Below are 115,343 nucleotides of genomic sequence, written 5' to 3'. Positions count from 1 at the left end.
GCAATTATTGAATTGCAACAACGCGACTCAGCAAACACTTCACCATGCTGAACAACGCGCATATATAAACCATAAAGCCGTACTTAAAAACGCCGTGCCTAGAAACGCAGGTTCTAGAAACGCCGAATTAGAAACGGTAGTGCGAGAAGGCCTTGTTGGCTTCTGCCATACGATGCACGTCTTCACGCTTCTTAACGGCAGAACCTTTTCCTTCAGCGGCATCCAGCATTTCACCCGCCAGACGCTGCACCATGGTTTTCTCACCGCGGCGACGCGCCGCGTCTACCAGCCAGCGCATTGCCAGCGCTTGACGGCGAGACGGACGTACTTCAACCGGCACCTGATAGGTCGCACCACCTACACGGCGCGACTTCACTTCGACCATAGGCTGGATGGCTTCCAGCGCTTTGTCGAAGATCTCCAGCGGGTCTTCTTTACTACGCTCGGCAACCTTGTCCAACGCACCGTAGACGATGCGCTCAGCTATGGACTTCTTGCCGCTGACCATCAGGTGGTTCATGAACTTCGCCAGACGCTCACTTCCGAACTTAGGATCCGGCAGAATCTCGCGTTTAGCTACTACTCTTCTTCTAGGCATGATAAGCCCTCAATTAAGGATCTTTCAGGTAAACCCGGAACTCCTGCAACCTGCGTACGATATTCAAATACAACAAGCGCCGCCCGACCTTACTCTTATCAGACCGTCAAATTCGTGAAAATCGTTACTCAGCATGCCCTATTGACGGGGCGACGCTGCACAGCTGACCTAGCCCTAGGATTTAAAACCTAGGACTTAGGACGCTTAGTACCGTATTTAGAACGACCCTGACGACGATTTTGAACGCCAGAGGTGTCAAGGGCGCCACGTACGGTGTGATAACGCACACCTGGCAAATCCTTTACACGACCGCCACGAATCAAAACGACAGAGTGTTCTTGAAGGTTGTGACCTTCACCACCGATGTAGGAAGAGACTTCAAAGCCGTTGGTAAGGCGCACACGGCAAACCTTACGCAGAGCCGAGTTAGGCTTCTTCGGTGTAGTGGTGTAAACGCGCGTACAAACGCCACGTTTTTGCGGACAGGCCTGCAGCGCTGGCACGTCACTCTTGGTGACGGGGCGCTTGCGCGGCTTGCGCACTAGCTGATTAATCGTTGCCATGGTGTTTAGCTGACTCCAATGGTTGCCTTAGCCTTTTAACAAATACATGCAGCGGATGCGGGCGCACCCACCCCACTGTTAAAGGCTGCGCATTCTAAAGGCTGACCCTAGGTGTCGTCAAGCCTTGCCGGCGGTTTTACCGGCAAGGTGACGCTTTTTCGGGTCAGCTATTCGTTTTACTTACTCATGTTACCTACTACTTGAGGCGTCAGACCTACAGCTCGTCATCAGAATCGAGTGCGGTCAACTGAGCACCTAGCTCCTGCTCGACTTCGGTAGCCGAAGGATTGAACAGTTGCTCTACGTCTTCGCGCTTGCGGCGACGTTCCGCGTGGTGAGTCAGACCAGTACCTGCTGGAATCAGACGACCCACTACGACGTTCTCTTTCAGGCCACGCAGATAATCGCGCTTGCCGGTCACCGCTGCTTCGGTCAGTACGCGGGTTGTCTCCTGGAAGGAGGCCGCGGAGATGAACGACTCAGTGGCCAAGCTAGCCTTGGTGATACCCAGCAGCATACGCGTATACTTGGCCGGGAATTTCTTCTCTTTTTCAAGCCGCTCGTTCTGCTCCAGTACGCGAACCAGTTCTGCCTGATCGCCAGTAATGAAGTCAGAATCGCCGGAATCGGTGATCTCTACCTTACGCAGCATCTGACGCACAATGACTTCGATGTGCTTGTCGTTGATGCCTACGCCTTGCAGACGGTAAACGTCCTGCACTTCGGCAGTGATGTACTTGGCAAGCTCCTCAACACCTAGCAGGCGCAGAATATCGTGAGGATTGCTCGGGCCATCGGAAATCACTTCGCCCTTCTCGACAGTTTCGCCTTCGAAGACGGCAATTTGGCGCCATTTCGGAATCAGCGCCTCAAACGGATCGCCAGACTCCGGCGTAATGGTCAGGCGACGCTTGCCTTTGGTCTCTTTACCGAAGCTGACCACACCGCTGATCTCGGCCAGGATAGAGGACTCTTTCGGCTTACGCGCTTCGAACAAGTCAGCCACCCGTGGCAGACCACCGGTGATATCTTTGTTCGCCGAGGCTTCTACCGGGATACGGGCAACTACTTCACCCACACCGATGGTGACGCCATCATCTACGGAGATAATGGAGTTACCCGGCAGCAGGTACTGCACCGGGGTGTTAGAACCCGATACAGAGACGTACTCACCCGCGCTATCCTGCAGCATCACCATCGGGCGCTTGTCACGACCGGCCATGGGGCGAGCCGCCGACTCGATAACCTCAATGGAAGACAGACCGGTCATCTCATCGACGCTGCGGTGCATGGTGACACCTTCGTCGAGATCGATGAACTGCGCCTTACCTTCTACTTCGGCAACGATCGGATGGGTGTGCGGATCCCATTTGGCAACGGTCGAGCCGGCGTCAACAACATCGCCGTCGCGTACGGAGAGCTCGGCACCGTAGGGCAGCTTGTAGTACTCGCGCTCACGACCGTGGTCGTCGGCAACGGCCAGGGCGCTTGAGCGCGAGACAACGACCAGCTTGCCGTCGGCACGCTCAACGTGCTTGATATTGTGCAGGCGAACCTTACCGCCGTGCTTAACCTGTACGCTATCCACAGCTGAAGAACGCGATGCCGCACCACCGATGTGGAAGGTACGCATGGTCAGCTGGGTACCCGGCTCACCGATGGACTGTGCGGCGATAACACCGACGGCCTCACCGATGTTGACCTGATGACCACGGGCCAAGTCACGGCCGTAACAGGAGGCACACACACCGTGCGGTGTCTCACAGGTGATCGTGGAGCGCACGATGATTTCGTCGACGCCCATGGTGTCGAGCTCGGCACACCACTTCTCGTCGAGCAGGGTACCTTTAGCGATCAATACTTCACCGCTGCCCGGATGAACCACATCCTGGGCTACGACGCGACCGAGCACGCGCTGGGAAAGCGGTACGATAATGTCGCCGCCTTCGATGATGGGGTGCAGCGTCAGGCCGTTTTCGGTACCGCAATCGACTTCGGTGATAACCAAGTCTTGCGCTACGTCGACCAAGCGGCGGGTCAGGTAACCGGAGTTGGCGGTTTTCAACGCCGTATCCGCAAGACCTTTACGCGCACCGTGGGTCGAGATGAAGTACTGCAGTACGTTCAGGCCTTCACGGAAGTTGGCGACGATCGGCGTTTCGATGATCGAGCCATCCGGCTTGGCCATCAGGCCACGCATACCCGCCAGCTGACGGATCTGGGCAGCAGAACCACGCGCACCAGAGTCGGCCATGATGAAAACGCTATTGAACGAATCTTGCTCAACTTCGTTGCCATCGCGATCAATGACGGTCTCTTTCGAGATACCGACCATCATCGCCTTGGCGACTTTATCGTTGGCCTTGGACCAAATATCGATAACCTTGTTGTACTTCTCACCCGCTGTTACCAGGCCAGAAGAGAACTGGTCTTCGATCTCTTTAACTTCGGCTTCCGCCGCGTCAACAATTTCTGTTTTCGCTTCAGGGATAACAAAGTCGTTAACACCGATAGAGGCGCCGGACCAGGTCGCCAGACGGAAACCGGTATACATCAGTTGGTCAGCGAAGATGACGGTCGGTTTAAGACCGGCACGACGATAAACTTCGTTGATCAGACTGGAGATCGCCTTCTTCTTCATCGGCTGATCGATCAGCTCGAAGGGCACGCCCTCGGGCAGAATGCGGAACAGCAGGGCACGACCTACCGTCGTATCGTAAATACGCCGGTGGAAGCTGCGCTCGCCGCTCTCTTCTTCGATATCGATTTCGTCCAGACGCACTTTCACGCGGGCATGTAACGATACTGACTGAGTGCCAAACGCGCGCTCTACCTCATTGAGGTCAGAGAACACCATGCCTTCGCCTTTGGCGTTAATCTTTTCACGGGTCATGTAGTAAAGACCCAGAACAACGTCTTGAGACGGCACGATGATCGGCTCGCCGTTAGCGGGCGACAGCACGTTATTGGTGGCCATCATCAACGCACGGGCTTCTAGCTGGGCTTCCAGGGTCAGCGGTACGTGTACCGCCATCTGGTCACCGTCAAAGTCGGCGTTGTAGGCAGCACACACCAGCGGGTGCAGCTGAATGGCTTTACCTTCGATCAACAGCGGCTCAAACGCCTGGATACCCAGGCGGTGAAGCGTGGGTGCGCGGTTAAGCAGTACCGGGTGCTCGCGGATAACATCGGCAAGGATGTCCCACACTTCCGGCAGCTCGCGCTCAACCATCTTCTTAGCGGCTTTGATCGTTGAGGCGTAGCCCAGCGACTGCAGCTTGGAGTAGATAAATGGCTTGAACAGCTCAAGGGCCATTTTCTTGGGCAAACCACACTGGTGCAGGCGCAGGGTCGGACCCACGGTAATCACCGAACGGCCCGAGTAGTCGACGCGCTTACCCAGCAGGTTCTGACGGAAACGACCCTGCTTACCTTTGATCATGTCGGCGAGCGATTTCAGCGGGCGCTTGTTAGAGCCCGTGATCGCACGGCCACGACGGCCGTTATCCAACAGCGCATCGACGGCTTCCTGGAGCATGCGCTTCTCGTTGCGCACGATAATATCCGGCGCATTGAGATCAAGCAGACGCTTCAGGCGGTTGTTACGGTTGATCACACGACGGTAAAGGTCGTTAAGATCGGAGGTCGCGAAGCGGCCGCCGTCCAGCGGTACCAGCGGACGAAGATCCGGCGGCAGCACGGGCAGCACTTCCATGACCATCCACGCCGGCGCGTTGCCGGAGTGGTAGAAGGCTTCAAGCAGCTTCAGGCGCTTGGAGAGCTTCTTGATCTTGGTTTCGGAGTTGGTCTGCGGAATCTCTTCACGCAGGTGGTTAATCTCTTCTTCCAGATCGATGTCTTTGAGCAGTTCTTGAACGGCTTCGGCACCCATACGGGCGTCAAAGTCATCACCGAACTCCTCCAGCGCTTCAAAGTACTGCTCGTCATTCATCAGCTGACCACGCTCCAGCGTGGTCATGCCTGGATCGATAACGACGAAGCTTTCGAAGTAGAGCACACGCTCGATATCACGCAGGGTCATATCGAGGAACATGCCGATACGCGACGGCAGTGACTTCAAAAACCAGATGTGCGCCACTGGTGAAGCGAGCTCAATGTGCCCCATGCGCTCACGGCGCACGGCAGCTTTGGTCACTTCAACGCCACATTTTTCGCAGATGATGCCGCGGTGCTTCATGCGCTTATACTTGCCGCACAGGCACTCGTAGTCTTTGACCGGGCCAAAAATCTTGGCGCAGAACAGACCATCCCGCTCCGGTTTAAAGGTACGGTAGTTGATGGTCTCAGGCTTCTTCACCTCGCCAAACGACCAGGAGCGAATCATGTCCGGCGACGCCAGGGTAATCTTGATCGCGTCAAACTCTTCGGACTGAGACTGCGATTTGAGTACTTTCACCAAATCTTTCATGGGACGGCTCCTAGCTCTCTAACTCGATATCGATGCCCAGCGAGCGGATTTCCTTCACCAGTACGTTGAAGGATTCCGGCATGCCTGCCTGCATGGTGTGGTCGCCATCCACGATGTTTTTATACATCTTGGTGCGGCCTTCGACGTCGTCCGACTTGACGGTGAGCATCTCTTGTAGCGTGTATGCGGCGCCGTAAGCTTCCAACGCCCACACTTCCATCTCACCGAAGCGCTGACCACCGAATTGCGCCTTACCACCCAAGGGCTGCTGGGTCACCAGCGAGTAAGAACCGGTAGAACGCGCGTGCATCTTGTCGTCTACCAAGTGGTTAAGCTTCAGCATGTACATGTAGCCAACGGTGACCGGACGGTCAAAAGCGTCACCGGTACGGCCATCGAACAGGGCCATCTGACCCGATTCGGGAATGTCCGCCAGCTTCAACAGGTGCTTGATTTCGTGCTCTTTAGCACCGTCAAACACCGGCGTCGCCATCGGCACACCGCCTTTTAGGTTCTTCGCCAGGGCGATGATTTCGTCGTCGCTCAGGGAGTCAAGATCTTCAACACGCGTACCCTGTGTATTGTAGATCTGCCCCAGGAAGTCACGAATTTCGGCCACTTGCTGACCGCGCGCATCGCGTAGCATGGCTTCGATCTTGACGCCCAAGCCACGTGCCGCCATACCCAAGTGAGTCTCAAGAATCTGACCAACGTTCATCCGCGACGGAACGCCCAGCGGGTTAAGTACCACGTCAACCGGCTCGCCCTTCTCGTCAAACGGCATGTCTTCAATGGGCATAATCGCCGAGATAACACCTTTGTTACCGTGACGACCGGCCATCTTGTCACCCGGCTGGATGCGACGCTTCACGGCCATGTAGACCTTGACGATTTTCAACACGCCCGGCGCAAGATCATCGCCCTGGGTCAGCTTGCGCTTCTTGTCTTCAAAGCGCTCGTCCATTTCTTTGCGACGGGTTTCCAGCTGCTCGTCGGCCTGAGCCAGCAGTTCGTTAAACGACTCGTCCTGCAAGCGCAGCTTAAACCACTGCTGACGCGGCAATTCATCCAGATACGCCTCGTCGAGCACATCACCTTTCTTGAGGTTCGGGCCGCCGTTAACGGCCTGACCTTCAAGGGTGCGCTTTAGACGCTCAAAGGTGGCGTCTTCGGCGATACGGTAAGTCTCTTGGAGATCCTTACGAACTTCGTCAAGCTGAGTGCGCTCGATTGACAGGGCGCGTGAATCTTTCTCAACGCCGTCCCGGGTAAACACCTGAACGTCGATGACCGTGCCTTTCATGCCGGTGGGGGCACGCAGCGAGGTGTCTTTAACGTCAGACGCTTTCTCGCCGAAGATGGCACGTAGCAGCTTCTCTTCAGGCGTCAGCTGGGTTTCACCCTTCGGCGTCACCTTACCAACCAGAATATCGCCTGGGCCGACTTCGGCACCGATGTAGACAACGCCCGCCTCATCCAGCTTGGAGAGCGCAGACTCACCCACGTTGGGGATATCGGCGGTAATCTCTTCAGAGCCCAACTTGGTGTCGCGAGACACACAGGTGAGTTCCTGAATGTGGATAGTGGTGAAACGGTCTTCTTGAACGACCCGCTCAGAGAGCAGGATCGAATCCTCGAAGTTGTAGCCGTTCCAGGGCATAAAGGCGATGCGCATGTTCTGACCCAGCGCCAGATCGCCCATGTCCACCGACGGGCCGTCAGCGAGAATGTCGCCACGGGCCACGCTGTCGCCAGGCCGCACAATGGGCCGCTGGTTCATGCAGGTGTTCTGGTTCGAGCGGGTGTACTTGGTCAGGTTATAGATATCAACACCGGCTTCACCGCCGATAATCTCATCTTCATTGACCCGTACCACCACACGACGCGCGTCGACCGAGTCAATCACGCCACCACGATTAGCTACCGCACAGACACCGGAGTCACGGGCAACAAAGCGCTCCATGCCCGTACCTACCAGCGGCTTATCGGCGCGCAGGGTGGGTACAGCCTGGCGCTGCATGTTAGAACCCATCAAGGCGCGGTTGGCGTCATCGTGCTCCAGGAACGGAATCAATGCCGCTGCCACTGATACAACCTGACGTGGCGATACGTCCATCAGCGTCACTTGCTCAGGACGCATGAAGGTGGTCTCACCACGGTGGCGTACCTGAACCAGGTCATCGCTCAGCTTGTTGGATTCATCCACCGCCGCTGACGCCTGGGCGATAACAAAGTCGCCCTCTTCGATCGCCGAGAGGTGCACGATGTCGTCGGTCAACTGACGATCCACCACTTTACGGTACGGCGTCTCCAGGAAGCCGTAGCTGTTGGTGTGACTATAGGTCGCCAGGGAGTTGATCAGACCGATGTTCGGGCCTTCTGGCGTTTCGATCGGGCATAGGCGTCCGTAGTGCGTGGCGTGTACGTCACGCACTTCGAAGCCAGCGCGCTCACGGGTCAAACCACCAGGGCCGAGTGCAGACACACGACGCTTGTGGGTAACCTCAGAGAGCGGGTTGTTCTGATCCATAAACTGCGAAAGCTGGCTGGAGCCAAAGAACTCTTTCACCGCTGCCGCAACGGGCTTGGCGTTGATCAGGTCTTGCGGCATCAGGCCTTCGCTTTCCGCCATGGAAAGACGCTCTTTGACGGCACGCTCTACACGCACCAAGCCAACGCGGAACTGGTTCTCAGCCATCTCGCCAACGCAGCGAATACGGCGGTTGCCCAGGTGATCGATATCGTCAACGTCACCGAAGCCGTTACGAATATTGATCAGCTCGCGCAGCACGTCGAGGATGTCTTTGCGATCCAGGACACCGGAACCCGTGTCGGTATCACGACGCAGGCGACGGTTGAACTTCATGCGGCCAACGCCAGAGAGGTCGTAGCGGTCTTCGCTGAAGAAGAGGTTATTAAACAGCGTTTCGGCAGACTCTTTGGTGGGCGGCTCGCCAGGACGCATCATGCGGTAAATTTCGACCAACGCTTCAAGCGCGGAGTTAGTTACGTCCAGCTTCAAGGTGTCGGAAATGAACGAACCGCAGTCAAGGTCGTTGGTGTAGAGCGTCTCCACCAGGGTAATGCCGCCCTGAGCCATACGCTCGAGTACTTCAGGGGTGATCTCGGTGTTGCATGGGCAGATCAGCTCGCCTGTTTTAGAGTCGATCTGATCTTTTGCCAGCGTTTTGCCGAACAGGTACTCCATCGGCACATCCAGACGCTCAAGGCCGGCTTTTTCAAGCTGGCGAATGTGCTTCTGGGTAATCCGGCGGCCTTCTTCAACGATCACATTACCTTCGCCATCCTTGATGTCGAAAGTCGCGGTCTCGCCGCGCAGGCGCGACGGCACCAGTTCCACAGAGAAACCGGATTTCTCGATGTGGAAGACGCTGGTTTCAAAGAACTCGGCGAGGATCTCTTCGGTGTTCATCCCCAACGCACGCATCAGTACCGAGGCCGGCAACTTGCGGCGACGGTCAATACGTACGAAGACGTTGTCTTTGGGGTCAAACTCGAAGTCTAACCAGGAGCCACGATAAGGAATCACGCGAGCTGAGTAGAGCAGCTTGCCGGAAGAGTGGCTCTTGCCTTTGTCGTGATCGAAGAACACACCGGGCGAGCGGTGGAGCTGGGATACGATTACCCGCTCAGTACCGTTGATCACAAAGGTACCGTTCTCAGTCATCAGGGGGATTTCTCCCATGTAGACTTCTTGCTCTTTAATATCTTTGATTGCTTTGTTCGAGGAGTCGCGATCATAGATGATCAAGCGAACCTTGACGCGCAGCGGGGCTGAGTAAGTCACGCCGCGCAGCTGGCACTCCTTAACATCGAACGCCGGCGTACCAAAGCGGTAGCTGACATACTCAAGCGCTGCATTGCCGGAGAAGCTCTCAATCGGAAACACGGACTTGAATGCCGCGTGCAGACCGACCTCGTGACGCTCGTCGGGCGAACGATCTTGCTGGAGGAAGTCGTAATAGGAATCAAGCTGGATCGCCAGCAAGTAAGGCACATCCATCACTTGGGGCAGTTTGCCGAAATCCTTGCGGATGCGTTTTTTCTCAGTATATGAGTAAGCCATCTGTATTCCCCAGCTTGTTCACCATGGGTGACCGATGCGTGGTCATCTGCCCTTCGAGCTTCGTCAGACACAGACAGCAAGCTCCTAAATCGGTAGCTCGCCGTCGAAAATCTAGTTCGATAACTCAGTCGTCGATAACACTGTAGTCGATAACACTATCTTCAATAACGCCATCTTCAATAACACTGTTACGTTTCTGTCGTGGCCACTCTCAATGAGCAGCGCTGCTGTTGTTCAATATCACCGACTGTTCAACACCAGCTACAACAGAAAAAGGCCGGCAGCGGGATATCCCGCCGCCAGCCGTGGAAGCTTACGCAGCGCGTAAAGCCGTCCGCACAAGAATTACTTGAGCTCGACGGTTGCGCCCGCTTCTTCCAGCTTGGCTTTAGCTGCTTCAGCGTCGTCTTTAGACATGCCTTCTTTGATGGTCGCCGGAGCGCCGTCAACAGCACCTTTAGCTTCTTTCAAGCCAAGGCCGGTGATCTCACGAACCGCTTTGATCACGTTAACTTTCTTGTCGCCAGCAGACGTCAGAACAACGTCAAACTCAGTCTGCTCTTCAGCAGCTTCGCCAGCAGCAGCCGGACCAGCCATCACAGCAGCAGCGGCAGAAACGCCGAATTTCTCTTCCATTGCTTCGATCAGCTCGACAACTTCCATTACGGTCATGTCGGCTACAGCATTGATGATATCGTCTTTAGACAGTGCCATTGTTTCATTCCTAACTTTGCGGGAGTCTCGGTCAGCCGAGGACTCAGGATTCATTGCTCGGTTCAGGCAGCGCACTGGTTAAACCATTGACGCCACCTGCAAGAAAGCCTGCTTAGGCGGCTTCTTGCTTCTGGTCGCGCAGTGCGGCCAGAGTACGAACCAGCTTGCCAGCGGAGGCTTCTTTCATTACCGACATCAACTTGGCAATTGCTTCGTCGTGAGTCGGTAGGGTTGCCAGACGGTCGATGTCAGCAGCCGGAATCAGCTCACCTTCGTAGGCCAACGCTTTTACTTCGAAGTTCTTGTCCGTTTTAGCAAACTCTTTGAACAGACGAGCGGCAGCGCCCGGATGATCAGTAGAGAAAGCCAACAACGTAGGACCAACGAAGCTATCGTTCAAGCACTCCCACTGAGTGCCTTCGAGAGCGCGGCGAGCCAGCGTGTTACGTACAACACGTAGCTCTACACCATTCTCGCGCGCCTGCTTGCGCAGATCGGTCATTTTACCAACCGTAACGCCGCGAGAATCAGCAACTACGACGGAGAGTGCGCCCTTGGCCGCTTCACTGACCTCGGCAACAATCGCTTTCTTGCCTTCAAGTGCTAGTGGCACAGTGATCACTCCTTCGTGCCGGAACCCAAGAAGGTTCCGGTGGTTACCATCTCTCCCCGCTGTGCCTTACAAAAATGCACTGCAAAGCGGGAAGCCTTGGGGATGGTGCTCACCAGAAAGCCGTTTTAGCTTAACCAACTGGCGGCCACACCATCTGCGCAGGCGCTTCTGAGGCAATTAAGCCGCGCTGGCAAGTACGAACAACGTACTGATCAAGCGCGGCACCTGCGGTCTTTGACGATGCCCCGGCCAGTGATAGCCACCAAACGGGGGACCGCAAAGTTCTTGCTCGGTTCTTTCAAAAAAACAACGACAACTCGCTTACGCGAAGGCAGAGTGATCGATTGTCAAACCCGGGCCCATGGTAGTAGACAGGGTCATTTTTTTGAAGTAAATGCCTTTAGACGAGCTCGGCTTGAGGCGCTTCAGGTCAGCAACCAGTGCTTCCAGGTTGCCGTTAATCGCTGAGGCGTCAAAATCCACTTTACCCAGGGTAGTGTGGATGATCCCGTTCTTGTCAGTACGGAAACGCACCTGACCCGCTTTGGCATTTTTAACCGCAGTCGCCACGTCAGGCGTCACGGTGCCAACTTTCGGGTTAGGCATTAGGCCACGCGGACCTAGAATCTGACCTAGCTGACCTACAACGCGCATGGCATCGGGCGAAGCGATAACGACGTCAAAATCCATCACGCCTTTTTTCACTTGCTCAGCCAAGTCGTCCATACCCACGATGTCGGCGCCTGCTTCTTTAGCGGCATCGGCATTAGCACCCTGAGTGAAGACAGCAACGCGTACATCTTTACCGGTACCGTTAGGCATCACGGTAGCGCCACGCACCACCTGGTCGGATTTACGCGGGTCAACGCCCAGGTTGATGGCGACATCAACGGACTCTTTGAATTTAACAGTAGACAGCTCGGCGAGCAGCGCTACCGCCTCTTCAATAGAGTAGGCTTTGGTAGTGTCTACTTTTTCGCGAATGATTTTCGCACGCTTAGACAGTTTAGCCATGATCAGAGACCCTCCACGTTTAGGCCCATGCTGCGAGCACTGCCAGCAATGGTGCGTACAGCGGCATCAAGATTCGCAGCCGTCAAATCAGGCTCTTTGGCCTTGGCGATCTCTTCAAGCTGTTCACGCGTTACGGTGCCGACCTTCTTCTTGTTCGGCTCACCAGAACCGGACTTGATGCCAGCGGCTTTTTTCAGCAGCACGGCAGCAGGCGGTGTTTTGGTAACGAACGTGAAGCTACGGTCAGAGTAGACAGTGATCACGACTGGCGTCGGCAGGCCCGGCTCAATTTCTTGAGTCGCGGCGTTGAACGCTTTACAGAATTCCATGATGTTCACGCCGTGCTGACCCAGCGCAGGGCCTACCGGCGGACTTGGATTGGCTTTACCTGCAGCAACCTGCAGTTTGATATAAGCCTGTACTTTCTTGGCCATCTTTAACACTCCAGTTGGGTAATAGCGCCCGAAGGCTCCCCGGTACCAGTGAAACAGCTAACTAGCCATCTCACACGAATTAAAACCTACCGCTTACTTACTATTCACTACTAACTATTTACTACTCGCCCGTTACTCTTTCTCAACCTGAGAAAATTCCAACTCAACAGGCGTAGAGCGCCCAAAAATCAGCACGCTGACATGCAGGCGACTCTTCTCATAATTAACTTCTTCGACAACACCGTTGAAATCGGCAAACGGCCCGTCAACAACACGCACTGACTGACCCGGCTCAAACATCGTTTTAGGCCGCGGCTTATCAGTACCGTCTTTAACGCGCATCAGAATCGCATCTGCTTCACGTGACGTAATCGGCGCGGGCTTCTCTTTTGTACCACCGATAAAGCCCATAACACGCGGCGTCTCGTTGACGAGGTGCCATGTTTCGTCGGCCATTTCCATCTCGACTAATACGTAGCCGGGATAAAACTTGCGCTCGCTCTTGCGTCGCTTGCCGTCGCGCATTTCGACAACTTCTTCTGTCGGCACCAGAATTTCGCCAAAGCGATCTTCCATGCCATACATCTTCACGCGCTCAATCAGCGAGCGCATAACATGCTTTTCAAAGCCAGAATAAGCGTGGACGACGTACCAACGTTTGGACATGAAAGCTCCTAACCAATGACGCCGGACATCGCCCAGCCAAGAAGAGTATCGATCAACCACAGCATCAATCCCACCACCAGCACAGCCACCAGCACAATAGCGGTGGTCTGAATGGTTTCGGGACGGGTCGGCCATACAACGCGCTGAATCTCTTTCTTGGCGCTTCTGGCAAGCTCTACTAAATCCCGACCTTTGGTAGTGGTTAGCGCGATCAAACCCGCAATCACACATAGCACCACTACACCAAGCACGCGGTAGAGCAGGCCAATATCGGCGAAATAGGTATTACCAACAACAGCAACGACAAGCAGCGCTACGACCGCCGCCCACTTGAGCCCGTCATGGCGCGTCTGTTGCACCTCGGCGCCATGTTTTACAGAACCAGGCTTCATAAAAACGAGACTCCTCAGGGTACGGCGAACGATAAAAGAATTCTGGAAAAAGACATACCAACCTGGGGAAGGTTGGCAGGCCAGGAGGGAATCGAACCCCCAACCTGCGGTTTTGGAGACCGCTGCTCTGCCAATTGAGCTACTGGCCTGTATCGTCGTACTGACTTTCTATTTTGCTTACAACCTTACTACTTTTGCTTTTCACTTCTGCTGATAAGCGTCTTTTCAATCGCCTATACAACAGCGGGCGCCATGGTAGCGGAGAAACCCACCCCTGACAACCCCTCCTTTACGCTTAGGCATCACAAAACCCACCCAAACGCAGAGACAAAAAAAGCGAGCTTCGCTCGCTTGATCTGCAATATGGAGCTCATGGACGGAATTGAACCGTCGACCTCACCCTTACCAAGGGTGTGCTCTACCCCTGAGCTACATGAGCTAAACACATCAACTGGAGCGGGCGGCGGGAATCGAACCCGCACCATCAGCTTGGAAGGCTGAGGTTCTACCATTGAACTACGCCCGCAGAACCTGTCTGGAATGACGATCCGCTGCGCGCCGCCTTATAACTTCAACTCACAAGAAACAATAAGTAGAAAAGCTACAAGGTGTAGACAATGCCCGCTACCGGCTTTTCATTCAGCAACACCGAAATAATCGCTGTTGCTTAATTTTGGTGGAGAGGGAAGGATTCGAACCTTCGAAGCTTTCGCGGCAGATTTACAGTCTGCTCCCTTTGGCCACTCGGGAACCTCTCCAACTGTGGCGGCACATTATGCCAGCCTTCAAAACAGTGTCAAGCGAGATATTTACTTAATTTATCGTAGCTTGCGATGCTAGCGCATCTAATGACTGCCTTGGAACGCGCTGCATTCTGTCAAAGCAGCATAGAGAATGCAAGTCCCGCGCGAATCTTTTCTAGCGCCACAGGCTCAGGCACCCGCGGCGCGCCCGACATTTTGCCCGCTCGCTCGGCGAGGGTCATCGGAAAGCACGCCTCCAAGCCGCCGTAAACCATATCGGGCCATACCGCATGGGGCACCTGCACTCCCCTTGAGACAACCCGTGCATCGCCCCCCGTCAACAGCATTGGCAACGCCACGCCCTCCTGGTCACATACTTCGCTATAGATGCGGTTAATGGCACTGACGGCGGCCATATAAATACCGTGATTGACTGCATCAACGGTTCGCCTCCCTGGCTCTAAAAGCTCATCGGCTTCACTTTCAGGGTCGATAGCCACATTGCGGGTGCCAAGCTTCAAGCTCTCTTTCATCAGGCGAAGACCAGGGATAATAAAGCCGCCCAGGTGACTCCCCCCCGGCAACACAAAGTCGATGGTAATCGCGCTGCCGCAATCCACCGCACAGCAACCGCCCGCCAATTGATAGCCTGCCAGCGCCCCCATCCAGCGATCAACCCCTAAGCGCCCCGGCTCTTCGTAGCCGTTAACCACGCCTAGCGCCTCCTGGGTAGAGCGCGCCACGTACACATGGCGCACCCGGCGACGCAACAAGGCGACCGTCTCTTCCAGTACGGCCGCCCTGGCGACGCTGGATATACGCACCGCCTCGACCACATCAAGATCGGGGATATCGGCCCCTGGGCGCCACTCTTCCCGGGTCCACACCGCTCCACGGGAACGTATCTCGCTACTCTCGGCATCCTTGAGCCGCCACTTGGACAGCGTGTTGCCGATATCAAGATCCAGAATCATAAACGCCTGCGTACGCTAATCTCACCGCCAGCTAGGCGTCGCGAGTGACCATTTTCGGTAACCCATAGGTTACCACTCTCATCCACATCCCCCGCGACGGCATCGCTGGTCTGCTGCCCTTGGATCACCCGAATAGGCAGCCCTGCATAGGCGTGACGTTGATTCCAAGCATCACGCCAAGCGCCAAAACCGTCCTGCTCAAAGTTAGCCAGCATGGCCAATAGGCCCGCCACCTCCTCAGAGGCCAGTTGGTTGCGTGAGATATTGGGTAGCCGCTCGAAAAGCGCTGCCACAGGCTGGTCGATGGCGGCTCGCTGCGCCTCGGGCAGCCATAGATTCATACCAATGCCGATGACTACCTCACAGGGGCCTGCCGCATCCCCGGTCACTTCAATAAGAATACCGGCCAGCTTGCCTAGCTCGTCACCCGGCTCATCCCCCTGCTCGGAGAGCAGGATATCGTTAGGCCACTTAAGCTTTGGTGCCACACCGTGCTGTTCGAGCACTTGAGCAACGACAACGCCCACCGCCAAACTCAAGCCTTCCAGTACGGCGATACCCGATTCAAAGCGCCAGCCCAGCGAGAGCATGAGGCTCTGCCCCCAGGGCGTCGACCAGACACGGCCACGCCGTCCACGTCCTGCCGTCTGCAGTTCAACCAAGCAGACCTCCCCATGCCCGGCGCCCTGTTCAAAGCGTTGACGCAGATACTCATTGCTGGAGGGTAACTGATCTTCAACAAACAGGCGGGTAAGATGGTGGCGCGCCTGAGCGGGCAACTGCTCAACGATTTTGGCACCCTCCAAGGGCTCCAGGCGCTGCGACAGTTGGTAGCCACGGCCTTTCACCGCGACAATTTCTACCCCGAGCGCTTCCAGTTTTTTTAACTGTTTCCACACCGCCGCACGAGAAATACCTAGCGCTTCACCCAGCTGCTCGCCAGAGTGAACCTCGCCATCGCTTAACAAACGCATCAGGTTGCCGATGGTCATGCTCCTGCCCCAGTGGGAAAAGCGCTATTCTAGCGGATCAAGGTTCGCGGCGAAAACTTTCCCGAGGGCGACCAAGGTCGATAAGCGCTCCAGTAATATCAGCGAAGCCTTCGACATGGTAGAATGGTTGTTGGACGCAAGCCCTGAGCCAAGATGGTCGGCAAATTGCCAGCCCTTGCGACCCGCATTTTCCGACCCGTGGACAAACGGGTGTTCACAAGAGTTCTCTCTCAGCATGCAAAACCAGCAAAACTCCAGCGCGGTTAATAACCTGCGCAACGTCGCGATCATAGCCCACGTTGACCATGGTAAAACCACACTGGTCGACAAACTCCTGAGCCAGTCCGGCACCCTTGACCGTAAAGCAGAAGGTCAAGAGCGCATCATGGACTCAAATGACCAGGAGAAAGAGCGTGGTATTACCATTTTGGCCAAGAATACGGCCATTCAATGGCAAGACAGCCAGGGTAACGGCTACCACATCAACATCGTGGATACGCCTGGGCACGCCGATTTCGGCGGTGAAGTTGAACGTGTAATGTCGATGGTCGACTCGGTACTACTGTTAGTAGACGCCGTCGACGGACCGATGCCGCAAACTCGCTTCGTGACCCAAAAAGCTTTCGCCCAAGGCCTGCGGCCGATCGTGGTGGTCAACAAAATTGACCGTCCCGGCGCACGTCCTGACTGGGTGGTCGACCAGATTTTTGATCTGTTCGACAATCTTGGCGCGTCTGATGAACAGCTCGATTTCCCGATCATCTACTGCTCTGCCCTGAACGGCATTGCCGGTATGGATCCTGAAGAGCTGGCTGACAACATGGATCCCATGTTCCAGGCCATCGTCGATATCGTCGAGCCGCCCAAAGTGGAGCTCAACGGCCCTTTCCAGATGCAGATCTCCGCACTGGATTACAACAGCTATGTGGGCGTTATCGGCCTGGGTCGCATCAAGCGCGGCGCGGTGAAACCGAACCAGCAGGTGTCGATCATCGGCGTTGATGGCAATGTGCGTAAGGGCAAAATCGGCCAGGTCATGACCCATATGGGCCTTGAACGGGTGCAGACCACCGAAGCCACCGCGGGCGATATCGTCTGTGTTACCGGTATTGACGATCTGTCAATTTCCGACACTCTGTGCGATCCGGCCAAGGTCGAGGCACTGCCGCCGCTGTCTGTCGACGAACCGACCGTTTCTATGACCTTCCAGGTCAATGATTCCCCGTTCGCCGGTAAAGACGGCAAGTTCGTGACCAGCCGTAATATCAAGGATCGCCTTGATCAAGAGCTGATTCACAACGTGGCGCTGCGCGTCGAGCAGGGCGAAACCCCTGAAAAATTCAAAGTTTCCGGCCGTGGCGAGCTGCACCTATCGGTGCTGATCGAAACCATGCGTCGTGAAGGCTTTGAGCTGGCCGTAGGCCGCCCCGAAGTTATCATCAAAGAAATCGACGGCGAGAAGCAGGAGCCTTACGAAGAAGTCATCATCGACTGTGAAGAGCAGCACCAGGGCTCGATCATGGAAGAGCTGGGCTACCGTAAAGGTGAGATGACCAACATGCTGCCGGACGGTAAAGGCCGGGTTCGCCTGGACTTCATCATCCCCGCACGTGGTTTGATCGGTTTCCGCGGTCAGTTTTTGACCCTGACTTCCGGCACCGGCATTTTGACAAGTCGCTTTGATCACTACGGCCCGCTGAAGCCTGAAGCCTCGATCGAACGTCGTAACGGCGTATTGGTCTCGATGGTCGACGGTAAAGCGCTTGCCTACGCGCTGTATGCGCTGCAAGAGCGTGGCAAGCTGATTATCGATCACGCCACGGAAGTCTACGAAGGCATGCTGATCGGCATCAACAACCGTGCCAACGACATGGTGGTTAACCCCACCAAAGGCAAGAAGCTCGACAACATGCGCTCCACCGGCAACGATGAAAACATCGTCTTGACCCCGCCGGTCAAGTTCTCTCTGGAGCAGGCCATCGAGTTCCTCGACTCCGACGAACTCGTCGAAGTCACGCCGGTGCATATTCGCCTGCGCAAGAAACTGCTGAAAGAAACCGAGCGCAAGCGTTTTAGCAAGAAGTAACCCGCTCCTGGCAGTTAGCTGTTAAAAAACCCGCGCAAGCGGGTTTTTTTATGCCCTCCCGTTTCTGCGCTAACAGCAGCCTTCTGCGTTCATCTCCTTGCCATGATCTTTGCCAAGATAGCTCCCTAAACGCAGCCTAAACGCTAATACGCTGGAAAGGAGTCGCGTTCTATCGCACAGTAACGCTAACTTCAGCGCGTCCAAGGCACGCTGACATCGCTATATTCATACAGGTGTTTGGATACCACCCCATTCTGACGCCCAACTACGGACACTCTTACCCATGAGCGGTCATAACGTCTGGACGCATAAAGGCACTTTTCTTCTCGCTGCGGTTGGCTCCGCCGTTGGTTTGGGTAACCTTTGGCGCTTCCCCTACCTCACCGGTGAAAACGGCGGTGGTGCCTTTATACTGGTCTACGCACTGACGATCTTTGCTGTCGGCATCCCGATCCTGATTGCCGAGATCATGCTGGGGCGCACCAGCCGCCAGAGCCCGATTATGGGTATGCGCCACCTAACCAAAACCCATGGCACCTCACGGGCCTGGGAAACCATCGGCTGGCTGGGCGCTGCCTCGGCGTTTTTGATTTTAAGCTTCTACTCGGTGATTGCCGGTTGGGCGATTCACTACACCTGGCTAATGCTGACCGGCTCGCTGGTGGGCGCCGATGCACAGACCATTAGCACCGGCTTTGACGCTCTGCTGGCATCCCCCGCTCTGATGACGCTCTATCACACCCTTTTCATTGCCGCGTCCGCGCTAATAGTCGGCATGGGTATTCACAAAGGCATCGAGTCGGGCCTGCGCATTATGATGCCCGCGCTGTTTGTGATCCTGCTGGTCGTACTGGCCTACGGTGTGATGAATGGCGATATAGGCGCCGCCGCCAGCTTCCTGTTTACCTTTAATATCGCCGACCTCAGCCTCGAAGGCTGGCTGCAGGCCATGGGTCAATCATTTTTCACCCTTAGCCTGGGTATGGGGGCGATTATGGCTTACGGCGCCTATATGCCCAGCGATGTGTCGCTCACCCGCACCGCCTTTGCGGTCGCCATCGTCGATACCGCCGTCGCTATGGTGGCGGGCCTGGCTATTTTTGCCCTGGTGTTTGGTGCTGGGCTGGAAACCGGACAAGGGCCTGGCCTGATGTTTGTTACCCTGCCGCTGGCATTTGCCGAGATGCCGTTTGGCGCATTGGTCGGCGGAGTGTTCTTTATCCTGGTGCTCGGCGCCGCGATCAGCTCCTCCATTTCGCTGATTGAGCCGGTTGCCGCTTTCCTGGTCGAGCGCTTTGATATGACCCGGCCCCAGGCAGTCGTGATCATGGTGATCGCGGCCTGGGCAATGGGTTTACTGACGGTGGTTAGCTTCAATATCTGGGCTGAAGGAACGATTTTCCATACCCTGTTTGGGCGCACGGCTTTCGACTTTATCGAGCTCCTGACCAATATCTTTATGCCGGTGGGCGGCCTGCTAATAGCGCTATTCGCAGGCTGGGCGCTAACCCAGAGCGAAGTGATGAAAGAGCTGGGCAGCAGTGTCACCTGGTTTAAGATCTGGCGTTTCCTAGTACGCTTTGTGGCTCCTGCCGCCGTAGCCTTTGTGTTTTTGCGCACCCTTCCTCAGGTGGAGGGCTACCTTATTCCCACCCTCGGCGCACTGCTCATTATCGGTGCCTTTGCAGCCAGCCAGCGGTGGCTAAAAAAACCACGACAAACAACTTAATAAACAGTGCGCAGGCGGCTTTTAGCCGCCTGCATCGCGTGGAGACACCATGACCCCTCTTATTGATGTACAACGAGTCAACAAAGCGTTCGGCGGCCTAAAGGTGATTAACGACTGCTCCATTCAAGTGGAGAAAGGCTCCATTACCGGCATGATAGGGCCCAACGGTGCGGGCAAATCCACTCTTTTCAATCTGATTGCCGGCGCTTTAGCCCCGGATAGCGGTCGCGTTCTGCTCGATGGTGAAGACATTACCTCGCTCAGCGCCGACCAGCGCTTTCATCGCGGGTTACTGCGCACCTTTCAGATCGCCCACGAGTTCAGCCAGATGAGCGCATTGGAAAATCTGATGATGGTGCCGCCCAAGCAAGCCGGTGAAGACCTTTTCAGCGCCTGGTTAAAGCCCGGCAAGGTGCAGCGGGAAGAGGCCGAGGTGCGCCGCCGCGCCCTGGAGGTGATCGACTTTGTCGGCCTGCACCATGTGCGCAACGAGCTGGCAGGCAATTTGTCTGGGGGGCAAAAGAAACTGCTGGAACTTGGCCGTACCATGATGACCGACGCCAAGGTAGTGCTTCTTGATGAGATAGCCGCCGGGGTTAACCGCACTCTACTAGGTGACTTGATCGGCAATATTGAGCGCCTCAACCGCGAGATGGGCTACACCTTCCTGGTCATTGAGCACGATATGGAGATGATCGCTCGCCTCTGCGACCCGGTCATTGTGCTGGCCCAGGGCAGCGTTATGGTGGAAGGGCATATTAACGATATCCAAAACAATCCTGAGGTCATCGAGGCCTACTTTGGTAACGATGCCGCTTAAGTGTGACGTTTTCACCCATTAGCCAATTACTATAATGATGTCGCTGCAACGCGACCCTGCTGGAATACTTTCATATGCCATTAATCGACGCACGGGATGTGCACGGCGGCTATGGCGGCATGAATATCCTTAACGGGGTGAACATGACGCTGGAAGCCGATGAAGTCGGCGTGATCGTCGGCCCTAACGGGGCGGGCAAATCCACCATGCTGAAAGCGGTCTTTGGCCTGCTGCACGTCAATCAGGGCGAGATACTGCTTAACGGTCAGCCGATCCAAAACTTACCCCCTAACCAGCTGGTACAGCGGGGCATGGGCTTTGTGCCCCAGGAAAAGAACGTTTTCCCCAGCCTTTCGGTGCAAGAGAACCTGGAGATGGGCGCCTTTTTAAAGCCGCAGAACGTTAAGCGCATGCTCGCTCAGGTGTATGAGTTTTTTCCACCGCTGTATGAGAAGCGCCGCCAGCCCGCTGGTGAGCTTTCCGGCGGGCAGCGCCAGATGGTCGCCATGGGGCGCGCCTTGATGGCCGAGCCAAGCCTGCTACTGCTCGATGAGCCCACTGCGGGGCTTTCTCCGCTGTACATGAATGAAATCTTTGACCGCGTCAAACAGATCAACGCCGCTGGCGTGGGTATTTTGATGGTGGAACAGAACGCCAAACAGGCACTCGCGATCGCCGATAAAGGCTTTGTGCTGGCCGCTGGCCAAAACCGCTTTACCGACACAGGGGCGGCATTACTTGCTGACCCCGATGTCGCCAAAAGCTTTTTGGGCGGCTAGCCCCAGGGAGATAGACGTGAACGAACTGGTTTTTTTCATCAATAATGTGGTGATTTCGGGCAGTGTAAGCGGCTCTATTTATGCCATCGGGGCAATCGGAGTAACGCTGATTTTCAGCATTATGCGCTTTGCCCACTTCGCCCATGCCGACATGATGACCTTCGGCGCCTTTATGGTGCTGCTGCTGACCACGCTGTTCCCGGCAGCAGGCGCCAGCATTGGCGTGCCAACGGCGGTTTTAATGCTGCCGCTGGCGATGCTGCTCACCGCCGCCTTGGCGGTGGGGATCGACAAAACCTTCTATAAGCCGCTACGCGCTCATGGAGTAAAACCCATCGTGTTGGTGATTGGTTCGCTGGGTGTCACCTTGATCCTTCAGGGGCTGATCCGGCTGTTTTCCGGCACCGGCGGTCAGAGCCTCTACGTGGATGACCGCAAAGAGATTTTTCGCATGGCGCTGCCCTTTGAGGGCGTCCGGGCACCTATCGTGGTGACCGAACCGCAAATCTACCTGTTTGTGATCACCATCGTCGCCGTGGTGGCGCTGCACCTTTTCCTTAACCGTTCACGGTTAGGCAAGGCGATGCGCGCCATGTCGGATAATCCTGAGCTTGCCCAGGCTTCGGGGATCAATACCAATACCATTGTGGCGGTCACCTGGATAATTGCCGGGGCGTTGGCCGCCATTGCTGGCACACTGCTCTCCCTGGATGTCACTTTCAAACCCGACTTAAGCTTCTTCTTGCTGTTGCCTATCTTCGCTGCCGCCATTGTCGGCGGCGTTGGCCACCCTTACGGGGCCATTGTCGGTGGTTTTGTGGTTGGCTTTGCCGAGACACTGGCGGTGTTCAACTGGAACGTGCTATTGCGCCCCTTCCGCGACAGCCTGCCCACTTGGCTTGAACTCCCTTCAAACCTGGCCTTCGTGGGCACCGAGTACAAAATTGTGGTGCCGTTTTTCATTCTGGTGGCCATTCTGGTGTGGCGCCCCACCGGACTCTTTAAGGGCAAGGTGATCTAATGAGCAACTCAGAAAATACCCGCAACCCTGCCTACACCCCTGAAGACGCCACGCCTACCCGTCGCTTCCCGCTACGCGAGCTCATCCTGTTTGGTGTGCTGCTGGTGGCGATTTTGGCGGTCTATGCCATCATGGGCGCCGCCTACAGCACACGCATGCTGGTCGAAGCCGCCTGCTACGCCATTCTTGCTCTGGGCTTAACGATCCAGTGGGGCTACGCGGGGCAGTTCAACGCCGGGGTAATGGGCTTTGTCGCCTTAGGTGGTTTCTCTGCGATGCTGTTTAGCGTACCGGTCAACGACGCCTTCTGGGGAACCGAACTGCCCGGCGAACTGGGCCGCGTTTTACTCTACGGCGTGGCAGCGACGCTGTTGGTCGTGGGCGCCAGCAAACTGGATCGCCTGGGTGTGCCCAAGAAACTGCGTACGCTTATCGCCGTGATACTGGCTGTGGTGCTCTATTTGGTAGTGATCAGTTTGCTGCGTGAAGTGACCAGTGAAATCCAATCCCGGGCTGGCTTTGTCGGTGGCTTTGGGCTACCCGCCTGGACCGGTTGGATTGTGGGTGGTGCCCTTGCCGGTGGCGTTGGCTACTTTATTGGCCATATCTGCCTAGGCTTACGCAGCGACTACCTGGCCATTGCCACCCTGGGCATCGCTGAAATCATCAAGGCATTTTTAAAGAACTCTGACTGGCTGACCCGCGGCACCGCCACGGTTTCCCCATTACCCTGGCCAACACCGGGGCCTGCCGAACTGGGCTTCACCCTCTCCCGAGCCATCTACCTTTCGTTTACCGCGGTGATCATTGCCGTGATCTTCTTTCTGCTCAATCGCGCCTACAACGCCCCCTGGGGACGGATGATTCGGGCGATTCGTGATAACGAAGTGTCTGCGGCCGCGATGGGTAAAGACATCAACAAACGGCGCCTGGAGATCTTCGTACTCGGCTGCATTTTGATGGGCTTGGGCGGTGGCATACTGGGCACCTTCAACAGCCTGTTTGATCCTCAGGGCTACCTGCCGCTCAACCATACCTTCCTGGTGCTGGTGATGGTGATTCTCGGCGGGCCGGGCAACAACCTGGGCACCATTTTCGGCGCCGTGGCGGTATATATCATCTGGATTATGTCCGAGCCGCTGGCGCTATTTTTGATGCAATTAGCCGTGGCCTTTGGCGAAGGCGCTTTCGGTTGGGATGCGCCTAGTAATATGGATAGCCGCGCCCTGCAGGCACGGGTGCTGGTCATTGGCGTGCTGATCACCATGGTACTGCGCTTTGCCCCCAAAGGACTGCTACCCGAGAAGATCAAAAGCCACAGCTAAGGGGGCAGATTGGTATGACTGACAAGCTAAGCCCGGCAGGTAGCGGCGTTGGCTGCGAACTACACGCAGCGGCGGGCGCCAAATCTGGTGCGATAATGATGCTCACGATCACACTACTTCGCTGATTGCACTTCCAGCTCTTCAAACAATCGCGCCACTGCTTCAGCTCCGGGATCAATATGCCCCCGGAGCTGTTCGGCATTGATATAGGCGGCGCGCCCCGCGTTTGCCTTTACAATGGTAGCGGTATGAAGTGCCCCTTTTCGCGCCGCTCTGGCGGCGGAGGCAATGCTATCGTCGAGGGCATCTAAGGCGGGTTTGAGGGCATCCACCATGGTTCTGTCGCCTAACTTTGCGCCCCCAATTTGCTGCATCCGATTGAGCCCCTCCTTCAGTGCAGCGACCCTGGGTAGTCCACTGGACGCAGCATCTCCTGCCGCGGAGAAGAAAATAGCCAGCAACACCCCAGAGGAGCCACCCATGGCCTGGCTAAGTACCTGTCCTATGGCGCGATAAAGCTGGGGGTGATCGGCCAGGGGCATTCTATCCAGCGCGTTTAACAAGGCTCTGGCGGCTCCAGCGAGGGTTGAGCCAGTATCACCGTCACCGGACTTGGCATCCAGCGCATTCAGATCCGCTTCGGAATCGATCAGCACCTGACACCACCTCGTCAGCAAGTTGGCGGTCTGATCATGCCAGGACGGGATAGGTTGAATAGGCAGCAAACCATCGGGAAGCTCTTGTATGGTGATTGGCTGGATACTCTTGCAGCCAGGCCAGGCCGTGGGGCCACAGGCGGCGGTTAGTAGGGCCACATCATCCTGGTTGACCGGATACACCGATACAGAAAACCCCTGCATGTCCAGCGACGTCATCATGGGCGCTGGCCCGACGATGAGTTTCAGGCTGCTGGCAATAGAAGACGTTAGAAGCTCGTTGGCGAGTACCGCCATTTCCAGTGCCGACGCGCCGCCGAGGTTGTTCAGCAGGACAGCATGGGGCTGTTTATCCATGACGGTGGCCAGCTTTGCGGCGACGGCGGCAATGGCGTTTTTGGCGCTGTCGTAAGCAATCTGCTCTACACCTGCCTCGCCATGGATGCCAAGCCCCAGCTCTGCCATCCCCGGGGGAATGCGCTGCTCTTTAGGCGAGCCGGGCACGCTGCAGGTATCCAGTGACATGCCGATGCTGTGGGTGTTTGCGATCACCCGCTCAGCGGCTTTGGTCAGGGTTTCAAGCTCGGCACCCTGTTCGGCCAGTGCCCCGGCTATCTTATGAACAAAGAGTGTGCCCGCCACACCCCGTGCCTGCGAGAGGTCAGGCAAGGCAATGTCGTCGTCGACGACCACCATGCTCACCTTGTGCCCTAAGGCACGGGCACGCTCGGCGGCCAGCCCGAAATTGAGGCGGTCACCGGTGTAATTCTTGACGATCAGCAAGCAGCCCGCCGGCCCGGTAACCGCCAGTATTGCGGCCAGAACCGCATCGACCGAGGGTGAGGCGAAGACGTCACCGCAGACAGCCGCGGTTAGCATGCCCTTGCCGACGAAGCCTGCGTGGGCCGGTTCGTGACCAGAGCCGCCGCCGGAAACCAACGCCACTCGGGACTTATCCCAGTCGGATCGCACCACCACGCGAATATGGGGATAACCATCCAGGCGTGCCAACTGGCCATCGGACGCCCTGATAAGGCCGTCGATCGCGTCGGTGACGGCGTCTTCTTTGCTATTGATAAAGTGCGTCATGATCTCGTCACCTCTCCTTGTTCGTACAGCCTTACCCCCGCCCCTACCAGACACCATACGGTTGGCGCTCTGAGGACTCGACGTGAAATCCCCATCCAGTAAAAGTAGTTGCTGACGTCATTGGGCTCGCCTGCTGGCGAGCTTTTTTTGCTGCGCCAGACATGGCGCTGGCTGAGTTGCCTGTATGTCGGCTATTTAAGCGATCAACGACCACAATGGTTGGTCATGCCAAATAAAAAATGCCCGACTTAATAAGCCAGGCATTTCTAACGCTAAGGCTGAGAATTAAAGATCAACCTGGCCTTTGCTGGTAAAGGTGCCGTCTTCTACCGCCATTTCCACCACTACGCCGGGCACGTCGCCATTTTCATCAAACTCATGAGAGCCGGAAGCACCTTCGTAGTTGATCTCGGTACCTGCGGCAATCAGCTCAACCGCCTTCTCCCATTCGCCGGGCAGAATGACTTCACCGGGGGCGCTGGAAACGCTGCGCAGAGCTTCGGAAAGTCCTTCGCGCTCTGCGCTGCCGTTCTGCTCAATCGCCAACGCGATCAGGAAAGCAGCGTCGTAAGCCTGGGCAGCAAAGACGGCGCTGGGGTCTAGATCAGCAGCTTCGGCGGCTTCGATAAAGATATCGGTACCGGGCAGGTCAGGGCTGCCGGGGCGCGTGGCGATCATGCCATCCAGTACGTCTGCACCGATGGCGTTGATCAGACTGTCGCCGACCATACCGTCAGCACCTACGTACTGGGTAAACATGCCGCTTTCATAGGCTTGACGAAGTACGGTCTGGCCCGAGGTGTCGGCGTAGGCCAGTACGACGAGGGTATCAACGCCACTCACTGAAAGTGAGCCTAGCTCAGAGCGATAATCGGCACGGTTATCTTCATGGGCGAGGTTTTCGGTAATCTCGCCGCCACCGGCCTCAAAGGCAGCGCTAAAGGCGTCAGATAGGCCTTGACCATAATCGTTATTCACGTAGGTCACCGCTACGGCATCAATGCCTTTTTCGAGCAGCAGCTTAGCAAGAATTTCACCCTGGAAAGCGTCTGACGGTACGGTACGGAAGACAAGATCATTATCGTCCAGCTCCGATACCGCAGGTGCTGTAGAAGCAGGCGACACCATCAACACGCCACCGGGGATGGCGGCGTTATTAGCCGCGGCAATGGTCGCACCGGTACACAGCGCACCAACAATCGCCGTGACATTTTCAGAGTTCACCATACGGTCGGCAGCGTTCGAGGCAGCCGATGCATCGGAACAAGTGGTATCACCGGACGGCATTACCAGCGTTTGGCCGTCTAAAATCCCGCCCTGCTCGTTGATCTGCTTAACGGCCAGTTGCGCCCCTTCAAAAATTGGTGGTGTTAAACTCTCAATTCCCCCAGTAAAACCGCCTAAGAAGCCAACTTTGACCTCTGCCTGTGCGAACCCGGTCATTGCCAGGGTTGAGGCCGCCACAGCAGTGGCTAATGCGCGCTTATTGATCATGTTATTTGTCGCTCCCAGTGAGATAAAATTTATGCATTTTTTTAGTGTGCCCCAGCGGTCAATCGTTAAGGCTGCTATTAATCTGGAACTGGAACGGCAAAAACACAAGCATCGGTTTCTAACGCTAGTTTGCAACAATGCACTATAACCAGCGCTCAAGCTTAAGCGTATGGCTTAACCAGGCGTTGAAATGGCGCCAATAACCCCCTGGTTCAGTGGTTAAAACGTCCATTGCTCCATCGCGCTCCAGGTGCCAGTTAAGCTCACCTTCTGGGGTAAGTTCGATACGGTAACTCAGCGCAGGCTCCTGCCCAACGGCCACCAGGTCGTTAAACGCCTGCATGAGGGTGTCACTTCGGGCCAGCACGCCAATTTCAGTATTCCAGTAGATCGACCGAGGGTCAGCATTGAACGAGCCTACGAACAGTTGATCGTCAAAGCTCAATGCCTTGATATGGAGCGCGGAAGCCGAAGCGCCGGGCACACGCATGTCTTCATCCGGGCCCGCTTCCTGCTCGGGTCGCAGCTCGTAAAGGTTAATACCGTGGTCTAGCAGCGTTTCACGCCAGGGGGCATAAGCGCCATGCACTACGGCCGCGTCTGTCGACTCCAGAGAATTGGTAATGATCTCGACCACGACACCCTGGCCGGCAAGCTCCGTTAGTTTTTTCACCCCTTGCTCGGTGGGTACAAAGTAGGCAGAAATAATCACCAGACGCTGGTTAAGCTCGGTGGCAGCGGTTAAATCACCTAGCAGAGTATCCCGCCATTCGGGCGTTCCAGCCGCCAGCTTGCCGGGAGCATCCCACATCGCCAGCCCTTTGCCCCAATGCAGGGTATCCCATGGCGGCGCGCTGCGCGGCTGACTGCGCAACTGGGTAAAGTATTCCGAGTCGGCATTATCGTCCAGCCACTCTTCCAGCTCCGTGGCAAGCGTTTGCCAAGCGTTATCGGCTACTTGATGATAGCGTTCAATGGGCTGCGCCAAGCCATGGTTCCAATACAGATCAAAACTGCGCGACAGCTCAGGCACTACTTCGCCAATGGTCGTAAAGTCCAAATCGGCAAAGTTGCGCGAGTCGTTGGCATCGAAATACTCATCGCCCAGATTGCGCCCGCCCACAATGGCGACGCTGTTATCGGCTACCCACAGCTTGTTATGCATGCGACGGTGCTGTTGAGCAGGGTTGACCACCGAGGCCAAGACGCGTGTGAACGTATGCCCACGACCCACCGGGAGCGGATTATAAACCCGCACATGGATACCCGGGTGGCTCGCCAGTGCTGCCAAGCGTTCACCTTGACCAACAGCGCCAAAATCATCGACCAGCAGGCGCACCCGAACGCCCTCCTCAGCGGCATTCAGCAGTTGAGAAAGGATGAGCCACGTCGTTTGTCCCTCGCCCAGTAAGTAGGTTTGGATATTCAATTCTCGCTGAGCTTGGCGAATCAGTCCCACCCGAGCAGCGAAGGCTTCCTGCCCATTGGCTAACAGCGCAAAACCATCGGGCTCTGTCTGCTCCGCTAGCGCCTGATAAGCCTGTTCACCCAGCCAAGTGTCGCGTCCCTCGTCCAAGGCAAGGGTGGTATGGTGTTCACGCGTCACCGCGTAAGTACACCCCGCCAGTAGGCTGCACAGTACCAGCACGCTCAGCCATTGAGTCCAACGGCAAGCATTAGTCATTGTCTTCAAGGCGTTCGGCCCAGCGCTTACGGGCTAAGTTGCGGCGGTAAAGACGCACCAGCGCAATCGTTAACGCTGTGATCAGCATGGCGGCCAGCACCACACCCTGCCAGGGGCGTGCTGCGTCACCCATCACGGTTTCCAGGGTAATAATCAGTATTAAGCCAATCGCTTGGGAGCCGATCGCTAGCGCGCGCAGCTTATCGAAAGCGGGTGGGGGCATAACGTCTCCGTAATTTTCAGCTCGCGTGATATGGTCTCTCAGTGTACCTGCTTCGCGGCTTGCGTAAGTGTAAACTTGAATTAAAAACTGAACTGGAAATCCATGAATGCCATTGCTCTCGGCCCACTACTGATTTCGCTGCCCCGCCTTTACGCCGTTGGCTGCGCGCTACTGCTACTGCTCTGCGCGCGGTTTTTATTGGGGCTGCCACGCCCAGTTCAGCAGCGCTGGTTTACCGGGCTTATCATGATCTGGTTAGTGGGCGCGCGGGCGGGCCATATTCTGCTCAACCTGGAGAGCTATAGCGCCGACCCGCTTGAAGCGCTCAAGGTCTGGCAACCCGGCTACCACGGCCTATGGGGAATGGCCGTAGGCTTGGTATGGACAGCCTGGACGCTGCGCGCACGACTGTTAGCCATGGGCGGCGCAATGGCGTTGCTCATAGCCGCCTCCAGCCTGTGGCTGGTGCTGGTCACCCTGGCGCCCCTGGGCAATGATTTTGCGGTTGACACGCTCCCGGAGGTAACTCTTGAGGATATAGAGGGTAATCAGGTGTATCTGCCGTCGTTAGCTGAAAACGGCGACTTGGTTATCGTCAATCTTTGGGCCACCTGGTGCCCCCCCTGCCTGCGTGAAATGCCGCTGCTGGAAGAAGCCGCCCAGCGCGATGGCGTCAGCGTAGTGGTCGCCAATCAGGGAGAAGACCTGCTACCTATGGTGCGCTATTTGGATGAGCAGCAGCTTGCGTTCCGCTATGCGCTGCGTGACCCCAGCCAACAGCTTATGGCGCTGTTTCAAGCTCCAGGATTGCCCACCACCGTGCTGTTTGATGGCCAGGGCAATACCCTGGATGTCCACGTTGGCGAACTTACTCGCGCCCATCTGGATCGCTGGTTAAAAGATTGATGTCGATACACCTTAATCCCCCCGCTGCTTTGCGTTAGAATCCCCCGCCCTATTGCCACCCGTGCTCACTACCGGTGGCATACGACCCGTTTTGCAGACTCCCCCGAGGCATCATGAGCGATTTTTCTCCCGGCCAACGCTGGATTAGCGACGGCGAAGCTGAGCTTGGGCTCGGCACCGTGCTTAACTGCGACGCCCGAAGCGTTACCATCTTGTTCAGTGCCAGCCAGGAAACCCGTACTTACAATACCCGCCAGGCGCCGCTTACCCGCGTTATGTTCGGCAGCGGCGACCGCGTGCTGTCAGCCGACGGCTGGCAGATCATCGTCGATGACAGCAAAGAATCCGACGGTCTGATCACCTATATCGGTGAAGACAAAGAAGGCAACCTGCGCGAACTGCCCGAAGCCAAACTCGCCGACACCATGCAGTTTGATCAGGCCCGCGATCGTCTGTTGACCGGCCAAGTCGATCGCAACGACTGGTTTGATTTGCGTTTCCGTACCCTGCACCACTATCAGCGTATCGAGCAACACAGCGCGCTGGGCTTCTCAGGCCCGCGTATCGACCTGATTCCTCACCAGCTCTACATTGCCGATGAAGTCGCCAGCCGCCATGCGCCCCGCGTGCTGCTGGCAGACGAGGTGGGCCTGGGTAAAACCATCGAAGCGGGCTTGATTCTGCACCGCCTGCTGCTCAACGGCCGGGTTGAGCGGGCGCTGATTTTGGTGCCCGACAGTCTCACTCATCAATGGTTGGTCGAACTGCTGCGGCGCTTTTCGCTTAATGTCTCGCTGCTGGATGAAACCCAGAGCCAGGCCCACGGCAGCGCCAACCCCTTTGAGAGCGCCCAGCTTGTGCTGGCGAGCCAGGGCTGGCTATTTGCCAACCCCCAGCGTCAGGAGCAGGCGCTGGCCAGTCAGTTCGACCTGCTGATTGTTGACGAAGCGCACCACCTCGACTGGAGCGAAGAGGGCAGCGGCCCCGGCTACCAGTGTGTCGAACAACTTTCGGCAGCTATTCCCGGCCTGCTACTGCTTACCGCCACCCCCGAGCAGATGGGCCTTAAGAGCCACTTTGCCCGCCTACGGCTTTTGGATGGCGAGCGTTACCACGATCTGGAACGCTTTAAAGCCGAAGAGAGTCACTACAGTGAGGTGGCACGCGCCATTGATGCCCTGGAGGCACTGCCCGGCGACCCTGATGCCCGCGACCATGTCTCAGCGGTAGCCGATGACCGCGACAGCCAGGCGCTGCTGGCCATTCTGTGCAACGAGGAAGCGAGCAAAGAGCAGCAAGATGCTGCCCGCGACCAGCTAAGCGAAGCACTGCTGGATCGCCACGGCACCGGGCGGGTGATGTTCCGCAACAGCCGCCGCCACGTGGGAGGCTTCCCGGAGCGGCGCCTCAACCTGGCACCGTTAGCGCTACCTTCAGCCTACCGCCGGGTGGTGCGCCGCCTGGAGCGCGACGACGACTACCTCGACGAGCTGCTGATCGAGACCGGCATGGATCACCCCGACGTGCTGATCTATCCCGATGCGGCCTACCGCGAGCTCAAAGATGACCCGCTCAATGGCGAAGAGTGGTGGCACATTGACCCCCGGGTCAACTGGCTGCTGGAAAAGCTCAGCGATGACAGCGAGAGCGGCTTCGCCAACGACAAAGTGCTGGTCATTGCCCACCACCGGGAAACCGCTGAAGGCCTTGCCGAAGGGCTACGGGTACTGGGCGGCTACCATGCGCCGGTATTCCACGAAGACCTCTCCCTGATCGAGCGTGACCGCGCGGCGGCGGCCTTTGCTGATGAGGATGGGGGCGTACAGGTGCTGGTCTGCTCTGAAATTGGCTCTGAGGGGCGCAACTTCCAGTTCTGCCGCCACCTGGTCATGTTCGATATGCCCCAGCACCCGGATCAGCTCGAACAGCGCATCGGCCGCCTGGATCGCATCGGCCAGCGCCACGCCATTGAGCTGCATATCCCCACCTTTGAAGGCAGCCCTGGCGAGCGCTTGCTGCGCTGGTACCACGAAGGGATGGATGCGTTCAGCGCCCCCCACGGGGTCGGCAACGACCTGTTTGATGCCTTTGGTGACGCCCTGGCTGACGCCCTGCTGGATGATGAGGCGCTTGACGAGATCATCGCCGAAACCCGTACCCTGTTTAACGCCAAACTGGCGGAGCACGACGCGGGCCGCAACCGGCTGCTGGAGCTCAACGCCTGCCGCCCCGCCCGGGCGCAAAAAGTCATCGATGCGGTGCGTGAACTCGATGAAGACGCCGCCCTGCCGCGCTACCTTGAGCGGGCGCTGGATATTTTTGGGGTAGACAGTCAGGAGATCGGCAAGGGCTTAATGCACCTGCAGCCCAGCCAACATATGCTGGATGGCCTGCCGGGCCTGGTCAAAGGTGAAGAGGGCTTTACCGCCACCTACAGCCGCACCCAGGCGCTGGCCCGTGACGATGTCCAACGACTCTCCTGGGAACACCCACTGCTGCGCGAGATGATGGGCCGCGTACTGGATGGCACCATGGGCAACTCCGCGCTCGCCCTGCTGCGCCACGACGCCATTCCCAGCGGCCGATTGATGGCCGAGCTGGTGTTCCGCACCCACTGCCCGGCGCCCAAGAAGCTGCACCTTAACCGCTTCCTGCCGCCCACCGCCGTGCGCCTGCTGCTGGATGAATCCGGCGCCAACCTGACCAGCAAGATCTCGTTCACCGGCCTGGGCAAAAACCTCCAGAAGGTGAATAAATCACTGGCCCGGGATCTGATCAAAAGCCGCCACGACCAGCTGCGTGAGTTGCTCACTCAAGGTGAAGGCGAAGCCGAGCGCCAGCTGCCCAGCATTGTCGAGAACGCCGAAGCGCGCATGCGCGCCCAGCTGGATGCCGAGATTGCCCGCTTAACGGCACTTGCCGAGCACAACCCGGCGGTACGCAGTGCAGAAATCGACGCCTTGAAAGATGAGCGCAAGGCACTCAGCGAAGCGATTGAGAACACCCGCCTGCGGCTTGATTCCGTGCGGGTGATTATCACCGTTGATGCTGACCGCTAAGCGCTAGGGCAACGCATAATGCAAACATCCCCGCGGCGGCGTTAGGGTAAAGCGGGGGTCTTTTGTCAGGGCCGAAAAATGTTCCCAACAATTCCGGCATTTCCGCCATCCATGGCGGTCAGATGACAAAAGTAGCGCCCACGGACGGGTTTACAGCGCCCCCGCGGCGCCCTAACGCCGCCGCAAGCGGGATAGTGAAAAACTAAAGAATCGCCTCAAACGCCTTGTCGAGGGTGGGGTATTGAAAGCTGAATCCTGCCTCTTCCAGGCGCGCGGGGCGCATATCGGCCCCGGTCAGCAGTAGCCGCGACATTTCCCCGAAACCCGCTTTCAGTACAAAAGCGGGTACTGGGAAAATGGCCGGGCGATTGAGGTGGCTGGCCAAGGTTTTAGTAAAGGTGGCATTGGTCACCGGGTGCGGGGCGCTGCCATTGAAGGCGCCGCTCAAGCCGTCTTGGTCGATGAGAAACAGGATCGCCGCAACTAAATCGTCGCGGTGAATCCACGGCATAAACTGCTCGCCGCTGCCAAAGCGCCCCCCTAACCCCAGCTTAAACGGCGGCAGCATCTTCTCCAGGCTGCCGCCTCCCGCCTCCAGCACCAAGCCAATGCGCACAATCGCCAAACGCACCCCCATCGCCTCAATGGGTCGGGCGGCAGCCTCCCACTTTTTGCACAGCCGATGGGCGAACTCATCATTAGGCATGGTCTCTTCAGTCACTACGCGCTTGCCCTGATCGCCGTAGTAGCCCATCGCTGAACCCGATACCATCACCTTGGGCAACGGTTGGCCGTTAGCTTTAAGCTGCTCGCAAAGCGCCACCAGCTGTTCGGTCGCCGCCACCCGGGAGTTAATCAGCTTATCTTTCTGCTCATCGCTCCAGCGCTTGGCGGCAATCGGCTCACCGGCCAGGTTAACCAAGGCGTCCGGCGGCGACTCAATAAACGCCTGGGCGCTATCGCGAATATCGCAATTGCTCGGCAAACGATCCCGCACCTGATGTGGCGAGCGGGAGACCACCTGCACCTCATGTCCCTGCTCAACTAACTGTCGGCATAGCCGCTGGCCGACAAAACCACTGCCTCCGGTGATTAATACGCGCATGGGGTTTGCTCCTGTTGGGTGACATCGTTACATGACGCCATGGCGGCACTGTTTATAACTGCTTTTTATAGCTACTTTTTATAACTGTCCTTTAAAACTGCTCTATTAATAAGCGGTTTATATTTGCCTGCTTGAAGAAGATGAAGGTGAGACAAGAAAAACAGTGACTAAATTGTACGATATTTATACAAAACTGCTACACTGCACCTCAATAAAGATTAATTCGACTTTTTACACCTTGCGAGTGCTCATGACCAAACCGCTACTGCCGCTCCCCGCCCACCACTCGGTTGCTATCATCGGCGCGGGCATTGCGGGGCTTGCCTGCGGGCAGGTACTGGCCAGCAGTGGCGCCAGCGTCACGCTCTTTGATAAAGCCCGCGGCCCCGGTGGTCGTATGTCGAGTAAACGCAGACCTAGCGCGACGCTTGATTTAGGCGCCCAGGCATTTAGCGTGCGCGACGCGGACTTTCAACGCGCCGTCGATGAGTGGATAGCCGTTGGCTGCCTAGCCGCCTGGCCCACACGTACCTATCAGGCTAGTTCACGCGGCTGGCAGACGCACAATGATGGCCAAAAACGCTACGTAGGCGCGCCCCGAATGAGCGCTTTGGCGCGGCATATGGCTGATTCACTAACGGCCATGCCCAATGCCGAGCTGCATACCGGCACCCCCATCGTGGCGCTTGAGCCCTCGCCCAACGGCTGGCTGCTATTAGCTGCTGACGAGTCTCGCTACGGGCCTTATGACCAGATCGTGATTAGCGCGCCGCCTCCCCAGGCCCATACGCTGGTCAACCCCTGGGACGACATTTTGGCAGCGACGTGCCTCACCCGGGAACAGCGGGCTTGCTGGGCGGGATGGGCGATATTTGAGGGGCCGCTCCCCGCCATACCCGGCGTTGCCCCGGAGTGGCAGATGGCACGGCTAGACCACACCGTTCTCAACATAGTATCCCGGAATCAAACGAAGCCGGGACGAGAAACACAGCCGGAGAGCGTCAGCCTGCTAGCGCAACTCGATTGGAGCGAAGCCCAATTAGAGCAGCCTGCCGAGGTGGTGGCAGAACGACTCCTCAGCGCTTTGAAGAGTGTTTACCCCACTGCAGCCACTATCCCCAAGCTAATGGAAACGGGCGCGCATCGCTGGCGCTACGCCCAACCATCAACCCCCAGTGAGTATGATTACTTATACAGTGCGAATGGTTTGGCGCTGTGCGGCGACAGCTTTCGCAGTGGCCGTGTAGAAGACGCCTGGCTATCCGGCCACCGTTTGGGCGAGAAACTAATAGGTCGGTCGGTTCAATAAGCATGAAGCTTAAATGATTAAGAAGGATTCTTATAAAGGTTGTACCGGGTAGCGACAAGTTGTACAAATGGGCATACAGTATCGTGCTAACGTTTAGTTTTTAAATCAGGCAATCTTTAAATGGAACATGAATCATCTTTGCTGCGGCGAACAATGACATACCCCTGCAGCGCCTTGCTGCCGTTAACGAAGAGGTACTGGCGCCCATGAGTCTTAAGGCGACCCACCCACCCGATACGCCACTCTATCCAATACGTGAGGTTTCTCGCTTAACAGGGGTGAATTCGGTCACGCTACGCGCCTGGGAGCGACGCTACGGGCTCATTCGCCCCCAGCGCACGCCGAAAGGCCATCGACTTTACGCCCAGGACGACATCACCCGCATCGAACGCATCTTGCAGTGGCTCAATCGTGGTGTGCCGGTCAGTCAAGTCGCCGACTTGCTTGACCAGCCAGAAACAATTGAGACGCCGACACCTAATGCCGGTGACTGGGTAAGCCAGCGCCTGCAGCTGCAAGCGATCATCGAAGCGTTGGATCTTGTCAAGCTGGAAGCATTTTACCACCAGAGTTTGGCGCTCTACCCGCTGAGCGTGGCTATTAATGAGATCTGGCAACCGGTTGTCTTAACCTTAGAGGCCAAGTGGGCCATTCAGGCGGATCAGTTAGTTCGCCGCACCTTGGAAGCATTTCTGCGCAGCCAAGTGGGCATCCGCTTGCACTATGCTAACCAGGCCACCCGTGGCCCATTGATTCTGCTCAATGCCATGCCCGACGACCCCGGCCCGCTGTGGGTGCTGATGTCGGCGCTAATGGCCAGCGAACAGGGCTACCGAGTGCAGATGCTTGACCACTCACTGCCGCTGGAGGATCTCCCCCAGGCAGTGGCGCGGCTACACTCGTCCATGGTGCTGCTCTCTAGCGGCCAGCGGGAGAGCGATAGCTACATTAACCAAGCGCTGCCTAAAGCGGCTGAGGCGCTAAATGTGCCTATCGGCGTATGCGGCGAAGTAGCCCGTCTACGCGAAAACGATTTGCGCGATGGACCGGTACACATGCTGGGCGACGACCTGCCCCAGGCGATTGCCCGCCTGCGCCCGCTATTACGCGAGTCTGGCGTACTCTAATCAGCGCGCTCTTATCCTGGCCGTTCGCCCTCTGGTGACCGGCCATTTTTTTGTGCCGCAGGAGCTCCTGCAAGAGGAAGCCTATGAAACGTCAGTTGATTTGGCTGCGCAGTGACCTGCGTATTGACGACAACAGCGCCCTCGCCGCCGCCGCGGCAAAGGGGCCTGTAATAGCGGTGTTTTTGCGCAGCATTCCCCAGTGGCAACAACATGGCCACGGCGCCAATAAGCTGGACTTCTGGGCACGCGGCGTTGCGGCCATAAAAGCGGCGCTCAACGGCTTAAATATTCCGCTACTGCATCGTGATATTGAGCGCTATGATCAGGCGCCCGAGGCGCTGCTTGGGATAGCTCGCGAATATAATATTGAGCAGTTGCACTTCAATTATGAATACGCCCTCAATGAGCGCCACCGCGACCAGGCTGTGCAAGCGGCCTTTAAGCAGGCGGGCATTGCTGCCCATGGCTACCACGACGCGGTGGCCTTTGCTCCGGGCAGCCTACTCACCGGCAAAGGCGACTACTACGGGGTATTTACGCCGTTCTCCAAGGCGTGGCACAAGCAGGTCAGCGCCAACCAGTTGGCGCTGCGCGCGACGCCACAGGTACAAGCTTCGCTGGATATTAAAAGCGATCCACTGCCTGCACTGCCCAAGCTTGAAAGCGCTCCTGTCGATGAACGGCTATGGCCAGCCGGTGAGAGTGCCGCGGCAGATAACCTGGCGCGCTTTTTGCGATTTCGTGGCCGCCACTACCACGCCCAGCGCGACCTACCCAAGATCCGCGGCACCAGTGAACTATCGCCCTACCTGGCGCTAGGCATGATCTCCCATCGCCAATGCCTGCAAGCGGTGATGAGCGAAAACAGCGGTCACCTAGCTGATGGCGATATCGGTTTTACCACCTGGGTCAACGAGCTGGTGTGGCGGGAATTTTATCAGCACGTTGCGGTGGGTTTTCCGCAGGTGTGTCGCTACCAACCCTTTCAGGAACATACCAAGCAACTAGCCTGGCGCGACGATGATGAAGGCTTTCAAGCCTGGTGCGAGGGGCGAACGGGCTACCCTATCGTAGATGCTGCCATGCGCCAGTTAGTGTCGACTGGCTGGATGCACAACCGGCTACGCATGGTCACGGCAATGTTTTTAAGTAAGCACCTGCTGATTGACTGGCGCCGCGGCGAAGCCTTTTTTATGCGCCACCTGGTTGACGGCGAATTCTGCGCCAACAACGGCGGCTGGCAGTGGGCAGCCTCAACGGGCACCGATGCCGCCCCTTACTTTCGTATTTTTAATCCCACCACCCAATCCACCCGCTTTGACACGGAAGGTGAGTTTATCGCCCACTGGCTGCCTAAGCTGGCCCACCTGCCCCCAAAAGCGCGCCATGCACCGCCTCAGGATCTGCTTAGCGACGTTGATTACCCAGCGCCGATTGTGGATCACAAAGCGGCTCGCCAACGCGCCTTAGAAGCATTTAAGTCGCTCTCTAAATAAACCTGTTGTAGCCACTGCTAGAGGAGTCCGTGATGGCTGAGCCTGCGGCGTTAGAGGCGTTCTGCGCCTTTTTCAATAAACTAGACAATACCTGTACAGAAAAGCTATACGAGGTATATACTGAAGATGTCGTATTTAGCGATCCACTGCATAAGATTACGGGCCGTGAAGCGTTAGAACGTTATTTTTCAACCATGTATGAAAATGTCGAGGAGTGCCAATTCACTTATCACACTCGGCAGTTACAGGGTCAGCAAGCTTTTGTCACGTGGACCATGGCTTTCGTGCATCCAAAGCTGGCCTCGGGACGTAGGGTAGAGGTAGAGGGTTGCAGCGCATTGACGTTTGCCAATGATGGGCGCGTCTCGCAGCACCGCGACTACTTCGATGCGGGGGCCATGCTCTACGAGCATTTACCGCTGATGGGCAGCGCCATTCGCTGGTTAAAAAAACGCCTTGCCTAGCCGCACATATTTAAATGTGCAGGCGGGGCGCATTAGGAGGCTTGATGAGCACCTGGAAAACGCCCCAACGTATCTGGTTAACCGGTGCCACCTCAGGCATTGGCGAGGCCCTTGCGCGCAAGCTCATTGCCCAAGGCCACCAAGTGGTGCTTAGCGCACGCAACGCTGACGCACTCGAAGCGCTGTGCCAGGGCCACCCCAATGCCTACCCTCTACCGCTGGACATCAGCGACCGTCAAGCAGTGCTCAAAGCGGGTAACGATATCCGCGAGCAGCTCGGGGCGTTAAATTTGGCGCTCTTTAACGCCGGCACCTGCGAGTACCTGAACGCCCAGCAGTTCGATATGGATTTAGTTGAGCGGGTTTTTAAACCCAATCTATTCGGCACCTTGTACGGTGTCGAAGCCGCTCTACCACTGCTGCGCAGGGCACGCCAAGAGGGGTTGCCCGCTCGCTTAGCCGCCACCTCCAGCGCTTCGGCCTATTTGCCACTCCCCCGCGCGGAAGCCTACGGGGCGTCCAAGGCCGCGGTAAGTTACTTTTTAGAGTCGCTGCGCTTAGACCTTAATCAGGAAGGGATAGACGTCAGCCTCATTCATCCCGGCTTTGTTAAGACACCGCTCACCGAGCGTAACGACTTTCCCATGCCGATGCAGGTGACGGCGGAGCAAGCAGCCGATGCCATCATCGCAGGGCTGGTGAAGGGTCGGCTGGATATCCACTTCCCACGCCGTTTTACCTATCTGGTCAAATTGTTGGGCATTTTGCCCCCCGCTATGCGCCGTCAGATTGGCCTGCGCATGACGCGCACCCAGCAGGAGTCATCATGAGCGCTCCGGTATCAATAAACGTTGGGCCTTCACAGCGTATTGCCATTATCGGTAGCGGCATCAGCGGCATGGCCGCTGGCTGGTACCTCTCTGCGCAGCATGAGGTCACGCTATTTGAAGCGGACTCACGTCTAGGGGGCCATACCGCCACCATGGATGTGAACGTTGAGGGTCGGCCTTACGCGATCGATACCGGCTTTATTGTCTTTAACGACTGGACCTACCCGCACTTTCAGCGCCTGATGGCCACTCTGGGCGTCGCCTCTCAAGCCACCGAAATGAGCTTCTCGGTACATGAGACAGCGAGGGACTTTGAGTACAACGGACATACCTTGGGCTCGCTGTTTGCCCAGCGACGCAATTTATTTAATCCCTCTTTTTATCGCCTGCTAGGCGACATTCTGCGCTTTAACAAGCAGGCCACTAAAGCCCTTGAAGACAACCAGCTGCCCCACAACATGACGCTGGGAGAGTACCTGGATCGCCACCACTACAATCGCGATTTTCAGCAGCGCTATTTATTACCCATGGGTGCTGCTATCTGGTCGGCTAGCATTAGCGATTTACGCGCCTTTCCGCTGGTTTTTTTTATACGTTTTTTTCGCAACCACGGTCTGCTATCAGTTAACCACCGCCCCCAGTGGTACACCCTGGTAGGTGGTTCGAAAAGCTATATTCCCAGCCTCACCGCCCCCTATGCATCGCGTATTCATCTCAATACGCCGGTCACCCGGATTACTCGCGACAGTACGGGTGTTGTTATCACCACGCCCTCAGGCACCCAGCGCTTTGATCAGGTGGTGCTCGCCTGCCATGCAGACCAGGCACTGGCCATGCTGGGCGACGCCAGTAGCGCCGAGCAGGTAATTCTTGGCGCCATGCCATACCAGGATAACGAGGTGGTGCTGCATACCGACACCGCCCTGCTACCGCGCCGCAAGCGCGCCTGGGCGAGTTGGAATTATCGTCTTGACCAGCGCGATAGCGAAGCACGGGTATCGGTCACTTACGATATGAATATCCTGCAGCGGATAGAGAGTGATACCACGTTTTGCGTCACCCTAAATGACAGCGTCAGCATCGACCCCAGCAAGGTGCTGGGCCGCTACACCTATGCGCATCCGCAGTTCACTTTGGCTGGCCAAGCCGCGCAGGCACGACACGCTGACATTTCGTCAACAGCCCATCGCACCCACTTTTGCGGCGCCTATTGGCGTAACGGCTTCCATGAAGACGGCGTGTGGAGCGCTCTACGAGTGGCCCAGGCATTGGGCTGTGACGAAGCGGCCCCGCCGCCCAGCCAGCCTTCGGCGCTGCCAGCCCATGAGTTGCTGATGCCCCAGGGCGTTGAGGGACTGGGGTGATGGCAAGCATGATGACTGAGATACCAGCTGGAATAACCACCCAGCCACGCTCGCGTATCTACCGTGGCACCCTACGCCACCGGCGTTTTACGCCCAAAAACCACACCTTTAGTTACCAGCTGTGGATGGCGTGGCTGGATCTGGATGAACTGCCCGACCTGTTCGACAAGGTGCCCGGCTTTAGCGCCCGCCGGCCTGCATTGGCGCGTTTTCGTCGCGAAGACTACTTGGGCCCGGTTGACCGACCACTGAAAACCGCCGTGCGTGAAGAACTTATTCGCCAATTGGGCAGCGCCCCCAATGGCCGCATCTGCGTACTTACCCAGCTACGCACACTGGGCTGCATGTTCAACCCTATTTCCGTCTACTACGCCTACGATCATCTGGGGCGGCTGACAGCGGTATTGAGCGAAGTTACCAATATGCCCTGGCGCGAGCGTACCCGCTACGCCAGCGCGGTGGATCCTTCACGCCATAGCCATCAGGCACATTTCGCTAAAGATCTCCACGTCTCGCCGTTTAACCCCATGGCGATGACCTACCGCTGGAAGTTTAATGCCCCCGGCGAAAAGCTCTTTCTGCATATGGAGAACTGGCAGGATCAACAGTGCCATTTTGATGCCACGTTAACCCTTGACGCCTCACCCGCCACCCGCGGGGCGTTGATAAAAACTTTGGCTCGCCAGCCATGGATGAGCCTGAAAACCATTGCGGGTATTCATTTTGAAGCGCTTCGCCTGTGGCTTAAGCGCGTCCCCGTTTATAACCACCCTAAGCGCAAGGAGACTTCAAAGTGACGACCCTGCGTACCACGCCCCCTAACCTTCAACCGGTTGCCCAAGATCGTTTAACCAAGTGGCTGAAGCCACGTCTAATGGCCCAGTTAGACGCTTTTCGCGGTGGCCGTATCACCCTGATTGAGGGCAGTCAGTGCCATCATTTAGGCCAGCAAGGCCCGCTGCAAGTGACCGTGGTGATCCGCCACTCACGCGCCTGGAAGCGCCTTGCCTTTGGCGGCACCGTGGGGGCTGCCGAATCGTATATGGATGGCGATTGGGACGCCGACGATCTGGTCGCCCTGGTGCGCCTGTTCGCCGCTAACCTAGAGCAGGTGAATACTAAAATGGAGAACGGCAGCGCCCGTCTAGCCCGCTGGTTACTGGGCGCCGCCTACCGCTTTCAGCGCAACAGTCTGAGCGGCTCGAAACGCAATATTGCCGCCCACTACGATATTGGCAACGACCTGTTTGCGACGTTTTTAGATCGTCACCACTGGATGTATTCGAGCGCCGTTTTCCCCTACCCCGAAGCCAGCTTGGAAGAGGCCTCCACCTATAAGCTTGATTTGATGCTGGAAAAGCTTGACGTGCAGCCCGAGCACCATCTGTTGGAGATTGGCACCGGCTGGGGTGGACTGGCGATTCACGCCGCCAAAACCCGCGGCTGCCGCGTCACCACCACGACCATTTCGGATGAACAGCACGCCCATACCGCTCAACGCATCAAGGAAGAGGGCTTAGAAGATAGAATCACCCTGCTCAAGCAGGATTACCGTGAATTAACCGGCCAGTATGACCGGCTTATTTCGGTTGAGATGATTGAGGCGGTGGGGCATCAGTATCTCGATACCTACCTCAATAAACTGGATAGCCTGCTCACCGACGATGGGCAGGCCATGCTCCAAGCTATCACCATCCGCGACCAGCGCTTTGAAGAGGCTAAACGCGATATGGATTTTATCAAGCGCTACATTTTTCCTGGCGGCTTTCTGCCCTCGCACCACGCCATGTTAACCAGCGTGATGCGGAAAACGTCGCTGAACGTGGTCGCCTTGGATGAAATTGGCCCGCATTACGCGCGGACTTTACGCGAATGGCGCCACCGCTTTGAAGCCAGTCTGGAGCAGGTGCGCACGTTGGGCTACGACGAGCGCTTTATCCGCATGTGGCGGTACTACCTGTGCTACTGCGAGGGCGGCTTTATCGAACGTTCCATTGGCACCTGCCACTTGCTGCTGGCCAAGCCTGCGGCGAAGCCCATTCCGCTTACCGGCGCGCTCTAGATGGCATCATCCAAGTGGTCGGCGCTAGTGTTAAATGCGCTCCGTTTCGAAGCCGGATGGCTATTGTGTGTATTAGGCGGTTCGTGGGTGGCTGCGGTGGCGGGCAGCAGCTTGTTAGCTTGGCATCTTTGGCGCTGCGCGCGGCCCGGTGAGTGGCGGTTTATCGCCGGATTTGCTCTGCTCGGGCTGGTAATTGATGGCGGCTTGCAACTGCTGGGAGGCTTCGATTTTAACGATCAAACGCTGGTACTGGGGCTCCTACCGCTATGGCTGTGGATGCTATGGCCGCTGTTCGCCACCCTGGTCTATCACTCACTGGCGTGGCTGTGGCGCTACCCGCTGCTAGCGGCGCTGTGTGGCGCCATTAGTGGCCCACTCTCTTATTATGGTGGCGCGCTACTCGCAGAGGTGACCCTTGCAGCCTGGTTACTCCCCGTTCACGCGCTCATTTGGGCGCTGCTCTGTGTGGGTATTAGCCGTTTTTATCAACCTTAAGAGGCGGCGGGTGTGGCGATTGACGTAGGCACCAGACGTTTTTCCAACTCAGCGGCGGAGAGTGGCCGGGCAAAGTAGAACCCCTGTACGGCTGTGCACCCGGCGTTCACCAAGAATTGACACTGCTCTTTTGTCTCAACACCTTCAGCAATCACCCCTAATCCCATACCTTCCGCCATCGCTAAGACCGCCTTTACAATCGAGGCGTCTGCCTGATCGTGCGGCAACTCTTTAATAAACGCGCGGTCGAGTTTGATTTTGTCCACCGGTAAGCGCTTCAAGTAGCCGAGGGACGAATAGCCGGTGCCAAAATCGTCGATGGCAATCGCAAAGCCTTGGTCACGCAGTGCCTGCAGCCGTGGCCCCATATCCCCCGCACGCTCGTCAAGCAACACCGACTCCGTCAGCTCTAAGCCGATTTGCGAAGGCTTCAGCTGGTAGCGCTTTAGGCAAGTGGTCAGTTGGCTCTCCAGATCGCCTTGAAACAGCTGCAGGGCCGAAATATTGACCCAAATCGTCAGCTTGGGCATAGCGCTATTACGCCAGTGAGCCTGCTGGGCACAGGCTTTTTCGATCACCCAGGCGCCCAGTTGGCTCATTAGACCGTGCCGCTCGGCTAACGGAATAAAGTCGCCTGGGGAGATCATGCCGTCCTTGGGGTGGCGCCAGCGCAGCAGCGCCTCCATGCCTACCAGCTCGCCGCTGCCAGGCTCATGCTGAGTTTGATAGTGCAGCTCCAACTGGTCACCGGAAATAAGCGCAGCGCGGAGATCGCTGACCAGCGCCAGTTGAGGGTTATCCTGCTTATCCAGCGCCGGACGGAAGCGCTGGCTTAAATTACGCCCCAGCCGTTTGGCGCTGTAAAGCGCCGACTCTAAGCGCTGGAACAGCACGCCTGAGTCGTTACCATCTTCGGGCACGCGACAGCTGCCAATCGTCAGCCCTAAACGCAGCGAGTGGTCATTGATTTCAAATGGCCGACTCATATGCTCGCGCAGGGTTGTCACCCACTGGTCGTGATCGTCAAAGGTGGTGGTGCGGATGACCATAAATTCGTCGCCGCCCAGCCGTCCTACTACGCTGCCTGCCACGTAGCCGGTAAGCCGCTGGGCAAAGCGCGCCAATAGGCGATCACCCTGCTCAACCCCCAGGCTATCGTTGACAGATTTCAACCCATCGATATCCACCAGCGCCATATCCAGGCTCTCGCCGGCGCGTAAATGGCGCAGCCGTGAGGCCAGCAGGTCGTGAAGGCGGCGACGGTTGGGCAGCCCCGTAAGGGGATCTTCATAGCCGATCCGGCGCAAATCGCGCTCACGGGCTTTTTGTGCCGAAATATCGGTAAACAGATTAATAAAATGGGTGATGTTGCCGCGTTTGTCAGTCACCGCGCGGACTTTTAGCCATTCGGGGTACTCATCGCCGTGTTTTCGGCGGCTCCACATTTCCCCTTCCCAGCGGCCGGTACTTTTCAGCGTATTCCAAAACGTTTGATAGAAGGCTTTATCATGACGCTGGGCGGCCAACGTCTCCAGTTTCAGCCCCTGTATCTCTTGGCTGGCGTAGCCGGTGATTTCGGTAAACGCTGGATTAACCACTATCACGCGATTGTGCGCATCGGTAATCACCATGGCGTCACTGGCGAGCCTTAGCGCATCTTGCGACAGGCGCAGACGTAGCCGCTGTTGACGCATTTGCTTCCAGGCGTCCCACAGCCCAAGCGCGACCAGCGTGGCAGCCACCAGGCGGAGCATCGCATCGGGCATCCAAACACAGGAGGGAAGCGCCGCCAGTGCGACCCAAACTAACGGACGATTGAGAGAAACAGGAAGCCACATGGCGATTCGCTATACCCTATACAAATTAACCTAGATAAAAATTAGCGTTAGGTGCCATGCTGATCATGCCGCCTAATAAGAAACTTGGATACTCTATATTACGGCAATGGAAAATTTATTGTGCACAATCGGCAGTTGTTGAACCCAGTTGCCCACTATAGTCCTATCGGCCAATCCGCTAAAATCTCTAGTAATGGGCGATAAATAGCCAGTTACGTGCATTCAGCGGTTTCGGGAAGTAGACTAGCCTCACAACCAATTTGATATTCGGAACGATTCAGTGACCAAGCAACATTCCTTTGATCGCGAAGAACTGCTGGCCTGCTCGCGCGGCGAGCTATTCGGCCCCGGCAATGCACAGCTTCCGGCTCCTAACATGCTGATGCTTGATCGCATCAAGCACATCCACGAAGAAGGTGGTGAGCATGGCAAGGGCGAACTGATCGCCGAGCTGGATATCACGCCTGACTTGTGGTTCTTTGATTGCCACTTCCCTGGCGACCCCGTCATGCCCGGCTGTTTAGGGTTAGACGCTATGTGGCAACTCGTCGGGTTTTATTTGGGCTGGTTAGGCCACCCTGGCCGCGGACGGGCGCTTGGCTGCGGCGAGGTTAAATTCAGCGGACAGATTCTGCCGGATGCACAAAAAGTGACCTATAGCATTAATATTAAGCGTATTATTACCCGACGTCTTATCTTGGGTATCGCCGACGGCACGGTAACCGTTGACGGACGCGACATTTATCAGGCTAATGATCTGCGCGTTGGCCTATTTACCTCCACTGCGAATTTCTAATCAGGAGGCTCCCATGCGACGAGTGGTAGTCACCGGCCTTGGCATCGTATCGTGCCTCGGCAACGACCAACGACAGGTTCTCGATGCGCTCAAAGCTGGGCGTAGCGGTATTCGTTTTAAGGAAGAGTATGCCGAGCGCGGCTTCCGCAGCCATGTCGCGGGCAGCGTCGATATTGATCTTGACGCACTCATCGATCGCAAACTGCGCCGCTTTATGGGCGATGCGGCCGCCTACGCCTATGTCTCTATGGCCCAGGCCATCGAAGACGCTGGGCTAAGCGAAGAACAGGTATCCAACGAGCGTACTGGCCTTATTGCTGGCTCAGGCGGGGCTTCAAGCGCTAATCAGGTTGAAGCCGCCGACGTACTGCGTGAAAAAGGCCTACGTCGCGTTGGCCCTTATCGCGTTACTCGAACAATGGGCAGCACCGTTTCAGCGTGCTTGGCAACGCCGTTTAAAATCAAAGGCATCAACTACTCTATCTCTTCTGCCTGTGCGACGTCAGCGCACTGTATTGGCAGTGCGATGGAGCAAATCCAGCTTAATAAGCAGGATGTGGTGTTTGCCGGTGGCGGCGAAGAGGAGCACTGGACGCTCTCTTGCCTGTTTGATGCCATGGGCGCGCTCTCTACCCACTACAACGACACCCCGGAGCAGGCTTCTCGTCCTTACGACCAAGCCCGTGACGGCTTCGTTATCGCCGGTGGCGGTGGCATGCTGGTGTTGGAAGAGCTGGAGCATGCTAAGGCCCGCGGTGCCAAGATCTACGGCGAACTGGTGGGTTACGGCGCCACCTCCGACGGCCACGACATGGTCGCTCCTTCGGGCGAAGGGGCTATGCGTTGCATGCGTCAGGCGATGGCAACGGTCGATGGTGCCATTGATTACATCAATACCCACGGCACCTCAACGCCCGTAGGCGATGTTGCCGAGCTCAAAGCCATACGCGAAGTGTTTGGTAATACAACGCCCGCCATGAGCTCAACCAAATCGCTCACCGGCCACTCCCTGGGGGCTACCGGTGTACAGGAAGCGATCTATTCGCTGCTGATGATGCAACACAAATTTGTTGCTGCTTCGGCGAATATCACCGATTTGGATGAGCAGGCCGACGGCTTTGATATTGTCACCGAACGCCGCGATGATGTGACGATAGAGCGCGCTTTGTCCAATAGCTTCGGCTTCGGCGGCACCAATGCGTGTCTTGTGTTCCAGCGCTTTAACGATTAAAGCTGTTGCCATGACAAGCATGTGAAAAAGCAGAATGAAAATGGCGCCCAAGGGCGCCATTTTCGTATTGCAAGAAGTAAACATAACACTGCTAGCGAGAGATAGGCCGCGGTACGTCTGAAATTTCCTGTAACTGGGCTTCAATCCACGCCTCAACGTCTACGAGTACTTCATCAGGCATACGTCCGGCTGTTTCAATGGGCTTGCCAATGCGCACACGCAGTACGCCTGGCCGCTTAACCCAGTGGCGTCCTGGCCAGCGCTCGCCAGCATTATGAGCCACCGGCAACACAGGCACCCCTGCACGACACGCCACCACGCTGCCACTTTTGTTATAGCGTTTGCGGATGCCTGGATCTACCCGTGTCCCCTCAGGAAAAATCAGTACCGAAAGCCCCGATCCCAAACGCTCGACACCCTGAGTAAGCACTTGCTTCATCGCCCGCGCTGGCTTAGAGCGATCCAGGCTGATCGGGCGGAGCAGACGCAACCCCCAGCCAAAGATCGGTAAGCGCAGCAGTTCACGTTTCAGGACGGTACACACCGGTGGCTTCATTACCTGCAGAAATACGGTTTCCCACTCACACTGGTGGTTAGCTTGGATCACACAGGGGCCACTGGGCAGGTTTTCCCGCCCTTGGATGTCGTAGCGCACCCCACAGGCGATACGAAACCACACCATCAAAAAGTAGTTATACAAATTGAGTAATCGATAGCGGCCAGACAGCGGAAGAAACGGCGCAATGGGCAGAAACAGGATACCGATCATTAGCATGGCCAAAAAGTATCCGGCATAGAAAACCAAACTGCGAACCACATTTATCAAGCCGACGCTCCTGTATCGCTGAGACGATTACTCTCACGGGTTAAACACCACGCATCCAGCATACGCCCCACCTCTAACCGCCACGGCTTCTGATGAACGCCAAACACATCCAGCACACGGCGACAGTTTAAAACCCGCCGTAGCTTGGCATCATGGTGGTGTTTAAGCGGCTGAACCTCACCAAGGGTAATCTGCTCGCCGCGCCCCTCAAGGTGCGTTAGCAGCTGGGTGCGCACCATGGAAGTAAAGGTAAAGGCGCTGACCGGTTCGGTGCCGGCAAGATGATAAGCCCCCCAGGCATTGGCACCGCTGACCTGTTGCTGCAGCATGCCAATCAGCGCCATGGCGACGGCATCTGCAGAGGTCGGGCAAAATATTACATCCTCTGCGGCACGTACTGCCTTACCGACCACTAAGTTAGCAATAATGTCATTAAGCCACGCATGACTGCCTTCCAGCGCAAACAGCGGGCCCAAGCGCACAATTAAATGGCGCTGAAACTCCGCACGGATGCGATCACCGGTCTGAACCAGACGCCGCAAGCTATCATCCCGCGGCGCAGGCACCACATGCTCATCAATGGGAACCTCCAAACCGTCTTCGTAAAGCTGGTCAGAGACACACCATATCAACCCTACGTCTTGTGATTGACAGGCATCCAGGCAGGTATCTACCGCATCGGCATGAGCCGTCACATCCGCTGGCGCCATGTTCAGTGGGTGTGCCAATGGTGGAATAATCACGGCGTCAGGGGCTATCGCCTCAAGGCGCGAGGGAGTGATGGTCGTCCCTTGCTCTATCACTAACTCTGTATCGGCGCGACGGCTTGCTTCCCGGGCCAGTGCCAAGCTTAAGCAGTGTCCGGCATCCAATATTAGCAACTTCAAGACACCTCTCCCTTATCGCTCTCACTTCCATGCTGCGCGACGACTAGCACGCTCAGAACGGGATTTCATCGTCGAAGTCGTCGAAGTTACCCGGATCCGGGGCACCATAGCTGCTGTTCTGCTGGTTCGGCGGTGGTGCTTGATTGCCCTGCTGCGGTGCTGGCTGAGGGGGACGAGGCGGCTGCTGGGGGTTCTGTCCGCCGGGGTAGTTGTTACCGCCCTGGGGGGCACCACCCTGCTGAGGGTAACCACCGCCCTGATGATGCTGAGCCGGTGCAGGCTGAGGAGCGTTTTGGGGAGCGTTCTGAGGATAGCTATTCTGTGGCGCGCCGCCGCCCTGATAATCACCGCTGCGGCCATCCAGCATCTGCATGTCGTTGGCGACAATTTCTGTCGAGTAGCGATCCTGGCCGTTCTGGTCTTGCCACTTGCGGGTTTGCAGACGCCCTTCAATATAGACCTTGGAGCCTTTTTTCAGGTACTGCTGGGCGATTTCGGCGGTTTTATTGAACATCACCACCCGGTGCCACTCGGTGCGCTCTTGGCGCTGACCGCTCTGACGATCCATCCAGGTATCGGAGGTGGCCAGGTTTAGGTTGGCCACGGCGGTACCGCTGGGGGTGAAGCGCACCTCTGGATCCTGCCCGAGGTTACCAATCAAAATGACCTTGTTAATGCCGCGAGCCATAAGACGCTCCTTTAATAGCTGCCTAGTAGAGTTTATTGCCAACCGTCGTCACACTTCATCGCCACGGCTGGATTAAGATTTTGGGGGTGCCATCAGTCTATTCAGCGCCGCCTGATCGAGTTGCTGTCGGTTGACCTTTAAATAGACCAAACGCTCTTCCGGCACCACCATGACGTCTTCGACGCCGACCACATCGGCTAAATGCTCCATCAGCAGGTCGAGCGCGTCTGCCTGGGTCTCGTGCAGCGCCACCACTTCGCTGGAGAGCGGCGGCGGTGAGGGCATCCGCCACATAGCGATCCACCAGCATAGCGCCAGCCCGGCACAGCCAATAAAGACCGCGTTGAGGCCGCCATAATGCGCCAACAAGCCGCCTAATGTACCGCCTAAAAAAGCGCCTAAAAACTGGCTGGTGGAGTAGACCCCCATCGCAGTACCTTTAGCCCCCGCCGGGGCCAGCTTACTGAGCATGGAAGGTAGCGTCGCTTCCAGCAAGTTAAAGCCGGTGAAGAACACAAACAGCCATACAAACAGCCAGTAGCTTGGCGCGAGTGGCAGCCCTAGCCCGGCTAAACTAACCACAATAGCGCCGATCGCCATCAGGCACATCAAGCGCATGCGCTGCTGCTTCTCGGCGACAATAATCAGCGGCACCATGGCCACAAACGATAGCGCCATAATGCCAAGATATGCCAGCCCGTGATACTCAATTGCCACACCGGCGTTTAGCAGGCGAAAAGGAACCGCGACAAATATCGCCATCAACACTAAGTGCAGGGCAAAAATCGACATATCCAGCCGCCATAAATCGGGGCGGGTGATGACACTTTTAAACTGCTGACGATCCATACCCACATCGCGGTGGCGTCGCCGCTGCGGCGCCGCGGGCACCCAGCGCCATAGCACCAGGAGGCCCACCAGCGTGAGCAGTGCGGTAAACCAAAACACACCGGCAAGCCCCGCCCAGGCGGCAAGCCATGGCCCTAGCACCATGGCAATGGCAAACGAAACGCCAATAGAGAGGCCAATGGTCGCCATGGCGGCTGTGCGAACCTCCTCTCGGGTTTGATCCGCCAACAGCGCCATAATCGCCGCAGCTACAGCACCGCCGCCCTGCAGCGCCCGTCCGGCAATAATGCCAATAATGGTATCGGAGAGCGCCGCGACCACACTGCCGAAGGCAAATATCACCAGCCCCATGGCAATTACCCGCTTACGGCCAATGCGGTCAGAGAGTAAGCCAAACGGAATTTGCAGCGTCGCCTGGGTTAACCCGTAAATACCCAGCGCCACGCCCACTAATAGTGGGGTCGCCCCCGCAAGCGTGTCGGCATACAGCGCCAGCACCGGCAGCACCATAAACAGGCCCAGCATGCGCGACGCATAGAGCCCGGCCAAACCACTGATCGCACGACGTTCAGAGGCCAGCAATAGTGCGGAAACCTTGCGCATAATGCCCTTTTATATGGTGGTTAAACATGGGGTGAGTCAGCGTGGATTGAACCAATCCTCTATTCTAGCGGTTTGCACTGGCGCTGGAAACGTCACGAGTTGACGCAGGTTATCTTGGGTTATGAAAGCTGTTTTGCCGGGAGGGTGCAGACAAACGTATAATCACGCTTTTGCCGCGCGATTCGAGGTGTTGATGGACAGCATTCTGGTCAGGGGTGCCCGCACCCACAACCTCAAGCAGATCGATGTGGAACTGCCCCGTAACAAGCTGATTGTGATTACCGGCCTATCCGGCTCGGGTAAATCGTCATTAGCGTTCGACACCCTTTACGCTGAGGGACAGCGTCGCTACGTGGAATCGCTCTCCACCTATGCGCGCCAGTTCCTGTCGATGATGGAAAAGCCCGATGTGGATCACATCGAAGGGCTTTCGCCTGCGATTTCCATTGAGCAGAAGTCCACCTCTCACAACCCGCGTTCGACCGTGGGCACCATCACCGAAATTTACGACTATCTGCGCCTGCTGTTCGCCCGCGCAGGCACACCCCGCTGCCCGGAGCACGGTGAAGACCTGGAAGCGCAGACCATTTCGCAGATGGTCGATCAGGTCATGAACCTTGCCGAAGGCACCAAGTTGATGCTGCTGGCGCCGGTGGTCAAAGGCCGCAAAGGCGAGCACTTACAGCTATTAGCCGAGCTACGGGCCCAAGGCTTTGTACGCGCCCTGGTCGATGGCCAGGTGCTGGAGCTGGACGACATCGCTCCGCTGGATAAGCGCAAAAAACACGATATCAGCGTGGTGGTCGACCGTTTCAAGGTGCGCGACGACCTTGCTCAGCGGCTGGCGGAGTCGTTTGAAACCGCGTTGAACCTCGCCGACGGCACCGCCATGATTCACTTTATGGACGGTGAGCGCGACGATATTGCCTTCTCGTCACGCTTTGCCTGCCCGGTGTGCGGCTACTCGCTGGCGGAACTTGAGCCGCGCATGTTCTCGTTCAATAACCCGGCGGGCGCCTGCCCCACCTGCGACGGGCTGGGCGTACAGCAGTACTTCGACCCGGACAAACTGATCAGCCACCCGGAGCTATCGCTGGCCGAAGGCGTCATCAAAGGTTGGGATCGGCGTAATATTTACTACTTTACCCAGCTCCAGGCACTGGCCAAATACTACGGCTTTGAACTGGAAACGCCCTGGCAAGAGCTCGCCCACCACCAGCAGGAAGTTATCCTCAACGGTAGCGGCGATGAGCAGATTCCTTTTGTCTACGTGGGCGACCGGGGTCGCAAGGTAACCCGCGAACACGCCTTCGAGGGCGTACTGCCCAATATGCAGCGCCGCTATCGGGAAACCGAATCCAACATGGTGCGCGATGACCTGGTCAAATACATCGCCGTTCAGCCTTGCGCCACCTGTAACGGCTCGCGGCTGCGCAAAGAGTCGCGCCATGTTTATGTCGATGACCATAACATCGCCGAGATTGTGCGTTTCCCGATTGGCGATGCCTGGCGCTACTTTGCCGATCTAAGCCTACCGGGGCGCAAAGGCGAAATTGCCGATAAAATCGTCCACGAGATCCATGCCCGGCTAGAGTTTCTGGTCAATGTGGGGCTGGACTATCTCAATCTGGAGCGCAGCGCCGATACCCTTTCCGGCGGTGAAGCCCAGCGTATCCGCTTAGCCAGCCAGATTGGCGCGGGCCTGGTGGGGGTGATGTATATTCTCGATGAGCCGTCTATTGGCTTGCACCAGCGCGACAACGACCGCCTGCTAAAAACCCTTGAGCGGCTGCGCGACCTGGGCAATACCGTGATTGTGGTCGAGCATGATGAAGACGCCATTCGCGCCGCAGATCACGTGCTGGATATCGGCCCCGGTGCCGGCGTTCACGGGGGTGAAATTGTCGCCCAAGGCACGCCCCAGGACGTGATGGACAACCCCAACTCGCTGACCGGCCAGTACCTATCCGGTACCCGGGAAATCGCCGTACCACCCTACCGCATTCCCGGCAATCCCGAAAAGCAGCTGATTGTGCGTGGCGCCACCGGCAACAACCTGCAGAACGTCACGCTCAACCTGCCGCTGGGGCTGTTTATCGCCATTACTGGGGTTTCCGGTTCGGGTAAATCGACGCTGATCAACGGCACCTTGATGCCGATTGCCGCCCGCGAGCTTAACCGCGCCACCACGCTGACCGCAGCGCCCTATGAGAAGATCGAAGGGCTCGACCAGCTCGATAAAGTCATCGATATCGATCAGAGCCCGATTGGCCGCACGCCGCGCTCCAACCCGGCAACCTACACGGGTATTTTTACCCCGATTCGCGAGCTGTTTGCAGGCACCCAGGAAGCGCGCTCCCGGGGCTATAAACCCGGGCGCTTTAGCTTTAACGTCAAGGGGGGGCGTTGCGAGGCGTGCCAGGGCGAGGGCATGATCAAGGTAGAGATGCACTTCCTACCCGATATCTACGTGCCCTGCGATGTGTGCAAGGGTAAGCGCTACAACCGCGAAACCCTGGATATCCACTACAAGGGTAAAACCATCCACGAAGTGTTGGCCATGACCGTGGAAGATGCGCTGGAATTCTTTAGCCCAGTGCCCGCCATTGCCCGTCGACTGCAAACCCTGCTGGATGTAGGCCTTTCCTATATTCGCCTGGGGCAGAGCGCCACCACCCTCTCCGGCGGTGAGGCACAGCGGGTTAAGCTCGCCCGCGAATTGGCCAAGCGCGATACCGGCAAAACGCTGTATATCCTGGATGAGCCCACCACCGGCCTGCACTTTGAGGATATTCGCCAACTACTGACGGTACTTCACCGCCTGCGCGACCACGGCAACACCATCGTGGTGATTGAGCACAATCTGGATGTGATCAAAACCGCCGACTGGATCGTCGATCTTGGCCCTGAAGGGGGCTCAGGTGGCGGGCAGATCATCGCCGAGGGCACACCGGAACAGATCGCCAAGCAGGACGTTTCGCATACCGGCCGCTTCTTAGCACCGCTACTCGCGCGTGGTAATCGCGCAACGAAGCGCTGACACTTCGGTTTGTAGAGAGGCGGGCGCGTAAGCCCGCCCTCAAACCAAAAAAGCACGCTAATTAGTAAATTTGGACAACGCAGTACGTGGCCAGATTGGTTATAGTAGCGAACAGATAATCGTTAGCGGTAATATGCAATCCTCTGCTGGAGGGATACGCCGTGGGTCAAGAAAAAAGCTGTATTATCAGCCACTTCAGTCACTACTGCTCGTTAAGCGAAGATGAAAAAAAACTGCTGATGTCGCTTGAGGAGAACGCAACCGCTATTAAGTCGGGCGCACTACTCTGGGAGGTAGGCGCCCCGGCCAATGAGTTCTGCACGCTAAAAAGCGGCTGGGCCTACTCATACCGCCATTTGGAAAACGGCGATCGGCAGATTCTGGAAGTGTTTTTGCCGGGGGATATTATTGGCCTGCGCGAGTTTGCTTTCGCCGAGCGCCTTGAGAATGTGCGCATGATCGATGACGGCGTGGTATGTCACTTCCCGCACAGACGCATGTTGGATATATTCCGTCAGTCGCTGCCGCTAACATCGGTGATGTTTGCCATTAGCAGTCGTTACCAAGCGCTAATGACTGAACGTTTAGTCACGTTAGCAAGACGTAGCGCTCGCCAGAAAATGGCGCATTTCCTTTATGAGATGTATTTAAGGCTACGCCAAACCAACCCGGATATTAGCAACCAGTTCCGCCTGCCGCTCTCGCAGGAGCAGTTGGCCGATGTACTTGGCCTCAGCCCGGTACACGTTAGCCGCACCTTCACCGTACTTAGCGAAGAGGAATTAGTATTCCGTGACCGCCACTACTTGACGATTCCTGATCTGCAAGCGCTGGCTAACGAGGCTGAATTTGACGACTGTTATCTCACCGATAATGTTCGCCCTTTATTAGATTCTTGTGAACAAAAAGCTGCGTGCTGAGTAGCCTCTACTAACCACACTTCGACCAGCCGCAGCCTGCATAACAGGTCGGGCAGCCATCCATCATGATCAGCTCGCCGCGGCACTCGGGGCAGTTACCCACCGTGGCAGGGCCACTGCCTTCAGGCTTTTTTCCTGTCGTTGCCTTCTCGCCGCCGATAGGCTCCACCGTTCCCGCCTCAATAGTGGTGTCAGTTGCTTCTTCATCGGCACTCGGCTGCCAGGCATGGCCATGCTGCATACGGTGAGCATAGCGCTCCACCAGCTGTTCAACCGGCACCTGGTTACCGTCCCGATCCAGAAAGCCGCGGCGATAGAGAATCTGCTGGATCGACCAGGCAATCGCCGCTACTTCCGAATCGTGGAACATCGGCTTGTTCCAGCGGTTCATACCACAGCGCACCAAGCCTTTATCCCAAGCCACTTTGCGTAGATCCGCCACCGCCTGGGTAACGTAACCACCACGAGCCGCCAGCGAAAGGCTGCGCATGGTAGCAGTGATCCACTGGTGCTCGCTGGAGAGCTGCCCTGACGGGAAAAAGAACTCTACCGGGCGTTCAATCACCACGCGCTTGCCGCCAATTACGCCTTCCACCGGCATAAACGACACCAGCAGATAGACTTTCTTGCGCCCTTCCGCCCCCACGTAGGAGATCTTCTCTGATACGGCTTCTAAGGTACCTTCCGGGCGAGAAGGAATCCGTACCGTCAGCGGATCTTCCTCCTGGAGCTCAGGAACGGGCGCGGTCTGCTCCTGCTGCTTGATACGGTAGCCAACAATTTTCGAGGTAATTTCAACAGCCATTAGAATATCTCTCCGTTTAGCAAAGGTGTGCATTAGTGAATAGAGGCGCTAAGCGCGGCATCACCATTTGCCGTAGGTGCCCTCTTTCAAGCCATCAAACAAGTTGGCAGCGTTATGCTCTTCACCGTCATAAATCACCGTCTCGTTGCCGTTTAGCTCTAGCGTTTCACCGTTTTCCAGCTCAAACACGTAGGTGGTGTTTTTCAGGTCATCTTCACGTACCAGCACGCCCTGGAAAGCTTCAGGGTTAAAGCGGAAGGTCGTGCAGCCTTTTAAACGGCTTTCATAAGCTTGCAAATAGAGATCCTGAAACTGCTCAAAGGCGAAATCGGTGGGCACGTTAACCGTTTTCGAGATCGCCGAATCCACCCAGTGTTGGGCAGCGGCCTGAACCGCCACGTGCTGTTCAGGCGAGATCGCATCGGCGGTAACAAAATAGTCAGGCAAGTCGCTTTCTACCGCGTCTGCGGCGATAAAGTGGCGGTAGGCGGCCAGCTCAAACGACACCACTTCGACCTGCTCTTTGGTCTTTTTACCCGACTGAATAATATTGCGGAAGTAGCGGTGCGAGAACGAAGGCTCAATGCCGTTGGAGGCGTTGTTACCCATCGACAGGCTGATGGTGCCGGTCGGCGCAATCGAGCTGTGGTGGGTAAAGCGCGCGCCGTGCTCGGCCAGCTGGGCCACTAACTCCGGCTCAAGCTCGGCCACTTGGGCCATATACTGGCTGTAACGGGCGTGCAGAATGCGCCCCGGCACTTGATCACCCACTTCGTAGCCATCTTTAGCCAACTGGGGCCGTTCGCGGAGCATTTTGGGGGTAATGGTGTGCTCCTGTTCGAGTACCGGCGCCATCCCCTTCTCTTGAGAAAGCTCCAGCGCCTGTTGCCAGCCCTCAATGGCTAAATGGCGACTCACCTCATCGGTGAATACCAGCGACTGCTTAGAGCCGTAGGGGATCTTGAGCATAGTGAGCGTTGAGCCTAAGCCCAAAAAGCCCATGCCATGGCGGCGCTTGGCTTCAATCTCACGCTGCTGCTGGGGCAGCGGTAGACCAGCAATTTCCACCACGTTGTCGAGCATACGGGTGAAGATCGCCACTACTTTGCGATAACGCTCCCAGTCGAAGCGCGGCTCTTCTCCAAAAGGGTCGATCACAAACTTGGTCAGGTTCACTGAACCCAGCAGACAGGCTCCCTCTGGCGGCAACGGCTGTTCGCCGCACGGGTTGGTGGCGCGGATATCTTCGCAGAACCAATTGTTGTTCATGCGGTTGACCTGATCGATCAGGATAAAGCCTGGCTCGGCGTAGTCGTAGGTGGAGGACATGATGGTGTCCCACAACTCCCGCGCTTTGATGACTTCAACAATACGACAGGCAACGCGGCCTTCGGCATCTACCGTGTAGCCCTCTTCCACCACCGGCCAGTCGCGGTAGATCAGGTCTTCCGCTTTAACGTCCTCTTTCTCACCGGGGTGCAGAGGGAAGGCCAGCGGCCAATCGGTGTTGTTCTTGACCGCTTCCATAAATTCATCGGTGATCAGCAGGCTAAGGTTGAACTGACGCAGCCGTCCCGCTTCGCGCTTAGCCTGGATAAATTCGCGCACGTCCGGGTGGCCCACATCAAAGGTTCCCATCTGGGCGCCACGGCGGCCACCGGCAGAGGCCACGGTGAAGCACATCTTGTCGTAGATATCCATAAACGCCAGCGGGCCGTTCGTGCCCGCGCCAGCGCCAAACACAAAGGCGCCTTTATGGCGCAGCGTCGAGAAGTCGTAGCCGATACCGGCCCCGGATTTCAGCGTCATGCCCGCATCGACCACCGAGTCGAGAATATCGCGCATGGAGTCGCGAATGGTACGTGAGACGGTGCAGTTAATCAGGCTCACCGCAGGCTTGTAGGCCTCTGCACCGGCGTTGGAGAGAATACGACCGGCAGGAATGGCGCCATTTTCCAACGCCCAGCGGAATTTGGGCAGCCACTCTTCGGCTTTGTCACCTTCCACCGCAGCTAAAGCACGTGCAACCCGCTCAAACGTCGCACCGACGTCTTGATCGACGGGCTGGCTATGACGATCCTTAAGACGGTATTTAGCGTCCCAAATCTCCCGCGAGGGGGCCTGCATGGGAACATCGTTAGAGGTCTTCATAGCCTTAGCAGCGGTGCTCATATCGCGAAACTCCTTCACAGCGGGGTGACTATCGGGCTCAAATCAGAGCCACTATACGTGGCATCGGAGTGAAGTATAGACCCGACTTCTAACCACATACGGCACTTTTTTTAAAATCTCCTACCATATATAGAAAAATCAGCGTCTTACACTTTTGTCATTGAGTAACTCGCTATAGACTGTTTTTTTCGATTAATCGTCCAAGGATTTTGGTTAGATGGCTCAGATCATAACGACTACTCGCGCTCTGCATTTACACTCGCCTTGGTTAGTCGCTATGGCAATGGCTGTTTCATCGATGGTCGTAACAGCCATGGCTAACGCAGCCACGTTTAATACCGACGATGTGGTCATCCACGACCATTGGCAGTCCATGACGCTCTCGCTGGGAGACGAACGTCACTATCGGGCAGTGGAAACTCACAGTTACTCGGACGCGACGCTGAGCCTGAACGCTACGTCGGGCGTATGCGATCTTCCCTGGCTGGAAATGCGCGTCACCCTTGAGCAGCAGCAGGGGGAGAGTCGAGCGGTGAACCTGGTGCCTACTCGACTACGCGTCGATGAGCAGCCCCTCATCGACACCATGGCCGAATTTATCACCGAGCGCGGCGATGACGGGTTTTATGCCCACTTTTATTTAAGCGACTTGGACTCCCTGATGGCCGATATGCGCCAGGGCGAACAGCTGTTTCTCGGCTTTGACCAGGAAGAGCGCGAGCCTTGGTATATGACCTTTAGCCTGCAAGGCGCTGACGCTGCGATTAACCGAATGATGACGCAGTGTGAAAGCCGCGGGTTAGCCACTCAATAATTCAATAATTCAATAAAGTATGAATTATTAAATCGACACCACGGGCTCCAACGCCATTTCGACGCGGTTGCGTCCGCCATGCTTAGCGCGATACATGGCATCATCGGCCCGTGAGATAATGGTTTTACAGCTGTCCCCCGGCTGCCAAATGGCAACCCCGATACTCACCGTAATCGTTTGTTCAAGCCCTTCTATGCGTAGCTCTGCGACCAGCGAGCGCAGCCGTTCGGCTAGGCCAATAGCGGCGTCAATATCGGAGTGGGTCGCCAGCACAATAAACTCTTCACCGCCCCAGCGACCCAGGTGGTCGCAGCCACGCAGCGAGCTTTCCACTAAGCGTGCCAGGGCCACCAGTACTTCGTCCCCTACGCTATGGCCGTGGGCATCGTTGATTTGCTTGAAGTTATCCACATCGAACAGTAGCAGGGCAAAGCCGGCCGCGTAGCGCTTGGCGGCCACTAGCTCGGCATTGATCGCTTCTTCAATGCGGTAACGGTTCCAGATTTTGGTAAGAGGATCAAAATGCGCTAACTGTTCCAACCGCTGGTTGGCCTCGGCCAGGGCTTTGCGCTCGTGCTCCAGGTGCATATTCAGCGAGCTAATTTCATAAGCCGAGATGGCCAGCGTCAGATCTTCACCCAGGTCGACCGCCGCTAAGCGTTCTACCCGCAGCCACGCTTCGCTCTTGCCGACGACCTCTTCAGACCAAGCGACCGACGGGGCCAATATCACGGCCGGTTTAGGGCTGGTGGTGGGCTGCATCGCCCAATACAGCGTTTCCACCTGCTCGGGACGAAAAAACATCAGCCAGGCGCGCTGGGTGGAGCTCATCGGTAGCGGCACCGCTAGGGCCCCGCACTGCTCGGGCATGGCTAGCGAAGCGGTTAACGCCTCTTTGGCAATTTCGCGCGTACACCAGGGGCCGCTATGCACGTGGGCTCTTTCCAGGCGCAGTACAAACTGACTAATCGCTTCCTGGGTCGGCGTCACCCCCGCTTGATAAGCACTCCCATTCACCCATAGCACCAGGCCATGGGCGCGAAACAGCTTCATCCAGATAGCCGCCTGCTCATGGAGTAACTGTTGGGGACTTCGTGGCTCGCTGCGTGCTCGTGCACTAAGCACCAGACTATCCTGCACCCGCTGCAGATAGCGGGCTTCTTGACGTGCCCGTAGCAGCAGCATGCGCTGGGTGGCCATTTGCACCAGGGTGCGAACGGCATCACGTACGGGGGGCTCAACCGAATGTGGCGCAGGCGAGTGGCAAAACACTAGCCCCCATAAGCCGGTATCCCCTTGAATGGCTAAACTGAGTGAGCCCCGAACGCCCAGGCGGCTTAAATAGCGCTGCCGCTCCGGGGCAGGTGCGCGTAGAAAACTACCGTTAAGACTCACTCCCGGGTCGGCGGGTATCAACGTTTCAGGGGGCGCGTTAACGTCTTCAACTAACCGTACGGGGTAATGTTGATAGCTTTTGCGCAAGGCGACGGGGAAGTCGCTGGCAGGAAAGCGCTGCCCCAAGAGCGAGGGCAGCTGTTTTCCCAGCGCTTCTGCGACCATCAAACCATGCCAATCGCTATCGAAATGGCACACAGTGACACGATCATGGCCGGTGAGCTGTTGAATCGCGTATACCAGGCAGTCGAGCAGCTCTTCCTGATGGGTAGCCTCGACTAAGCGCATCAACCGCTCATTCACCGTACCCAGCAGACGACGCTTACTACTGGGGTTAAGCGGCTCAATCTCGACGATGACCTGTTCACCCGCTCGGTAAGCGTGGATTTGAAAACGTACGTGACTGTGCTTGGAACGAATAAACACTAAAGGGCCGGGGAGCCGCTGCTGCCCCAGCAGTTCACGACGCATCCGCTGACTTAGCCGTTTTCCCAACACGCAGGCAAGCGTAAGCTGCCCACTTTCAGGGCGCTCAATACCAATTAAGCGGGTTAAGTTAGTGCTAGTAGCTTGGATGCGACGACAATCGGCATCGACTACCAGTAGGGCCCCAAACGACTGCAATCGCGGGTGATACATGGACACGAACGTGGCCTCGCAATCTATTCACCCTTCGGTCTGCTGTCTTAGCAGCAGCTCTACGCGACGGTTGGCAGCTCGCCCTTCCGCGGTTGCGTTCGGTTCCATGGGTTGGGTATCGGCATAACCGACGGCCCGCATACGAGAAATATTGAACCCTTGCCGCTCTAAATGCCTTACCACAGCGATAGCCCGCGCCGACGAGAGCTCCCAATTAGAAGGGAAACGGGCCGTAGAAATAGGCACGCTGTCGGTATGGCCTTCTACCGATATCTGGCCTTCAAAGCTGGTTAGCACACCAATCAGGCTTTCTACCACACCACGCCCCTGCGGGGTTAACACCGCTTGGCCGCTGGGAAATAGCAGGCTGGTATCAATGCGCAGTGTGACACCCTCGCGCCCTTGGGAAACGCTGACACCAGGAATGTCGAGTCCGTCAAACTGCGGCTGCACCCCTGAATGGCGGGGCTGAATGCCGGTGGCTAGAGACGCCAGTGGCAGTGATGATACAGCGCTGGCTGAACGCATGAAAGCAGTATCAGCCGCTTCACCACCGCCCGGCGGAGTTAGTGAAAGCAGCAGCACAAAAAGCGTGATCAGCAGCGTCAGCACATCCAAATAGCTGGTTAGCCAACCTTCATCGCCCTCGCCTGGCGAAGGCGTCATTTCCAGTGCGTGGCGCGTATCACGGTCGAGCATCTGGCCTACCCCTTGGCCGCTGCACTAACCGACGAATCAGGTCTGGGTTTGACGCTGTTATCACGAATCTCATCGTGGTAATTAGCCACAAAGGAGTTAAGGGTCTCTTCAATAAACGACGGCAGCCGACGCTTGGTAATCAGCGAAATACCTTCCAGTACCATGTTCATGGTAATCAGCCGCTCTTCGGTGCGGCGCTCCAGTTTCACCGCAATCGGCTTAAACACCAAGTTGGCAAGTAAAATGCCGTAGAAGGTGGTAAGCAGAGCCACCGCCATGCGCGGACCAATGACCTGTAAGTCACCAGCGTCCATGACCTCCAGCATGTTGACCAGCCCCACCAGGGTGCCGATCATGCCAAAGGCAGGTGCATAGGTGGCCATGGTACGGAATATTTGTGCTTCAGCATGCTCACGGGCTTTAAGGCGGGCAATGCGCCAGCGCAGCATGTCAAAAATTTCATCCTCTTTGGTATTGGCAATCACCAGTTGGATTCCGGTACGCAGAAACGGATTGCGGGTATGCTCCAACTCGCGCTCGACTGCGCGTACATCACCTTTAAACCACAGCCGCGACATATCGACCAGTTCGCGGATATCGTCACGCATGTAGGTATTTTCACGCCGGAATACCAAGCCTACCAAGCGTACAACGCGGAGCACCTCTTTCAGCGGATAGCTAATAAAGGTCGCCGCTAGGGTGCCTGTCACCACGATGGCAAGCCCCGGAAGATTGATAAAGCTCTCAGGGGACTCTGCGGTGAAAAACAGCACGCTTACCAGCAGCAGTATGCTGGCAAATATGCCTATTAGCGTCGAAGGATTCATCCACGGCTCCTTGCCGGTCACAAGTGAGTAAAAAAACGTTGGCGTTATGCCGAGTCGTGTAAACGGGCGCGTAAACGACTCACGGCCTGGCTGTGCAGTTGAGAAACACGTGATTCCGTTACGCCCAGCACAGCGCCTACTTCCTTGAGGTTGAGCTCTTCTTGGTAGTACAGCGCCATGAGCAGCTTTTCTCGCTCGGGAAGCGCTTCAATCGCTTCAATCAGCGTTTGCCGCTGCTGACCGTCAAGCAACTGCTCGAACGGTGAGTTGCCCAGTTCATTACTGACAGGCTCTCCGCCGTCAGCCACTAGTTCTTCAAATGGCAACAGTTGTCCGCTGTTAGTGTCATTGAGAAGCTGCTGGTACTCACTCAGCGGCATCTCAAGGTGTTGAGCAATTTCGTTCTCTTCCGGTGCTCGCCCTAACAGTTGCTCTAATTGGCGAACGGCGCTGTCCACCGCACGCGCTGAACGGCGTACGCTGCGGGGCAGCCAGTCGCGGGTACGTAACTCATCCATCATGGCGCCGCGAATACGCTGACTGGCAAAGGTTGCGAACGTCGCGCCCTGGGTAGCATCGAAACGGCCCAGCGCCTCAAGCAACCCTACCATTCCGGCCTGGATGAGGTCATCGAGCTCAATACTCGCCGGCAATCGAACCTGTAGTGTCAATGCCTGGCGTCGCACCAGTGGCATGTATTGCGTTAACAGCTCATTTTGTTTGATCCTGCCCTGTGCTGTGTACATATTCTCGCCTCGCGGCTAATCAGCCTTCACTGATAGTTCACAATCAATTGCAACCCTTGCACACGAACAGGCCGCTGGCCTGGGCGCAAGGCGAAGCGAAAATGTAGTGGCGCATCGGCGGCCCGCCCTTCAAGTGCAGTGGTAGAACCCCGCATACCGGTTAATGCAACGCACTGCTCAGGATGGCAAAGCCAAGCACTTAATAGCGCACCGGGAGGATGCTGAAACTGCCACTGTATACGCCCAAGCTGACCCAGTTGAAGATCTCCAACGGCGGGCGGGGAAGCTGTTTTACTACTGCTTGCCCGATCACTCATTGCCACCATCAATCCAGGTATCTGGCTGCTCCAACTACCGGGTGCCGCCTGGGCACTCCCTGTTAATCCTGCGAGTAGACACCCTGCCACCAGTACTAAGATCAGTGGCAGTCTCCCTTTTGATAGCCAGCTTAGCATGCTTAGTCCCCTCGGCAGAGTGTGCTCATCGTGCAAGTACCAGTAACTCCATATTTAAGTAGTAATCAGCGGCTTCACGCAAGTTATTGAGCAGCCCTTGACGCGGCAAATGCGGCTCATGGAGCGCCAGTAAACGACGTGGCCCGCCATGCTCATGGAGCTGTCGCAAGGTACGGAACATGGCAGCAAAGGTATCGGCATCGCTACTGATCCATAGCGCCCAGCGACTGTATTGCTCGCGAAGCTGAGCAAGGTCGGACGTTTCCGCCATTACGATACGAATGTCCCAGTCATCAGGCTCCCCGGCCCAGTTTCGACCTAGCGCTGACCACTGCCCCAGACGTGCTTTGACCTTGCTCACCTGAGCGGCTCCGCTACCGGGTAAACCAACCACTATAAGTGGAATTTTGGCTCTGGGTGGCGCCACCTCTTCCACCGCCGCTAGCGTAGGCGTTAATAGGGGTGAAGTGTCTCCGGGCACAGGCTCGGCTGCCGCGACGTCAACCGCCCCCTCGCCCTGCTGCTGTTGGCGCTGTAGGTTAGCCCACTTGCGCAGTCCCGAGGCTTGATCTTGTTCGCTCACGCCACACCCTCTCGACTCACACTGCCCATTTGACGAATCGCATCCCGCGCCATAAAGGCGTAGACCAGCGCATCGAGCATACCGGTATCGCGGCGGCGACGACTGGCGCCTAGTAGGTTGAGCAGATCGCCGCGCAGCGTCTGCGCTTCCTCATCATCGGCAACATCAAGATGCCCGGCAACCGACGCTACACCGCTGGCCATTAACAGCCGCACCTCAGCATTGAGGTCACCGCTATCGGCCTCTTTTAACTGTTGCCACGCGCGCCGGGTCAAAGCAGCCAAACCTTCGCTTTGCAGCTGGGTTAATAGCAGGGAGAGCACCTCGGCCCCTAGCCGAGCCGGGGTAAGCCAGTAGCGGCGCACCACCACTTTGGCACTTTCCGGATCGCGTACCTCCCCGTACCAGGCGAGCAGCGCAGTGCCGCTGGCGTCCTCAACTTCAGCGTAGGCAGTCCATAGTTGCACCGATTGGCCGCGAAAACGCACGCCCACATGGTGCGTAAGCACACTGTCATTAAACAGCTGACGAATCGTCTGGCGCTCGCGGTGAAAGAGTACCCGATGACTGGGTGCTACTTGGCTGACCCAGGTCAAATGCTCGGCTTCTAGCCACGCTAGCGCATCCGTTTCAGGGAAACGCGGTAGCAAGTGCACCGCGACACCGTTTGATGAAGACAACGCGGCCAAGCGCGGCTGCCACCCCGCAGTATGGCGATGCTGCAGCCAGGGTAGCGCTAACCAGGCTCCGTTTGTGTCTAACCCAATGTCGGGCATTGCCCAATCACAGCCGCGCTCATTACGCCGCGGAGACCATGCCATGCCTAAGGTGGTATCCCTCGCTGGGTAATCGGCGAGCAGAGCGTCCAAGCGCGTTTCCTGCACACGGCTAGGTAGCGAGGCTAAGTCCCAGATCTCTTCTAACGCCGCAAACCCTGTGATGCGTTGGCGCAATCTCGCCAGTAACGACGATAAACGGCGCCCTTGGCCCAGCACATCCCGCGACCAGCGCGGCATCCCCATCGGGGCATCAGCACTTTGTGGCCGCTCACGCTGTGGCGTCGCCGTGCTCAGTGCCTGATCCACTAACGCTCCAGGGGCGGCAATCGCCATATCTTCGGGCACCTGCTGGCCATTTGAACCAAACAGCACGCGCATCCCGTGGCGCATAATAATGTCTAACACTGGCGCCAGACGCCCGGCCTCATCCTGCTTGGTAATAATACAGTCATCTAACTCTGCGCCCGCCGCTCGCGCGGCTTGGCGGTAGCGCAGAACAACTTCCTCGAGGGTTTCAGGCTGGCTGGCGGCATTAAGCAGCAGCACCAAACGCACCCGCGAGCGTCCGCCCTGGAGGTGGGCAATCTGCTCAATCACCCGCTGGTCACGCTGACTCATACCCACGGTGTCGATAATCACCCACTGTTTGCCCTGCAGGCGACCCAGCAAATCGTCGATGGGCTGTTCGGCATCCAGCGCGTACATCGGGGTATCCAACAGGCGCGCGTAGATGCGTAGCTGTTCGTGGGCACCAATCCGGAAGCTGTCGGTGGTCACCAGCGCCACCGGGCGCGTACCGTGACGCATCACAAAGCGCGCCGCCAGCTTGGCGGTGGTGGTGGTTTTGCCCACCCCCGTCGGCCCCACCAGGGCGACAATACCGGTTTGATCAAAAAAGCTTGGCTCATCGCTCAACACGCAGAGACGATCCATTAACTGCTGACGCAGCCACTGCAGCGGCGCTTCACTGTTGCCGTCTAAGCGGGTTAATGGTTCGGGCAACCCTGCCAACAGCTCATCGGCAAGCTCGCTGCCAAAACCGACGTTCCATAGCAATTGGCGCAGCCGCGCAGCCGCTCCTGTGGGCGTGGCTTGTATTGGTGAGGCGGTATGGGCTGACTGGTTGTTTGCCAGCAGCGCGCGCATATCCTGCATCTCGCGCAGTAAGCGCTCACTCATCGCCTGCATGGGGTCTTGCGGTGGAGGTGCTGACGGCGTTTCGGGGGGGGCGGGTTCCGGTGAAGGTTCAAAGTGGTCGATGGCTTCGTCCGCCATGGCCAAAATTTCAACGCCCCCTTCGGTACGCCGATTGGCCACAATCAAGGCGTCTTCACCGAGCGTTTCGCGCACTTGGCGCATCACATCACGACTATTGGCTCCCACGAAACGTCTAACGCTCATGATTTACCTTTTGCCTATTCTGGAAATGGTCAACGCTAGCCTATCACGGCGTGTCATCATTAACGTCCGCCTACTATAGTGGTCACTCTTAATGTGCGGTCGTCGGGGATTTCTGCCTGGGACAGCACTGACATATGGCGTAGACGCCGGCGTAAGAAGCGCGACAGCACCGCTCGCAGCGAGTGCTGCACAACCAGCACCGGCGGCTCGCCGGAGCTTTCGTGACGCTCCAGCGCCTGCTGCGCCTGGGTCATCAGTGTTTCTGCCAACCCGGGCTCCATAGCGCCGTTACCGTTCATGGCCTGTACCAGCACCTGCTCCAGCTGGGCATCCAACCCCATGACATTAAGCGTCTCCTGCCCTGCAAACCACTGCTGGACAATCGCCCGCCCCAGCGAAACACGCACCAGAGCCGTCAGCTCGTTAGGATCTTTTTGCTGGGTGGCGTACTCCGCCAGGGTATCCAGAATAGTACGCATATCACGTATAGAGACATCTTCATCGAGCAGGTTTTGCAGGATACGCTGCAGCACCGTCAGCGAAATAGCTTTCGGGATCACCTCTTCGACCAGAGCTTTCTGATCATCCCCCATTTTATCCAGCAGCTTCTGCACTTCCTGACGGCCCAGCATCTCGGGAGAGTGGCGGTGCAGCAGGTGGTTCAAGTGGGTAGCGATCACCGTGCTGGCGTCCACCACGGTATAGCCATACACCTGAGCATGTTCGCGCTGGTTGCTATCAATCCAGACAGCGGGCAAGCCAAAAGCGGGATCCTGAGTATGGGTGCCCTGCAGCTCGCCGGAGACCTGCCCCGGGTTGATCGCCAGCCATTTACCCGGCTGCGCCTCGGCGCGGCCAATCTCGGCGCCTTTCATGGAGAGTACATAGGCGTTGGGCGGCAGCTCCAAATTATCGCGGATATGCACCACCGGCGGTAGGAAGCCCACTTCTTGGGCGAACTTTTTACGCACACTCTTAATCCGCCCAAGCAACTCCCCTTTTTGGCGCGAGTCGACCAGCGGTATTAAGCGGTGCCCTACTTCCAGGCCCAGGGTATCGACCAGCTGCACGTCTTCCCAACTCGCTTCGGGTGTCTCTTGTAGAGGCACCGGTGCCGCGGCAATTTCCTCTTTGACCAGCGCCTTTTCCTTGTGGCGCATAAGAAACCATGCCAAGCCCGCCAACAGCGCAGTAAAAAATAGAAATACTAAATTGGGCATACCGGGCACCATGCCCAATAGCCCCATCACTACGGCAGCCAATATCAGTACCTGGGGATTAACGAACAGTTGGCTGAGCATTTGCTGGCCAATATCTTCGTTCGTGTCGGTACTTACCCGGGAGACCGTGACACCCGCTGCGGTAGAGATCACCAGGGCGGGAATTTGCGCCACCAGGCCGTCGCCGATCGCCAGCAACATATAGGTCTGGCCAGCAGCGCCAAAGCTCATATCGTGCTGCAGCATGCCAATCATCAGCCCGCCGATGATATTGACCACCATAATCACCAAACCGGCAATGGCATCGCCACGGACAAACTTACTGGCGCCATCCATTGAACCAAAAAAATCAGCCTCTTGAGCGACTTCCGCGCGGCGCTTTTTGGCGTCTTCTTCACCGATTAAACCGGCGTTGAGATCGGCATCGATGGCCATCTGTTTACCCGGCATGGCATCCAGGGTAAAACGCGCCCCCACTTCAGCAATACGGCCAGCACCTTTGGTGATAACCATGAAGTTGATGATGACGAGAATCAGGAAGACCACCAGGCCCACAGCGAAGTTACCGCCGACCAGGAACGCGCCGAACGCTTCAATGACCTTACCCGCGGACGCACCGCCTTGGTGGCCCTCCATGAGCACCACCCGGGTAGAGGCCACATTGAGCGACAGGCGCAGCAGCGTGGTGAATAGCAACACAGCCGGGAAGGCCGCAAAATCCAGTGGTTTCTGGGTAAACATGCTGACCATTAACACCATAATGGCCAGCGCGATATTGAAGGTGAAGAGTAAATCGAGAGCGAAGGGGGGCAAGGGCACAATCATCATGCCCAAAATCATGAGGATGAGCAGCGGCCCGACCAGCAGCTTCATGCGCACATCGCTCATCCAGTCGCGCCGACCTACTAGCTGACTCAAGCCTTTCATGGTTGCGCCTCATTACCACCGGCGCCATGCCCGGGGCTTTCCATCTCCGGTGGTACCGGCAGGTTATCGGGGGTTGGGGGCACCTCGCCTCCTTGTTTTGCGACTTGCTTGAGACGATAGGCCCAGGCCATTACTTCCGCCACTGCGGTATACAGTTCAGCCGGCACCTCCGCCTCTAGATCCACGTGATGATACAGGGCACGCGCCAATGGTGCTGCCTCCAATCGCGGTACACCGGCCTCCTCACCAATTTCGCGAATGCGCGCGGCCACCGCATCGGCGCCTTTTGCCACCAGCCGCGGGGCGCCCATGCTGCCCTCCTGATAGGTCAGCGCTATTGCATAGTGCGTGGGGTTGGTAATGATGACGTCCGCCTCGGGTACCTTGCTCATCATCCTGCCCCGCGCCATGGCCTGTTGCTGCTGGCGTATACGCGCTTTTACATGGGGGTCGCCTTCGGACTCCTTGTGCTCACGCTTGACCTCTTCCTGACTCATGCGCAGCTTCTTGGCATTGTCCCAGAGCTGGAAAGGGACATCGATCAGAATGACCACGATCAACACCAGCACCATGAGCCCAGCCGCCTGAGCCGCCATGCTAAGAGCGTTGGTCAGCGCTTGCTGGATAGGCTGATCCATTAGCGCCATAAATTTGCCGATGTTGAAATACAAAAACGTCGCAGCAACGCCCCCTACCAAAACCGACTTGGCGATCGCTTTGGCCAACTCAATCAGCGCCTGGGTTGACAAAATGCGCTTTACGCCCTTAATCGGGTCTAGTTTGGAAAACTTGGGCTGCATCGATTTCGCCGATATCAGCCAACCTCCCATCAGCCCTGGGGCGACTAACGCGATAATGACTAACAACAAAAACAGCGGGATCATGGCAAATAGCGTGCGCTGCCCTAGATCCAGCGCATTGACCAGCATCGGTGTGCTTTCCATTGCTTGTCGACGCTCAAACAGAAAGGCCTGCTCCATCACCGCACCTAACTGGTCATAGAGCATACCGCCCATGCTGTAGAGGCCAACCACACCGCCCAGCAGTAGCAGAAACGTATTTAACTCGCGGGAACGGGCGACCTGGCCCTCTTCACGGGCTTTCTCTTTTCGCCTGGGCGTGGCCTCTTCGGTCTTTTCCTGGTCGCTATCGTTATCTGCCATACGGGTATCCGGCCAGGTGAAGCGAAGCTTATCACGTATTCAGCCGCCCATAGGGACGGCTGAACAACGTGCTTGTACGCCCAGCGGGCGTTTAATAACGCGTTTTAAAAGCCTAATTCGTCCAACAAGTCGTCTACTTGGTCTTGCCCAGAGACGGTATCCGGAACATTATCCTTCACTTGTGGCCCATTCAAAAGCTCTTCGTTACGCCGTGCATTGTCGCTTTTCCACTGATCCTCGGCCTTGCGCTGCAGCGTTTCTCGTGCATGGGCGCCTGGGGCGTTATCGATGAGCACCTGAACCAGCTGATGCTCGATCTCATGGATCACGTCCATCATCTTCTTAATCACCTGGCCGGTCAGGTCTTGGAAGTCCTGGGCCATCATGATTTCCATCAGCTCTTTGTTAGTGGCTGACACCACATCGGGCACATCGCTGAGATAAGTGCGTGTCTCGACGACAAGTGCTTTGGCCTCATCCAGCTCTTTCGGCGCTTCAAACCACTCGGCCCAGCGCTTATCCAGCGCTTCCGCCCGGTCTGACAATTGATCCTGCAGCGGCTGCGCACGGTCAACGGCATTGAGCGCTCGATCTGCTGCCTGCTCCGTCATCGTAGCGACATAATGCAGGCGGTCGCGTGCATCGGGGATGGCTTCGGCCGCTTTCTCGATTTCTTTATCAAGACCCAGCTCGCGCATGTTTTCGCGCAACATGCGCGTTAACTTGCCAATGCGATGAATCAGGTCTTCAGCGGCTTGTTCGGACGATTGCTCAGAATCGGACTGCTCATTCTGGCTCATAATGTTGTCTCCTCGTTAACCAAGCACATAGGCTCAGTCACTCACATACCCAATTTATCGAAGATCTTATTGAGCTTCTCTTCCAGGGTAGCGGCAGTGAACGGCTTGACGACATAGCCGTTAGCGCCCGCCTGAGCGGCCGCTATAATGTTCTCTTTCTTCGCTTCTGCGGTCACCATCAGTACGGGCAGGTCTTTCAAGGCGTCATCCTGACGGATCTCCTTGAGCATCTCCAAGCCGTCAAGGTTCGGCATGTTCCAATCGGAAACGACGAATTCAAACTTGCCGGCGCGCAGTTTATTGAGCGCATCTTGGCCATCTTCGGCTTCATCCACGTTGGTGAAGCCCAGCTCTTTAAGCAGACTGCGCACGATCCGACGCATGGTGGGAAAGTCGTCTACAACCAGGAAACTCATATTCTTATCTGCCATGGGTCATCCTCTAATCAATCAATATATGGCACAGGGGGCGACTGAAAAATACAGTCAGGGATTTAAAACGGTCGCTTAGAACTGTTTCTAAGAGCTGTTCCTAAAACTGGCCTTCAAAATTCTTCCCACTCTTCGTGGTCGTTACGCTTGGCGGCAGGCCGACTCACCTGCTGCTGGTCAGCCCTGGGAGCAGGCATAGCGCTCGCTGTGGGTGACGAGGCTGGGAGCGCCTGATGCGATGCACCTTGCATACCTAATAGCTTAAAGACAGCTACCGCTTGCTCCAACCGGTTGGCCTGCTCCTCAAGTGAAGCAGCTGCCGCAGTGGCTTGCTGTACCAGCGCAGCGTTTTGCTGGGTGACTTGATCCATCTGACCCACGGCCTGACTGACCTGCTCGATGCCGTCGCTCTGCTCCTGGGAGGCAGCAGAAATTTCATCCATGATATCGGTGACGCGGCGTACCGCGGTGACTACATCCGACATCGTGGTGCCCGCCTGCTCGACCAGCGTTGAGCCTTGCTGGATCTGCGTCACCGAGGCATCAATCAGGGTTTTAATCTCTTTGGCCGCATCCGCACTACGGCTGGCCAAGTTGCGCACTTCTCCTGCCACCACCGCAAAGCCTCGGCCCTGCTCGCCGGCGCGTGCGGCCTCTACCGAGGCGTTGAGCGCCAAAATATTGGTTTGAAAGGCGATCGAATCAATAACGCTGGTAATGTCGGCAACTTTTTTAGAGCTGGTGGAAATACCGTGCATGGTTTGCACCACCTGCTCTACCACTTGACCACCGCGTTCAGCCGTAGTGGAGGCGTCAGCTGCCAGGGTGCTGGCTTGGCGGGCGTTGTCGGCATTCTGCTTAACCGTCGCGGTCATCTCCTCCATGCTCGCCGCAGTTTGTTGAATAGATGCGGCCTGTTGCTCGGTACGCGAGGAGAGATCCGCATTGCCGCTGGCAATCTCACGGGTGCCGTGGTGTATTTCGTTGCTGCCTTCGCGTACCCGGCTAACGATATTGGTGAGGCTCTGCTGCATGGTGCCCATGGCACCGAACAAACGACCAATCTCGTTTTTACCCGCTTCTGGCAGCGGTTTGGAGAGGTCGGCCTCGGCAATTGCATCCAGGCGCTGAACAGCCCCCCTCAGCGGCGCAATCACCGTGCGGCGTAAACCGAAGTAAATGACCAGGGTTATCACTAGGGCAAAGAGCACCGCTGCAGCCTTGATCATATTAAACAGTTCACTCTGGGCTTGCGCATCAGCTCGAATGGTATCAACACGCTGGAAACCGTGCTGTACAAATGCCGTCGTGCTAGCATTTAAACTGCTCAATGGTTCGACTAGCTCATCGCGTAGATTGTTATAGCTGGTCAAATCCATATACTCGAAGGTTTCATGCTGCTGCTTAATTAACCCCATTACAGTATTAAAATCTTCAATCAAAGCGTTAGCCAATACCGCGTCCTGTGGAGAGAATGAGTTCGCCGCAAAGCGTGCAAAACGCTGTTCAGAACGTTCTATGCGATCGCTCGCAATATCAACCTGCTCATTGGATTGCCGGGTCTGGCCCACCATGAGAAAGTTTGAGGCAGTTTCCATCGCCACCATGGCCTGATTGAGCAGTGAGTCGGCGCGGTTAATCTCATTCAACTGCGCAACGCTAATATTACTCAGTGTATCAAGATTATTTTGTGCGTCGCGGTCTGCCACAGCACCCAAGCCCGCAATCACTAAAATAAGCACGACAAAGCAGCTAAGTGCCGCCACCACAGCGGCGTGAATACTCAAGTTGCGCAGTAAACGATTCATTGTGAGTTCCCTTGCGAGCTTATTAAGATTTTATGGTGAGTTAGACTGGTTATGAACCGCACTACACCCGCTGGGCGCGGCCGGAGGCAGCGATCAGTGCCATCATCCGCGAGGGTATATCGTCCAAAGCCACCACTTCTACTGCGCCTCCCATCGCGATGGCTTCTCGCGGCATACCGAAAACCACGCAGGACTGCTCATTCTGGGCGATAGTGGGCGCACCCGCTTGGCGCATCTCAAGCAACCCTGCCGCGCCGTCCTTGCCCATACCCGTCAGAATCACGCCAATGGAGTTCTTACCTGCATGCTGAGCCGCTGAATGGAACAGCACGTCAACGGATGGGCGGTGGCGGTTGACTGGTGGGCCGTCATCGAGGCGCGCCACGTAGTTAGCACCACTACGTGCCAACTTGAGGTGCTGATCCCCCGGAGCGATATAAGCATGCCCAGGTAGAATTCGCTCGCCATCGGTGGCTTCTTTAACCGTAATCCGGCATAGCCGGTCTAGCCGCTCGGCAAACGAGCGAGTGAAGCCGCCGGGCATATGCTGGGTAATCAAAATCGCCGGGGCATTCGCCGGTAACGGCTCAAGCACCGCCCGAATTGCTTCAGTGCCGCCAGTGGACGCGCCGATAATAATCAATTTTTCACTCGTTACCAGTGGGGCCTTCAAGGCGGCTGGCGGCGGTGTGTTTTTATGCCGCGCCTGGCGGGGGCGTGAGCGTGCCGCAGCACGCAGCTTTTCGGCAATTTCGTCGGCGTACTCCATCATCCCGTTGCGGATACCCAGGCTCGGCTTGGCGACAAAATCCAGCGCACCCAGCTCAAGCGCGCGCAGGGTGATTTCTGAGCCGCTTTGGGTGAGGGACGACACCATTAGCACCGGCATAGGCCGCAGACGCATTAAACGCTCGAGAAAATCCAAGCCGTCCATACGCGGCATTTCCACGTCAAGAGTTAACACATCAGGATTGTGCTGCTTGATTAAATCCCGGGCGGCAATGGGGTCGGGTGCTACCGCAACGACTTCCATATCGGGCTGGGAATTAATAATTTCTGTTAACAAATCGCGAATTAGCGCCGAATCATCGACACACAATACTTTGATCTTGGCTGCGCTCAAAGCACGCCTCCTCTTGCTGTAGACGCCTGATGTGTGATTGCAACCGCCGGAGCCACAGCGCCTAAAGCGATCATAAAGACACGATATTTGTTCATTTTTTGGCCACGGTATAAACCGTCTGGCCACGCAGTTTGAACGCATCACTGATATACGAGAAGTTCTCTGAGTGACCTGCAAACAGCAGGCCATCGGGCTTCATCAGCGGCGCAAACCGTTTAAGAATTTTTGATTGAGTATCTTTATCAAAATAAATCATGATGTTTCGGCAGAACACCGCATCAAAAGGGCCTTTAATTGGCCATTGCGGTGCTAGCAAGTTAAGTGGCATAAACTCGACTAAGGCGGAGACTTCTGGGCGAACCCGTGCAAAGCCCGCATGATTGCCCGTGCCTTTCTGAAAGAACCGCTTGACTCGCGCCTCATCGATCTTGCGTACCTGTTCCAGTGGATAAACGCCTGCACGCGCCCTGGCCAACGCATCGGTATCAATATCCGTTGCGATCACTTTGGCCTGTGACGCTTTCGGGCCCAGCGTTTCCAACAACGTCATTGCCAGCGAGTAGGGCTCCTCCCCGGTGGAGGCGGCCGAACACCAAATAGTGACCGGGTCTTGCTTGTTCTTTATATGCTCGGCTAGCAGCGGAAAATGGTGCGCTTCACGAAAAAAGGCCGTGAGGTTAGTGGTCAGTGCGTTGGTAAACGCTTCCCACTCTTTAGCTTCTGGCTGGCGCTCCAGACGTACCAGATAATCGGTAAAGCGCGTCATGCCATGGTGGCGCAGCCGCTTTGCCAAGCGGCTATAAACCATTTCACGCTTATGTTCAGCCAGCACAATACCGGCGCGCTGATAAATCAGCTCGCGAATACGCGTAAAATCTGCATCAGTCAGTACCAGATCGCGTTCAATCTGGCTGCTTGATGTCCACTGGCCAGCGTCTCCAGCCCGTTCACGTTGTTCGGTCAAAACTCTTCCCACTCCTCTACTGAGGCTGTTTGCCGTTTAACGGGCGACTTATTCGACGGCGCGGTGCTAGGCAGTTGAGCAGCGGGGTTGGGTGCTGTATCTACTGGCGGACGTAGCGCCCCTTGACTGTTTAATCGAAATGCTTCCACTGACAGTGCTAATAGCCCCGCCTGCTTCTCTAGGGAAACCGCCGCACGTGCGGTTTCTTGAACCCGCACAGCATTGCGCTGGGTGCCTTGATCCATCTCTGCTACTGCCTGGTTAACCTGGGCAATCCCATGGCTCTGCTCTTCAGAGGCAGCCGATATCTCGTGCATAATTTGGGTCACACTACGCGCGGCTTCTGCGACTTCGCTAATTGCGGCTTCAGCCTTAGTCACTAAACTAGCCCCCGCGCTCACTTCATGGTTAGAACCATCGATCAGACCACGGATTTCTTGAGCAGCGCCGGCGCTGCGACCCGCCAAATTACGCACTTCTTCGGCTACCACGGCGAAACCCCGCCCATGCTCGCCTGCGCGTGCCGCTTCAACCGAGGCATTCAGCGCCAGAATATTGGTCTGAAACGCAATTGAATCGATCACATTGATAATATCGGCCATCTGCTGGGAGCTTTGAGTAATCCGCTGCATGCTGTCGACCAACTGCGTCATCAACTCGCCGGTATTCGTTACCTGGATAGCATTATTATCGGCTAGACGGCGGGCTTCTTGAGCGTTTTCGCTGTTCTGCCGCACGGTAGCGGTCATTTCTTCCATGCTGGAAGCAGTTTGCTGCAAAGAGGCCGCCTGCTGCTCGGTACGCGACGAGAGCTCTTCGTTACCACTGGCGATGTCCTGGGCAGCCGGGGTCACCACGTCAATGCCGCTTTTAACGTCGGCGATGATGCTGCTGAGGCTTTTACGCATGGTGTTCAGGGAGTCCATTAGCTGCCCCACCTCATCACGGCGCATGGCAGGCACTTTAGCTGCCAAGTTACCGCCAGCAATTTGCAGCGTAAAACCTGCGGCGCTTTTTAGCGGCCGGGTAATCGCCCGCAAAGTAACCACGCCGATCAAAATAAGTAGCAGTAAGCCAACCCCCAGGACGATTGCCTGCGCGCCCAGCATCGTGGTTTGACCTTGCTGTGCTTCATCGGCCATGACTTCAGCGGCCTGCTGTTTCTGGGCAATCAGTTGATTCACCATGCCTGACAGGACACGCCCCTCATTGGTCATCACATTGATCACCGCATCCAGGCCGGTAAAGGCTTGGTAGGTCTCTTCCGCCTGCAGGACGCTCGCGGCTTGCCCCATACCGTTTTGCAAAAAAGCCTGCAGCTGCTGATCGAACTCGGCAGCCAGCTCCGTCGCATTGACCTCCCGGGAGTAATACGCCTGCCAAGCCGCAGCGACGGTCGCAGCGTTCTCCTGAACACTTTCGCCCATCTCGAAGCGTTGATTGATCAGTTCCATACGCTCTGGCTCAATCATCGCTTGGCGGGTCTGCGCAATGGTTTGGTCGATTTGTTGAAGGCGAATAACGTCACGCAGACCGTCATTATTCAGCTGCCCCAAGCGTTCGCCAGAGACATTCAAGCCATACAAGCCCAGGCCTCCACTAATTAACAGCAGCAGCCCTGCCACGACGATCATGCCAACCAACTTGGCACGTATGGTATCAAGACGTACCCGGGCCAAACGTTTGACCACCCCTTTATGGCGTAACCGGCCTTTATCCAAGTAGAGTCGCTTGCCACGACCTTCACGTATCTCAGTGTACGCCTGCTCTGCCTGGGCAATGGCTTCGCGGCTTGCCTGCACCCGTACCGAGGTGTAACCCACTACTTGCCCATCTTCGATAATCGGCGTCACACTGGCGTTAACCCAGTAGTGGTCACCATTTTTGCAGCGGTTTTTAACCAGCCCGCGCCACGTTTCACCCGTTTTGACCGTTTGCCAGAGGTTTTCAAAAGCCGCTGGCGGCATATCCGGGTGGCGTATTAGGTTATGCGGCGCACCTATCAGCTCTGCGTGCTCAAAGCCGCTAATGTCGATAAACGCGGGGTTAGCATAGGTGATGCGCCCCTTGGTATCAGTTCGGGAGACTAGGAAGTCATCCTCTTTTAGCTCAATTTCACGCTGAGAGACTGGCTGGTTATTACGCATGTTGTGCCTTTTTTTAGTGTTTTATTGTTAAAAAAAGTTTGTTTGCCCTACCAAACAAATCAAAACGACGCCCACTCCTCTGCCTCTTTCGCTGGCTGTTTGTGTCGCGCGGGGAGGCTTGGCGCTGCCGTAGGCATAAGCGCTGCGGGCGCTGGAGTGCGTTGGACGGACGCCTCAGTGACACGAAAACGCTCCACAGCCTCACGTAACCGAGCCGCTTCACTTTCTAATTCGTTGGCGCTCCGCGCGGCCTGCTGAACCAGCTGAGCATTCTGTTGCACGACCTGATCCATTTGCGCCACGGCCTGGTTCACTTGCCCTATGCCACTGCTTTGCTGTTCAGAAGCCGCGGCGATTTCATCCATAATATCGCTGACGCGTTGAACGGCACCCACCAGGTCTTGCATGGTTTGACCGGCCTGGTTGACGCGCTGAGTGCCGGTATCAACCTTGCTGAGCGAGGCATCAATCAGCGTGCGAATCTCTTTTGCGGCAGCGGCACTGCGACTGGCTAAACTGCGCACTTCCTGTGCCACCACGGCAAAGCCCCTGCCGTGCTCGCCGGCACGTGCCGCTTCTACCGAAGCATTCAGCGCTAAGATATTGGTCTGGAAGGCAATATTATCGATAACAGTAATAATGTCAGCGACTTGATGAGAGCTTGCGCTGATATCCTGCATGGTACTGACGATTTCGCCTACCTCTTCACCGCTGCGGCGAGCCGTTAGAGTTGCGCTTCCAGCCAACTGGCTAGCCTGGCGGGCATTTTCAGCATTATGGCCCACCGTGGAAGCTAGCTGCTCCATACTGGAAGCCGTCTCTTCTAACGAAGTCGCCTGCTGTTCCGTGCGCGAAGAGAGATCATTATTACCACTGGCAATTTGCTGTGACCGCTCATAAATAGAGGTGCCGCTGGTACGCACGGTGCCTACCGTTTGCGAGAGAGAGCCCTGCATGTGCGCCATGGCGCTATAAAGCCGCCCGATCTCATTGTTACCCGGTGAGGTGATTGCCTGGCTTAAATCCCCTTGCGCCATGCGCTCAAAATGGCCCACCAAACGGTCTAACGGGCGTAGCACATTGGCCGTTACTCCCCAGATAACCACGATAACCGTGGCAATTGTCATCACCACAACGCCGAGTAACGCCCAGCGAACCGACGCGGCAAAAGCGCCAAAAGTGGCCTGCTGCGCCTGAATATCATTAGATGCTTGCACGATTGCTGCACCATGGTGCAGGGCATAAAGGCCGATACCACTGGCAATTAAGACAAGTACCGAAAGGGTCGCTAATACTAAGCCCCAACTTAAACGCACCGTCATATTATTCATTAACTGCCGCATTCGCTGTGTCACGCCCTTTTCTCCACGCACAACCATCACTCGCAAGCACTTTCCATAGCGCACGAATGCATCATTAGGTGAAACGGATCAGGCACACTCCCTGTGCCACGCTTAGATCGCCCTACTGGTTGCTGGTACTTTCCACCAGCGCCATTTCGTCGCTGGTGAGCAACTTGTCAATATCCACCAGTACCAGCATGCGGTCATCTAGACTGCCCAGTCCGCTGAGGAAATCAGACGAGAGGGTGACGCCAAATTCCGGTGCTGGTTTAATCTGGTCGGGGGTCAGTGTCATCACGTCGGAAACGCCATCTACGACGATGCCGACCACCCGGTCTGCAACATTGACCACGATCACCACTGTCTGGCCGCCGTATTCGACCTTATCGAAGTGAAACTTAATGCGCAGATCCACGATCGGTACGATAACGCCACGTAGATTGGTAACGCCTTTGATAAAATCTGGCGCATTGGCAATTCGCGTTACGTTTTCGTAGCCACGGATCTCCTGCACTTTCAAAATATCAATGGCGTACTCTTCATCGCCTAATGAGAACACCAGGAATTCACGGTTTTCGGCTTCTGCGGCTAGCACCGCACCATTTTTGGCTTGGCTCATGACGGCTCAGCCTCCTTAAAAGATGAAAGGTTTTGATTGTTTACTACTTTTTTGCCTGCCTCTTTTTTATATCGGCTCAGGCGGTGTAAACCCGTAATATCCAGAATCAACGCAACACTACCGTCGCCTAAAATAGTCGCGGCTGAGATCCCAGGTACTTTGCGGTAATTGTCTTCCAGGTTTTTGACCACAACCTGCTGCTGCCCAATCAACTCATCAACCAACATGGCGTAACGGCGACCTTCGCCCTGCACAATGACAGCGATGCTTTTGGTGGGATCGGTAATCGCATCCTCGACATTCAGTACTTCGTGAATGGCGATCACGGGCAGATATTCGTCGCGCACTTTGATCACCACGTCGTCACCGGCCATGGCGTACATATCGTCTTTAGAGGGCTGAAGCGACTCAAGCACAGTGGAAAGCGGCAGAATAAACGTCTCGCTACCGACTTTAATCGACATACCGTCCAAAATCGCCAGCGTCAGCGGTAAAACGATACGGGTGTTGGTGCCCTCGCCCAGCTTCGACTGAATTTCAACACGACCGCCCATGCTCTGGATATTTCGCTTAACCACATCCATGCCCACGCCACGACCGGATACGTCGGTAACTTCTTTAGCGGTTGAGAAACCGGGGGCAAAAATGAGCTGGAAGACCTCTTCATCTGACATGGTGTCTGATACGCTAATACCGTTTTCACGCGCTTTAGCAAGCAGCCGATCACGATCCATACCGGCCCCATCATCGCGCACCTCAATCAGGATATTACCGCCCTGATGGCGTGCCGAGAGGGTCAGTTTACCGATACGCGGCTTACCAATGGCTTCGCGCACATCAGGCATTTCTACACCGTGATCAAGACTGTTACGCACCAAGTGCGTTAATGGGTCGGTGATCCGTTCCACCAGGCTCTTATCTAGCTCGGTTGACTTGCCTTCGGTAATTAGCTCGATCTCTTTGCCCAGCTTACCCGCGGTGTCACGCACCACGCGCGGGAAGCGGCTGAAGACAAACTCCATGGGGATCATTCGAATCGACATGACCGCTTCCTGGAGATCGCGTGCGTTACGCTGCAGCAAGCTCATGCCATTCTGCAATGAGGCATTGCCAACTGACTGATCTTCTAAATCACTAACCGTCTGATCGAGCATCGACTGAGTGATGATCAGCTCACCCACCAGGTTGATAATTTGGTCAACTTTATCGACAGATACGCGGATTGACGAAGTCTCAGCGGCGGCTTTTTTGGGTTTCTCTTTAGCCGCTTCTTTCGCCGGAGCTTTCTTCGCAGCGGGTTCTTCCAATTTTGTTTCTGGTGCTGGTGCCGATGGCGCTGCCGGCTCGGTCGTCACCTTGGGATCAACAGCACCCTCGACCGTTGAAATTTCAATTTGATCCGGCTCGATAATAAAGCACATGACCGCTTCAATATCGTCAGCACTGTCGCTGCTTTTAAGGATCACCTCATAACGCTTTTCATCGCCGGACTGGGATTGCACTTCGCCCAGTTGCTCTAACTCTTCAACGAGCAAGATACGGTCTTTCTCTGCGACGTTAAGCAGCGCCACTAACAGATGGCTATTCGCAACCTTCTCTTCGTTGCTTTTTGCTTCTGTGTCGTTTTCGCTTGGGGCCGGTGAAGCTTTTGGCTCAGCAGCTGGAGTAGCCGGCCCATCTAACTGCTGACCGATTTCATCCAGGGCAATTTGTTGCAGCGTTTGGCAAATGCGCTCAAATGCCTCTTGATTTGGCTCCTCTTCGCTGCGATAGGCATCGAGTTGCTCATGCATGATGTCTTTAGCCTCTAAAAAGGTATCCACGAGATCGGCTCGCAGCGTCAGTTCGCCCTTACGTGCGTAATCGAGGAGATTTTCCAAAATATGTGTGGTTTTCTGTAGCACGGTAAAACCAAAGGTTCCCGCTCCCCCCTTGATCGAGTGGGCGGCACGGAAAATAGCATTGAGCTGCTCACTGTCTGGATCATCAACATCCAGTTCCAATAAATGCTGTTCCATATCCGACAGCAGCTCTTCAGCCTCTTCAAAAAAGGTGTCAAAAAAATCCGCTATATCCATGCACCGCTCCACCTTAACGTCGCTTTTATGTGAAAGCCTATGACAGGCTCAGGTTACTCTTGCGCTTGCGCCTGAGGCTCGTCTTGTTGTGTTGATTCAATTGGCACTTCGGTTGAAGCTTCTAACGCTTCAATCGAAGCCTCCGGTGATGCAGCTCCCGATTCCATTACCGAGGGATTGCGAATCGCATCAGCAATCTCAGGAAAGAGCACCACCAGCTCTATGCGTCGGTTGATCGGATTGGTTGGCTCAGTCTCGGGCAACAGCACGCGATCCGCAAAGCCCGATACGCGTAGTAATTGATCTGGATCAAAGCCACCCGCAATAAGCTCGCGACGCGATGCGTTAGCGCGGTCGTTGGAAAGCTCCCAGTTACTGTAGCCGCGATAGCCACCCGCATAGGGAACGCTATCGGTATGCCCACTGATACTTAGCTCGTTGGGAAGCTCGTTTAACAACGGCGCAATAGTGCGTAGCAGGCTACGCATATAGGGGGCGACTTGATCGCTACCTAACTCAAACATGGGTCGCTGATCGGTATCCAGCAGCTGTATACGCAGCCCTTCGCGAGTCAAGTCAAAACGCATCTGACTGCGCAACTGACGTAGCTCGGGATCTCGCTCAATGGCTCGCTCAATACGCGCTTGTAAATTCCTGAAGAAGTTTCGCTCCTGCATGCTTGGGCGGGTGCGCTGAGAGCTATCAATGCGTGCCCGCTCCCCATCGCTATGGGTTGGGTCCGGTCCGCCGCCTGGAATCGCACTGGTACTGCCAGCGCGTTCACCACCGGTGACGGCATTGACGAGAGGAGTGCTAAAATACTCTGCTACGCCCCGTCGCTCTTCTTCACTGGCTATACTTAAAATCCACAACACTAAAAAGAAAGCCATTAGAGCGGTCATAAAATCCGCTAGGGCAATTTTCCAAGCGCCACCGTGATGGGCATGGACGACTTTTTTGCGCCGAATGACAATCGGACGCTTGTCACCACCCTTACTCATGCGCTACCGGCCTTTTTTGCATCCCTCACGTACTCTTCAAGCTCGATAAAGCTTGGGCGCTCTGCAGTAAATAGTGCCTTGCGGCCAAACTCAACGGCCAACTGCGGCGCATAACCATGCAAACTGGCCAGCAGCGTGATGCGAATACACTGGAGCATTTTTTCAGCTTCTTTAGCCTGCCGGTCAATGTAGCTTGCAAGGGGGCTGACAAAACCATAGCCCAGCAAAATACCCAGGAAGGTGCCCACTAGCGCGTGAGCAATCATCTCGCCCATCTGGGTCGGTGAGGCGTCGGCATAGGTCAGTGTTTTAACAACCCCCATCACCGCCGCCACGATACCGAAAGCAGGCATTGCATCGCCCACTTTGGCAATGGCATCAATGGGCACATGGGCCTCCTGCTCAAAGACTTCAATCTCATGCAACATCAGCTCATCGATTTCCATAGGCTCCATACCACCGCTAACCATTAAGCGCAGGTAATCCGTCAGGAAATTCATGATATGCGGATCAGCCAGCACCGTAGGGTGCTCCTGGAATAGAGGGCTCTCTTGCGGATTATCAATATCCCGCTCAATGCCTAACATCCCCTCACGGCGAATCTTGGAGAGTAATTTGAACTGCAGAGCCATCAGCTCCATATAAAGTGTTTTGTTATATTTTTTTGCGCGCTTGAGCCGGGGCAGAATTTTAAATGTGGCTTTAATCGCCTTGCCGTTGTTCGCTGCGATAAATGCACCAACGCCAGCCCCACCAATGATGAGGAGTTCAAGAGGTTGGTACAGGGGGCCTAAGCTGCCACCCGCCAGCACATAGCCACCAAAGACAGACAGCAATACGATTACATAGCCTAGAGGTATCAGCACAAGCAGAGTCCTTGCGGTATTCAGTATTAATGTAAGGGAACCAAAACTTAGCCACCTGTTCTGATGTTTAAGAGATGTTCCATCCCAAGCATAACTTACGCCCAATCATACTAGGGCTAAGCTGTTGTCTAATTAAAAAGTATCGCTAACTTTTGTAGCTATCTACGCCGGTACGCTCATAATTTATGACCAAGCACTCATCACTACGTCTTATACCCTAATTCTTTCTATTGGTGGCGAGGCCGATGAGGTTGTTACATTTTTTCACTATTCTCTTGCTGTGCTTTGCGTGTTTTCCCCGCCCGTGAAGGTGGCTGACATATGCCGCAAACGTAGTGCTGGGCGGGGCTATGGGCATGCGCCACAAACTTCCCGCCGCAGCGTGTGCATTGATTAAGCTGGAGTAAATCACTCTCGAAAAAACGTATTAGCGTCCAGGCACGGGTAAGCCCAAGAACCGGCTCCACCTTCTCCAGCGACATTTGTTCGTCATAGAGCCGATACGCTTTGACGAAGGCATCGATTCGATCACAACCTGCCGCCCCTTTCAGACTTAAGTAAATATTGTAAAACAGTGACGAATGAACATTGGGAAGCCAGGTAATAAACCAATCAGTGGAAAAAGGCAGCATCCCCTTTGGGGGAGACATACCACGCACTTCCTTATAAAGCTTGATCAAACGCGTACGGCTCAATTCGGTTTCTGTTTCCAACACCTGCAGCCGTGCCCCAAGCTCAATCAATTCGATTGCCAACTGCACTTGGTGCATTTCATCGATCAAGCTTTTCTGGCTCATTTTGTGTCCTCCGAAGGCATTGGCTCAAATGTTTCTCCAGCCAATAACAACGAGGCATGTAAGCCTGCCAGCCCCTGATCGCGCGGATTATCAGTGAGCTGACGAAGCCGCTCAGCACTCATTTGACTAAACCGGCACAGCAGCTGACTGGTTCGCGCCAGCTTGGTCAGTTGGCGCGCGCTAAGCGACACAATCAGATCAGCGACATCGCTATCTATTTTTAATCGAAACATAGCAGCCTCACGATCTTCATCAAGCAAGCGCTGCGCTAGAAGCAAATAAGCTAAATTTATTTCCTGAATTTCATCGAGAAAGTTGGTTTGACTCATGATGTCCCATTGAACGACTCAGGCGCGATGTTGTGACCATTATACTGGCGCCGTTAATGACTTTTTATTACCGAACCTCATGGTTACACACAATGTCTGTAATTGGCTACTCAGGCATTTCACGATGACTTAGCCCTTCTTCTGATAATTCGAACACCCATACCAGGAGTTCTGCGACGATCTGATAAAGACCTGGAGGGATTTCTGCATCCAAATCCAGTTGCATTAAAAGCGCTACCAGCTCGGGGGCGTCATGCACATAAATACCCTGGCGATGAGCTTCAGCCATAATACGCTCGGCCAAGTCCCCATAGCCTTTCGCCACCACACGAGGCGCACGATCGTCCTCCTGATAAGCCAAGGCAACGGCTTGGCGGCGGCGTTCACCCGGCGTTGCCATAGGCTGCCTCCGCTTCGATATGGCGTGCGCGAAGCTGCACATTTTGCAAATCCAAGGCGCTTAGCCGCTTCTCTAATGCCGGCAATCCGGCATCGATACGTTGATAAACCTCTGTGCTGTCAGTGGTGAAATCGATACTCAGCACGTTTCGATAAAGCCAAAGGGAGGCATTGAACGCTCCCAAGTTGGGAACATCTAGCTGCATATCAGAGCGCCACCCACCATCCTGCTCGCCCTCTTGCTGCTTGCCCTCCCCCCCTTCCTCTCGGGCAGGCAGGTTGATGACCAAGGCCATAAAAATGCCTGCCCAGACATCGCCTTCCCAGCGGATAGTCGGCATCACCAGCATTTCAAGCTGCTGGCGTACCAGACTCTGCAAGCTTTCGTGGACGACCTCGCGAGCGGGGCGATTGGCCATCAGCTCTGCGACCTCCCGAGCTTGGCTTAACTCTGCTCTTGCCTGATGACCGTCTCGTACCTCGGCAGGTGTTGCAGCAGAACCAGCCTGGGCGGGGCTGGACGATACCTGCGAAGCCACAGCAGGAGCCTGAGTAGCCGTCGAGCCAGTTGCTAATGAATGAGGCGCACCCGCCAAGCGAGCAGTTAAACCTTGCTCATGAGTAACAGGTATTAGCGGTACATTAGGTAAAATAGACATCCCCCCCTGCCCCACTAGCGGAGCTGCCAAAGGCGCCAGCGGCGCAGACGCCAGCCCCGCTGGGGGGCCAGCAGATGGGGCAGTTGGAGACACCCCAACTGAGGATGCTGTAGCTGAAGGTGCTGCAGCTTGAGGTGCTGTAGCTTGAGGCGCCGCGGTGGAGGATGCCGACGCTGGGGGGGCTCCACTCAAGCTTATCGGTAAAAGCGAAGCAAGTGAGCGAGGGCCAGGCTGCATCTGCGGTTGGTTCATTAGCTGCTGGCGGGTTCCTTCCCCCTGAAACCAGCGCTTTAGGTGCGACTCATAAAATAAACCACTATCGCGAATACTGGCCTCTAAGCGCGTTGCTACTGCACTCGCCGTTGGGGTTTCCTGACTGGTAATAAGAGGCGCTTCTGGCCGCATTACTGAAGGAGGTGCGGGGAAACGCAGCAAAACATCGGCGATCGTCCTCGCAGCAGGACTAAAATGTGTCTGCGTAGATCCCTGCGGAGAGGGCGGCACTTCACCGCGGGGTAATGTTCGCCCTCCATCGGCGGGAAGTGGCAACCGTTTTAAATCGCTTAACGGTGACGTCGTAGCCCGCCCATCCAAATTAGCATCGCCCATCACTGCCCGCGGCCCTTGACCTGGGTGAATAGGCTTTACGGGTTGATCCAGCGCCCGCTGCAACGACAGCTCCCCTTGCCGCCCTAGCACCTGATGCAAGAGCGTATCAATAAGAGGAGTGATACCGCTCACGATGACCTCGTGGAGTTAGGATCATCCGCTTCGTAGGCTACCGCAGGGCCTTGCTGGGGCGCATAAGCGCGGTGCAAGTCTCGCTGACGCTGAGACACTTCAATTAGCTTGCCCAATTCATCACGACGCGACACCAACCGACGCCGAATCTCCACATCATGCTCAAGAATGCGCTCTAGTAGCTCTGCTTTCCGCTGCTGGGCAGACGCATCAAGCTCAACGTTAGTATCCAGCTCACGCAGCTGCTCCACCAGCACCACATAGCTTGTACGCTGATCGATCAGCTCTGCCCACTGCTCGGCATTGGCAAGTTCATGCATATATTCAACGCGGCTCAATAGCGTTTCATAGCTAGCGAGCAACGCCTGTTGAGCATTTTTATCATGAGCAGATGTAGATGCTGACATTATTGCCTCACGCGCTCTGCTGTTGACCGATATCACGCCAGGCCGAGGCGATATCTTCGAGAAGGCGCTCGGCCTGGTTTAAGCTCTCTTCATCATTACGCAGATTCGCTGCCAACAGCAGGCGAGCGATATAGTCATAAAGTGATGCTAAACGCTCGGCAATTTCGCCACCTTTCTCTTGATCAAGGGCGGCGGCAAGGCCGTTATTAACGATATCCAACGCTTTCGATATCGACTTCCCTTTCTCGGCTGTATTGCCCGCCTGAATATGAATACGCGCAGCACGAATAGCGGCCTGGGCACCGTCAAACAACATGACGATAAGCTGATGTGGATCTGCCGACATCACTCCGCTTTCTACGCCGACACGCGCATAAGCGTTAGCTCCCCGCCCATAGGCGGCGCCACCGCGAGAGTAAGTCATAAGCGGAACTCCTGTGCGTGGTTTTATGCCCACTTTAGATAGTGAGAAACCACGGATATTAAAAGACAAAAATAAACTACGTACGGCACTATAAGTAACTATCGGCGCGGATCTAGGCGACTTTAACGGCCCACAGCGCTTTTTTCAGCATTGCTATGACAACAACTAACACTTATCGCTCACTACCGCCTCGCCATCTCCCTCAGGTAGACACGGCGATCTCACCTACCGTTCGACCAAGCCGCTCAGTAATATTATTCCGCACAACCACCCCCACATTGTCACGCATGGGCGGCTCAACCTGTGGCGCGAGCAATACCTCTGTGGGGTTGCCTTTAGCATCAATGCGTAATATCCAACCCTGCTGCTGACTGGAAAAGCGCGCTAGCGAGCCCACTGGCAGACCCTTAAAATGGTCGATGTAGCGCTTAATCCAGCGCATATCAAAGTGATGTGGGTGCTGCAATAAATGACGATAAATTTGCTGCACTGTCTTAGCCGACCTATCTGTACGGTCGCGACGCATTGCCTCTACTACGTCGACAACGGCACTCGCTTTTGCCAACTCACTGAGGTCAGCCCCACTCAATCCGCCTGGATACCCGCTACCATCCATACGCTCATTAATCCCGCCAATGACCGCCTGAGCCACACCTGCCGACAGCCACTGACAGCCATGCAAACGATCAAGCAGCAATTGAACATGCTCACTGATCGCTTTTCGATGACTCGCTTCAAAGTGCGGCGCTTTGAACAAAACCTGTGGAACCAGCGCTTTACCAAGATCATGTATAAGACCGCTGGCCACTATCGCCTTGCGCAGCTCGCGGGGCATGCTGGCACCCACAAAGTCGAGCAAATGAATAGCCACGGCAATCCCGTGGCGCACGATTAAAGGCTCTGGAGATAAGCAGCGTGATGCGAATAGTAGTGCTTCACGATCCTCTTCATGAAGATCTAATATGCGATCAGCATAGCGGGAGAGTTGGCGCCCATCGATATCGCTACCTTGCTGTAATGCCAGTAATTGCGCATCCAAGTAGGCAGCGACTTTTACCAGCCGGCGCGCCATAGGAGTAGCGTAGCGCCTGAGGTCACGACGCCCAAGCAATTCTCCGGCACCTGATCGCTTGCTTGCCAGGGCGAACAGCGGAGAGGGCTGGCGCTCACTCTGCTCCTCTTTTTTATAGCGAGCCGCTTCGCGCTCTATTTCACATACGAAATACCAAATTTGCCGCTCTTGCTCCGCACTGCACTCAACGAAGTTGAAACCAACACGGAGCAAGTGTCGCTCAGCATCTGTCTTTTGATGGCGAGCTTCTCCAAGCACTTCAAAATAGGTACCGTCAGGAAAGGTAAACGCCAACTTCAGGGGATTAGCAGCCTCGGCCAACAGACCGCTGGCCGCCAATGGCAATTCAAGCTGGCAGCCGTCTTGGGATAAATCCCGCAGCTCACCCTCTATCTCAGCATCACCACCATACAAACCTGCCGACACCACCATCCCCATGCGCAGCTCAGCGCGAAAGGACTCACGACGCTGCAGCACGTCCAACGATGCAGGATAATCACTACAACATAAAAAGCGCCCCCCAGCCTGGCGCGTTTCCGTCAGGTGCAGTAGCGGCGTCTGGATCACTTTACCCTGCGCCTGCCCGCGCAAATAGAAAGCAGCCCCGCCCTGAAGGTGCTGAAGTAAATAATCAATCGATGAGAGATCCATCACCAAGGCTTGCCCCAGGTGCTGCTCCATCAACACTATAGGCTCTGGGCGAGCACCCGTCGCGGCAAGGCAGAGTGACACACCGCCTGTCTCGATCAAGGTATTCAGCAGAGACTCGATCACTGTTGTGCTTGCTATTGTTTCAAACTCATCCTGCTGCGCCGCCATTCTCGCCTCACTTACTCTTATGCGTTAATTAGTTCACCGCAAAGCGGAGAAGCATATCAGATGCCAACAGCGCGGCGTATGCACAAAAAGGCACCATTCTCATGCTTATTAGGCGGGCTATAGCATGCTAGGACAGGAGGTTTATAGTCAGCGCTATCAATAAAAAAACAAACACAACACTAGTTAGCGTAAAGTTTTCCTGCCTTCTGCCGATACTAGTGTAGAAATACTCACATAAATTAGTAAAAACTCGAGCTATGGCTGCCGCTTCACGCTATTGCACCACTAACTGGCTGCCAAAGCTGACTTTACAAAGGAACGTGCCCCATGAGCTCACTACCCACCGAAGTAATACCAACGCTGTCATCGGCCCTAACCCACCTAAACCCACGTCAGCGGCTAGAAAACACCCTGGCTCAGTTAGCGCCAACGAACACTCAGCTTAAAAGCGCAGAAACCACCAAGCAGGAAACCTCTGCTAACGAACTCGTACAACCCATTCAGCGCATTAACGAGATAATGCGCCCACATGGTTTAGAATTCGAATTGAGCGAAGAGACCTCACGCGTGATTACGCGGGTTATAGACAGGGAGTCTGGAGAGGTCATACGCCAGATACCAGCAGAAGAAGTACTCGCCATTGCCGAGCGACTAGAAGAAATGAACGGGCGAATCATTTCCATTGAGGCTTAAGGCCGAAAGGTCTAAACCTGCATGTTCATAACATCACGATATGCAGAAACTAAGCGGTTGCGAACCTGAAGCCCCATTTGAAACGCAACGCTAGCCTTCTGCATATCGACCATCACGTCATTGAGCTGCAAATTGGGATCACCTGCCTGAAAGGCCATCGCCTGGCTATTAGCCGTTTGCTGAAGCCGATTTATACGCTGAATCGAGGCCTGCAGCTCGCCGCCAAACCCTCCTTGCCCAACAGCGGCTGACGCCTGAGCACCACTAAGGGGCTGCGTGGATGCCGCCTGGCTCGCCATGCCTTGCATCTGTTGTAACGCAGCCTGTATTGCGGGAGTACTCATACGCTCACCTCAATTCGCAAAAAAGATCTAATGCAAAAAGCCTAACACCAAAGCAACCCACCTCATACGGACAAATGCGCATAAAAAGCGGATCTTATCTTTCCTTTAGGCTCGACTAGCCACCGGATAATGGCCGTCATCACAATTCCGCCTCATCTTTTAGGCGGATAACCGCGATTGACGGATATAGCCTATGCCTTCTTTGGTGATGCGCCTGGGCCGACGCCAGTTTTGCTTGCCCCTTTGGAGGGTCGCATGAGCGAAACTGGTGCAACGGCAGGCCGTCAAAACAGTACGAATCAAGCCGCTCCCCGCAGTGGAAGTACAGGTAGTGGAAATAGCGAACGCGATACCGCCAGCGGCTCGGCTTTTGAGCGAACGCTGAATCAGTTGCGTGGCAATCCACTCGTCGCACTGCTTATTGCTGGTGCCGCCTCAATTGCTATTGTGGCGGCTCTCTTTATGTGGGCCAGCAGCCCTGAGTACCGCGTGCTTTACAGCAACCTGAGCGAAGCTGATGGTGGCAGCATCATCAATGAGCTCGACACGCGTGGTATTCCCTACCGGTTCAGTGAAGGTGGACAGGCGTTAATGGTTCCTAGCGACCAAGTCCATACGCTACGCCTACAGCTTGCAGAACAGGGTCTTCCCCGCGGCGGCAATCTTGGTCTGGAATTAATGGATAGCCAGGCGTTTGGGATTAGTCAGTTTGCTGAGCAGATTAATTATCAGCGTGGCCTGGAAGGCGAGCTTGCCCGCTCCATCGAATCACTGGGGCCAGTGAAGACTGTAAGAGTTCACTTATCCATGGCCAAGCCATCAGTTTTTATTCGTGATCGTGAGCCAGCGAAAGCATCCGTTGTTCTAACCCTTTTACCTGGCCGCATCCTGGGAGAAGGCCAAGTCAGCGCGATTGTCCACATGGTTTCGGGTAGCGTGCCGGAGCTTGCCGCTGAAGATGTCACCGTGGTTAATCAGGATGGTCGATTGCTGTCTGCCGAGACAAGCAATGGAAACGACCTGGATGGATCACAGCTTGAGTATATTGCCGAGGTTGAACGCTCTTACCAGCAGCGTATCGAGCATATTCTAACGCCCATTCTGGGGCGCGATAATGTACGCGCCCAGGTTGCAGCGCAAATAGATTTCTCGCGACGCGAGCAAACCTCTGAGCGCTACGGGCCCAATCAACCGCCCAACGAAGCAGCCGTGCGTAGCCGTCAGCTAAGCCTTGCTTTTGATGGCGAAGACCCTCTGGCCACAGGCATCCCAGGCGCACTCACCAATACACCGCCAGGCATCATGCCCTCCCCTATCAACCAACAGGAAGGCGAGGAAGAAGGCGACCAAGAAGAAGACGTGCCCCCAGAAGCGTTGCGTAACTTGCGCCAAGACGACGTTATCAACTACGAAGTTGATCGCAGTATTGAGCACGTCCAGCACCGGCTCGGCCAAATAGAGCGGCTCTCTGCGGCAGTCGTCGTGAACTACCGCACAGAAATCAACGATGAGGGCGAACCCGTCGAGGTTGCCCTAACAGACAACGAAGTGGCTCAAATTGAGCGCCTGGTTCGTCAAGCAATGGGCTTCTCACAACTGCGCGGCGATGAAGTTGAAGTCGTCAACTCTCCCTTCGCGCGCAGTGTTGAGGAAACCGTAGAGGTTGATTGGTGGAAAGACCCCAGCATTCTTTCACTTGCTGGCAAGGTGGGTCGCTACCTATTGGTTGCGCTAGCGATTTTATTGCTTTACCTGTTGATTTTGCGCCCGTTAATCAAGCGTTACACCCAGCCACCGGTGATGGCGACCGCAACGCCTGGCGGCACGCTATCTGCTAGCGTAGGTGAGGAAGACGACGACGAAGGGTTAGAGTCGTCAGACGAGACTGATGAGACCTACGCCAAGCCCAAGCGTCGGCGTAAAACCTCACTCTATGAGCATAACCTCAACGACCTGCGTGAAATGGCGCAGGAAGATCCCCGCATGGTCGCGATGATCATTCGTAGCTGGATGAATGCCAATGAGTAGTTCAATTGCTGAAATGAGCGGAGCACGTAAGAGCGCTGTCTTATTACTTGCACTCGATGAAGACAGTGCCGCAGAGGTGTTTAAGTATCTCGGTGCTGCCGAGGTGCAAGAAATTAGTATGGAGATGGCCAAGCTTAATCAGGTCTCACACGAAGAAATGAAAGCAGTGCTTGAAGCTTTCCATAAAGAGACTGAAGAGTTTGTCGCGCTGAATCTAAACTCCAGCGATCATATCCGCTCGGTGCTGACCAAAGCACTGGGTAGCGAGCGCGCAACTAGCTTAATTGAAGATATTCTGGAGACCACAGGCAGTAACTCAGGTATCGACGCGCTCAATCTCATGGAAGCGTCCATGGTCTCCGAGCTAATCCGCGACGAGCACCCGCAGATTATTGCGACGATCCTGGTTCACCTGGATCGCCATCAAGCATCAGATATTCTGGAGCTGTTTGAAGAAAAATTGCGCAATGACGTGGTGCTACGTATCGCCACCTTTAGCGGTGTTCAGCCCGCGGCGTTACAAGAACTGACCGAAGTACTTACCAGCATGCTGGATGGTCAGAACCTCAAGCGCAGCAAAATGGGCGGCGTAAGAACAGCTGCAGAGATTCTCAACTTGATGAACTCCTCTCAGGAAGAGACCGCTATCGAAACCGTGCGTGCGCACAGCGAAGATCTGGCCCAGAAGATTATCGACGAAATGTTCCTGTTCGAGAACCTGCTGGATCTCGACAACCGCGCTATTCAAATGGTGCTACAGGAAGTCGATACCAACTCGCTGGTGGTGGCACTCAAAGGGGCTCAGGACGCCTTGGTCGACAAATTCCTGCGCAACATGTCACAGCGCGCTGCCGATTTAGTTCGCGAAGATATGGAAGCCCGGGGCCCTATCCGCGTCTCTCAAGTTGAAACAGAGCAGAAAACTATCTTGCAGGTCGTGCGGCGTTTAGCCGATTCAGGGGAAATCGTTCTGGCTGGCGGAGACGACGAGTATGTCTAATACTCACTCGCCTAAATTTGATCGCCATGGGGATTGGCGCCGCTGGCAAATGGATGAGCTGGCAACCACGAAGAGCAGCCACGCCCCTGGTGGCGAGGTGCCAACAGCTCACCAGCGCAAAGTCCAGGCGGCGCAGAAAGCGGCCGAGCAGGCACGCCAGCGTGAAGAGAGTGAACGCCAGGCGCTTTACGAACGTATTCGCCAGCAAGCCGAAAAAGAGGGGTATGACGCTGGCTTTGAACAGGGCTACAAAGAAGGTCTTGAAAAGGGTTTAGAGGAAGCTGCCGAACAGGCAAAAACTGAGCTAGAAGCACAGATTCGCAAAACCGTTGGGCCGCTGGAAACGCTGGGTAAACAGTTTGCGGACGCCCTTGAACGCCTTGATGACACTATCGCCTACGATCTGGTCGAGTTAGCACTCGCCACCGGCAAACAGCTTGCAAGCGATGCCTTACGGGATACACCCGAGCAGATTTTGACCACTGTTCGCGAGCTGCTGCACACCGAGCCCCCCCTGGTAGGCCAGCAGCGGCTTTGGCTCAACCCCGATGATCACGCTCTAGTAGAAGAGCACTTAGGCAATGAGCTCCGGGCCGCCAATTGGAAACTGCAGCCCGATGACCAGCTTGCCCGTGGCGGCTGTCGGGTAACCAGTGCCCAGGGTGAAATTGACGCTACCTTTGAAAGCCGTTGGCATGCCATCCAAGCCCAATCGCGCAAACGCGGCCTCAATTCCCCACCCTCCTCTAACGTTCCTTCATCGTAGGCGCATACGCTATGGCAGATACCACCTGTCCCCATCAACATCGCTGGAATAAGGCATTGCGACGCACGCAGCAGCGTGTCAGCCACCTGCCTCGCTACCGCAATAGCGGCCGCGTTATTCGCGCGACGGGGATGGTGATTGAGGTGGTAGGATTGCGTGTGGCTGTGGGCAGCGCCTGTCGGATTGAATTGCCAGGCAGTGATGGTCGACTGACAGACAGCGATAGGCATGCCGAAGCGGAGGTCGTCGGCTTTTCTGGTGACAAGTTATTCTTGATGCCTCTCGAGGAGGTTATCGGATTAATGCCTGGGGCTCGCGTCGCACCTCTTGATGAAAGCGGCAACAACACTGCCCGCCGCTTCCCGATGGGCGATAGCCTGCTTGGCCGAGTACTGGATGGTAACGGCAATCCGCTGGATGATCGGGAGAGTATAGATGAGACACCCCGAGCAACTCTCAGCTCTCCGCCGCTCAACCCGCTTTCTCGAGCGCCTATTGATGCGCAAATTGACGTCGGCATTCGTGCTATTAATGCACTGCTTTGCGTAGGCCGAGGCCAACGGATGGGGCTTTTTGCAGGCTCGGGTGTGGGTAAATCAGTACTGCTAGGCATGATGGCGCGCTACACCAAAGCCGACGTGATTGTAGTGGGTTTGATTGGTGAGCGGGGTCGTGAAGTCCAAGACTTTATCGATAACATTTTGGGCCCTGAGGGTCGACGCCGTGCTGTGGTCGTCGCCGCTCCCGCTGACACATCACCACTACAGCGCCTGCAGGGCGCCGCTTATGCAACACGCCTGGCAGAAGGCTTTCGTGACGAAGGTCGCGATGTTCTGTTGATTATGGATTCACTAACACGCTATGCCATGGCCCAGCGGGAAATTGCTTTGGCGATTGGTGAGCCACCCGCTACTAAAGGTTATCCGCCGTCAGTTTTTGCCAAGCTACCGGGTTTAGTAGAGCGAGCAGGCAATGCTGAACGTGGCGGCGGCTCTATTACGGCTTTTTATACCGTGCTTACGGAGGGCGATGACCAACAGGATCCTATTGCCGATTCTGCTCGCGCCATTCTAGATGGGCACATAGTACTGTCGAGAACATTAGCAGAAGCGGGTCACTATCCGGCCATCGATATTGAAGCCTCAATTAGCCGCGCCATGACCTCTATTGCCTCACCCGACCAGCTTCAGGAAGCGCGGGTTTTCAAGCAACTGTTCTCACGCTACCAGCGTAACCGGGATCTGATCAGCGTAGGGGCCTACAGTCCTGGTCATGACCCCCAACTCGACGAGGCAGTGAAACGCTTTCCATCGTTAGAAAACTTCCTTCAACAAAATATTGATGAGTGTGCAACGCTTGCGGATGCTCGCCAAGCACTGCACGCACTGGTAGGAGGGCGCGCATGAGCACTTCACAGCTTGAGATGTTGACCGACCTAGCCAGAGGCGCCCGCGATCAAGCGGGCAAGATACTGGCTCAAGAGCGACAAACAGAACAGCAAACGACCGCTCAGCTACAGTCGCTGCTGAGCTACCGAGCGGAGTACGCTGAGCGCTTGCAAAAAGCGATGAGTGACGGCATTGACCCTGCCACCATGTACAACTATCAACAGTTCCTGGCCTCTTTGGATGCGGCTCTTAGCCGCGCTCGACAAGCGTTAGCCGCTCAACAGGCAAGCGTTGAACAAAGCAAAAAGAACTGGCAACAAGAGCAGCGTAAGCTCTCTTCCTACGATACACTGGCGTCACGTCGACTGTTAGAAGAGCACCGCCGCAGTGAGCGTCAGGAACAAAAAACCAATGATGATCTGGTGACAAGCCGCGCGGCTCGTCGTCAGCATAACGACACTCCGCATTAGCGGTGTCAGGGAACTGTATATGAACATTCACCAGATGCTTTCGGTCAGCCAAAGCTCACCTCAGACACAGTCTCCAGGTGCTTTTAACCGGCAAGACCCAGTCAACGGCCTATTCCGCCAGGCGCTGTTACAAGCGTCTGATACTCAGCAACGCTTATCGTCACCCGGGCTTAGTGAAATTAGCGCTGCTCAGCCGCCCTTACAGCAAAAACAGCTCGATGCACTCGGCAATCTTGTATCCGATACATTGGAAGTCGACGCTGAAAATTTGAGCGCGGCCCTTGAAACCCTGGGGCTTGATGTCAGTGAGAGTGACTTTTCTGAACTTCTCGCCCAGCTACAGCTGCCGAACTCAGAGATCAGCGCGGACACTCTGGGTTTAGAGGGTGAGCAATTCTCGTCACCTCTTGACGAAATTGCCGGCCGTCTTGCACTTATGGCTTCATTTTCTAATGGCAACGCATCACTGCCAGCAGAGCAGTTATCCGACTCAGGTGCATTGCAGTTGATTGCGGAACAGCTAAACATCAACACAAACCAAACAGCACTGCCTATCGACACAGCAGGGCTGAAAGCAATCGCTGAAGAGCTAAATATTAGTCAAACGGAAGCTGCTCAGCTAATCGATTCACCGGCATTCAAAACGATTATCCAGTCTCTCAGTATGGATAACAGCGGATCTGTACAGTCTATCGACCCGGCAGCACTACAAGCCATTGCTGATCAGTTAAACATTAATCAAACGGAAGCTGCGCAGCTAGTCGATACACCGGCGCTCAAAACAATTATCCAATCTCTCAGTATGGATAACAGCGGATCTGTGCAGTCTATCGACCCAGCAGCACTGCAAACCATTGCCGATCAGTTAAACATTACTCAAACGGAAGCTGCACAGCTGGTCAATACACCGGCGCTCAAAACAATTATCCAGTCTCTCAGTATGGATACCAACGGATCTGTGCAGCCTATCGACCCAGCAGCACTGAAAGCCATTGCTGATCAGTTAAACATTAATCAAACGGAAGCTGCGCAGTTGGTCTCCGCGCTAAATGGCTTGGTCGGGCAACAGCAGGGGGCTCAGACATTGCCCGTTGATTCAGCTCGTTTAACTGATGCACGCTCGCCTGTGGCTGAGCGCCAGATAGCCCCTAGGCAACAGCCAGATATTTTCGTTACTCAACTCACCACCTCAAACACCAGCAGCGCAGCCCCCAACGTCAGTAGCGAAGCTCTCATGGGCGCTCTACTGACCGCAGATGGAGCGCCGAAAGGAAGCCAGAGTGGTGAGCAATTACCTACCGGTTTTTCATTCAATACCAGTAGCAACCCGTTAGCCATGCCGCAATCCGCGCAAACGTATACTCCTGCGCCTACCCCGACAACTGCCACGTTAACAACGCCTTTTATGAGTCCTGCCTGGTCGCAACAACTAAGCCAGCAGTTGGTGCAGATTTCACAGCGGGGCGGCGATCAGCATGTCCAAATGCAGTTGAATCCAGCAGAGCTGGGCCCGCTCTCTATCTCACTAAAATTTAGCGAACAAGGCGCTCAAGCACACTTTTTGTCAGCCCATGCACAGGTGCGTCAAGTGCTAGAGCAGGCGATCCCCCAGCTAAGGGAAGCGTTGGCGGAGCAAGGTATATCACTGGGTGAAACATCTGTTGGCGAACAGCGCGACCCCAATGACCAGGCTTTTGCCCAGTCAAGCAGCAAGAACGGCATTAAAACTGGCAGCGACAGCGGCGAGATTGGTTCAGATGAAGCAACTCACCAAAACGCCGGAAGTAACCCGCTGGCCCTGGATGGGCGGGTAGACCTTTACGCTTAAGTGGCGACGCCAGAATTTGTATGCTCTTTCTAGTACTACACATCAGTACGCCAATGAAATAGCTAAACCAAAAGATAGGCTTGCCAAACGAGCCTGTTCATTTCATCACCGGCATGTGCTTTTGGCATAATACTTTGCTAGTGATACGCATGGAGTTCACAGGAATCGCAAATGGCAGAAAAAAGCGGCGGGTCAAAAAAACTGCTCTGGATAATGATTATCCTGGTCTTGCTGTCTTCAGCGGGAGCAGCAGCGGCTATTTATATGGTAATGGATCAGCGTGATGACGGTTCGCAAGACGCAGAAATGCAGCAGTCTATGGAGCGCGAACCGCCTATTTTCATGCGGATTGAACCCTTTACCGTCAATCTTGCCGATGATAGTTATGGCTCACGTTTACTCTATACAGGCGTGACTCTGCGTGTGGGTAATGAGGAAAGTAAAGCAATTCTAGAAGAGCATATGCCTCAAGTGCGTAGCCGTCTGCTGATGCTGCTATCGGGCAAGCAGGCTGATGAACTTACTTCCCCGGAAGGTAAGCAACAGCTTGCACAAGCGATTGTTGAGCGACTCAACGCCCCGCTGACGGAAAATCAGCCACCGCTTGATTTGCGTGAAGTTTTATTCACCGAATTTATTGTGCAATAACCTCGGGAACTGGAGCCGTTCATGTCACAGGACGATCTACTGTCCCAGGAAGAAATTGATGCCCTACTGAAGGGCGTTAGCGGAGACGATGAGCCATCTGCTTCATCGTCCAAAGCGCAAGACGAAGCGCGTGTTCGACCTTATGACCCGTCAACTCAGCATCGCGTTATTCGTGAGCGCTTGCATGCGCTTGATTTTATCAATGAGCGTTTTGCACGCTATTTTCGTACTGGCTTGTTCAACCTATTACGGCGTAGTGCAGACATTACCGTAGAGTCAGTGCGTTATCAGAGCTTTAGCGAATTTTCGCGTAATGTTCCTGTTCCAACAAACCTGAACATCGTATCTATGAAGCCGCTACGTGGTTCAGCGCTGGTGGTATTTCCGCCTAACCTCGTTTTTATGGTGGTCGATAACCTCTTTGGTGGTGATGGTCGCTTTGTCACTAAATCAGATGGTCGAGAGTTCACAAACACTGAACAGCGTATTATCCAGCGTCTGCTTAATCTCGCCATTGATGCTTACCAAGAGGCGTGGAAAGTCGTTCATCCTCTGGATGTCAGTTTTTTACGCTCTGAAGTGCAGTCAAAGTTCGCCAACATCACCAATTCCCCTAATGAAATTGTGGTGAATACCAAGTTCAATATCGAAGTCGGCAACCTTTCAAGCAATTTTCAGATATGCATGCCTTACGCCATGATCGAGCCGTTGCGTGATTTACTGGCCAACCCGATCAATGACAGTAATCACGACCAAGATGGCAGTTGGTCTCGTCGTATGGCGAGTGAGCTACGTCAGTCAGAAGTAGAGTTGGTCGCTGAATTTGCTCAAATACCTAGTCGTATTGCCCACGTAATGGGGTTGAAAAAAGGCGACGTGCTACCGTTAGATATTCCGAGCTCTATCACAGCAAGTGTTGACGGGGTTCCCGTCATGGAGTGCGAGTACGGTAGCCAACGTCAACAGCACGCACTGCGGGTGCTACACATGATTGACCATGCCGCTATGAATAACGCATCGTCCAAGGACTTCGTTAAAGGGTCTACGCGACAGAAAGCCAAGGAATCCAAAGCATGACTGATCCCAATAAGCCTGATCAGAACGTCTCTGACGACGATTCAGCGGATGCCACTGAGCAGGAAGAAACTTCTTCAAGTGCCGATGCCGCTAGCGAAGAAGAAGATCCGTGGGCAGCCGCTATGGCTGAGCAAGAAGAAGCTTCTTCAAGCGCAGAGGAAGAAGATCCATGGGCATCTGCTATGGCAGAGCAAGAGGCCGTTGAGGCAAGTGAACAGGAAACAGCGGAGCCAGAATATAAAGCACCGGCCGCTAAACCTGCGAGTGACGACGTCTTCCGCCCTTTAAGCCCAGACAGCGGTTCATCGCAGGCGCGTGAGCTTGAAATGATCATGGATATCCCGGTGAAACTCACCGTGGAGTTAGGCCGCACGAAATTAACCATTAAGCAGCTGCTTGAGTTAGCGCAAGGGTCTGTGATTGAGCTTGAAGGCCTCGCCGGTGAACCGATGGATATCTTGATTAATGGCTACCTGATTGCTCAAGGCGAAGTCGTCGTGATCGAAGATAAATACGGCATTCGTATTACTGAAATCATTACGCCTTCTGAACGTATTCATAAATTGAACCGATGAGCGTAGCAACTTCCTCGACGCAGAACGGTTCACTCGATGCACTGGGGAACGGTGGCGAGGCATTAATAGGCATGGCTGTTCTAGGTAAGACAGCCGCGGCCTTAGCTCTCGTTATTGCGATCATTCTAATCTGCACGGCGCTTTTAAAGCGCTGGGGCAACCATACCACACGCCATGGCGCCCACCTGCGAATTGTGGGCAGTACTTCCGTAGGTAATCGTGAGCGTATTGTGGTTGTTGAAGTGGAAGATACCTGGCTAGTCGTTGGTGTGGGAGGCGGTCGTATCACGAAACTACACGAGCGCCCGGCCCCAGAAGAGCGTACGCCAACCGCATCGGCTCCGCCTGCCTCACGGTTTTCGCTTCGCCTATCAAAAGCGTTAGCTGCCGGTCGCAACCGCGATTCATCCTCGCCCACCGATCCACATCAGACGCCATGAGGCAATGGATGCACCTTTCTTGGCCCTGTGTTTTTAAAAGCTGTGTTTTTAACAACTATGTTTTGAAGAGCTGTGTTTTGAAAAGCTGTGTTCTCAAGAACAATATCGCTAAGCCACTTTCGCTTTGGCTGGTTATTATTGTTGCCTGTTTTATAGCAGGCCCTGCTCACGCACAACAAATACCTGGCATTATTTCACAACCGCTAGAGGACGGCGGACAGCAGTGGTCGCTTTCACTGCAAACACTGCTCTTTTTAAGCTCGCTAGCGTTTTTACCCTCCATGCTGCTAATGATGACGAGCTTTACGCGCATCATTATTGTGCTGAGCCTGTTGCGCACAGCAATGGGTACCCAGGCAACGCCGCCCAATCAAGTACTCTTGGGAATCGCGCTTTTTCTGACTTTTTTTATTATGTCCCCGGTATTAGCCCAGGTGTACGACAACGCCTGGGTACCACTGACTAATGAAACGATTAATTTTGAAGAATTTTTACTACTTGCCCAAGAACCATTTCGTGAATTCATGCTTGCCCAAACCCGCGAGCCCGACTTGGCCCTGTTTGTTCGCTTGGCAGATGTCGGGCCGATGCAAGGCCCGGAAGAGTTACCCATGCGAGTATTATTGCCCGCTTACGTTACTAGTGAGCTTAAAACAGCATTTCAAATTGGCTTTACTATTTTTATCCCGTTTTTAATCATCGACCTCGTAGTCGCCAGTACGCTGATGGCGCTGGGTATGATGATGGTTCCGCCCATTACGATCTCATTACCCTTTAAGTTAATGCTGTTCATTTTAGTGGATGGGTGGCAGCTTATTATCGGCTCAATGGCAGAAAGCTTTTACATGATATAGCGCTTCATTGAGTAATTTTTATATATGACAAGCCGTGTCGTTTTATACGGCACACAGGATTCCAACTATGACCCCTGAAATGGTGATGAGCATTGCTTACCAAGGTATGCGCGTAACGCTTTTCCTTGCTGGCCCCATGCTGCTGGCGGCGCTGTTCACTGGTTTAATCATCAGCCTCTTTCAAGCCGCAACGCAAATTAACGAAATGACACTCACGTTTATTCCTAAAATTTTGGCCGTCTTTGCAGTGTTGGTATTAGCTGGCCCCTGGCTGATTGGGTTGATTACTGACTTTACTCACCGCCTATTTACCAACATCCCCAGTATGGTGATGTAGCGCTATGGTGGAAGTCACTTTCGCACAACTGCAGGGGTGGCTGGTGGCTTTTTTATGGCCTTTTGCGCGCATCACGGCCTTTATGGCGGCTTCGCCTCTGTGGGGGCACTCCAGCGTTCCCAACCAAGCCAAAGTGGGCCTTGCTGCTCTTATTTCCATTGTCATTGCGCCGCTTTTACCGGCCATGCCGGATATTGCCATCATGTCTTGGGCTGGGATGGGCGTCATGATCGAACAGATCTTAATCGGCTTAGCGATGGGTCTCGTCATGCATATCATGTTCGCAGTCGTTCAAGCTGCAGGGGACTTTATCGGCCTGCAAATGGGTTTGGCGTTTGCGAGCTTTTTTGATACGGCGAGCGGTACCAACATTATGGTGCTCTCACGTATCCTCTACATGATCACATTATTGATGTTCTTGGCGGTGAACGGTCACCTGATGGTGCTTGAAACCCTGATTATGAGCTTCCAAACCTTGCCTATCGGCATTGGAACCTTTAACCCAGGTGCTTTTGAATTACTCGCCCGGTATGCGGGAACAATTTTTGCTTCGGGTATGTTACTGGCGTTACCCCTGGTGGGCTCCCTGCTGACCATTAACCTAGCCCTCGGCATACTCAACCGTTCGGCTCCTCAGCTCACGGTGTTCAATATCGGCTTCCCTACCTCTCTCATTGTAGGTCTTATTCTGATGATGGTACTAATGACCGACATCAATCGCTTTCTACAGCGGTTATTTACCCAAGGCTTGGGGTTTATGCAGGGGCTAATCGAAACGATGGCGCCTTTAAATTAAAACGCCCATGCGTCACGAAGAAGCATGGGCGTTTAATATACACAGCTAAGGCAAATAAAAACTACATATAATTAAGCAGCGACATACCTTTCATGTCCACAAACGTTTTTTGCGCGGCTTGTAAGCCTACCTGACGCAAACTGTACTCAGTGATAGCTTCAGCATAATCAAGGTCTACTAAATCTGACAGTGTCTGCGTGTAATTCAGCATTCGATTATCCGCTACTGCATCAACTACCTTAAGCTCACTCAAACGGGCGCCGGCTGAAGCGCGTACTGTAAGAACGTTATCTAAGCTATTGTCCAGGTCGCGCATAGCAGTATTCAAAGTATTGCGCTGATCGGCTTTCTTAGTTGCATTATCAGCAGGGTTTTCTAATACCCGAATAGCTTCTTCCATCGTGCGAAACAGATCAGCGCCGCGAACATCTCCCCCTGATTTGGCAACCAACACCTCATCATTCGGCACCGGGGTGCCTTCAAACCTAATCGATAAACCACCGAATTCTAGTGAAAGAGAACCCTCGTCGTTAATATCATCTGCCCAGGTGCCTGAGCTTAATGCCGCACCATCCGAGTCGTTGTTCACCCAGGCATTCGTTGTATTATCAAATCGTTGAACCTGATAAGTTGGATCGGCAGCAGTTCCATCAAAACTGACACGGTAATCGCTACCATAATCAGCGTTCTTGACATCAAGGGTCTGGGGCCCGCGAAATGTCACATTACCTTGATTTAGCGTGCCATCCTCTTTCTTTGCTTCTGCTACATAACCAGCACCGCGGGGTACACTTTGGAAGATAGTCACGCCATTATCCGCTACCGGCATTAAGCGCGTAGCATCTACACGCTGCTCGCGTGCATTCGTATCGCCTTTATATTCCACGCTGCCATCGGCTGACTTCACAAACGGAGGACTATTATCTTTGTAGCCGCCGAACAAATAGCGCCCATTACCATCCGTTGAATTGGCCTGGCCCAGCATGGTTTCATAAACGCCTTTGAGCTCGCTAGCGATGGACTCACGCTGTTCGTCAGTCAGCGTATCGCTAGACGCCTGAATCAACAACCCTTTCGCACTTGTTATGGCGTCACTAACGCTATTGATAATGCTTTCAGACTGCGAGAGCGTATTACGCGCTGATACGCGAGAATTTGAAAACTGTTCAGTTGTCGCCTTTGCCTGATCAACGCCAATCGCACGCGAGGCGGCCTGAGGGTCGTCTGACGGGTTAACCACGCGTCGGCCACTGGCCATCTGCTGACTCACCCTCATCAAGTCGCTCTGCTGGCGGTTCATAGACGCCGTGCTTTGCTCGAACATGGTAACGGTACTAATACGCATAACTTAAGCTCCCCAATTAACCGCGCAGGTTCAAGATGGTGTCCATCAGCGAGCCAGCCGTATCAATGACTTTCGCGTTAGCCATGTAGTATTGCTGGTAACGCATCAAATTTGCCATTTCTTCATCAATACTTACGCCAGATTCGGACTGTTGTACAGCGCGCAACTGGTCTGTCAGGCCCTGTCGGGCATCTAGATTAACTTCTGTGATATTGGTTCGGTTACCAACATCACTAACCATAGATGCATACGCGCCGGTAAGGGTTGCGCGCCCGCCGACAACCGACTGAGCCTGAAGCTCTTGCATGGCTAAGGCATTACGGTTATCGCCCGCATTCGCATCACTCAAGGTGATAGAAACGCTAGTACCATCCGCCTCAGGCAGTTTGTTTAGGGTAAACGTAATATCGCCAATCTGAATACGATCCTTTGCTTCCAGAGTCTGGGTAGTTGGATCAAACGGGTTACCATTAACCGTCATTGTCGCTGCCGCTGGCTCCACTCCGCTAACGCTGCCATCCTGATCAACGGTAATCGAGTACTCTTCGTCTGCATCAGCAAAAGCGCCATCGGCAATGCTTACTTTGCCTATGTCTAAGTTGCCTTCAAAGTCAGCAAAGCTAGCAGCTGCAATCTTATCTACGTCAGCAATATTCGTTTCCATGCCATTAGCGGCACGCCGCACTGGTTGGATTTCAAAGCGGTCACCATTCTGCGGTGCCGCACTAAACTCAATACTAATACCGCCAAATTTTAATTGTTCATCATCATCCCAGGCGTCTTGGTCAAAATCGACAACCTGGCCGTTATCATTTCGAGTAACCACTGGGTCACCAGCCTCAAAACTAACGGTATAGTCGGTAGCCCGCAGAGCATCAATCTGGTTGGGGTCAAATTCAGCGCTAGTAATAGTGGCGCCGCTGTTCCCACCGTGACTATAGGTTTGCGGTGCGCGAACAGCGAAGAAATCTTCGCCCTGGTCACCGGCCAGATCCACCCCTAGCTTATGCTGCGCATTGAAAGCCGTGGATAGCGATACGGCCAGTTGACCAATCTGGTTCTGAGTTTTATCTAGGGTTTCTGAACGAAAGCTCATTAAACCACCCAGCGTCCCCCCTTTGATGGTGGACTCGTCTAGCTGAACGACATTACCACCACCATCGCGATAACCCACTACCGTACGCTGAGGATCATAATCGGCTTGAACTGCTTCTAGTTGGAACGAGCTGGTTCCTGTCACCAGCGGCTGACCATTGGGCAAGCTAAGACTGTAGCTTTTGCCATCCTGAATATTCAGGCGCAAATCCATACGCTCATTAAGCTCAGATACCAATTGATCACGCTGGTTGAGCAGACTATTGGGCGCCTCCCCACTGCGAGCGCGAGCCAGGGCAATCTCTTTATTTAAGCCGGCGATCTGCTCGGTGGTGTTATTAATCTGGGTAATTTCATCCTTGATCTGGCCATTAATATTGCCCTGCATATCTTGCAGGTAGCCATCAAAGGAACGGAACTGTGAACTCAGCGTATTGGCGGTACCCAGAACGCCTTGACGAGCCGCTGGATCAGAGGGTGAGGCCGCCAGATCTTCTAATGAGGAGAAAAAATTCTGCATCAGAGGGGCTAAACCAGCTTCGCGGTCTGCCAGCAAATTATCAATTTGCGTTACTTGACTATAGTAAGTGGAAAGCGCACTAGACTGTGTTTTGGCACTATTTAACTGGTCAGCTACATACGTATTGAACTGGCGCTCGATATCATTGACACGAACCCCTCCACTCACGCGCCCCTGGCCTAACTGTGTAATCTCACGGTTATAACCAGGCGTATTGATATTGCTAACATTATTGCTAACGGTGTTGAGGGCATTCTGCGCCGCATTGAGGCCGCTTAAGCCGATCGAAAACATGCTCATGGTTCAATTCCTTAGGCCAATACCTATATCTTATTTAAGTATCGGCACTGCGCAGAAAAACTTGAGGGAAGGGTTAACGAGAATCGGCTAGGAAGCTGCTGGCGGCGTTAAGAGGCCCCATGGTATTCATGACCGCTACCAACTTGTCTGCATAGCGTGGATCAGTAGCATACCCTCCGCGCTGTAGTTCTCTCGCCGCCTGTTCCGCATTAGGGGCCTGCACCACAGCGGCATAGCGAGGGTTATTGCCGATTAGGCTAGCATAGTCAGTAAAGGCATGTTCGAACGAGTCATAGACGCGGAAGGTGTCCACCACCTGCGTCCGTCGTCCATTAATATATTCGTGAGTCACGATATCCGTGGTTTCGCCCTTCCAATGACTACCGGCTTTGATACCAAACAGATTGTGACTATTGTTGCCATTACGAGTGGTAATTTCGTGCCGCCCCCAGCCTGTTTCCAGCGCGGCCTGAGCCAGAATTAATTCAGCAGGAACCCCGGTGGCCGCACTAGCGGCCTGGGCAGGAGCTGCCAGCGTTTGCATAAACTGACCGACATGCCCTGCCCCATGTTGCTCTCGCTGCGTTAGCGGGGGAGCATCGACTACACTCCCTCTATTCACGCCTTGGCGAATAGCCTCTAGCTCGGCTAAGAAGCGTCCGTTGCTCTGCTCTTTGGAAGCTCCATCCGTACCAGCACTGACCGCATATGAATCGTCAAGCGTGCGTGGGGTACCACGGGGGATACCAGCGATTAATGCTTGTAGCTCTTGATCGGCATTTGGTTGCGCTTTTGAGATGGCGCCTTGGCGCTCCAGTTGCTCAACCAAGACCTCAGCAAGCCCCATTCCACGCGAAGCCATCACCTGTGACCACTGCTGATCCAGCATCGATTGATAGGTATCTGTCGCGCTGCTGTTCATCAGCTGTGAACTGGGCGTGGCGTCGCGCATACTTTTCATCATCATTTGAATAAAAAGCGCTTCAAACTGCTGGGCTGCGCCATTCACGCCCGCTTCAGGGTCGACGCGTGCGGTGTGCTGAAGACGCTGAAACCCATTCATATCCAGAGCGAACTGACTGGTCATATCACTCGCACTCATTAAATGACCTCCAGCTCAGCACGCAGTGAACCAGACGCTTTTAACGCTTCCAGAATCGACATCAAATCTTGGGGGGTCGCGCCTAAGGCATTCAAGGCATTGACCACTTCATTAAGCTGCGCGCCCTCTACGATTTGCAGATAAGCTTCTTGCTGCTCAATATCAATATCTGCATCGGGTACTACAACCGTCTCCCCCTCTCCAAAGGGGTTAGGTTGGCTAACGCCAAACTGGGTATCAATCATGATCGACAAGCTGCCGTGGGCTACCGCCGCTTCTCGCAATGTGACGGCACTGTTCATGACCACTGAGCCGGTACGTGAATTCAGCACTACTAGCGCCGGAGCTTCCGTTGGCGTTACCTGGACATTCTCGACACGCGCCATAAAATTGACCCGCGCATTATCGTCCGTAGGGCCATCAAGGGCGATTACCCGGCCATTACGTGCGTAGGCCACTGATTGGCCGAACTCATTATTAATTGCCGTCACCATGCGCTGAACGGTGCCAAAATCGGAATCGTTGAGCTGTAATTCGAGCATCCCACCATTACCACCCAGGTTAAGCGGCACCTCTTTTTCCACCAAGGCGCCATTAGGAATACGCCCTGATGCCTGCTGGTTGATCTGGACACTGCTGCCTCCCGCTTGGGCGCCCGCTCCACCTACCAACATGTTACCCTGGGCAATAGCATAGGTATCACCATCGGCACCTTTTAATGGTGTCATTAAAAGCGTGCCGCCTCGCAGGCTGCGTGCGTTGGCAATAGAAGAAACCACTATGTCTAAGCGCTGGCCCGGCCTCGAGAATGGCGGGAGATTAGCTGTCACCATTACGGCAGCCACGTTTCGCAGCTGCAAGTTCGTGCCTGCAGGCACGGTTACCCCTAGTTGAGAGAGCATGTTGGTCAGGCTTTGACTGGTAAAAGGTGCTTGTGTCGTTTGGTCACCGGTACTATCAAGACCAACCACTAGGCCGTAGCCTACCAATTGGTTATCACGGACGCCGGCGAAGCTCGCCAACTCACGAACGCTTTCTGCCTGGGCAGGTAACGCCAATAGGCCTATCACCACTAAGGTACTCAGCTGGAGTGCCCAGGCGGTGATTACTCGGCGATTAACTGCTCCCAGACTGCTTCGCCAAAAGATACTTAATTGCGTCGCTGCTAGCCGCTGTCGTTCTTTCATGGCAAGGCCTTTTATTGCCGGGCCGGTCAAGCATAGCTCTGTCATTGTTGGCTCCCCATAGAGCTAGAACGGCGAGACGTTTAAGAAGAAACGTTGTAGCCAACCCATGTGCTGCGCTTCGTTGATATAACCGTCACCCACATATTCAATACGCGCATCCGCGACCTGGGTGGAAGGAACTGAGTTCTGTGCGGTAATCGTACGCGGGTTAACCACACCAGAAAAACGAATGAACTCAGTGCCCTGATTAATGGCAATTTGTTTTTCGCCACGCACGCGTAAATTACCGTTATTCATCACCTCTAATACTGATACCGTTATGGTACCGGTAAAAGAGTTATTGGCCCGCGACCCACCACTACCAGTGAAGTTATTCTCACCAGCAATATCAAAGCCATACTCTGCAAGCGTATCAAGAACGTCGGGCAATTGTGCTAGTTCAAGACTAGCACTGCCGCTGCGCCCCGCATTGGATTGCGAGTTTTTACTGGCACTGACTTCTTCATCCAGCACAATGGTCAAAATATCACCAATGGCGCGTGGCCGACGATCTTCAAAGAGCGGCTGATAACCTTGCCTAGCCTGATAAATAGAGCCATTGGGGATGGGGGGCGGTCGATCAACAATGCTGATCTGCTCTTGCTCACCCACGACTGAGGCTCTGGGAATCTGAGCGCACCCGGCAACAACCAGCATTAAAAGCACCAGCCCCGCTAGCGCAATACGACGTGACATGTGGTGCAACTCCAGCATAACGCAACCTGTAAAGTAAGCCCGGTGAGTAATAACCGTTACAGCTGGCTTAAGCGTGCCAACATTTCATCGCTGGTGGACACCGCTTTGCTATTGATTTCATAGGCGCGCTGGGTCTGAATCATATTGACCATCTCTTCAACGACGTTGACGTTGGAGGTTTCAACGTAGCCTTGGAACAGACGACCAGCACCATTCATACCCGGCATGTTTTCGTTGGGTGCGCCAGAGGCCCCCGTCTCCAGGTAAAGGTTGCCACCGATACTTTGTAAGCCTGCTGGATTAATAAAGGTACTGACGGTGATTTGCCCGACCTCATTATCAAGCGCAACACCCGGCTGGCGAACACTTACCGTGCCATCTTCACCCACATTAACCGACAGCGCATTGGCCGGTAAGAAGATAGCAGGTTCAACAGGGTAACCATTGGCGGTCACCATTTGGCCATTTTCATTTAGCTGAAAGCTACCGTCACGGGTGTAGGCCGTCGTACCATCGGGCATCAAAACCTGAAAGAATCCTTCGCCATTGATCGCGAGGTCGCGGGAATTCTCTGTTTGCTCTAACCCACCTTGGGTATGCAGACGTTCAGTGGCCACGGCACGTACGCCGGTGCCCACCTGCATACCGGACGGCAGACGATCCTGGATATTGTTCTGCGCGCCAGGCTGACGCATGTTCTGGTACAACAAATCTTCAAACACTGGGCGTGAGCGTTTGAAGCCATTGGTGCTAACGTTAGCCAGGTTGTTTGAAATCACGTCTAGCTTGGTTTGCTGAGATTCCAAACCTGTTTTAGCTGTCCATAAGGACTTGATCATAATTATGCTCCCTTGACCGACTGACTCACGTCAGCTCTGAATGGCCAACATCAACCTTGAATAGATAGAATCGCGTTGGCGCGCTGAGCGTTTTCGTCAGCAGTACTCAGCACTTTCATCTGCATATCATAGCGGCGTGCCACATCAATCATCGAGACCATGGCATCGATAGCGCTGACATTACTACCTTCCAGGGCGCCACTAACCAGCTTGGCGTTTTCGTCAGCGGGCAAGGCTCCTGGCTCCCCTTCTTCATTAGGGGGAGCTCGAAACAGACCATCTTCGCCGCGTGTTAACGCGCCAGCGTCAGGCGTCACCAATTTAATACGCCCTACCTCGACCAGCGCTTCCGGCCCTACGCCTTCGGGGATGGCACTAATCGTGCCATCGGCACCGATGGAGATCTGCGCCCCTTGCGGGACGGCAATGGGGCCGCCTTCGCCCACCACAGGTCGTCCAACGCTGAGCAGCACGCCATCATTGTCAATCTGCAGGTCACCACGGCGTGTATAGGTTTCAGTACCGTCATCGGCCTGCACCGCCATCCACGCATCATCTTGCATCGCGACATCAAGCGTGCGGCCCGTATACTCAACGGGCCCTTGAGAAAAGTCGCTGCCAGGCGTGGTGGTCACCGCAGAGGTACGCGTTGCCAGTAACGCTTCACCTTGTACGGGCACCGAACGAGCGGCCTGCAGCTGCGCACGAAAACCAGTCGTGGTTACATTTGATAAGTTATTACTTACCACCGACTGTTGATCCATGCTGTTCTTGGCGCCACTCATGGCGGTATAGAGCATTCGATCCACGCTACTTACTCCTTACAAATATGACCGATCATTAAAGATTAATTACGGTCTGCAGGAGTTCGTCCTGGGTACTGATGGTGTTAGAGTTTGCCTGGTAAGCACGTTGCGAGACAATCATATCCACAAGCTCTTTGGCCAAATCCACATTAGAAGCTTCGACAGCACCTGACTCAATTTGACCATACTGTCCAGAGCCGGGCGCACCCGTGTTAGCTACACCTGAACTATTCGTTGCTGCCCACAGGTTGTTGCCTAACGGCCTCAGCCCCTCTTCATTGCGAAAAGTATCTAATACAATCTGACCTGCAGGACGAGATTGTTCATTAGAGAAGTTACGCATTACGGTACCATCCGCAAGCACTTCGACACCCACTAAAGCGCCTGATGTGTAACCATTTTGATTAAACTCTCTCCGCGAAGAGATGTCTGCAAACTGAGTGCTTCCATCAAACATTAAATCAAATGAAACGTCTTCCGCGTCAGTACCGCCTGGGAAAGTAATTGTAGCGCTATCATCGCCTCCATTTACTCCGGTTACGTTACCATCAGCATCTGTTAGCAATCGCCCGCTAGTAGTAAAGTCAAGTGTGAAAGTGCCTCTTTGTACCCCATTGGTAACCGCTGTCGCATTCCACAGATTGTCTGCACCTCTCTCAAAATAAGTCGACACGTTTATCGCATTACCTAACGAATCATAAGCCGTAAAACTGTTTGAAAAGTGGTACGGCAATTCAGTTCCATCATTTAATTCGACAGTGCTTAAACCCTGTCCTTGAACAGTCGTGGCGTCCAGATTAAGAAGGATGTTAGCTTCTGAGGTAGCCCTCGCTGGTATGTCATTCGCAGCCACATTTAAAGGAACCGGATCACTTCCCACTAACACGTCAGAAAAAGGAAATGCTAACTGCTCAGCCGTATCTTCAGTAATCTGGGTATCCAGACCGTATCCCATCAGTCTGGCGCCTTGCGCATTAACAATATCGCCATTAGCAGCCAAGCTGAACTCACCATTTCTTGAGTAGGCTACTTCACCTGAAGACTGTTCCATACGATAGAAACCACTTCCAGAAATAGCCAAGTCAAGATTGCGGTTTGTGCTTTCGATACTACCTTGTGAGAAGTTTTGACGAGTATCGGATACCTTGACACCAATTCCTTGAGAATTAGCGAATACGTCGGCAAAACGAACGCTTGAACTTTTGTAACCCACGGTTTGTGAGTTGGCGATATTATTGCCTGCAGAGTTTAGCTTTTCTGACTGTGCGTTAATACCAGACAGAGCAGTAGTAAATGACATAGTAGATCCTCAAATATCCGAGTTATAGAATTTGTTTAACATCGTTTAGGTTGACTTGGCCATAGATAGCGCCTAGATCCAGCCGAACACTGCCACTGCCATCATTCGGCGTCACACGGTTGACTACCGCATACTGCAAGGCTGTGGATTCAATCTTTTCACCTTCGGCGTTGGTCGCCTCTAGCTGTACGGTATACCGGCCACTGGCAGCCGCCTCGTTTTGATCATTGAACCCCGGCCAGTCGAACGAATGAACACCAGCTTTCAGTGGACCGAGATCATCGTAACGTTTTATGATTTGCCCGCCTTCACCCACGATAGTCGCTTTAACACTCTTCGCTGGCTCGGCCAGTTCTATTCCGAAAGGTGTTGTATACGAATTACCGTCGCTATCTTGCTCCAGCAAAACATCCTTACCAGGCACCATAACGCCTTTGCCAATTAAGCCGCTCGCCTGCAGTGCCTGATTCGCATCCATTTGGCTGGTAATGCCTTGCAGCGTGCTATTCAACTCTTCAATACCGCTGACCGTATTAATTTGCGCTAACTGCGAGGTCATTTCCGAATTTTCCATCGGATTGAGTGGATCCTGGTTCTGCAGCTGCGTAATCAGTAGCGTCATAAAGCTTTCACGCAGCTCATCGGATTGGCGAGCTGAGAGACCATTCGAGCCGCCGCCGTTTATGTTATTCAGTACACTCGTATCGACATTCATGGCTTACCCCTCACCCAGCGACAGCGTCTGCATCAACATCTGCTTACTGGTATTAAAGACTTCAACGTTGGCTTGATAGGAGCGAGAGGCAGAAATCATATTGACCATTTCATGTACTGGCTCAACGTTCGGCTTTGCCACGTAACCCTCTTCATCCGCCGCCGGATGGTTAGGCATATACTCCATGCGCAGAGGCGAATCGTCCTCTACTACCTCGGTAACACGCACACCACCAACGCCATAGCGATTACTTTGCGCCTGAGTCTCAAACATCACCTGTTTCGCTCGATAGGTTTCACCATCAGGCCCGGCTATGCTGTCAGCATTGGCCATATTGCTGGCGGTAACATTCATACGCTGGGACTGGGCGCTCATTGCCGAGCTGGCAATATCAAACGTAGAGAACATTGACATAATTGGTTAACTCCTCATTCTAATTTGGTCTGGTTTATTCGGGCTGCATAGCATTTTTCAGCCCCTGGATACGGCTGTTGAGCATCGTGATCCCGACCTGATAACGCACAGCATTATCAGCAAACTGCGTACGCTCACGATCCATATCAACCGTATTTCCATCCAAACTAGGCTGGTCGGGAATGCGGTAAAGTAAATCGGCGTGGCCCGCTCCACGCCATGCGGGGCCTTCTCCAGCAATATGGTTTCCAGCGGTGCGCGCCAGTGCCAGGCCGCCGCCGCTATTACTAGATGCACTCTGAGCACCGTCTACTGCTTTTTTCAACTCGCTAGCAAAATCTATGTCGCGCGCTTTATAGTTAGGCGTATCGGCATTGGCAATGTTAGCGGCCAATACGTCGTGGCGTGCCTGGCGTAGACTCACTGCTTGCTGATGAAAATTAAAGGCAGATTCCAGTTGATCAATCATGCCGACCCTCGCTTGAGGCATAAAATAAAATGGATTTTGTTGATGATGAAGAATACGTCTGGAACTGTCAGCCTAAAGCATGGAACAGCTGGCGTTTCTGCCAGCATTTCGCGTGATACGGCTGCTACCTTTTCGCTACACTGGGCAATGACTCCACTCCTTTGCTCTCCTTCCTAAGCTCCCAAGCAAGTGACCTTTCCATGCTACAACAGCGCTTTACTAAGCCAAGCACGCTTCGCTACTGGCAAGTGCTTCTCTTTATGGCAATTCTATGCATCGCTGCTTTAACCAAAGCTCAGGCTGATGACGACGTCCTTCTTCAACAAGTGCATCAGTTTTTATACGAGGAGACACGAGCATTAGGCGAAGAAGTGGTGATTGACTTACGACCACCGTCCCCACATTTACCGGAATGCGTCCGACCTGAGCCTTTTTTACCCAACGCCAATCAAGCCCCCTTGGGCCGCGTTTCCGTTGGAGTACGTTGCGGTGAAAACAGTCGGCAAGTCCGCTACTTGCAGGCCCAAATTGATGTCATCGGCAATTACGTAGTGGCAGCGAGAGATATTGAACGAGGCACACTGATCACCTCAAGCATGCTAAGCGAACGCGGTGGCAATCTTGGTGACCTGTCAGCTCAGGCCCTCACCGCTGAAGAAGATATTGTGGGTAAAATAGCTCAGCGCCCCATTCGCAGTGGTAGCGCCTTTTTAGCCCATTATTTACAAGCACCTCACTTAGTTGAACGCGGGCAGCGCGTTACTGTCATAGCCCAGGGTTCTGCTTTCCGTGTTTCACGCGAAGGCGAAGCGCTTGAAAATGGTGCGCTCGGTGAGCGGGTCAGGGTTCGTTTTGGTTCACGGGAAATTATGACTGCCCGCGTCACTGGCCAAGGTATTTTAGTGGTGGATTTTTAACTTACCGCCTAAAGTTATGCGCAGCCCTGCCGATAGTTATCTTCATACAAGCTACACTAAACGCAAAGCGCATCGACGCTGACGATGAGGCAGACGACGTGAATATTGATAACATTAATTCGCTGTTACGCTCTAACCAAGCCCAGCAGCGCGATGAAACGCAAAAGGCTAACAGCGTAACTCCGGTGGCACCCGGTGGTACAACGCGCGAATCGACTCAATTGAGCCAATCAAGTATCGATGAATCTCAGGATATCGATAGCGCCAAAGTTGAAGAAATCCGTGACGCTATTCGCGAGGGCCGCCTTGAAATGAGTGCTGACCGTATCGCTGAGGGCCTAATTGCAAATCTTAAAGATTTTTAAGGAGTCGCTTTAAATGAGCCTTGCATCCTTGCTTACCGATCAACAGCAACGACTTGATGAGTTAATTTCGTTGTTGTCCAGCGAGCAAAATTTATTGACGCAAGGTGACATTGACGGTGATGCACTATCAAAAGTCGCACAAGATAAGCAATCGTTACTGGCTGAACTAGAGCGCATAGAGATTGTGCGCCGTAATGTACAAAAACGTCTTGGGTATGCCGAAGGCGCTGACGGCGCCAAAGCGGCAGCTCGCGATGCCGACTGCCTCACGGCTTGGGATAGCTTACTTGAAAAGAGTGAGCGAGCTTCGCGTATGAATGAGTTAACGGGCCAGATGCTGTCTGTTCGAATGAAGCATAATCAGGCAATGCTTGACTACATTCGGCAAATCGCAGAAAAAACGCTCTATAAGCCGGATGGTCGTAATAGCGCCCAGTCAGGCAGAATCAACGCTTCGGCCTGATCTCCTCGACAAGTCTCCAACATAGCGTTTCAATGAAAGCCTTTACTAGCAGGATTGCAAAGGCTTCTCATGTTCAGTTTACTGCCTCATCATTTTACAGCGCTGGTCATCGGCGCATCAGGGGGAATAGGCTCTGCCGTTATTCAGCAGTTACTCTCTTCCTCTCAGGTCGGCCACATAATTGCAGTAAGCCGCCAACCATCACGGATTGACAACCCCCGCCTTACCCACTTAATGCTCGATGTCTCCCAAGAGCAGGATAGGCATGCACTTAAGAAAGAGTTAGCCGCCCAGCCAATCCACTTCTTTTTCAATGCCATCGGCATCCTTCACGATGATACGCAACAACTTTTCCCCGAAAAGCACCTTGATCAGCTTAGCGAAGAAAACCTCGCGAAAACAATGTACATCAATGCTTTTGTGCCAATCTTACTGCTAGCGGCACTGAAAGATTCTTTCAAAGGGTCACACCCTGCAGTGATTGCTAGCCTTTCAGCTCGCGTTGGTTCAATCGAAGATAATCAGTTAGGGGGCTGGTACAGCTATCGTGCCAGCAAAGCAGCGCATAACATGTTGTTTAAGACAGCATCCATTGAGCTCAAGCGGCTTAATAAGCAGTCCACCGTCTTATGCCTGCACCCAGGCACAACTGATACGGCACTCTCCAAGCCCTTTCAAGCCAGGGTTTCTGACGACAAGTTATTCACACCCGCATTTGTAGCAGAACAGCTGTTGGCAGTCATCGCCCAGCGAACACCCGATGATAGCGGTACATTTTGGGCTTGGGATAGTAAACCTATCGACTGGTAGGGCGAGGTGTGAGGTGTGAGGTGTTGAAGTTTACCCCTCACTCCTCACTATTTACCCCTCACGACCACGCAAAAAAAATCCCCCAAGGCATCAGCCCCGGGGGATTTTTCATAATAATTGCCTGACGATGACCTACTCTCGCATGGGGAGACCCCACACTACCATCGGCGCTAAGCGGTTTCACTTCTGAGTTCGGCAAGGGATCAGGTGGTTCACGCATGCTATGGTCGTCAGGCGTAACTGGC

103 protein-coding genes, 4 tRNA genes and 1 rRNA gene are annotated in these 115,343 nt (G+C 55.1%); 40 read left to right on the top strand and 68 right to left on the bottom strand.

Annotation, left to right across the window (positions count from 1 at the left end; genetic code table 11):
* Positions 1-127: 127 nt before the first annotated feature.
* The 16 genes from rpsG to QT231_RS10985 all read right to left on the bottom strand — a co-directional run bounded on the left by rpsG (position 128) and on the right by QT231_RS10985 (position 16,219).
* Positions 128-598, bottom strand: coding sequence for a 30S ribosomal protein S7 (gene rpsG, locus QT231_RS11060; protein ID WP_009288145.1), 471 nt, complete (start codon positions 596-598; stop codon positions 128-130).
* A gap of 188 nt (positions 599-786) precedes the next feature.
* The gene (gene rpsL, locus QT231_RS11055; protein ID WP_008959173.1) at positions 787-1,161 is read right to left on the bottom strand and encodes a 30S ribosomal protein S12; all 375 of its coding nucleotides are present in this window, start codon (positions 1,159-1,161) and stop codon (positions 787-789) included.
* A 214-nt stretch (positions 1,162-1,375) separates the two neighbouring features.
* Entirely contained in the window at positions 1,376-5,590 is a 4,215-nt protein-coding gene (rpoC, locus tag QT231_RS11050) for a DNA-directed RNA polymerase subunit beta' (protein WP_308336941.1), read from the bottom strand.
* Between the two features lie 10 nt (positions 5,591-5,600).
* The gene (rpoB, locus tag QT231_RS11045; RefSeq protein ID WP_308336940.1) at positions 5,601-9,677 is read right to left on the bottom strand and encodes a DNA-directed RNA polymerase subunit beta; all 4,077 of its coding nucleotides are present in this window, start codon (positions 9,675-9,677) and stop codon (positions 5,601-5,603) included.
* Positions 9,678-10,022: 345 nt separating this feature from the next.
* Positions 10,023-10,391, bottom strand: a complete 369-nt coding sequence (gene rplL, locus QT231_RS11040) for a 50S ribosomal protein L7/L12 (RefSeq protein WP_088702070.1) — start codon at positions 10,389-10,391, stop codon at positions 10,023-10,025.
* A 112-nt stretch (positions 10,392-10,503) separates the two neighbouring features.
* Positions 10,504-11,004: a 50S ribosomal protein L10 gene (rplJ, locus tag QT231_RS11035; RefSeq protein ID WP_088702069.1), complete on the bottom strand. Its 501-nt coding sequence runs from the start codon at positions 11,002-11,004 to the stop codon at positions 10,504-10,506.
* Between the two features lie 321 nt (positions 11,005-11,325).
* Positions 11,326-12,018 carry a 50S ribosomal protein L1 gene (gene rplA / locus QT231_RS11030; RefSeq protein WP_088702068.1) on the bottom strand — a complete coding sequence of 231 codons (693 nt, stop codon included), beginning with the start codon at positions 12,016-12,018 and terminating at the stop codon, positions 11,326-11,328.
* 2 nt (positions 12,019-12,020) lie between these two features.
* Complete coding sequence (gene rplK / locus QT231_RS11025; protein WP_027958795.1) at positions 12,021-12,452, bottom strand: 50S ribosomal protein L11; 432 nt, start codon at positions 12,450-12,452, stop codon at positions 12,021-12,023.
* 132 nt (positions 12,453-12,584) lie between these two features.
* Positions 12,585-13,118: a transcription termination/antitermination protein NusG gene (gene nusG / locus QT231_RS11020; RefSeq protein WP_113269843.1), complete on the bottom strand. Its 534-nt coding sequence runs from the start codon at positions 13,116-13,118 to the stop codon at positions 12,585-12,587.
* Positions 13,119-13,126: 8 nt separating this feature from the next.
* On the bottom strand, positions 13,127-13,510 hold the full coding sequence (gene secE / locus QT231_RS11015) for a preprotein translocase subunit SecE (RefSeq protein ID WP_022520874.1): 384 nt from the start codon (positions 13,508-13,510) through the stop codon (positions 13,127-13,129).
* Positions 13,511-13,583: 73 nt separating this feature from the next.
* A tRNA-Trp gene (locus tag QT231_RS11010) sits at positions 13,584-13,659 on the bottom strand.
* Positions 13,660-13,874: 215 nt separating this feature from the next.
* Positions 13,875-13,949 (bottom strand) — tRNA-Thr (locus QT231_RS11005).
* Positions 13,950-13,962: 13 nt separating this feature from the next.
* Positions 13,963-14,036: transfer RNA gene (locus QT231_RS11000), tRNA-Gly, on the bottom strand.
* 148 nt (positions 14,037-14,184) lie between these two features.
* Positions 14,185-14,268: transfer RNA gene (locus QT231_RS10995), tRNA-Tyr, on the bottom strand.
* A 119-nt stretch (positions 14,269-14,387) separates the two neighbouring features.
* Positions 14,388-15,227, bottom strand: coding sequence for a type III pantothenate kinase (locus QT231_RS10990; protein WP_308336939.1), 840 nt, complete (start codon positions 15,225-15,227; stop codon positions 14,388-14,390).
* Positions 15,224-16,219 carry a biotin--[acetyl-CoA-carboxylase] ligase gene (locus QT231_RS10985; RefSeq protein WP_308336938.1) on the bottom strand — a complete coding sequence of 332 codons (996 nt, stop codon included), beginning with the start codon at positions 16,217-16,219 and terminating at the stop codon, positions 15,224-15,226. Before QT231_RS10985 ends, QT231_RS10990 begins: the two co-directional genes overlap by 4 nt.
* A 235-nt stretch (positions 16,220-16,454) precedes the next feature.
* On the opposite strand from QT231_RS10985, the gene typA reads away from it, so the two are divergent.
* The 6 genes from typA to QT231_RS10955 all read left to right on the top strand — a co-directional run bounded on the left by typA (position 16,455) and on the right by QT231_RS10955 (position 23,979).
* A complete protein-coding gene (typA, locus tag QT231_RS10980) occupies positions 16,455-18,305 on the top strand; it encodes a translational GTPase TypA (protein ID WP_308336937.1) in 1,851 nt (616 codons plus the stop codon).
* Between the two features lie 283 nt (positions 18,306-18,588).
* Entirely contained in the window at positions 18,589-20,034 is a 1,446-nt protein-coding gene (locus QT231_RS10975) for a sodium-dependent transporter (RefSeq protein WP_308336936.1), read from the top strand.
* A 49-nt stretch (positions 20,035-20,083) separates the two neighbouring features.
* Positions 20,084-20,854, top strand: coding sequence for an ABC transporter ATP-binding protein (locus QT231_RS10970; protein ID WP_308336935.1), 771 nt, complete (start codon positions 20,084-20,086; stop codon positions 20,852-20,854).
* A gap of 74 nt (positions 20,855-20,928) precedes the next feature.
* Positions 20,929-21,633, top strand: a complete 705-nt coding sequence (locus QT231_RS10965; RefSeq protein ID WP_308336934.1) for an ABC transporter ATP-binding protein — start codon at positions 20,929-20,931, stop codon at positions 21,631-21,633.
* 16 nt (positions 21,634-21,649) lie between these two features.
* Positions 21,650-22,654 (top strand): branched-chain amino acid ABC transporter permease, encoded by a 1,005-nt coding sequence (locus QT231_RS10960; protein ID WP_308336933.1) that lies wholly within the window; start codon positions 21,650-21,652, stop codon positions 22,652-22,654.
* On the top strand, positions 22,654-23,979 hold the full coding sequence (locus QT231_RS10955; protein ID WP_308336932.1) for a branched-chain amino acid ABC transporter permease: 1,326 nt from the start codon (positions 22,654-22,656) through the stop codon (positions 23,977-23,979). The genes QT231_RS10960 and QT231_RS10955 overlap by 1 nt, the downstream gene beginning before the upstream one ends.
* A 113-nt stretch (positions 23,980-24,092) precedes the next feature.
* Here the strand turns inward: QT231_RS10955 and QT231_RS10950 are convergent, their stop codons facing one another.
* The 4 genes from QT231_RS10950 to QT231_RS10935 all read right to left on the bottom strand — a co-directional run bounded on the left by QT231_RS10950 (position 24,093) and on the right by QT231_RS10935 (position 29,125).
* Complete coding sequence (locus QT231_RS10950) at positions 24,093-25,724, bottom strand: dihydroxyacetone kinase subunit DhaK (RefSeq protein WP_308336931.1); 1,632 nt, start codon at positions 25,722-25,724, stop codon at positions 24,093-24,095.
* A 285-nt stretch (positions 25,725-26,009) separates the two neighbouring features.
* Positions 26,010-27,218, bottom strand: coding sequence for an ABC transporter substrate-binding protein (locus QT231_RS10945; RefSeq protein WP_308336930.1), 1,209 nt, complete (start codon positions 27,216-27,218; stop codon positions 26,010-26,012).
* A gap of 142 nt (positions 27,219-27,360) precedes the next feature.
* Positions 27,361-28,902 carry a phospholipase D family protein gene (locus QT231_RS10940; RefSeq protein ID WP_308336929.1) on the bottom strand — a complete coding sequence of 514 codons (1,542 nt, stop codon included), beginning with the start codon at positions 28,900-28,902 and terminating at the stop codon, positions 27,361-27,363.
* Positions 28,895-29,125, bottom strand: coding sequence for a hypothetical protein (locus QT231_RS10935; protein WP_308336928.1), 231 nt, complete (start codon positions 29,123-29,125; stop codon positions 28,895-28,897). The genes QT231_RS10940 and QT231_RS10935 overlap by 8 nt, the downstream gene beginning before the upstream one ends.
* A gap of 102 nt (positions 29,126-29,227) precedes the next feature.
* Between QT231_RS10935 and QT231_RS10930 the strand changes: the two genes are divergently transcribed.
* Complete coding sequence (locus QT231_RS10930; protein ID WP_308336927.1) at positions 29,228-30,031, top strand: TlpA disulfide reductase family protein; 804 nt, start codon at positions 29,228-29,230, stop codon at positions 30,029-30,031.
* A gap of 113 nt (positions 30,032-30,144) precedes the next feature.
* Positions 30,145-33,090 carry an RNA polymerase-associated protein RapA gene (rapA, locus tag QT231_RS10925; RefSeq protein WP_308336926.1) on the top strand — a complete coding sequence of 982 codons (2,946 nt, stop codon included), beginning with the start codon at positions 30,145-30,147 and terminating at the stop codon, positions 33,088-33,090.
* A 202-nt stretch (positions 33,091-33,292) separates the two neighbouring features.
* Here the strand turns inward: rapA and QT231_RS10920 are convergent, their stop codons facing one another.
* Complete coding sequence (locus QT231_RS10920) at positions 33,293-34,195, bottom strand: TIGR01777 family oxidoreductase (protein WP_308336925.1); 903 nt, start codon at positions 34,193-34,195, stop codon at positions 33,293-33,295.
* Positions 34,196-34,445: 250 nt separating this feature from the next.
* Between QT231_RS10920 and QT231_RS10915 the strand changes: the two genes are divergently transcribed.
* From QT231_RS10915 to QT231_RS10875, 9 genes are all read left to right on the top strand, one after another.
* Positions 34,446-35,504, top strand: coding sequence for an FAD-dependent oxidoreductase (locus tag QT231_RS10915; protein ID WP_308336924.1), 1,059 nt, complete (start codon positions 34,446-34,448; stop codon positions 35,502-35,504).
* Positions 35,505-35,710: 206 nt separating this feature from the next.
* Entirely contained in the window at positions 35,711-36,631 is a 921-nt protein-coding gene (locus tag QT231_RS10910) for a MerR family transcriptional regulator (RefSeq protein WP_308336923.1), read from the top strand.
* A gap of 83 nt (positions 36,632-36,714) precedes the next feature.
* Complete coding sequence (gene phrB, locus QT231_RS10905; protein WP_308336922.1) at positions 36,715-38,127, top strand: deoxyribodipyrimidine photo-lyase; 1,413 nt, start codon at positions 36,715-36,717, stop codon at positions 38,125-38,127.
* Between the two features lie 32 nt (positions 38,128-38,159).
* Entirely contained in the window at positions 38,160-38,591 is a 432-nt protein-coding gene (locus tag QT231_RS10900; RefSeq protein WP_308336921.1) for a nuclear transport factor 2 family protein, read from the top strand.
* 44 nt (positions 38,592-38,635) lie between these two features.
* The gene (locus QT231_RS10895) at positions 38,636-39,421 is read left to right on the top strand and encodes an SDR family NAD(P)-dependent oxidoreductase (protein WP_308336920.1); all 786 of its coding nucleotides are present in this window, start codon (positions 38,636-38,638) and stop codon (positions 39,419-39,421) included.
* On the top strand, positions 39,418-40,785 hold the full coding sequence (locus QT231_RS10890) for an FAD-dependent oxidoreductase (protein ID WP_308336919.1): 1,368 nt from the start codon (positions 39,418-39,420) through the stop codon (positions 40,783-40,785). The genes QT231_RS10895 and QT231_RS10890 overlap by 4 nt, the downstream gene beginning before the upstream one ends.
* 8 nt (positions 40,786-40,793) lie before the next feature.
* Positions 40,794-41,582 carry a DUF1365 domain-containing protein gene (locus QT231_RS10885; RefSeq protein ID WP_308336918.1) on the top strand — a complete coding sequence of 263 codons (789 nt, stop codon included), beginning with the start codon at positions 40,794-40,796 and terminating at the stop codon, positions 41,580-41,582.
* Positions 41,579-42,847 carry a cyclopropane-fatty-acyl-phospholipid synthase family protein gene (locus QT231_RS10880; protein WP_308336917.1) on the top strand — a complete coding sequence of 423 codons (1,269 nt, stop codon included), beginning with the start codon at positions 41,579-41,581 and terminating at the stop codon, positions 42,845-42,847. The genes QT231_RS10885 and QT231_RS10880 overlap by 4 nt, the downstream gene beginning before the upstream one ends.
* On the top strand, positions 42,848-43,342 hold the full coding sequence (locus tag QT231_RS10875; RefSeq protein WP_308336916.1) for a DUF2878 domain-containing protein: 495 nt from the start codon (positions 42,848-42,850) through the stop codon (positions 43,340-43,342). It abuts the gene before it with no gap.
* Here QT231_RS10875 and QT231_RS10870 read toward each other — a convergent pair.
* Complete coding sequence (locus QT231_RS10870; RefSeq protein ID WP_308336915.1) at positions 43,339-45,180, bottom strand: EAL domain-containing protein; 1,842 nt, start codon at positions 45,178-45,180, stop codon at positions 43,339-43,341. The genes QT231_RS10875 and QT231_RS10870 overlap by 4 nt on opposite strands.
* 280 nt (positions 45,181-45,460) lie before the next feature.
* On the opposite strand from QT231_RS10870, the gene fabA reads away from it, so the two are divergent.
* Together fabA and fabB are read left to right on the top strand one after the other, a co-directional pair.
* Positions 45,461-45,976: a 3-hydroxyacyl-[acyl-carrier-protein] dehydratase FabA gene (fabA, locus tag QT231_RS10865; protein ID WP_022520895.1), complete on the top strand. Its 516-nt coding sequence runs from the start codon at positions 45,461-45,463 to the stop codon at positions 45,974-45,976.
* Between the two features lie 13 nt (positions 45,977-45,989).
* On the top strand, positions 45,990-47,207 hold the full coding sequence (gene fabB / locus QT231_RS10860) for a beta-ketoacyl-ACP synthase I (protein ID WP_308336914.1): 1,218 nt from the start codon (positions 45,990-45,992) through the stop codon (positions 47,205-47,207).
* A 91-nt stretch (positions 47,208-47,298) separates the two neighbouring features.
* Here fabB and QT231_RS10855 read toward each other — a convergent pair whose 3' ends face one another.
* The 4 genes from QT231_RS10855 to QT231_RS10840 all read right to left on the bottom strand — a co-directional run bounded on the left by QT231_RS10855 (position 47,299) and on the right by QT231_RS10840 (position 51,060).
* Positions 47,299-48,033 (bottom strand): lysophospholipid acyltransferase family protein, encoded by a 735-nt coding sequence (locus tag QT231_RS10855; protein ID WP_308336913.1) that lies wholly within the window; start codon positions 48,031-48,033, stop codon positions 47,299-47,301.
* Positions 48,030-48,920, bottom strand: a complete 891-nt coding sequence (locus QT231_RS10850; protein WP_308336912.1) for a sugar nucleotide-binding protein — start codon at positions 48,918-48,920, stop codon at positions 48,030-48,032. The genes QT231_RS10855 and QT231_RS10850 overlap by 4 nt, the downstream gene beginning before the upstream one ends.
* A gap of 52 nt (positions 48,921-48,972) precedes the next feature.
* Complete coding sequence (locus tag QT231_RS10845) at positions 48,973-49,608, bottom strand: single-stranded DNA-binding protein (protein ID WP_308336911.1); 636 nt, start codon at positions 49,606-49,608, stop codon at positions 48,973-48,975.
* Positions 49,609-49,680: 72 nt separating this feature from the next.
* Positions 49,681-51,060, bottom strand: a complete 1,380-nt coding sequence (locus QT231_RS10840; RefSeq protein WP_308336910.1) for an MFS transporter — start codon at positions 51,058-51,060, stop codon at positions 49,681-49,683.
* A gap of 193 nt (positions 51,061-51,253) precedes the next feature.
* On the opposite strand from QT231_RS10840, the gene uvrA reads away from it, so the two are divergent.
* Together uvrA and QT231_RS10830 are read left to right on the top strand one after the other, a co-directional pair.
* Entirely contained in the window at positions 51,254-54,100 is a 2,847-nt protein-coding gene (gene uvrA, locus QT231_RS10835; protein WP_308336909.1) for an excinuclease ABC subunit UvrA, read from the top strand.
* Positions 54,101-54,261: 161 nt separating this feature from the next.
* Positions 54,262-55,020 carry a Crp/Fnr family transcriptional regulator gene (locus QT231_RS10830; protein WP_308336908.1) on the top strand — a complete coding sequence of 253 codons (759 nt, stop codon included), beginning with the start codon at positions 54,262-54,264 and terminating at the stop codon, positions 55,018-55,020.
* Positions 55,021-55,030: 10 nt separating this feature from the next.
* Here QT231_RS10830 and QT231_RS10825 read toward each other — a convergent pair whose 3' ends face one another.
* Both QT231_RS10825 and QT231_RS10820 read right to left on the bottom strand, forming a co-directional pair.
* Entirely contained in the window at positions 55,031-55,825 is a 795-nt protein-coding gene (locus QT231_RS10825; RefSeq protein ID WP_308336907.1) for a ribonucleoside-diphosphate reductase, read from the bottom strand.
* 60 nt (positions 55,826-55,885) lie between these two features.
* On the bottom strand, positions 55,886-57,997 hold the full coding sequence (locus tag QT231_RS10820; RefSeq protein ID WP_308336906.1) for an adenosylcobalamin-dependent ribonucleoside-diphosphate reductase: 2,112 nt from the start codon (positions 57,995-57,997) through the stop codon (positions 55,886-55,888).
* Between the two features lie 217 nt (positions 57,998-58,214).
* Between QT231_RS10820 and QT231_RS10815 the strand changes: the two genes are divergently transcribed.
* A complete protein-coding gene (locus QT231_RS10815; RefSeq protein ID WP_308336905.1) occupies positions 58,215-58,811 on the top strand; it encodes a hypothetical protein in 597 nt (198 codons plus the stop codon).
* Positions 58,812-58,838: 27 nt separating this feature from the next.
* Here the strand turns inward: QT231_RS10815 and QT231_RS10810 are convergent, their stop codons facing one another.
* The 27 genes from QT231_RS10810 to QT231_RS10680 all read right to left on the bottom strand — a co-directional run bounded on the left by QT231_RS10810 (position 58,839) and on the right by QT231_RS10680 (position 88,472).
* Positions 58,839-60,845 carry a diguanylate cyclase gene (locus QT231_RS10810; protein WP_308336904.1) on the bottom strand — a complete coding sequence of 669 codons (2,007 nt, stop codon included), beginning with the start codon at positions 60,843-60,845 and terminating at the stop codon, positions 58,839-58,841.
* A 27-nt stretch (positions 60,846-60,872) separates the two neighbouring features.
* Positions 60,873-61,544: an OmpA family protein gene (locus QT231_RS10805; protein WP_308336903.1), complete on the bottom strand. Its 672-nt coding sequence runs from the start codon at positions 61,542-61,544 to the stop codon at positions 60,873-60,875.
* Between the two features lie 5 nt (positions 61,545-61,549).
* On the bottom strand, positions 61,550-62,371 hold the full coding sequence (locus tag QT231_RS10800; RefSeq protein WP_022520917.1) for a motility protein A: 822 nt from the start codon (positions 62,369-62,371) through the stop codon (positions 61,550-61,552).
* Positions 62,372-62,415: 44 nt separating this feature from the next.
* Positions 62,416-63,117: an RNA polymerase sigma factor FliA gene (locus tag QT231_RS10795; protein ID WP_226250550.1), complete on the bottom strand. Its 702-nt coding sequence runs from the start codon at positions 63,115-63,117 to the stop codon at positions 62,416-62,418.
* 26 nt (positions 63,118-63,143) lie between these two features.
* On the bottom strand, positions 63,144-63,572 hold the full coding sequence (locus QT231_RS10790) for a flagellar protein FlhE (protein WP_308336902.1): 429 nt from the start codon (positions 63,570-63,572) through the stop codon (positions 63,144-63,146).
* Positions 63,573-63,597: 25 nt separating this feature from the next.
* Positions 63,598-64,155 (bottom strand): hypothetical protein, encoded by a 558-nt coding sequence (locus tag QT231_RS10785; RefSeq protein ID WP_308336901.1) that lies wholly within the window; start codon positions 64,153-64,155, stop codon positions 63,598-63,600.
* The gene (flhF, locus tag QT231_RS10780; RefSeq protein WP_308336900.1) at positions 64,152-66,335 is read right to left on the bottom strand and encodes a flagellar biosynthesis protein FlhF; all 2,184 of its coding nucleotides are present in this window, start codon (positions 66,333-66,335) and stop codon (positions 64,152-64,154) included. Before flhF ends, QT231_RS10785 begins: the two co-directional genes overlap by 4 nt.
* Before the next feature lie 59 nt (positions 66,336-66,394).
* Positions 66,395-68,482 carry a flagellar biosynthesis protein FlhA gene (flhA, locus tag QT231_RS10775; RefSeq protein WP_088702024.1) on the bottom strand — a complete coding sequence of 696 codons (2,088 nt, stop codon included), beginning with the start codon at positions 68,480-68,482 and terminating at the stop codon, positions 66,395-66,397.
* Positions 68,479-69,645: a flagellar biosynthesis protein FlhB gene (flhB, locus tag QT231_RS10770; RefSeq protein ID WP_308336899.1), complete on the bottom strand. Its 1,167-nt coding sequence runs from the start codon at positions 69,643-69,645 to the stop codon at positions 68,479-68,481. The genes flhA and flhB overlap by 4 nt, the downstream gene beginning before the upstream one ends.
* Before the next feature lie 104 nt (positions 69,646-69,749).
* The gene (cheZ, locus tag QT231_RS10765) at positions 69,750-70,445 is read right to left on the bottom strand and encodes a protein phosphatase CheZ (RefSeq protein WP_308336898.1); all 696 of its coding nucleotides are present in this window, start codon (positions 70,443-70,445) and stop codon (positions 69,750-69,752) included.
* A 41-nt stretch (positions 70,446-70,486) separates the two neighbouring features.
* Positions 70,487-70,876 (bottom strand): chemotaxis response regulator CheY, encoded by a 390-nt coding sequence (gene cheY / locus QT231_RS10760; protein WP_022520923.1) that lies wholly within the window; start codon positions 70,874-70,876, stop codon positions 70,487-70,489.
* 113 nt (positions 70,877-70,989) lie between these two features.
* Positions 70,990-72,684, bottom strand: coding sequence for a methyl-accepting chemotaxis protein (locus tag QT231_RS10755; RefSeq protein WP_308336897.1), 1,695 nt, complete (start codon positions 72,682-72,684; stop codon positions 70,990-70,992).
* Between the two features lie 61 nt (positions 72,685-72,745).
* Complete coding sequence (locus tag QT231_RS10750; protein ID WP_308336896.1) at positions 72,746-73,807, bottom strand: chemotaxis response regulator protein-glutamate methylesterase; 1,062 nt, start codon at positions 73,805-73,807, stop codon at positions 72,746-72,748.
* A gap of 91 nt (positions 73,808-73,898) precedes the next feature.
* Positions 73,899-74,771 carry a CheR family methyltransferase gene (locus tag QT231_RS10745; RefSeq protein WP_308336895.1) on the bottom strand — a complete coding sequence of 291 codons (873 nt, stop codon included), beginning with the start codon at positions 74,769-74,771 and terminating at the stop codon, positions 73,899-73,901.
* Complete coding sequence (locus QT231_RS10740) at positions 74,768-76,918, bottom strand: methyl-accepting chemotaxis protein (RefSeq protein WP_308336894.1); 2,151 nt, start codon at positions 76,916-76,918, stop codon at positions 74,768-74,770. The genes QT231_RS10745 and QT231_RS10740 overlap by 4 nt, the downstream gene beginning before the upstream one ends.
* A gap of 59 nt (positions 76,919-76,977) precedes the next feature.
* On the bottom strand, positions 76,978-78,249 hold the full coding sequence (locus tag QT231_RS10735; protein WP_308336893.1) for a methyl-accepting chemotaxis protein: 1,272 nt from the start codon (positions 78,247-78,249) through the stop codon (positions 76,978-76,980).
* Between the two features lie 133 nt (positions 78,250-78,382).
* A complete protein-coding gene (gene cheW, locus QT231_RS10730; protein ID WP_088702016.1) occupies positions 78,383-78,880 on the bottom strand; it encodes a chemotaxis protein CheW in 498 nt (165 codons plus the stop codon).
* Complete coding sequence (gene cheA / locus QT231_RS10725) at positions 78,877-80,958, bottom strand: chemotaxis protein CheA (RefSeq protein WP_308336892.1); 2,082 nt, start codon at positions 80,956-80,958, stop codon at positions 78,877-78,879. Before cheA ends, cheW begins: the two co-directional genes overlap by 4 nt.
* Before the next feature lie 53 nt (positions 80,959-81,011).
* Complete coding sequence (motB, locus tag QT231_RS10720) at positions 81,012-81,959, bottom strand: flagellar motor protein MotB (protein ID WP_308336891.1); 948 nt, start codon at positions 81,957-81,959, stop codon at positions 81,012-81,014.
* The gene (gene motA / locus QT231_RS10715) at positions 81,956-82,825 is read right to left on the bottom strand and encodes a flagellar motor stator protein MotA (protein ID WP_308336890.1); all 870 of its coding nucleotides are present in this window, start codon (positions 82,823-82,825) and stop codon (positions 81,956-81,958) included. Before motA ends, motB begins: the two co-directional genes overlap by 4 nt.
* Before the next feature lie 254 nt (positions 82,826-83,079).
* Positions 83,080-83,622, bottom strand: coding sequence for a flagellar transcriptional regulator FlhC (gene flhC / locus QT231_RS10710; protein ID WP_308336889.1), 543 nt, complete (start codon positions 83,620-83,622; stop codon positions 83,080-83,082).
* Entirely contained in the window at positions 83,619-83,951 is a 333-nt protein-coding gene (flhD, locus tag QT231_RS10705; protein WP_226250540.1) for a flagellar transcriptional regulator FlhD, read from the bottom strand. The genes flhC and flhD overlap by 4 nt, the downstream gene beginning before the upstream one ends.
* A 106-nt stretch (positions 83,952-84,057) precedes the next feature.
* A complete protein-coding gene (locus tag QT231_RS10700) occupies positions 84,058-84,351 on the bottom strand; it encodes an EscU/YscU/HrcU family type III secretion system export apparatus switch protein (protein ID WP_308336888.1) in 294 nt (97 codons plus the stop codon).
* Complete coding sequence (locus QT231_RS10695; RefSeq protein WP_308336887.1) at positions 84,335-85,750, bottom strand: flagellar hook-length control protein FliK; 1,416 nt, start codon at positions 85,748-85,750, stop codon at positions 84,335-84,337. The genes QT231_RS10700 and QT231_RS10695 overlap by 17 nt, the downstream gene beginning before the upstream one ends.
* Positions 85,747-86,157: a flagellar protein FliT gene (gene fliT / locus QT231_RS10690; RefSeq protein WP_308336886.1), complete on the bottom strand. Its 411-nt coding sequence runs from the start codon at positions 86,155-86,157 to the stop codon at positions 85,747-85,749. Before fliT ends, QT231_RS10695 begins: the two co-directional genes overlap by 4 nt.
* Before the next feature lie 7 nt (positions 86,158-86,164).
* Positions 86,165-86,581 (bottom strand): flagellar export chaperone FliS, encoded by a 417-nt coding sequence (fliS, locus tag QT231_RS10685; protein WP_308336885.1) that lies wholly within the window; start codon positions 86,579-86,581, stop codon positions 86,165-86,167.
* 202 nt (positions 86,582-86,783) lie between these two features.
* A complete protein-coding gene (locus tag QT231_RS10680; RefSeq protein WP_308336884.1) occupies positions 86,784-88,472 on the bottom strand; it encodes an HD domain-containing phosphohydrolase in 1,689 nt (562 codons plus the stop codon).
* Between the two features lie 327 nt (positions 88,473-88,799).
* On the opposite strand from QT231_RS10680, the gene QT231_RS10675 reads away from it, so the two are divergent.
* The gene (locus QT231_RS10675; RefSeq protein ID WP_308336883.1) at positions 88,800-89,165 is read left to right on the top strand and encodes a flagellar protein FlaG; all 366 of its coding nucleotides are present in this window, start codon (positions 88,800-88,802) and stop codon (positions 89,163-89,165) included.
* Between the two features lie 11 nt (positions 89,166-89,176).
* Here the strand turns inward: QT231_RS10675 and fliE are convergent, their stop codons facing one another.
* The gene (gene fliE / locus QT231_RS10670) at positions 89,177-89,509 is read right to left on the bottom strand and encodes a flagellar hook-basal body complex protein FliE (protein ID WP_308336882.1); all 333 of its coding nucleotides are present in this window, start codon (positions 89,507-89,509) and stop codon (positions 89,177-89,179) included.
* A gap of 255 nt (positions 89,510-89,764) precedes the next feature.
* Between fliE and fliF the strand changes: the two genes are divergently transcribed.
* The 13 genes from fliF (at position 89,765) to fliR (ending at position 101,716) form a co-directional block, all read left to right on the top strand.
* Complete coding sequence (fliF, locus tag QT231_RS10665; RefSeq protein ID WP_308336881.1) at positions 89,765-91,537, top strand: flagellar basal-body MS-ring/collar protein FliF; 1,773 nt, start codon at positions 89,765-89,767, stop codon at positions 91,535-91,537.
* The gene (fliG, locus tag QT231_RS10660; protein ID WP_088702004.1) at positions 91,530-92,537 is read left to right on the top strand and encodes a flagellar motor switch protein FliG; all 1,008 of its coding nucleotides are present in this window, start codon (positions 91,530-91,532) and stop codon (positions 92,535-92,537) included. Before fliF ends, fliG begins: the two co-directional genes overlap by 8 nt.
* On the top strand, positions 92,530-93,303 hold the full coding sequence (locus QT231_RS10655) for a flagellar assembly protein FliH (protein WP_308336880.1): 774 nt from the start codon (positions 92,530-92,532) through the stop codon (positions 93,301-93,303). Before fliG ends, QT231_RS10655 begins: the two co-directional genes overlap by 8 nt.
* 11 nt (positions 93,304-93,314) lie before the next feature.
* On the top strand, positions 93,315-94,709 hold the full coding sequence (gene fliI / locus QT231_RS10650) for a flagellar protein export ATPase FliI (protein WP_308336879.1): 1,395 nt from the start codon (positions 93,315-93,317) through the stop codon (positions 94,707-94,709).
* Positions 94,706-95,161: a flagellar export protein FliJ gene (gene fliJ, locus QT231_RS10645; protein ID WP_308336878.1), complete on the top strand. Its 456-nt coding sequence runs from the start codon at positions 94,706-94,708 to the stop codon at positions 95,159-95,161. Before fliI ends, fliJ begins: the two co-directional genes overlap by 4 nt.
* Before the next feature lie 19 nt (positions 95,162-95,180).
* Positions 95,181-96,989, top strand: a complete 1,809-nt coding sequence (locus tag QT231_RS10640) for a flagellar hook-length control protein FliK (RefSeq protein WP_308336877.1) — start codon at positions 95,181-95,183, stop codon at positions 96,987-96,989.
* A gap of 171 nt (positions 96,990-97,160) precedes the next feature.
* A complete protein-coding gene (fliL, locus tag QT231_RS10635) occupies positions 97,161-97,637 on the top strand; it encodes a flagellar basal body-associated protein FliL (RefSeq protein WP_308336876.1) in 477 nt (158 codons plus the stop codon).
* Positions 97,638-97,658: 21 nt separating this feature from the next.
* Positions 97,659-98,714, top strand: a complete 1,056-nt coding sequence (fliM, locus tag QT231_RS10630) for a flagellar motor switch protein FliM (protein WP_308336875.1) — start codon at positions 97,659-97,661, stop codon at positions 98,712-98,714.
* Positions 98,711-99,289 carry a flagellar motor switch protein FliN gene (fliN, locus tag QT231_RS10625; RefSeq protein ID WP_308336874.1) on the top strand — a complete coding sequence of 193 codons (579 nt, stop codon included), beginning with the start codon at positions 98,711-98,713 and terminating at the stop codon, positions 99,287-99,289. Before fliM ends, fliN begins: the two co-directional genes overlap by 4 nt.
* On the top strand, positions 99,286-99,729 hold the full coding sequence (gene fliO, locus QT231_RS10620; protein WP_308336873.1) for a flagellar biosynthetic protein FliO: 444 nt from the start codon (positions 99,286-99,288) through the stop codon (positions 99,727-99,729). The genes fliN and fliO overlap by 4 nt, the downstream gene beginning before the upstream one ends.
* A complete protein-coding gene (gene fliP, locus QT231_RS10615; RefSeq protein WP_308336872.1) occupies positions 99,726-100,583 on the top strand; it encodes a flagellar type III secretion system pore protein FliP in 858 nt (285 codons plus the stop codon). Before fliO ends, fliP begins: the two co-directional genes overlap by 4 nt.
* Positions 100,584-100,650: 67 nt before the next feature.
* Positions 100,651-100,920: a flagellar biosynthesis protein FliQ gene (gene fliQ, locus QT231_RS10610; protein WP_009723992.1), complete on the top strand. Its 270-nt coding sequence runs from the start codon at positions 100,651-100,653 to the stop codon at positions 100,918-100,920.
* Positions 100,921-100,924: 4 nt separating this feature from the next.
* On the top strand, positions 100,925-101,716 hold the full coding sequence (fliR, locus tag QT231_RS10605; protein WP_308336871.1) for a flagellar biosynthetic protein FliR: 792 nt from the start codon (positions 100,925-100,927) through the stop codon (positions 101,714-101,716).
* A 61-nt stretch (positions 101,717-101,777) separates the two neighbouring features.
* On the opposite strand, the gene flgL is transcribed toward fliR, so the two are convergent.
* The 11 genes from flgL to flgB all read right to left on the bottom strand — a co-directional run bounded on the left by flgL (position 101,778) and on the right by flgB (position 112,543).
* Positions 101,778-103,061: a flagellar hook-associated protein FlgL gene (gene flgL / locus QT231_RS10600; protein ID WP_308336870.1), complete on the bottom strand. Its 1,284-nt coding sequence runs from the start codon at positions 103,059-103,061 to the stop codon at positions 101,778-101,780.
* A gap of 16 nt (positions 103,062-103,077) precedes the next feature.
* Positions 103,078-104,976, bottom strand: a complete 1,899-nt coding sequence (flgK, locus tag QT231_RS10595) for a flagellar hook-associated protein FlgK (protein ID WP_308336869.1) — start codon at positions 104,974-104,976, stop codon at positions 103,078-103,080.
* Positions 104,977-105,049: 73 nt separating this feature from the next.
* Complete coding sequence (gene flgJ / locus QT231_RS10590; RefSeq protein WP_308336868.1) at positions 105,050-106,078, bottom strand: flagellar assembly peptidoglycan hydrolase FlgJ; 1,029 nt, start codon at positions 106,076-106,078, stop codon at positions 105,050-105,052.
* Complete coding sequence (locus QT231_RS10585) at positions 106,078-107,310, bottom strand: flagellar basal body P-ring protein FlgI (protein ID WP_308336867.1); 1,233 nt, start codon at positions 107,308-107,310, stop codon at positions 106,078-106,080. Before QT231_RS10585 ends, flgJ begins: the two co-directional genes overlap by 1 nt.
* Before the next feature lie 18 nt (positions 107,311-107,328).
* The gene (locus QT231_RS10580) at positions 107,329-108,018 is read right to left on the bottom strand and encodes a flagellar basal body L-ring protein FlgH (RefSeq protein ID WP_308336866.1); all 690 of its coding nucleotides are present in this window, start codon (positions 108,016-108,018) and stop codon (positions 107,329-107,331) included.
* A 38-nt stretch (positions 108,019-108,056) separates the two neighbouring features.
* Positions 108,057-108,839, bottom strand: coding sequence for a flagellar basal-body rod protein FlgG (gene flgG / locus QT231_RS10575; RefSeq protein WP_007112104.1), 783 nt, complete (start codon positions 108,837-108,839; stop codon positions 108,057-108,059).
* 50 nt (positions 108,840-108,889) lie between these two features.
* Entirely contained in the window at positions 108,890-109,648 is a 759-nt protein-coding gene (flgF, locus tag QT231_RS10570; protein ID WP_308336865.1) for a flagellar basal-body rod protein FlgF, read from the bottom strand.
* Between the two features lie 31 nt (positions 109,649-109,679).
* Positions 109,680-110,945, bottom strand: a complete 1,266-nt coding sequence (flgE, locus tag QT231_RS10565; protein ID WP_308336864.1) for a flagellar hook protein FlgE — start codon at positions 110,943-110,945, stop codon at positions 109,680-109,682.
* 22 nt (positions 110,946-110,967) lie between these two features.
* Positions 110,968-111,660, bottom strand: coding sequence for a flagellar hook assembly protein FlgD (locus QT231_RS10560; protein WP_308336863.1), 693 nt, complete (start codon positions 111,658-111,660; stop codon positions 110,968-110,970).
* Positions 111,661-111,663: 3 nt separating this feature from the next.
* Positions 111,664-112,074: a flagellar basal body rod protein FlgC gene (gene flgC, locus QT231_RS10555; RefSeq protein ID WP_308336862.1), complete on the bottom strand. Its 411-nt coding sequence runs from the start codon at positions 112,072-112,074 to the stop codon at positions 111,664-111,666.
* A gap of 34 nt (positions 112,075-112,108) precedes the next feature.
* Complete coding sequence (gene flgB / locus QT231_RS10550; RefSeq protein WP_308336861.1) at positions 112,109-112,543, bottom strand: flagellar basal body rod protein FlgB; 435 nt, start codon at positions 112,541-112,543, stop codon at positions 112,109-112,111.
* A 200-nt stretch (positions 112,544-112,743) separates the two neighbouring features.
* Between flgB and flgA the strand changes: the two genes are divergently transcribed.
* The 4 genes from flgA to QT231_RS10530 all read left to right on the top strand — a co-directional run bounded on the left by flgA (position 112,744) and on the right by QT231_RS10530 (position 115,098).
* Positions 112,744-113,460, top strand: coding sequence for a flagellar basal body P-ring formation chaperone FlgA (gene flgA / locus QT231_RS10545; RefSeq protein ID WP_308336860.1), 717 nt, complete (start codon positions 112,744-112,746; stop codon positions 113,458-113,460).
* 98 nt (positions 113,461-113,558) lie between these two features.
* Entirely contained in the window at positions 113,559-113,825 is a 267-nt protein-coding gene (gene flgM, locus QT231_RS10540) for a flagellar biosynthesis anti-sigma factor FlgM (protein ID WP_308336859.1), read from the top strand.
* Between the two features lie 13 nt (positions 113,826-113,838).
* Positions 113,839-114,288 (top strand): flagellar protein FlgN, encoded by a 450-nt coding sequence (locus tag QT231_RS10535; protein ID WP_308336858.1) that lies wholly within the window; start codon positions 113,839-113,841, stop codon positions 114,286-114,288.
* A gap of 69 nt (positions 114,289-114,357) precedes the next feature.
* Positions 114,358-115,098, top strand: coding sequence for an SDR family NAD(P)-dependent oxidoreductase (locus tag QT231_RS10530; protein WP_308336857.1), 741 nt, complete (start codon positions 114,358-114,360; stop codon positions 115,096-115,098).
* A 119-nt stretch (positions 115,099-115,217) separates the two neighbouring features.
* Here the strand turns inward: QT231_RS10530 and rrf are convergent.
* A 5S ribosomal RNA gene (gene rrf / locus QT231_RS10525) occupies positions 115,218-115,333 on the bottom strand.
* Positions 115,334-115,343 lie beyond the last annotated feature (10 nt).

This window comes from Halomonas sp. SpR1 (assembly GCF_031010175.1).
In the GTDB taxonomy this organism is placed as follows: domain Bacteria; phylum Pseudomonadota; class Gammaproteobacteria; order Pseudomonadales; family Halomonadaceae; genus Vreelandella.
Note: the sequence above shows the minus strand (reverse complement) of the source record. Positions and strands in the feature narration are given on the sequence as shown.

What these genes read in the sequence shown, in the direction of transcription:
- rpsG (WP_009288145.1), bottom strand. Translation starts at nt 598, where the DNA reads ATGCCTAGAAGAAGAGTAGTAGCTAAACGCGAGATTCTGCCGGATCCT.
- rpsL (WP_008959173.1), bottom strand. Translation starts at nt 1,161, where the DNA reads ATGGCAACGATTAATCAGCTAGTGCGCAAGCCGCGCAAGCGCCCCGTC.
- rpoC (WP_308336941.1), bottom strand. Translation starts at nt 5,590, where the DNA reads ATGAAAGATTTGGTGAAAGTACTCAAATCGCAGTCTCAGTCCGAAGAG.
- rpoB (WP_308336940.1), bottom strand. Translation starts at nt 9,677, where the DNA reads ATGGCTTACTCATATACTGAGAAAAAACGCATCCGCAAGGATTTCGGC.
- rplL (WP_088702070.1), bottom strand. Translation starts at nt 10,391, where the DNA reads ATGGCACTGTCTAAAGACGATATCATCAATGCTGTAGCCGACATGACC.
- rplA (WP_088702068.1), bottom strand. Translation starts at nt 12,018, where the DNA reads ATGGCTAAACTGTCTAAGCGTGCGAAAATCATTCGCGAAAAAGTAGAC.
- rplK (WP_027958795.1), bottom strand. Translation starts at nt 12,452, where the DNA reads ATGGCCAAGAAAGTACAGGCTTATATCAAACTGCAGGTTGCTGCAGGT.
- nusG (WP_113269843.1), bottom strand. Translation starts at nt 13,118, where the DNA reads ATGTCCAAACGTTGGTACGTCGTCCACGCTTATTCTGGCTTTGAAAAG.
- secE (WP_022520874.1), bottom strand. Translation starts at nt 13,510, where the DNA reads ATGAAGCCTGGTTCTGTAAAACATGGCGCCGAGGTGCAACAGACGCGC.
- QT231_RS10990 (WP_308336939.1), bottom strand. Translation starts at nt 15,227, where the DNA reads ATGATTCTGGATCTTGATATCGGCAACACGCTGTCCAAGTGGCGGCTC.
- QT231_RS10985 (WP_308336938.1), bottom strand. Translation starts at nt 16,219, where the DNA reads ATGACCATCGGCAACCTGATGCGTTTGTTAAGCGATGGCGAGGTTCAC.
- typA (WP_308336937.1), top strand. Translation starts at nt 16,455, where the DNA reads ATGCAAAACCAGCAAAACTCCAGCGCGGTTAATAACCTGCGCAACGTC.
- QT231_RS10975 (WP_308336936.1), top strand. Translation starts at nt 18,589, where the DNA reads ATGAGCGGTCATAACGTCTGGACGCATAAAGGCACTTTTCTTCTCGCT.
- QT231_RS10970 (WP_308336935.1), top strand. Translation starts at nt 20,084, where the DNA reads ATGACCCCTCTTATTGATGTACAACGAGTCAACAAAGCGTTCGGCGGC.
- QT231_RS10965 (WP_308336934.1), top strand. Translation starts at nt 20,929, where the DNA reads ATGCCATTAATCGACGCACGGGATGTGCACGGCGGCTATGGCGGCATG.
- QT231_RS10955 (WP_308336932.1), top strand. Translation starts at nt 22,654, where the DNA reads ATGAGCAACTCAGAAAATACCCGCAACCCTGCCTACACCCCTGAAGAC.
- QT231_RS10950 (WP_308336931.1), bottom strand. Translation starts at nt 25,724, where the DNA reads ATGACGCACTTTATCAATAGCAAAGAAGACGCCGTCACCGACGCGATC.
- QT231_RS10945 (WP_308336930.1), bottom strand. Translation starts at nt 27,218, where the DNA reads ATGATCAATAAGCGCGCATTAGCCACTGCTGTGGCGGCCTCAACCCTG.
- QT231_RS10940 (WP_308336929.1), bottom strand. Translation starts at nt 28,902, where the DNA reads ATGACTAATGCTTGCCGTTGGACTCAATGGCTGAGCGTGCTGGTACTG.
- QT231_RS10935 (WP_308336928.1), bottom strand. Translation starts at nt 29,125, where the DNA reads ATGCCCCCACCCGCTTTCGATAAGCTGCGCGCGCTAGCGATCGGCTCC.
- QT231_RS10930 (WP_308336927.1), top strand. Translation starts at nt 29,228, where the DNA reads ATGAATGCCATTGCTCTCGGCCCACTACTGATTTCGCTGCCCCGCCTT.
- rapA (WP_308336926.1), top strand. Translation starts at nt 30,145, where the DNA reads ATGAGCGATTTTTCTCCCGGCCAACGCTGGATTAGCGACGGCGAAGCT.
- QT231_RS10920 (WP_308336925.1), bottom strand. Translation starts at nt 34,195, where the DNA reads ATGCGCGTATTAATCACCGGAGGCAGTGGTTTTGTCGGCCAGCGGCTA.
- QT231_RS10915 (WP_308336924.1), top strand. Translation starts at nt 34,446, where the DNA reads ATGACCAAACCGCTACTGCCGCTCCCCGCCCACCACTCGGTTGCTATC.
- QT231_RS10910 (WP_308336923.1), top strand. Translation starts at nt 35,711, where the DNA reads ATGAGTCTTAAGGCGACCCACCCACCCGATACGCCACTCTATCCAATA.
- phrB (WP_308336922.1), top strand. Translation starts at nt 36,715, where the DNA reads ATGAAACGTCAGTTGATTTGGCTGCGCAGTGACCTGCGTATTGACGAC.
- QT231_RS10900 (WP_308336921.1), top strand. Translation starts at nt 38,160, where the DNA reads ATGGCTGAGCCTGCGGCGTTAGAGGCGTTCTGCGCCTTTTTCAATAAA.
- QT231_RS10895 (WP_308336920.1), top strand. Translation starts at nt 38,636, where the DNA reads ATGAGCACCTGGAAAACGCCCCAACGTATCTGGTTAACCGGTGCCACC.
- QT231_RS10890 (WP_308336919.1), top strand. Translation starts at nt 39,418, where the DNA reads ATGAGCGCTCCGGTATCAATAAACGTTGGGCCTTCACAGCGTATTGCC.
- QT231_RS10885 (WP_308336918.1), top strand. Translation starts at nt 40,794, where the DNA reads ATGATGACTGAGATACCAGCTGGAATAACCACCCAGCCACGCTCGCGT.
- QT231_RS10875 (WP_308336916.1), top strand. Translation starts at nt 42,848, where the DNA reads ATGGCATCATCCAAGTGGTCGGCGCTAGTGTTAAATGCGCTCCGTTTC.
- QT231_RS10870 (WP_308336915.1), bottom strand. Translation starts at nt 45,180, where the DNA reads ATGTGGCTTCCTGTTTCTCTCAATCGTCCGTTAGTTTGGGTCGCACTG.
- fabB (WP_308336914.1), top strand. Translation starts at nt 45,990, where the DNA reads ATGCGACGAGTGGTAGTCACCGGCCTTGGCATCGTATCGTGCCTCGGC.
- QT231_RS10845 (WP_308336911.1), bottom strand. Translation starts at nt 49,608, where the DNA reads ATGGCTCGCGGCATTAACAAGGTCATTTTGATTGGTAACCTCGGGCAG.
- QT231_RS10840 (WP_308336910.1), bottom strand. Translation starts at nt 51,060, where the DNA reads ATGCGCAAGGTTTCCGCACTATTGCTGGCCTCTGAACGTCGTGCGATC.
- uvrA (WP_308336909.1), top strand. Translation starts at nt 51,254, where the DNA reads ATGGACAGCATTCTGGTCAGGGGTGCCCGCACCCACAACCTCAAGCAG.
- QT231_RS10825 (WP_308336907.1), bottom strand. Translation starts at nt 55,825, where the DNA reads ATGGCTGTTGAAATTACCTCGAAAATTGTTGGCTACCGTATCAAGCAG.
- QT231_RS10820 (WP_308336906.1), bottom strand. Translation starts at nt 57,997, where the DNA reads ATGAGCACCGCTGCTAAGGCTATGAAGACCTCTAACGATGTTCCCATG.
- QT231_RS10815 (WP_308336905.1), top strand. Translation starts at nt 58,215, where the DNA reads ATGGCTCAGATCATAACGACTACTCGCGCTCTGCATTTACACTCGCCT.
- QT231_RS10810 (WP_308336904.1), bottom strand. Translation starts at nt 60,845, where the DNA reads ATGTATCACCCGCGATTGCAGTCGTTTGGGGCCCTACTGGTAGTCGAT.
- QT231_RS10805 (WP_308336903.1), bottom strand. Translation starts at nt 61,544, where the DNA reads ATGCTCGACCGTGATACGCGCCACGCACTGGAAATGACGCCTTCGCCA.
- QT231_RS10800 (WP_022520917.1), bottom strand. Translation starts at nt 62,371, where the DNA reads ATGAATCCTTCGACGCTAATAGGCATATTTGCCAGCATACTGCTGCTG.
- QT231_RS10795 (WP_226250550.1), bottom strand. Translation starts at nt 63,117, where the DNA reads ATGTACACAGCACAGGGCAGGATCAAACAAAATGAGCTGTTAACGCAA.
- QT231_RS10790 (WP_308336902.1), bottom strand. Translation starts at nt 63,572, where the DNA reads ATGCTAAGCTGGCTATCAAAAGGGAGACTGCCACTGATCTTAGTACTG.
- flhF (WP_308336900.1), bottom strand. Translation starts at nt 66,335, where the DNA reads ATGAGCGTTAGACGTTTCGTGGGAGCCAATAGTCGTGATGTGATGCGC.
- flhA (WP_088702024.1), bottom strand. Translation starts at nt 68,482, where the DNA reads ATGAAAGGCTTGAGTCAGCTAGTAGGTCGGCGCGACTGGATGAGCGAT.
- flhB (WP_308336899.1), bottom strand. Translation starts at nt 69,645, where the DNA reads ATGGCAGATAACGATAGCGACCAGGAAAAGACCGAAGAGGCCACGCCC.
- cheZ (WP_308336898.1), bottom strand. Translation starts at nt 70,445, where the DNA reads ATGAGCCAGAATGAGCAGTCCGATTCTGAGCAATCGTCCGAACAAGCC.
- cheY (WP_022520923.1), bottom strand. Translation starts at nt 70,876, where the DNA reads ATGGCAGATAAGAATATGAGTTTCCTGGTTGTAGACGACTTTCCCACC.
- QT231_RS10755 (WP_308336897.1), bottom strand. Translation starts at nt 72,684, where the DNA reads ATGAATCGTTTACTGCGCAACTTGAGTATTCACGCCGCTGTGGTGGCG.
- QT231_RS10740 (WP_308336894.1), bottom strand. Translation starts at nt 76,918, where the DNA reads ATGCGTAATAACCAGCCAGTCTCTCAGCGTGAAATTGAGCTAAAAGAG.
- QT231_RS10735 (WP_308336893.1), bottom strand. Translation starts at nt 78,249, where the DNA reads ATGAATAATATGACGGTGCGTTTAAGTTGGGGCTTAGTATTAGCGACC.
- cheW (WP_088702016.1), bottom strand. Translation starts at nt 78,880, where the DNA reads ATGAGCCAAGCCAAAAATGGTGCGGTGCTAGCCGCAGAAGCCGAAAAC.
- cheA (WP_308336892.1), bottom strand. Translation starts at nt 80,958, where the DNA reads ATGGATATAGCGGATTTTTTTGACACCTTTTTTGAAGAGGCTGAAGAG.
- motB (WP_308336891.1), bottom strand. Translation starts at nt 81,959, where the DNA reads ATGAGTAAGGGTGGTGACAAGCGTCCGATTGTCATTCGGCGCAAAAAA.
- flhC (WP_308336889.1), bottom strand. Translation starts at nt 83,622, where the DNA reads ATGAGCCAGAAAAGCTTGATCGATGAAATGCACCAAGTGCAGTTGGCA.
- flhD (WP_226250540.1), bottom strand. Translation starts at nt 83,951, where the DNA reads ATGAGTCAAACCAACTTTCTCGATGAAATTCAGGAAATAAATTTAGCT.
- QT231_RS10700 (WP_308336888.1), bottom strand. Translation starts at nt 84,351, where the DNA reads ATGGCAACGCCGGGTGAACGCCGCCGCCAAGCCGTTGCCTTGGCTTAT.
- fliT (WP_308336886.1), bottom strand. Translation starts at nt 86,157, where the DNA reads ATGTCAGCATCTACATCTGCTCATGATAAAAATGCTCAACAGGCGTTG.
- fliS (WP_308336885.1), bottom strand. Translation starts at nt 86,581, where the DNA reads ATGACTTACTCTCGCGGTGGCGCCGCCTATGGGCGGGGAGCTAACGCT.
- QT231_RS10680 (WP_308336884.1), bottom strand. Translation starts at nt 88,472, where the DNA reads ATGGCGGCGCAGCAGGATGAGTTTGAAACAATAGCAAGCACAACAGTG.
- QT231_RS10675 (WP_308336883.1), top strand. Translation starts at nt 88,800, where the DNA reads ATGAGCTCACTACCCACCGAAGTAATACCAACGCTGTCATCGGCCCTA.
- fliE (WP_308336882.1), bottom strand. Translation starts at nt 89,509, where the DNA reads ATGAGTACTCCCGCAATACAGGCTGCGTTACAACAGATGCAAGGCATG.
- fliF (WP_308336881.1), top strand. Translation starts at nt 89,765, where the DNA reads ATGAGCGAAACTGGTGCAACGGCAGGCCGTCAAAACAGTACGAATCAA.
- fliG (WP_088702004.1), top strand. Translation starts at nt 91,530, where the DNA reads ATGAGTAGTTCAATTGCTGAAATGAGCGGAGCACGTAAGAGCGCTGTC.
- QT231_RS10655 (WP_308336880.1), top strand. Translation starts at nt 92,530, where the DNA reads ATGTCTAATACTCACTCGCCTAAATTTGATCGCCATGGGGATTGGCGC.
- fliI (WP_308336879.1), top strand. Translation starts at nt 93,315, where the DNA reads ATGGCAGATACCACCTGTCCCCATCAACATCGCTGGAATAAGGCATTG.
- fliJ (WP_308336878.1), top strand. Translation starts at nt 94,706, where the DNA reads ATGAGCACTTCACAGCTTGAGATGTTGACCGACCTAGCCAGAGGCGCC.
- QT231_RS10640 (WP_308336877.1), top strand. Translation starts at nt 95,181, where the DNA reads ATGAACATTCACCAGATGCTTTCGGTCAGCCAAAGCTCACCTCAGACA.
- fliL (WP_308336876.1), top strand. Translation starts at nt 97,161, where the DNA reads ATGGCAGAAAAAAGCGGCGGGTCAAAAAAACTGCTCTGGATAATGATT.
- fliM (WP_308336875.1), top strand. Translation starts at nt 97,659, where the DNA reads ATGTCACAGGACGATCTACTGTCCCAGGAAGAAATTGATGCCCTACTG.
- fliN (WP_308336874.1), top strand. Translation starts at nt 98,711, where the DNA reads ATGACTGATCCCAATAAGCCTGATCAGAACGTCTCTGACGACGATTCA.
- fliO (WP_308336873.1), top strand. Translation starts at nt 99,286, where the DNA reads ATGAGCGTAGCAACTTCCTCGACGCAGAACGGTTCACTCGATGCACTG.
- fliP (WP_308336872.1), top strand. Translation starts at nt 99,726, where the DNA reads ATGAGGCAATGGATGCACCTTTCTTGGCCCTGTGTTTTTAAAAGCTGT.
- fliQ (WP_009723992.1), top strand. Translation starts at nt 100,651, where the DNA reads ATGACCCCTGAAATGGTGATGAGCATTGCTTACCAAGGTATGCGCGTA.
- fliR (WP_308336871.1), top strand. Translation starts at nt 100,925, where the DNA reads ATGGTGGAAGTCACTTTCGCACAACTGCAGGGGTGGCTGGTGGCTTTT.
- flgL (WP_308336870.1), bottom strand. Translation starts at nt 103,061, where the DNA reads ATGCGTATTAGTACCGTTACCATGTTCGAGCAAAGCACGGCGTCTATG.
- flgK (WP_308336869.1), bottom strand. Translation starts at nt 104,976, where the DNA reads ATGAGCATGTTTTCGATCGGCTTAAGCGGCCTCAATGCGGCGCAGAAT.
- flgJ (WP_308336868.1), bottom strand. Translation starts at nt 106,078, where the DNA reads ATGAGTGCGAGTGATATGACCAGTCAGTTCGCTCTGGATATGAATGGG.
- QT231_RS10585 (WP_308336867.1), bottom strand. Translation starts at nt 107,310, where the DNA reads ATGACAGAGCTATGCTTGACCGGCCCGGCAATAAAAGGCCTTGCCATG.
- QT231_RS10580 (WP_308336866.1), bottom strand. Translation starts at nt 108,018, where the DNA reads ATGCTGGAGTTGCACCACATGTCACGTCGTATTGCGCTAGCGGGGCTG.
- flgG (WP_007112104.1), bottom strand. Translation starts at nt 108,839, where the DNA reads ATGATCAAGTCCTTATGGACAGCTAAAACAGGTTTGGAATCTCAGCAA.
- flgE (WP_308336864.1), bottom strand. Translation starts at nt 110,945, where the DNA reads ATGTCATTTACTACTGCTCTGTCTGGTATTAACGCACAGTCAGAAAAG.
- QT231_RS10560 (WP_308336863.1), bottom strand. Translation starts at nt 111,660, where the DNA reads ATGAATGTCGATACGAGTGTACTGAATAACATAAACGGCGGCGGCTCG.
- flgC (WP_308336862.1), bottom strand. Translation starts at nt 112,074, where the DNA reads ATGTCAATGTTCTCTACGTTTGATATTGCCAGCTCGGCAATGAGCGCC.
- flgB (WP_308336861.1), bottom strand. Translation starts at nt 112,543, where the DNA reads ATGATTGATCAACTGGAATCTGCCTTTAATTTTCATCAGCAAGCAGTG.
- flgA (WP_308336860.1), top strand. Translation starts at nt 112,744, where the DNA reads ATGCTACAACAGCGCTTTACTAAGCCAAGCACGCTTCGCTACTGGCAA.
- QT231_RS10535 (WP_308336858.1), top strand. Translation starts at nt 113,839, where the DNA reads ATGAGCCTTGCATCCTTGCTTACCGATCAACAGCAACGACTTGATGAG.
- QT231_RS10530 (WP_308336857.1), top strand. Translation starts at nt 114,358, where the DNA reads ATGTTCAGTTTACTGCCTCATCATTTTACAGCGCTGGTCATCGGCGCA.